Below are 115,343 nucleotides of genomic sequence, written 5' to 3' on the forward strand. Positions count from 1 at the left end.
TAGCGTACTTTACACTATCAAATTCATTCATAAAATTATGATTTTTTCCTTTGTTTTTAACTTTTTTCTTTACAGATTTCATAATACGCCTTTTAGAAAATGAGTTTATAGATAAATTAATATCTTCCTCCAAAAGAACTGTAGTATCCTCAACATTTAAACCATCTAATATATTTGATAATCTATCTTCCAAATTACAAAATTCCTCCTAACATCTTTTTTAACTTTTTTATACACCTTGATACCTTTTTATCAATAGTATTAACTTTTAAATTAATATCCTTAGAAATTTCTTTTGAGCTTTGATTTAAGTAATATTTTCTTATAATTATTTCACTATCAGGTTCTCCAAGAGCTTTTATTGTATCTATTAATTTTGAATACTCTTCTTTTTTAGATACTAAATTAATAACATCATCACTATGACTACTACAATATACATTATCCATAGATATACTAAATAAACTTTTATTAGCATCTTTTCTTCTATACATATCTATGGCTTTTCTTTTTGCTATAGTTGCTAAAAAACCCTTAATAGAACCTTTATTAAGATCAATTCTATTTCTATTATTAAATATTTCCATAAATACATCACTTACACATTCTTCTATGTCTTCTTTAGAATATATTCCTAAAATCTTATTAGATACTATTGTATAAATAAGAGGTGTATAACAATCCATAATTTCTTCTAATCCTTTTTCAAAATCACTATTAAGTAAATCTAATAACTCAATATCAGAAATAGATATTCACCGCCCTTTCCTTTAGGCATATTCAAAAAATAACAAGTCAGTATGCCTTAAAATTTATTCTTACACAATACCATTCGTATTATGTGAAGTAAATCTGACAATAAATTTTAATTTATATTTTTTGCATTAAGTTATAAATAAAATTGAGAGAAAAAGAACCTATCAAAATAGTCTTTTTTAAGTGTCTATTTTATAGGTTCCATTTTACTAACTTAACTGCATTATTATTATATAATTATTAATACTCAGTATATATAAATACGGCTTCAATTTCTGCAGTTACTTTATTTTCTCCAGCTTCAATAGGTGTAGCTCCATTTACTGCTTTAACATTCATTAATGTTAATGGAGTTATATTCCCCTTATCCTGCTCATTTATTTGTATTGGTATAATATTTAATTTTACTTTAAGTTTATTAGCTATAACACTAGCCTTATTTTGAGTATCTTCAACAGCTAAGTTTAATGCTTCGTAATAATGCTTTGTTTGATCCCAAACAATAAACCTAATATCACCTACAGTATTTGCACCATTTTTTACTGCAGTATCAATTATTTCACCTACAGAACTAATATTTCTAACAAAAATTTTTAAATAGTTACTTACTTGATAACCTATAAAAACTCGTTTTCCATCAATATAATCATAATTAGGTCTAATATTATAACTTTGAGTCTGTATATATTTAGGCAATACTACCATTCCCATTATACTATCTATAACTTGCTGAGTTATCTTAGCATTTTCTTCTTGTGCTACTTCTAATTGTGTATTTTCTGTTATAATACCAATTACCACTTCCGCTCCATCTGGTTTTAAACTTACTGTACCTGTTCCAAAGACTTTAAATTTATTATCACATTTAGTGCTTGAATAATCATTTAAGCTATAATTATCACTATCTCTTAATTTATACATGATTTTCGACCTTTCAAAAGAATTGAGGCACATCCATAAAAATAACCAGTCAGTATACTAGTATATCTGACTTGTTATTTTCTTTCATCTGCCTAATTACTTCATAATATGATTTCTTCTGTTAAATGTCTCCAAGTTGTAATATAACTTTATATATTTTTATATAAAAAATGTATACATCCTATCTTTAACTTGTTATTTTATTTTATATTCCTAAATTACCAATTATATATCTCTTGTACAGAAAATTTAAATATGTTATTATAATCTCATAGCAAAGAACAACTGTTTATAAATAGTTGTGGTTGTACTTTCTGAAATATTCGTCAACTCTTATTTTGAACCTACATTTAAATTTTGGGAGTTCAATATTTAGATGAAGAAATGTACTTTCATGTGAGTCCTTTTACGGCATTAAAGGTGATTGAAACATCTGTGAGGACACCCACCTATCGAGGGATAGGTGTCAAAATTAGAGTATCGGTATTTTGGATATAATAATTAAAAATTTCAAGCCAATACTTAGTGTTGTTAAGTATTGGCTTTTAAGTTTATTTAAAAAAATAATTAATTCTACTTTTTACCTTTTATTGATAGCCATTCCATTATCTAATACTAAAATAAATATTTCTTCAAATGATTCAAGCTCATCACTCTTAAATTTATAAGCCTTATATTTATTAATCAATTCATTAACTCCTTGCTCTGTCTTACAAAGTTCATCAAATTCAATACTATTTTCATATAAAGTTAATACTTTATGAATTATATTCATATTCTTTTCCTCAATAAAAACTACTTTTCTTGTTTTTTTATTTTCTTGTTTAAATTTTTTAAATCTCTCTTCACCTATGTTTTTTAATAATGATTTTTTATTCTTTGTATGACCTTCCTTGGCTAATTTAGGTCTATCTCTATATAATCTATATATCTCCTTTGAACTAACTATACCTCCTTTACTATATAGATATTTAAGGAACTCTAATTCATTTTTATTTATTTTAATAAATCTATATCCAGAAACATTTTCCCCAAACTCTTTTAAAATATGATATTGACCATCTATATATTTTGCTAATATCCAGTTATTTTGTATTTCTTCTTCTATATCAGCTAAAAGACAATGCTTGTTTCCATGAGATACAAAATTCCAATGATCTGATATTCTTAAACTTCCTTCTGGTTTATAATCCCAAGAAACTCCTGGTACATTATAATAACTTAAACTATATGGACTTTTATTAATATATTCAAATTTACTAATTTCATCTAATACTTCTTTTGGTGTCACCTTTGCACTTTGTGGTAATAGTAATTTTTTCATAAGTGTTCTCCTAACTACTTTATTTATTTATTTTAATTCCTCAATTTTTTTCTATAGAATTATCATTTCTAAAACCATAATGAGTTCTTTGTCAAAAATCTGTTATTTTATCAGTCTCTACAAAAATGCCATCTTCTCTGAATTTCCATGCTGATGGTTCATATAACCATTTCATCTTTTTTAATAATTCATTGTTGTTTAATAAGTCCACAAAAACTTCCGGATCATTTTCTAGCACTTTATCATTTTTTATTATTATATCTGACTTCCCCTTATGATTATCTATTGAAAAATGTTGCCTTTGAAGCCACATAAAATAATCTTCATATAGTTCTTTTTTATCTTCACTACTTCTTTCTATTGATGATGTAAAAGTACAATCTAACCATATCTTTATATCAAAATTAATATCTACTATATTTTTAAATAGTGTTGATATTATCTGCTGGGAATACTATTCCTGCATCTTTTCTAGCTTTTACTACAGTTTCAACTACATTTAAAGAATGCTCTAATAATTTATAACACATATCTTTATTATCATTATCAAAAATCTCTTTAAAATTCTTTAACTCATATACCATTCTATTAGAATCTTCTTGATTATTGCAACTGTTGACTTTACCATCTATGCAAGTTTCAAAAGAAAGACATTCATTAGTTGAACTATCTAGTTTTAAATATCCGTTTCTACCTTGTATATAAACAAAACTTGGACTCATAGTATCTTTTGCCCCAACACATTCGCACACAAAATCTTTATATTTTAATGTAACTATGCCAGATGTATCAATCCCATTATAAGCAGTATTAGCTAAGTATCTTACATCTACAGGCTTTCCAAAAAGACCTATAACAAAATGCAAATTATAAATATTTATATCATATAAAGCTCCACCTGAAAATTCTGGATTAAATACATTAGGTATTTCTCCATTCATAAAAGAATCATATCTACTTGAATATTGAGAAAAATTACATTGAACTAACTTTATATCTTGTAAATCTTTAAGTTTATTTTTAATATCAATAAAATTAGGTAAATATATTGTTGTAATTCCTTCAAATAAAAATAGATTATTATCTTTAGCTACCTCTATTAAATGTTCACTCTCTTTTATAGTAGATGTAAATGGCTTTTCACAAATTACATTCTTTTTATTTTCTAAAGCCTTTAATGTATAACTATAATGAAGACTATTAGGTAATGCTATGTAAATAAAATCTATTAATTTATTTTCAAGCATCTCTTTATAATCATTATATATAGATTGTATATTATACTGATTATAAAGTTCATCTGTCCTATTACTTAGTTTTCTTGAACATAATGCAATACACTCTACTCCATCAACTTTTGATATTGCTTGTAAAAAAGTTTCTACAATTACACCTGTTCCTACAACTCCAATTTTCATATTACTTCCTCCTATAAAACACGTTAAAAATCATAAATAAGTATCATAAAAATATTTATTATATCTAATAATAATTTCCATTGTGGATAAGCTTTTGAAATACATAATATATTCATATTCGAATAAACAATCAGCGCTTAACATATCTACTAAATCTTCTAGACTCTTAATGTTATTTTTAATTAATTGAATTTTGTCCTTCACTAAAGAACATGATCGTATTTCTTCACTTAATTTTTAAATGCAGAGTTTATCATTTTTTCACCATCAGTATATTCAACTATTTCATTACCCTTTTCCTCATTAAAGGATATGAATACTGTTTCTAATTTATCTATTTTAATGCTTTCATTTATTAATGAAGTTATTTTCAATGTAGACTTTCTAATGTAATTTACTAATGCATTATTTCTAATATCTAAAATTTCACAACATCTGTTTGTATATTTTAATAACGCTCTTTGTAATTCTTCTAAAGATAATTTGCCTAACTTATTTTTTATCTGCTCCCTATCTATGCTATTAATATTAAGGTTCTTTAAAGATTTACCACAAATGATTAAACCTAATGAATTAATCAATACTAGTTCAAATATATTATCAATATTCATCGCAACTTTTAATAAAATATATTCATACATTGTTATAAATTAATCATTTCATATCTATTACTTAAAATTTACATTTATATCACCATTATTACTAGTAATATCTATACTATGCTGAGCATTATTATTACCATTCTTCTCAACCTTATTTGTAAATTTATCTCCATCTATATTTATATCACCATAATCACATGAAATACTATAATTATATAGTTCTTTAGATATATTAGTTCTAAGATTTATATCTCCATAATGTGATGATATACTAGTAACCCCTTTAAATTCTCCATCTAAATCAATATCTGAATTATTTGATGCTATTTTTAGTCCATTAGCTATAAGATTATTTGACTTTATTTCTCCATAACTACAATTTATAGAAATTTCATTAGCCTTAATACTATCCATAGTGATCTTTGTATTACTTGATTTCACATTTATAGTATCTAAATCAGCCGCATCAGGAACATATACCTTAATATAACTAGGTATATGTGTGTTGCCTATACCAAAACTTATATTATTGAATGTATCTTGTGACTTATTTCCCTGTATTACTAGCTTTCCATCTTTAATTGAATAATTAACATCATTTTCATTGCTATTATATTCAATTTCAATTCCATACTTATATGATTTTATTATATCTATTTTATCTACAGTTGAATTAATCTCTATACTTTTAAAATCAGATGACGCCTCAATTTTTACAATTCCATCTTCTTTGTCCAAAATCTTATATCCTGATTTATCCCTTATAATTCCAAACTTTCCTCCCATTGAGAAGCCTATTACAGCAAGGATTAATCCTACTCCAATCATACATATTGAACATATTAACAATTTCTTCTTTGTTCTTACCATTATAGCTCCTCCTTCTTATTTGATTTCTTAACTCTATTTAATAATTTTCTAGCTAATGTTGCAATTCCTTTAAATATTTTCGGTACTAATCTTGAACTCAACACTAACACTAATAATCCCACTCCAATTAATACCAATCCAATTCCAATAAACATAATGGCTGTTGAAAAACCTTGAGTAATAACTGCAAAGCCTGCAAAACTAGTAACAACTCCTGCTACTATCAATGCAATTGTCGTAACTATAAATGTAAAAATAATAGCTCCTGCAACTATAATCATAGTTACTACTAGTATTATAAGTGTGAATGCTAATGGTAATGCTAGTGGTGCAGCTAATATTGCTAATACAATAAACCATATTGAAGAAATACTTCTTTTAGGTTTAGTAATAGTTATCTCATCATTTTTAAATGCATACTCTGATAACAACTGTGATGCGATAACTGAAGGAGAATCCAATTCTTTTAAAATATCTTGACCATTATCTACTCCTGCATCTTCAAAGTATTCTACATAATACCCTATTGCATTTTCTATTTCTTCCTTTGGTAATCTCTTTAATTTTTTTCTTAACTCTTGAATAAAAATTTCTTTATTCATCTCCTAATATCCCCCCTAAAAGAACTTTATCAACATTCTCTTTATATTCCTCCCACTCATTAAGATACTGACTAAGCATAGTTTTTCCTTTTTCCGTTATCTTGTAGTATCTTCTATTTCTTCCTTGAAAAGCTTGATCATATGTTGTTAGACATTCATTTTTTTGTAATCTTCTGAGCACTGGATAAAGTGTTGATTCTGATATATTCATTATGGATCGTACTTGTTGAGTAAGAACATATCCATAAGTATCTCCCCTTGAAAGAACTGCTAACACACAAGCATCAAGTAAAGCTGCTCCTAATTGAAAAGCCATTCCTTTACCTCCTATATCTATACTATATTTTCTTATATATTATACAACGTATAATATACCCTATATTCAATACTATACGTCGTATAATATTATATGTCAATATATTTTAACTTATTTGGATAAAGTATCCACAATGTACTTTATGTATGAATATCTTCTATTTTGAAAATTAAAATAGAAAAAGAGATAGACTACTTATCTAGCCCAAAGCCATAAATTTTTATTAGTATACATATCCTATTTGTTTCAAAGAGATTAACTTATGAAAGGTAAGATACAATCATGAAAGATATTAATAATAAACTAAAATTAACATATTATTTTATTTCACTATTTATTCTTTTAATTTCAATTGATGTACTAATTTATGTGTTACTTCCTATACTAAAAAATAACTTTGCTTTTTTTCTCATTGGAATTTTTAATATCATACTTGATGTAATATTGTGGCTTTGTGTACAACATGGCTTTAACTGGGCTAGGTGGGCTTTTATTACATATCTCTTTATGAAAGCAGGAATTTTAATTGGCAGTACTTTAGATGATTTATTTATAATTAATCACTTTAATGTTAAATATATATAATGATTCAAATTATATTATAAAAGAAATGTCTTACTCTAAAACATGTAGTATTTTAACGAATCAAGATTTATCTTATATTAACGAAAAAGTTCATTCTTATATGATAAATATAGATAAAAATAACAACTTATTTAATACATATGTAGAATAAATATTAAACTCTATCTTTTAATAACTATTTTACAGGTACAATATATATTTTATTAATATATTATCTTTGAGTATATTCTAACAATCTTTTCCCAGTCAAGAAAGTAACCAGATTCGGTGTAACGACTTAATCGCCATCCACCTGGTTTAAATGTAGGAAATTGAATAGCACCTTCATTTAAACTTTTATCAAAATTGATTAACTTATGAATATCAATATCTTTAACTACTCCTAAGCCTTGACAATAGGAACACATACCATTTGTATTATTGAAAGAAAAGTTCATTGAATAACCAACAAAATGTTTTCCTATTCTCGAAAATAAAAGACGTAACAAAGTATAAATATCAGTAACTGTTCCAACTGTTGAGCGTACATTTCCGCCTATTTTCTTTTGATCTATAATAATAGACACAGGAAGATGATTAATCTTCTCAACATTAGGCCTGCCATAGTGTGTCAACAATCGTTGAATATAGGAAGAATAGGTATCATTCAGCATTCTCTGAGATTCAGCAGCTAGTGTGTCAAAAATCAATAAACACCTCATTAATGTTAATAAAATATAGTTTCCTTTGGGAAATTATATATAATGCTATTAACTAGCTCACCTTATTGAAGAGAAGTAAATTTTTCTTTATAGTAGACATAAAAATATTTTTTTAATATATTTTACTAAAATCCATTATCTAAACAGCGTTATATCTAACTTTATAATATTTTTCCATAATTATTGAATAGTAACACTTTAAGTATAAAATCATATAATATAATATAAATAATAGTTACTAATTCTATAATTAGTGGGGGAACTAAAGATTAATATGGAAGATGCATTTGTTATTCAATTAAAAAACTTGGTAATTCAATTAGGGGAAGTTGGTGTTAAATATGCTATAGAATCATTAGCTGATTGGATTATTCCTAAAAACACACTTTCTTTAAATAGAGATGGTGATACTGAAGTAGTTCGTACAGTTTCTCTTGAAGATGGTACAACTTTTGATATAATTGTAAGATTAAAACAGGAAATGGTAACACAATTATTAAGTATAAATTCAAAACCAACTTATAATTCATTTATTATGCCATTTTCAGCAGATGAAAACCAATGTCCTAACTCTGAAGATAATATATCTCTTCAAGTAAAAGCTTATTCACCTAGAAGAGGGGGAATTAACCTTATTAATGGGTTTATATCTATAAATTGGTAAGATAAAATAAAAAGGGTCGCCTTAATTTTGAGGCGACCTGTTTTTTATCAAACAAACTAGATTAAAGCCTTAAATAAGCCATCTTTTCTAGTAAATTTGTTGTTACAAATTAATTTAATACTAGAATTTGGTGGTTTTCTATTATTTTTTTCTTAGAATTAATTTTGGAAATTATTTAGTTTTTAACTGCCATGAAGTCAGATATGTATTCACTAATTATTATAGATTTCCATTTGATTATTAATATATTCTTCACAGGAACGCATAGCTAGAATTGTTTCTTCAAATAATTTATCTAATTCCCAACCAAGCATATCTGCACCTTGTTTAATTACATCACGTGAACATCCAGCCGCGAACTTCTTATCCTTAAACTTTTTCTTAAGACTTGAAAGTTCCATATCCATAACGCTCTTAGATGGACGCATTCTTGCAGCTGCACCAATTAATCCTGTAAGTTCATCCACTGCAAATAATACATTTTCCATCTCATGCTTCGGTTTAGGTTGTTCTTCTGAGCAAAGTCCGTATCCATGACTAGCTGCTGCTCTTATTAATCTCTCATCAACACCGTATTCTCTCATAATTTCTTGAGTTTTGCTACAATGTTGTTCTGGATACATTTCAAAATCCAAATCATGAAGTAACCCCACTATAGACCAAAAGTCTGCTTCATCTACATATCCTAATTTTTCTGCAAAATAATGCATAGTACCTTCAACTGTTAAAGCAGGTTGAATATGAAATACTTCTTTATTGTACTCAGTAAGCAAATTCCTTTCTTCTTAGAACTCTTAAGTCATAGTAAACATCTTATTCTAATAACTATTAAATCTAATTTCATAACAACTATACATCCCCAATAAAAATTTTAGTTAAAAATATTATTTACATAATATTTTATTTTTTATAGACTTTAATTTTACCATATATCTCCTAATAAAACTATGTTACAATAGTAATAGGGAGAGGAATTAAAACCAAAATATTCAAATTAAAGGGAAATATAAATATAATCAATATTCTATAATTGTTAGCTTAAAGTTAAAAATTATATTTGAATGTATTTGCGTAAATAAAAAATAGATTCCCATAAATAAAAACCTCTTTATTTTCTTATTTCTCCTTTTATATGTCTATTTACTGAAATATATCCGTATTCTTAACTATAAATCTTATGTAATAGTCCTTACATAGTTTAATAACAATTGTTAAGGTAGAATATTTCAGTTTTATATAGATTATATTGGACTAGAAAGAGAGGAAATGTATATGAAGATCAAAGAACATAAAGGAAATAGTTGGTTTGAGATTTTTATTGCAAAAGAAAATGAAAGGTTCTTTGGTATTCTTATATTTTTATTTGGAATTGTTATTGTACTACTTAAATATCTTTGAATATAACAAAAAGACCTTTATATAGTGCATCTCTCCCAAGAAAAACTATACAAAGATCTTAACCAAATAAAAATATTAATTGCATCTTGAGATGGTTCCTTAATTGGAACTATCTCAGCCAAAGTTTTAATCTATATAAATTTATTACATATCTATATAATATACCTAAATTATACCTTATATGTTACTTATTATACAAACATTTTTTAAATCTCATATTTTTATAAGTCTATTATTTATAATATACAAATTCCCACATTAAAATTCATACTATTAATTTTTAAAATTACCCTTTTTCTGTCTTCATTAAATTCATTATAAAAATAGCTTATTATATCATCTTTAATCAGTATAGACCATTCTATATCATTGTATACATTATAAAAATATCTTGTTAAGTATTTTTATTTAATTACCATTTCATATAAAACTATTTTTCTCATTTTTGATACATTTTATTACGATTTGATTTTGTTAACAATTTTATCTAAAACTAAGAAGAAACTATACTCTTGATTAAAATTCAATCATTTTGTGACATCTCCTCTTAGTTCTGCCAATGGTTTATATCTTCCTTATTTCCATAAATTATATGTATACAACTACATTAATCTTACCTAAATTTCTTGGTATTATGTTTCCGTCAATCTTTTCTCCATTTATAATTATCTTAGGTTTATCATCTTTAATTTGATTTGAATTACTTGTAACTTGTGAATTAACTAAATTATTTAAGTTTTTCCCTTTATCTATATCATAATCTCTTATTACTTTTATAGCATAATCTTCTTTCTCATTTTGAATTTTTATTTCAAATTCGTTCCATGACTTTGGTATACATGGATTTACCTTATAACCTTTATCTTCAACCCTTTTTAGGCCTAAAATATCCTCAATACCAACTCTATACATCCAGCCTGAAGCTCCAGTATACCAGCTCCATCCACCTCTTCCTCCGTGGGGCTCTTTTATGTACACATCTGCAGCCATTACATAAGGTTCTAACTTGTAGATACTACATTCAAGCTCCGTCTTTGTATGATTTATTGGATTAATCATATTGTAGTATTTTGTAGCTTTATCACCTAATCCAAGCTTAGTCAAAGCTAATATTACCCAAGCGGCTGCATGAGTATATTGACCTCCGTTTTCTCTTACTCCTGGTACATACCCTTTTATATATCCTGGTTCAAGATATGAATCACTAAATGGTGGTGCTAATAAAAGTATCAATCCTTTATCCTTTTTCACTAGATTTTTATCAACAGCTTCCATTGCTTCAAGTGCTCTTTCACTGTGTTTTTCTACTGTATCTACATAATATTCATTAGAGTTATAATTAGATTTAATTTTCGTAGCACCTGAAATTATGGCCCAGCTTTGTGCTAAAGAATCAATTTGGCATTCAGGATTTTCACGGCTTCCAAGTGGAGTGCCATCATCAAAATATGCTCTTCTATACCAGCCACCATCCCAAGCATTTTTTTCTAAATTCTCTCTTATAAATTCTTTTCGTTCTTCATAATAAGCTTTAGTTTCTTCATCCTCTTTAACCTGTGAAATTTTAATAAAGCTTTCTAAAATAGAGTACAAGAACCAACCAAGCCATACACTTTCTCCTTTTCCCTTATTCCCAACAGTGCTCATACCATCGTTCCAATCGCCACTACCCATTAATGGAATGTTGTGTACTCCAAACTTTAGAGCTTTTTCTATAGCCCTTAAACAGTGTTCATATATTGTTCCTTCCTTTGAAGATTGGTTGACTATTGTATATCTCTCATCTTCACCATCTCTTAAAGGCTCATCTTCAAGATAAGGTGCAGTTTCTTGTAAAATTTCATAATCTCCAGTTGAATTAATATATTCAGCAGTAACATAAGGAAGCCATAATAAATCATCACTAAATCTAGTCCTTATACCTGAATTTACAACTGGATGCCACCAATGTTGCACATCTCCTTCTACATACTGCCTTGAAGCACTACGTAATATTTGAGCCTTTGGTATTTCTGGATCAACAACTCCAAGTGCCATAGAATCTTGAAGTTGATCTCTAAATCCATATGCTCCACCACTTTGATAAAATGCACTTCTACTTAAATATCTACAGCTTAAAGTTTGATATAAAAGCCATCCATTTAAAAGGTAATTAAAAGATTTATCTGGAGTTTTAACTTGTATATTTCCTAGGAAATTTTTCCAATATTCTTTAACCTTTTCTAATTCTATATCTGCATTTCCTTTAACTTCATATTTTTCAATAACTTTTTCTATGTTTTCTTTTTCTTCCTCACCAAATAAAATTAAAAGCTCTTTCTTTTCACCTTTTTTAAGTTTAATCTTTGTAGTAGCCGCTAAACAAGGATCATAAATTCCTCCACATCGATTTGATAAATTCTCATTATCTAAGGCTTTTGGTGAAGAAACTTCTCCATTAATTCCTATAAATTCTTTACTATCTCCAGTAAAGCTTAAATTCTCTCCTCCTAAAATAGTTAAATAAGAATTAAATTTTCCAAAATACTCACTGTAAGGATTGAATCCTCTAATAAATCCACTGTGATATACATAGCTAGCACTATTAGATTCCTCACGTTCTACATTTATATTACTATTTTCTTCAAATTCTCCATGAATATATGTTGAGACATATCTAGCACTATCATACTCATAAACACCCATTACAAGCTTTGCATAATAAAATAAAGAAATTTCTCTATCATTTTCACTTAAATTTTCTAAAGTTACTTTCTGAATTTTTATCTTCTCTTTTTTAGGCGCAAATACTTCTAATTTTCCTTTTAAATCATAAGCAGTATGACTAAATTCAGAATATCCAAAACTATGTTTTATGAAGTAATCTCCTGAATCTCTAACTGGTTTTGGTGTTATGGAAAAATAATTATAAGAATAATCATCTCTAATATAGAGTGCTTCTCCTAATGGATCCCTAATATAATCATTACTCCAAGGTGTTATCTTATTTTCTCTAGAATTCCCACACCATGTATAAGACGAACCACTCTCAGATATATGAAATCCAAAATCATCATTAGAGATGACATTAATCCAAGGTGCTGGCGTATTTTTCAAGTTAGAAAGTTTTATCAAATAACTATTATCAAGCTTACTAAAACCACCATATCCATTAAAGAAATCTAAATCTTGCATATTAAAATCTTTATCAAATTTCTCTATATTTAATTCTTCCTTATTCATGGACTTTCCTATGCCATCTTCTTTTCCTGCTACCTTTACTCCGTGAATTAAATCCTGTTTTTCTAAAAAGTCTATATCATGATCATATTCTTTATATTCTGTTATATTATCATCTAGATTTGGTATTACTTCATCTGCAACCTCTAATTTATAGTTGATATTTAGAGGCTTAGCTTCCTCTTCTAAATTCTTAGTTTCTACCTTGTTAGGTCTTTTTTCTAACAAATTGTTCTTGCCTTGTGGCATAGAGTTTTCTTCATGATTATCATATAATATGTTATTGTAATTACGTTTATAACTTTCTTCATCAACAGATTCCTTATATCTTGAAAATTCATTACTATTATTGACTTTAAGCTCTTCAATTTTCGTAATTTGTTCTAAAATTGACCCCTTCTTTGAATCAACATACAGCCTAGCAATTCCTATTATTAAATCTTTAACCTTTGCATCCATAGTAGCTTTATTGTGAACGAATATTCCTCCTGGTGTGTTTAAAGAATTACTTTCATTTGATGTACTTATTAATTGCATTATATTCTTTTGAAGTGGTTCATCATAAGAAATCTCTTCATTATTGTATATAATTAAATCTAATTTTACCCCTTTAAGTTTAAGATAATAATGTAAATTCAACATATTACCTACTAGATTAATATCATCTGTATTTTCAATAGTTAAAAATACAATAGGTAAATCACCTGAAATTCCATAAGACCATAAATCTTTTTGATACTTTGAAATATTTTTTATATATTCTTCTCTATCCTTTCTGCCACTGTGCAAAAAGAATATATATGAAGCTAAACTTTGGAATATATTTGCTTGAGCACTTCTTATACCTAAATTCTTAAGTTCAAGTTGTGTTCTTATACTATAGCCTTCAAAAATCTTCTCCAAATTAACAACTTCTTTATTTTGTTTACATATATCAATAGCAGATTCTTTAGAGTCTGTTGTTCCTGTTATAAAATAAATCTCTTTTTTTGAATTTCCTTCTAATCTTATCCTAGCTCTAATACTCATTATTGGATCTAAAACTGTTCCAACAGTATTATCTAATGATTTGTCATTATCCATAGCCAAGGGAAATTTAAGTTCTCTATTTCTTCCTATAAAATTAATTCTAGAAGTTTCATAACTTATGTTTCCTTCTAATTCTCCATTTACTATAACTTTATGAAATATGTAAGGAACTTTTGCTCCTTTAACTCTACCTCTTCTACTTCCTATAAGCACATCTTCATTATTATCATATTCTGTTTGAACAAATAAATTAGAGAAAGTTGGATGTACTGCATCTGCACTAAATGTGGTCAATGTCACTTCCATATAACTTGTTATTTCAAGGCTTCTTCCCTTATCACTTAAATTATTTAAAGTGATTTTTCTAACTTCAAAATTCTCATCTGGAGAAACAACAACTTCCATTTGAGTTTCGATATTTCCATCCTTTCTATTAAACTTAGCCTTATCTAAATTAAATTCAGTAACATATTTATCTCCATGATTCTTACATGGCTCAAAAGTTGAACTCCAATAATCATTAGAATTTAAGTTTTTTATGTAAAAAAACATACCACTATCATCGCTTGTGGTGTTTCCTTTCCATCTATAAAGCATCATATCATTCTTCTTAGAATAACCACTTCCAGCTACAGTTATCATTGACGAATATTGGCCATTAGATAACAATAAAACTTCAGGATTATCTTGATTTGCTCCTTTAAATTTCCTTGGAATCAAGTTTTCTCCTTCAAAATACGTATTCTTTATAGAAAAATCTTCATTTCTCTCAAAGGTTACATTATTAGGAATCTTTTCTTTTAATAAAAGCTCTGTTGCCTTAACCTCTGGCAAACTATGAAATCTATTAACTAAAATATCATTAAGAAGTACATTATCAAGAGCCATCAAAGACATTCCCAAATGATGTACCATATATGTCATAATTCTATTAGGCTTTATACCATCACTATATACACTATCAACTATTTGTTCATTATTTAAGTTTTTTGTATCACTATCAATTAAACGATTATCCTTATTATTATTGTCCATTGCATTTTTTATAACATATTTATCTTCTCTTGCCTTAGTGTAATCTATAGCTTCAATAAATCCATATATTCCAAGACAACCTATTTCCTCTAATTTTCTAAGATTTTTAATCCCACTGTTCTTAGAAAATGGCAATGTCATCAAGGTTGAGTAAGGTGATATTACAATTTCATCTTCAAGACCTCTCTTTAGTCCAATGCCTGGAATTCCAAAAGCTTTATATTGATAATTTTCATCTACATCAAATTTATAAAATGCACATTCTGATATTCCCCAAGGTGTTTTCTTCTGCTTCGAAAAACTTTTTTGGGCTTTTATTACAGATTTATATGTTTTGCTAAGCAAAGTTTTAGGATAACTTTTCATTATTAAAGAAGGCATAAAATATTCAAACATAGTCCCACTCCAAGATACAAGAGAATGAGTGTGAAAAGCATTTGTCATAGATCTACCTAATTTAAACCAATGAGATATAGGAACATCATTTTTCGCTATAGCAACAAATGATGCTATTCTTGATTCTGATGCCAATAAATCATAGTAAGAATTTCCAAGTGAATCTTCCTCTACGTTATAACCAATAAAAAATAATTGTCTAGTTTTATCATAAAGAAATTTAAAATCCATCTTTTCTGAAATCATATTAATATCTTTAATTATATTATCTATTTTTCTACTATATATTTTGAAATTATCAATCTTTACCTCAAATGTATTATTAAAATTATCACCAAATTCATTCTTATATTCTTCACACCTATCAATTAAGTCTCTAATACTAGGAACTCCTTCAAAAAATTCTTTACTATATAATTTTTCTAATCCATTAAATATGTAATTATAATGTTTAAGCTTTCTATTAGCCTCGTCAAAAAACTTATCTATCCAATATTTACTTTCTTCGTTCTCTTTTCCTTGTAAGTAAGCTTTATTTTTATTGTCACTATTACTTTCCTCACATTGTGTAAGTTGTTGAATTTCAACTAATATCTTATTTAAAGCATCTTTATATTCACCAATACTAATATTTGAACCAAATATAGCTTCAATTGAAGCTTCATCTTTTTCAATTATATTATAGATATCTTTTAATGACATAAGTTCATTTATTCTTATAACTTCTTTATCCTTTAATTCCTCCATAGCTTGTTTCAGCACCCACAAATCTCCCAAAAGATTTCCGCTATCAACAGTTGATACATATCTTGGCCATAGTGGAGCTTTAGTTTTTGTATCATACCAATTTAGATAATGTCCATGAACCATTTGTAGATCTTTCATGCTATTTAATATCATCTCTGTTTTATCAATAAACTCCATAATTGTTATATATCCTAAGTCATAAGCCACTACATTTGAAACAAGCCCCATACCTATATTAGTTGGAGATGTTCTATGAGCAATTCCTTTAAAAGGTTTTTCTTGATAATTATCTGGTGCTAAATAATTATTTTCTTCATTAACAAAATCCTCATAATAAGCATATATTCTTCTTGATATTTTCCTTAAATAAACAATTTCTTCATCATCTAAAGTCATTTTATTTTTAGAAATTTTTCTACTTATACAATAAGCTACATATGGACTTACTATCCAAAGTGCAGCAACAATTACGCTATAAACAATAACCCCAATAGGATTATAGATAGATAAATATAATACTAATAATCCCATTATTGGAGCAATCCACATTCTTTTTAAATATGATTTAAAAGTATTACTATATTTTTTTTCTACAGAATCAGAAGATTGCCACTCTAAAAGATTTCTTTTAGATATACATAGTCTAAATAATGTTCTTATTATTGCATCCATCATTAAAAATGCTTGATATGGAATAAATGTAAATATTAAAAGTATTTGCTGAAAACTTTTAAATGTCCCCATAAGTTTATTTTTAGGGGTAACAACAAAATCTGTAACTGTAAACACTAAAGAATTCATAAGTGCTAAAAAGCAGAGTAATGCAATCTGACTTCTTCCATTTAAAATAGTCAAAGAAAGAATCAATGCTATTAATAAATTAGGTGCTAAAAGGCTTCTTCTTAAATTATCAAATATTTTCCACTTGTTAAGAGAACTTATTTTTTTAGAAAATAACCAACCTATAAGTTGCCAATCCCCCCTAACCCATCTATGCAATCTTCTACAACTACTCTCATAAAAAGCTGGATATCCATCTATGAATTCCACCTGACTAACTAAGGCACATCTTGCAAGAGCTCCTTCTAAAAGATCATGACTCAAAATTCTATCATCTTTTATTGAAGTATTTAGTATATTATAAAATTCATCTATATTAATTATTCCCTTGCCTGTAAAAGATCCTTGACCAAACAAATCCTGATATGTATCAGAATAAGCTACTGAATAACCATCTACGCCTCCTTCTCCACCAAAAATATTTGAGAAATATGTTTGATTTTTAGATTCTAAACTTATGCTAACCTTAGGTTGCATAACACCATATCCTCTTAAAACTTCATTATCATTAACATAGGGTACATTAAGTACATGGCTCATGGCACCTATAAGTTTAAAAGTGCTTTCTCTTGGCATAAATGTATCTTCATCTAAAGTAATTAAATATTTAACATCCTTAAGTATTTTTATTTCTGAACTTAGAACATTATAAGTATGATTTGTTTTTCCTCTGATGAGAGCCATAAATTCCATAAGCTTTCCACGTTTTCTTTCTCTTCCCATGAAAACATTTTGCTTTTTATTATAAATTCTCTCTCTACTAAAAAAGAAAAATTTTGCTTCATTATTATTTAGGTAATTATCTTTAGAATATTTATTATTTAACTTTCTTGCACATTCAATTCCACATTTAATTATTTCCTTATCATTCTCTTCAACCTGAAAATTTGAATCCGCAAAGTCACTAAGTAATGCAAAATAAATGTTTTTGTCCTTATTTCCACAATAAGCAACTTCCAATTTTTCCATAAGAGATTTAACCTTTTCTTTGCAATTTACAATTGCAGGAATGACTACTACTGTCTTGCAATCATCTGGAATTCCTTTACTAAAATCCATCTTAGGTACTAATCTAATCTGTACGGTTTTACTTACAATCCAATTAATAAGTCCAATTATAATTTCATTTATAGGAATTATACTGACTAAAAATAAAATTAGGTACTCAGCCTTAGTATACTTTACGCCACCCAAGCTACTTATAAATAAAAAAAGTGCACTTATAAGAAATGTCCCCAAAATATTTATTGCTAAATATGCACCTTCAGAAATTGCATGATTTAAATTATTATAGTATCCATCCAATTCACTTATACCATTATCAATTAAGTAATATCCAACATGACACTTATAAGATTCCTTGTTCTCATTTTTGTTTTTTATTGAAAGTTGTAATGCATTATGTGCTACTTTAAGTTCATTTTTATTAGTTATTCTGGCTATACTTTCAAGCTTATGCCTGTAATAATCCTTAGATTCAAAATCCATACTTCCATAAGCATCCACTGGATCTTCTCTTAGAATCCTATCTACTAAGGATGTATTTTCAAAGAAATTTCTCCAACTTATATTCTCAATTTTTCTAATTGAAGTTATATAATTCCCAATATATCTTTCTAAAAATTCCTCTCTTAAGTCACTCCTAGTAGTATAATTATTAAGATCTTCATCTATTCCCCATTTAAGCCTTACAAAATTATAAATACTCTTATTTTCTATAGAATTATCCCTTAAAATTCTAAAAAATTCTCTTAAAAATAACGGACTAACTTTAGCATTAATATTTTCAAGTTCCTCATTAAGGTTATTGTTGCTTATAGCATCTACAACCCTATCAGCAACAATTTTTCCCTGTAAAATTTCCTTTTGAATATCAACAAGCTCATTAGTATATTGTGATAAATTTATTATTATTGCTGTTTTAAGCATAAGTGGAAAAGCCCAAAGTTCACCAATAGTAAAAGCCATATCTTTATTTACAATATTAATAGCTTCCTTGGGTCCATCTATATTAATACCACTATTATCTGTTTTACTAAACAATTTTTCACTTATATTATTACACTCTAAATCCACACCTAAATTTTCTTCTTGAATTTTATTAATATATTTAATAAAGCTCTCACCATCAATATCTCCACCTAAATTTACATAATTCTTTGCAACTACAAAAATACGTGGAAGTTCATTTTCAGATTCATTATAATTTTCATAATTTTTCTTTTCAAAATCTCTTTTCTCATCAAAGTTCTTACTTTTAAATGTATTATTAATTTCATGCGTTCCCTTATGATCTATATCATCAATAAATTCTGTCATGGACGGTAATAACTTAAAATAATCAATAGGCATTTCCTTCTTAATTGCCTTATATTCTTTTTCAATTAAATATATATTATCAAGAAGCCACTCAGATGCTCCAAGAACTTTATTTCTTCCTTTGGATAACTTTCTAAAATACTTAAAATTTTCATGAATACAAGAAAATCCTTGGTTAAGCTCTCTTAAAACATTCCTTCTTAATCCATAAGAATTGTTTTTCTTCAAGTAAAAAACTCCCTTCTTAATTAAATATGACTTAAACATAGTTCTCAATGAAGTTATTTTTACCAAAACTACAAAAAAAATTCTTAAATTTTAAAATAAGCAAAGAAAGAACTAGCCAAAATTAGCGTATCGATATTTTGGATATAATAATTAAAAATTTTAAGTCAATACTTATTGTTAAGCATTAGCTTTTAAGTTTATTAAAAAAATAATAGATGATTCCTTTAACAGCTAAAACTCTATTACCAATAATATTAGGTCTAAAAACCACTATTTTTAGTTCCTCGATTCATTATAATAACATATTATAGATGTAATAAAGGCAGATAAAACTTTTACAATGAGATCTGATAGCGTGTCTTCAAGGCCCCCCTTTATCATAGTTGTTTTAAATAGATAATCTCCTGCAAACTCAAATATTTCCCATATAGTACCTAAAGCAATTGAAAAACTAAATGCAAATATTAAGATAAAAATAGTAAATCGTTGTTTATTTGTTTGTTTATTCTTTGTAATAATTCCTTGAATTAAATTCAATGCTATAATAACTGCATAACTACCATATATAGCATGAACAAATAAATCCCACCACCAAAATGTAATATAAAATTTCTTAAATTCTCCAAAGTATAATGTAAGTAAAATAAATAATATCCATACTAATTGAAAGCTAGAAGGTAGCACTATATTCTTTCTATTAGCAATATTGGTAATTATAAAAGGAAGTATAATACATATAATAGCTAAGAGTAACAAAGCTAAACTCTCCCATTGTTTTGATATAATACTAAAAACAGCAGAAATCACTAAAATTATTTCAAACAATACTGCTATTCTAATAGTTAGCTTACTATTTCTATTATTCATTAAAAATCTATTCCTTTCGAGATATTTTTATTTCTAAAAAACAAATATAATTGCATATAAAATTAATTATTTATATCTTTTCCTTTTACGTAAAAAATATAAATACAAAAATAAAGGAATTAGTTGAAATAAACATTAACTCTAATATTTTAAAAAATTTTAAATTTAGTTATAAAGCATTATATAGATGTGTATATTAATATTAGTAAATAATAACAAAATTAGTTAAAAACACTATAACAATTGTATTTTTACTAAGGGGGATTAATTATGTTTTTTTTTGAAGCACAGCCTTTTTCGAATTGGCTTATGCTATTAACAGTATTTCTAATGTTAATTGTACTTAATGAATTAGGCCGTAGGTTTAAATGGGGTGGACTATTGCTTTTCATTATCTTACCATTATTTCTTACTTTTGTTGTATGGCCCAAAACTACTAAAGGGACAAGCGTAAATGATTGGTTTCATTATGCTAAAGTATATTCATCACTAGCAGGATGTATTGGTTTCTTTCTAATTAGACATATAAAAGGTGCTAGTAGCAAAAAGTGGGCTTTATGTTTCCCACCATTAATTTTAGCAATCAATATTTGTGAAGCAGTAGCACGTGATTTTCAAATTTACGGACTACATCTTAATAAAGAAGTGTTTGAGGGAATGGTTACTGTAAGCGGTTCTTGGAATGTTATGAATGGGATTGCTGGTATCTTAAATATCATAACAATTACAGGTTGGTTTGGAATATGTATCAGTAAGGATAAGAGCAAAGATATGTTATGGCCTGATATGCTTTGGTTTTGGATTATAGCATATGATATTTGGAACTTTGCATACACATATAATTGCCTACCTAACCATGCATGGTACTGTGGTATAGCATTACTTTTTGCTCCTACAATTGCCGCTTTCTTTATAAAGAAAGGTGCTTGGTTACAACATCGTGCACAAACACTTGCATTGTGGTGCATGTTTGCAATGACATGTCCTAGTTTCATTGATGAATCTCAATTTGCAGTTAGATCATCACATAACACAACTGCTTTATTTATCGTAAGCTTAGCAGCATTATTATCAAATATAGCAGTATTTGTATACTATATTTATAAGATTAAGAAAACAAAACGTAATCCTATAAAGGGAGAACTTTATACAGATCTTAATAGCTACAAAGAAATTAAATCCTTATCTGAATAATACTATAATGAGGTGGCTGTATTAAAATAAATTTGATACAGCCACCTCATTAAATATTTATTTAGATTTTTTTAAATAATTCTGTCTATACTCTTTTTATTGATTTTTCATTTAAAATCTGAAATCTCTAACATTTAAAATATTCTATTCCTATTGCTTCTCTAACTTCTGAAAGAGTATTTGCTGCTACATTTCTGGCATTATCACTTCCATTTTTTAAAACATCATATACATATGCTATATCTCTTTTAAATTCTTTTCTTTTATTTCTTATTGGTTCAAGTTCTGCTTGAAGTATTTCATTTAAATACTTCTTTACTTTTATATCACCTAAACCACCTCTCTTATAATGCTCTTTCATCTCTTCTAACTTAATCTTATCATCACAAAATGCATCTAAATATGTAAAAACAGTATTATTATTTACTTCACCTGGATCCTCTACCTTAATATGATTTGGATCTGTATACATAGACATAATCTTGTTTTTTATTATATCTGGTTCATCTGATAGATATATTGCATTATTTAATGACTTACTCATTTTATTCTTCCCATCAATTCCTGGTAATCTTCCTAATCCCTCCTTTGGAAGTACTGCTCTTGGCTCTATTAATATATCTTTTTTATAAATTGAGTTAAAACTTCTTACTATTTCTCTAGTTTGCTCAATCATAGGAAGTTGATCTTCTCCAACTGGAACAACATCTGCCTTAAAAGCTGTAATATCTGCTGCTTGACTTACAGGATAAATAAGAAATCCAGTTGGAATACTTACATTAAAATCTTTTTCTTTAATTTCACTTTTAACTGTTGGATTTCTTTCTAACCTTGAAACTGTAACTAAATTTAAATAATGCATAGTTAATTCATTAAGCTCTGGGATTTGAGATTGAATAAAAATTGTAGATTTTGATGGATCTATTCCAATTGCCAAATAATCTAATGCAACCTCTATTAAACTTTTCCTGATTTTTTCTGGATTTCGAGCATTATCGGTTAATGCTTGCTGATCTGCTATCATTATATAGTTATTATACAAACCACAATTTTGTAACTGAACTCTATTCATTAAAGACCCTACATAATGTCCAATATGCAATTTTCCTGTTGGTCTATCTCCTGTTAAAATTATTTCTTTTTTCATAAAACTCACTCCTTGATTTAATTTTATTAAACAAAAAAACTCCGTCCTAAATTAATAGGACGGAGATAATATCCGTGTTGCCACCTAAATTGTGTAATAAAAAATAATTGTAAGCAAACCCTAATTTTTTATAATTACACCACTCAAAATCAAGTACTAACATACTCTATCTGCTATAAGGTGCAGCACACCATTCCGATACTCTCTAACTATGATTTCTCTTTATTCCTCTGAGGCCCATTCATTAAATCTCTTCTTACTAGGATTTCACCGTCCCTAGCTCTCTTTATTGAAGCTTAATCTAATTACTCTTCCTCTTCATCAGATTATTAATATATTTTTTACTATTATAATTTTATTTTTCTAAATTGTCAATGATATCTACTTCAAGTACATCCCTATTCTTTATTATAGTGATAAACCGCTAGTACAACAAAAAAAGTCCTAATATATAGACTATTTTTTTAGTTAAAAGTTCTTTGTTATACTTAATAAATAAAAGTGTAAATTATATTCTCATTGTTGAAACTACCTCTGCCTTTCTTTAATTTATTACATTATATAATACTTATTATTCTATTAAAACACGCCAATAAAATTTAGTAGTAACTCGTACTATAAATACAAGTTACTACTTTTTTTATTAATTAATGCTTTAATCATTTAATAGTAATCCTGACTTTATTAAAATTGGTCTTATTGCATTATATATAAAACTAACTAAAACCACAGATACTACTGCATTAATAAATGTAGTCACTGCACTTAGTTTTGCTAAAACAGAGGCCATTTGTTGAGGTTGACCTAATATATATTGTTTATAAAAATATCCAACTATAGGATCAAATACAACATTAAATGCTAAACCACAAATTGCAGAAATTGTACTCCATTTAAATATATATTTTTTATCACTGCTACTATCAATTTTTGCATATCTATGTGCTATAACTCCTGTTATTAAACCTATACAAAATTTTAATACAAAAGTTTTTGGTGCACCTAAAATATATACAGGATCAAGTATATCTGCTATTGTCATTCCAATAGCTCCTGCAAATCCACCATACCATCCGCCAAGAAGTAATGCTGCAAGTACACAAAAAGCATTTCCTATATGCAATGAAGTAGCATCTCCCCCTGGTACTGGAATTTTAATTTGAAGAAATGTAAATGATACAAAACATAATGCTGCAAGTATAGCTGTTTGTATTAGTTTCATAATCTTTTTATTCTTATTTTCCATATAATTATCCCCCCTTGTAATTTATATCTTACTTTCAAAATACTGCAAAATAATTATATTACTCAAAGAGATTTATTGCAATTGTATGGATACAATTCTTTCAAGTAAAATTCTTTATTAATCTTCCATTCTTCATATAATTTAATTTTTCTTAATTAAATTTACTATATGCTGAAATATTCTCATCATAATATTATTGGATTTATTTGATACTTCCATATATTCTACATTTAAAATTTCATTTTCTAATTTAACAAGCTTATTTTCTTCTTCACCTGAATCTTCATGATTTTCTAAATAATTCTCTTCAAATTGTTTATCTATTACCAGCTCTAATACCTTACATAATTTTTGTTGTTCCTCTTTTACAGATTCATCTGAATGTTTACTACCTTCATCAACTAAATCATCTATCTCTTCATTATATTTACCTAATTTAGGGTTTTCTTCTTTTATAAATTCAGTATAATAAATATTATCACCTTTAAATTTATTACCTATTATTCCATTATGACCTCTCATCTGACCTTCTCCACCTTTTCCACCTTTTCCACCCTTAAAGTAAATATCACCTATAGCAACTTCCACTTTAAAATCATTAGAATTTATAAAATTACCACCATCTCCACCGTCATTTCCTAATATATTTTCATTATTAAAATAAACTCCAGAATTTCCACCATCTCCGCCTTTAGCTTGTACACAATTATCAATTTTTATTTTAACTTTTTTTAACTTTTCATCTAACTCACTTTCTGAAATTGAAATACAATCTCCACCTTTTCCACCCTTAGAAATAACATTTTTACACTTGGAGCTAATACTTCCACCTTTTCCGCCTTTTAAAATAGCTGGACTATTAATATTAATTAATCCGCTCTTAATTTTAATAGCATCTCCACCATTTGCACAATTGCCACAAGCATATTCTCCTATACTTTCTCCGCTGTCCCCTCCTATAAGTTCTAAAACACCTAAACCTATTTTTTCAAAGCTGCTATTATCTCCTATACTTATTGCAGCACCACCACAACCACTACATTTATTTAAAGCTATACTAGAAATACTTTGACCATTTCCACCTATTGCCTTTAAATTTACATTTTCTAATATCTTTATTGTTGAAGTGTCGTTAATATTTGTCTCACAGAATCCTATAGCATAAGAACCACACTTTCCTTTATGTTCTAAATTCTCATAACATTTACACCCAGCTCCACCTATTATTTCAATATTGCCATATCCTGAAAAAATAAGATGTCCCCCTCCTGCTGTCCATTCGTTATTCCCTATTGCTGGCATCTCTGATCCACCATTTATATTTAATATACACTTTTCACGACCTGTTATTTCAACAGTTTGATTATTACTTATACAAATACCAATATTATCTTCACTCATTATAGTATTAATTCCTGAATATACTAATTTATTTTTATAATCACAATTTTTTCCTCCTCTGAAATCAATCGCAATTTGATTAACAGAATTTAAATACACATTATTTATTTTAATTATTAAATCACTATTTCTATTCTTAACAAGTATTCCTGCATTGCATTCATTTCCTTCACTTGTAAAAGTAATTTCATTTATATCTGAAGTTATTATTATTATCTTATTCTTATAATTAATTAAATTAATTATATCTTTATCTTTAATATTATTTTCTTCATCTTTATACATATAAAATTCCTTTCTATTAATCACTTATTACTTCATATTATGAAATAATAACTTACTTGTATTCATAAAATCCCTAATTAGTTGTATATGAATATACTGTAAGTATTAAAAATTTAAGGAGAAAAATATGCTTAAATTAAAAAAACAAATCAAAATTAATCCTTCCACTTCTACTTCAACTGATGAGTATCTACCTGTAGAATTTAATATTCCATTTTATGAAAATTGTCCTAAACAATTATATTTTAGCAATAATAATAATTATAATTTGTCCTCTAATTCTAAAATCAAAACTAATGATATAATATCCGTAAATTTAATTTTTAAAAATGAAAGTAATAGTACTATTTATCCTTTAAAATTGAAATTTTCAAATGACAGCAATTTTAAATTCATACCAGGTTCTTTAGTCAATTCTAATACAAAAGAAGTGTATTCCTGTGACAATTTTAATGACAACTGTGTATGTTTATGTAAATTAGAACCAAATGAAAAGTTAGATGTTGTATTTTACATTAAAGCTATCTTCAAAAACTTAATTAATTCATCTATCAGTAATTATATAAATCTTTTATCTCCCCTATCATCAAATGAGCCTTTTATTGAGGAAGATAATATGCCTTTGATAATTACTGTTGACCAAGCTATTTTACAAATAAATACTGATTCTAATTGTGGAAAGATAGAAATAGAAAATACTGGTTGTGCACCTGTAAATAATATGATTTATAAATATTCAACACCTATAGGTTTTATTTCTGATATATCCTGTGTTACTGCTAAATTAAATAATAAACCTTTTAAAGTGTATGCAAAGAAAATAGATAATGATGTACTTTTTAATATAAGCAATATTCCAAAATGTGATAATAATATCCCATCAAAATTAATTATTTCTTTTAATTCTCAAAACTTTAAAAATATACATTCAAGTTCAATGACTATTATGTGAAAAAGTAAAATTTTGTTTTATATGTATTGTGTATCAATATTTAATAAATAATCATATTATATATTAATAATTATTCAAACAAAATTAATTATTAATTAAACTAACTTAATATATAGGGAGGATAAAAAATGCGTATTTCAACCGGTTCAATATTACAATTTGATGTTATATTTAATATCCCAGTAAATACAACATTTGACGAAATAACTATTACTGATCCATTAGCTGCAGGTTTATCTTATAATACAACTACAAAACCAGCTAAAATTTATATAAATGATAGTACTATAGCAACTACTGCTGGAGTCACTGATACTTCTACAGCAACTAGCATAGCATTAGCTCTTGACAACACAATAGTAGGAAATCTTACTGAAATAAAAAAAGTAAAAGCTTCAATACAAGTTACTGTAACAAATGCTGATACTTTCTTAGCTGCTATAGCAATAGACCCTACTTTAAAGAATATTGCAACTATAAAAGCATTTGATGTAAGTGATACTGAATTATCATCTACTACTGCTGAAGCAGCACTTAATACCTTTGAAAAATGTAATCTATTTGGATTTGGAAGTGCCTATACTGTAGAAAAAGCTCCTAACAAAGATTTATACCTTATGGCTAATATTCTTGGCATAGGTAGTATGGAAACTACTGAATTGGAATATGAAATAGTTGTAACTGCTGAAAGTCACCTTGTTCCTGGACCTGAAGCAAATATAAAGGTATATATTGGAGATGCAGCACAAACTCCAGTTACTCCAACTGTAGCTACAATTGTTGGTAATGTTATAACTATTAAATTTACTCAAAGCCAAAACATGAAGAATAACACAGTTTATATTGAAGTACCAGCAAAGACAGGTACTAACATCGCTGATGTAACTGATGATTTTGTTAATAGTGATGCAACTGCAAAACTTGTTTATACACCATCAGGTGGAACTGCTTCAACAGTATGTACTTCACCAGATTTCGTTATAACAACTAATTTAACTCCAGCAGCTCCTATTCTTAGTAGTGCTCAAAAAGTAATTGTATAATTGTATTAAAACAAAGAACCTCAGATTATTAAATATATTATTTTGTTATTAGCTTAAAACTATAATAGAATCTAAAATCTCAATTTAGTGCTATATAAGAAGTATTATTAAATATTACTCCTTATATAGCATTTTTTTATTCTTTCACTCCTGTAGTTTATTTAATAAATTTGTATTTATAGATTTTATTTTTATAGTGGTTATACTAATATTAATATATACGAGATATAAAAGGACGGTAAATATAATGAACTATATAGTATATGATTTAGAATTTAATCAACAACAGTCAAAGGACGCCAATGCTTCCAAACTTACTTTTGAAATAATCCAAATTGGAGCACTAAAACTTAATAATGACTTAGAAATAACTTCAACCTTTAATAGATTAGTTAAACCTACTGTTCATACAGAAATTCATCCTTATATAGAAAACTTAACTAAAATAACAACTGCAATGGTAAATTTACATAATTATTTTCCTGATGTATATAATGATTTCGTGAATTTTATTGGTTATGAAGAATTTACATTATGTATTTGGGGAACTTCTGACATTAAAGAACTTATGAAAAATATAAAATTTCATAAGTTAAGCTCAATGAATAACTTAAAAAAATATATCGATGTTCAAAAAATTGCTTCAAAATATATAAAAACTCCCAAGGGAACCAGAGTAGGATTAAGATCTGCTGTTGAATTTTTTAACATTCCTATTAAAGAAGATTTTCACGATGCGTTTAATGATGCTTATTATACTGCTGAAATATTAAAAAAACTTTATACTCCTGAAATAGAAGCTAGTACCTATAATAATATTAGTACAAAAAGAATTTCAAAACCTAAGCAAGACATTAATACTAAGGGATTATTTGCTCAATTTGAAAAAATGTATAATAAAAAAATGTCTGAAGAAGAAAAGTCAATAATAAAGCTTGCCTACAATATGGGCAGAACTAATCAATTCTTGAAATAATAAATATATTATCATGGTAAAATTTAACTTTCTACTATCAATATAACATTTTTAAATTCATAATTTATTAAAGGTACACATATTAAATACATGTACCTTTAATAAAATCCTATTAATAATTTAAATTTTATTCTTCTAACTGAGATGTACATTTAGGACAACGAGTGGCTTTTATGTCAATTTCACTACAACAAAAAGGACATTCTTTATTTGTAGGTTCTTTTACTTCTTCAACTTTATTTTTTATTCCTAAATCACTTAATTTGTTTACACCTTTAACAAGTAAAAATATTAAAAATGCCATAATTAAAAAATTTATGACTGCAGTTATAAAAGAGCCATATTTAATACTTACACTAAAAATTTCCAATGTTAAATCACTAAAATCCTTGTTGGCAAACATCCCTATTATTGGTGATATTATATCATTTGTTAATGATTTTACTATTCCTTGAAATGCACCACCTATTAATACACCAACTGCTAAGTCAATTACACTTCCTTTTAGTGCAAATTGTTTAAATTCACTCAAAAATTTCTTCATAAAGTTTTCTTTTTTCCTCCTTCGTTTTTCTAATGGCTATATATCTTGATATTTTATCACATAACGTGTCTAAAAAGGAAATAATAATTTTCCTGATGTGAAAAATAAAAAATAAATATATTAATCAAAAAATTCTTCTTAATCATATATTAATCTTATATTACTATATGATTAGGTGATTATTATTAAACTATATGCTGGATTCAATATAAAACACTTGAAATTTTTAGGCGCTGGAACTCAAGGTAAAGTATACAAAATTGACTCACATAAATGTATAAAAGTTTTTAAAAGAAAACAAGTTTGCCATGATGAAATAGAAACTTTGGCTATGGCTCAAATAGATTCTCATTTTCCAAGACTTTATTCATTTGGTGAAGATTATATTATACGTGAATATATAGATGGTATTGAGTTAGATAAATACTTATCAACACATTGCCTTACTGGAAATATTTCAAATAAGATTATTGAAATTTATGAAGCTATGAACTTGGTAGGATATTCCCGATTGGATGCAGCACTATTTCATATTTTTCTGACATCATCAAATGAAATAAGACTCATTGATACTGCTAGAGCTATGAAAAAGAAAACTATATACCCATATTTAATTATTAGAAGCTTACAAAAACTTGGTTATAAAAAACAATTTTTAGATTTTGTAAAAACTAATAGACCTAATATTTATACAAAATGGTTAAATTACTCTAAGTAAATTATCATTAAATTAATCAATTACTATTATAAGAGGAGAAAAAATGAGATTTATAATTTTTAGTGACTCAAAAGGCAAAAAAAATGGTATAAATGAAAAAGTATTAAAAGAAATAATGAACGAGACATGCAAATTAGATCCTGAGCCTGAATTTATTGTAATGTGTGGAGATACTGTAGCTGGAAGTTGTAAAGAGGAAGTACTAACCTTTCAATTAAATAGATTAAGAAACTTAATAGAAAAATATCATCCAGATAAACCATTGATACCTGTAGTAGGTAACCATGAAGTTAATATAGAGCCTATAGATGATAGATTTGAAAAAATCTTTAGTACTATTTATAGTGATTTAAAACCTAGTGAATTTCTTGATGAATATAATAAGACAGTTTATTATATAGATTTTGATGATACTAGAATTATAGTACTTAATGCTTTTCACTATGGATCAACCCATAAAATTGATAAAGTTCAACTTAACTGGTTTGAAAAAAAAGTCTCTGAATATAAGAAAAATAAGCTTGTTTTTGTACATTCACCAGCATTTCCTACAGGAGCTCATCTTGGTCACTGTCTTGATTTATATCCTGAATATAGAGATTATTTTTGGAAAATAATTGATAAATATGATATAGATATAGTTTTCTCCGGACATGAACATAATTATTCTAGAAGAATAATTAATAATTCATTTAATAACGGAAAATTTGCTTACGAAAGAGAGATCATTCAAGTAATTGCAGGTGGTGGTGGTGAAAAACTTCGTGATAAATATAAAAGTAAACAAGGAGTTATAGTACCCCCTATTGCTATATATCATTTTTTAGTCGTAGATATAGATTCAGATTATATAAAAGTATGTGCAATAAGCTCAAAAGGTAAAAAACTTGATGAATTTAAAATAGACAAGACTTTTTTTTAATTTTTAAGCCAATGCTTAGTATTATTAAGCATTGGCTTTTTAATTTATCACTGTATTTTAAAAAAGTGTTAATATTCTAGTATAAGGGCGAACTGGCATTAGAATTACTTAATTAACTTCCATTCACTACTTTTCTTTTGTAGTCTTACCATGTTAGTATAAATTCCATCATTATTTAATAATTCTTTTGGTGATCCCATTTCTGCTACATATCCATCACTTAAGACAACGATTTTATCAGCTCCTGCTACTGTCCTCATTCTATGAGCAATTACAAGAACTGTTTTATTCTTAACAAGTTCACTAATTGCTTCTTGGATTTTTGTCTCATTTTCTACATCAAGTGACGCTGTTGCCTCATCAAGGAGTACAACTGGAGCATCCTTTAATAATGCTCTTGCAATAGACAACCTTTGCCTTTCTCCTCCAGATAATGTACAACCATTTTCACCAATAATAGTCTTATATCCTTGTGGCATTTTAGATATGAATTCCTCACATCTTGCAGCCTTAGCTGCTTTAATAACCTCTTCATCTGTAGCATTTCTTTTACCTATACGAATATTTTCCATAACAGTATTATTAAATAAAACTACATCTTGAAATACTATAGAATAATTTTTAAGCAAATGTTCAGGATCAACCTGTGAAATATCAGTACCCCCTAAAGTAATTGTGCCTTTATCAATATCCCAAAATCTTGCTGCTAACTTAGCTGCAGTACTTTTACCTCCACCACTTGGACCTACTAATGCAGTAATTTCTCCTTGCTTTGCTATAAATGATACATTATTTAAGACTTGTTCATTATCATTGTAGGAAAATCCAACATTCTCAAAGCACATATCATATCCATTGTATGTGGCATTATCTATTCCTGTTTGAATCTTTTGACCCTCAATTTCTTGCATACGCTTTATTTGAAGTAATGTACTAAATATAGCTGCCAGATTAATAAGTGATGAAGAAAGAGGATCAAATATTCTAGAAGCAGCAATTAAAAACATAATAAAAGTAAGTAAATCTGTCTCTCCTTTTAATAAACTCATCCCTCCAACTAATACAACTGTTGCAATTCCAATCTTCAAAAGCATCTGTGCTGAAACAACAAACATTGCTGTATTAAGTTCTGCTTTAATTTGAATACTCTCAGATTTTTTTAGTTTTTTATCTAATTCTTTTAGATAACTATTACTTTTATTATTAGCTTTAAGTTCACGAATTGTTTCAATACATTCTTGAATATTATCATTATAATCAAGCTTTATTTGTTTATTTATATTATTTACTTTATCTTGTTGTGCCTTACCAATAACTACAATTATAAATGCTACTGGTATAACCCATAAAAGTGCTATTGATAATTTCCAGTCCATAACAAACAAACCAATCGACGCAATAATGACAGATAATACAGCACCTATTAATTCAGGAATATAGTGAGAAAAAGCTGTTTCAAGACCTGCACAATCTCCCATTATAGTTGTTGTTAAATCTGATAAATCTTTTTTACCAAAAAAAGATAAAGGTAATTTTCTTAATTGTTCCGCCAAAGATATTCTCTTATTAGCACTTTCTGTATATGAAGCAAAAAATGTTTTATTATATTGAAAATATTGGAATACAAATATAAGAATTAATACTACTATTGAAAGAACTATATATTTTCCTAAATTAAACGATGGATTTCCTCCATTTAATATAGGATCTATCATTTCCTTTAAAAGAATATATATAATTCCAATTGGAAACATTAAACTTATATTTGTTAAAGTACAAGCAATACTTGCTTTAATTAAATCCTTTGCCCCTTGTTCACTTAATGCAAATTTATATCTCAAATAATTAACCATTCAAAGCTCCCTCCTCTCTCTTATTTTCAACATAAGAGTTTTCTACTCTCCAAGTAATAGAACTTTGATAATCTTTCCACATTGAAGCATAAGTTTCACCATTTTTAATCAACTCACTATGAGTACCTTTCTCTATAGCTTCTCCATCTTTTAATACCATAATACAATCTGAATTTTGTATTGTTGATAACCTATGTGCAATCATAAGTACAGTTTTACCCTTTGTTAAATTTTCAAAAGCAAGTTGTATTTGATATTCATTCTCTGGATCTGCAAAGGCTGTTGCTTCATCAAGAAGTACAATTGGAGCATCTTTTAAAATTGCTCTTGCTAAAGCAATACGTTGAGCTTCTCCTCCTGATAAATATACTCCTTTAGTTCCAACAATTGTATCCATTCCATCTGGAAATTTTTCAAATATTTCTTCACATTGTGCCGCTTTTGCAGCCTTTAATACTTCTTCTCTTGTAGCATTAGGTCTTGATAATCTAATATTTTCAAAAAGGCTTTCTTTAAATAAATTTGTTTCTTGAAACACAAAAGATACCATATTCATTAAATCCTTTGTCTTAATATTTCTTACATCTGCACCACCAATTGTTATGCTTCCTGTATCCACATCCCAAAATCTTGGAATCAGACTTGCAACTGTTGTTTTACCGCCTCCTGATGGTCCAACAAATGCTACTGTTGATCCTTCCTTTATCTTAAATGATAAATTCTTAATTGCTGGTTTAGTTGCATCTTTGTAAGTAAAAGAAACATTATTAAATTCAATAGTTGAATTCTTTGGTTTTCTTGGATTTTTTGTTTCAGTTAATGTTTCTTCATTTAATATATTCCAAACACGTTTTACTGAATCTTTAGCCATGATAGTTCCTTCTCCCATGAACATTATACGATTGACCATAATTGTAATAATTGGAGTAAATATAATATAAAATATAAAATTTAATAAAAATGCTTTATAATCTACTGCACTTGCAATTAATAAGATACCAGCTGGAATTAAAAGTACAAAAATACCATTAATAGCCACAGTAAAATTACACATAGGAATTCTAAGTGATACAGTATAATTTACTGTCCATTTTGTATATCTCATAATTGCATCATGAAAATTCTTAAATGAAAATATACTTTGTCCAAATGTCTTAACTACAGGAATTCCTCTTATATATTCTACAGCTTCATTGTTCATATCCTCTAATGCATTCTGATATTCTTCTACAGCTGATTTCCTTTTATCTCCCATCATTCTACTTAAAAATACAAATGATATAATAATAGGAATTAAGCTAATTATACCTAATCTCCAATCAAACGCTAATAAAAGTACTAACATAGCAATTGGAGTTACAATTGAACCTACTAAATCTGGTAATTGATGTGCTAAAAATGTTTCTGTTTGCCCTGAACTTTCATCAATTATTCTACGAAGCTTACCGCTTCCATTCTCTGTAAAATATCCAAGTGGTAATTTTACTATATGATGAAGTGCCTGACTTCTCATATTTCTTGCCACACGAAAAGCTGATAAATGAGTACACATAAGAGCTATAAAATATATTAAAATTGCTCCAACTGAAAAAGCTACTGCCATCCAACCGTAATATGCAATATTTGACGCATTATTAATATTAGGCAATGCCATAAATATCTCATATACTACCTTCCATATATATAAATATGGCACAAGTGCTAATATTGCACTAATTCCTGACAGGATACATCCTAATATTGTTAAATATTTATAATTACCTGCAAATGAAAGTATACTAATTTTTTCATCATCTTTTTCTTTCATATTCACCTCTCCTTTTAATAATTTTCTAAATTTTAAACAAATACTGATATTGTTCTATAATTTAAATTTAATATTAAGACTTAAATTTTAAAGTAGTATTTATACTTTAAAATATCAATAATTTTTTAAAATCTAGATAAAAAATAAAATATGAATTAACCAGAGATTCCTCTAGCTAAGGCACATTAAAATAAATAACAAGTCAGTATGCTGGTATATTTGAGTTGTTATTTTCTTTAATGTGACTAATTCATATTTTACTAATCCATCTATTCTTTCTCTACTCCAAAAAAATTAAAATAATCCATTTGAATTAAAAATTGTTTCTATACTTAAGCGGTGTACTTCCCATGACTTTTTTAAATGCAGATGCAAACTTACTTGGGTTATCATAGCCAACACATAATGCAATTTCCATAATACTTTGATTTGTCTCTTTTATCATTTTTGCAGCTTTATATATTCTAAATTCCCTAATATATTCTGCTACTGTTTTACCTAAAATATCTTTAAATCCATTTTGCAAAAAAGTTGTGCTTACATTATAAATCTTTGACAATTCCTTTACTGTTATTTTTCTATTATAATATTCAAAAATTGAATTTCTAACATCCTTAATTAAATTAACTTGTTCTTTTGTATAATAATAAGATTTTTCTTGATCTTTTACATCTCTATATTTACTTAAAAACAAAAATACTTCTAAAACTTTTAATTTATAAAAATATAATTTATTAATTGATGGTGTATTGTATAAATCTTTAAAAATATTTACAATTTCAGGTTTCGATTTTTCAATAAAATACCAATTATTATTAAACATTAATCTTTTCATTTTTCCTAAATCAATGTTTAAATCATTATAATTGCATAAAAAAAATTTTTTTGCTATAGAATAGTCTATTAATATTGAGCAACCTTCATAATGCCCCATTGGAAATCCACCTGATTCATAGTTAGATCCAACAATATTATATGCTAAATCTCCTTCCTTTAAATATTCATATTTATTGCCATCAAATATACTTTCATATCTCCCTTTATGACAATAATTAATTTCTATTAGTTCACTCTTTAAGTTATGAGCTTCTTCACAGTGATAGGAATGAAAATCATTAAAAATTAAATCTATTCCTGGAAAAACATGATAACATGTCATAACTCCAAATCCATCTCTACATTTAATATTACATATAGTTTTTAAGTCTGTTTTTCTATATATCTTCATATCAGAATCAAAAAAATTATACTTTTCTATAATAGCTTGTATAATTATCACCTACTTCTATCTAAATTCCTATTATTACATATCCGTCTAGCTTTATTGGTAAATTGGATTTTTAGCATAATAAAGTTTTTATTTTATTGATAATAAATTTCATTATTTATTGATAATTTCAGTATATATCTATTGTAATAATCTGTCAATATAATAGATTTAGATTAATAATTACTATCTTATTCTTATTGATTTTGATGTTTTATTGATTTATTTAACTCATTTAATACTTCAATATTATCTATAAAGAATATAAAAAATGCCCAAAAATCTTTCTGGGCATTTTTCATTTCATTAGAACCTATACTTTATTTAACCATTCTCTATAACCTTCTTCTTCCACTTTATTCTTTGGAATAAATTTTAAAGAAGCAGAATTTATATAATATCTAAGTCCTCCAAGTTCTTTTGGTTCATCATTAAATACATGACCAATATGTGAATCGTTATTTTTACTTCTTACCTATATTAATTTTCTTAAAACACAAAAGGAAAGAAATATAAATTTATGTTCTTTTATTTTAAAACAAGTCTAATAATTCTATCATCAGTTATATCAGGATTTCCTCTTCCATCTCTATTGCTTGTTGTTAAATAAATTGATCCATCTTTTCTCTGAACAACTTCACGTAAACGTCCATACTCATTACTTAACCAAGATTCTACATTCTTTACTACCGTTCCTTTGCCATTAAGTGAGATTGCCAATAGTTGTTGTCCACGTAAATTAGCAACAAGTAATTTTCCTTGCCATGGTCCTTGATTTACAAATGCAATTCCAGAAGGTGCCCATGTGTTTTCTCCACTTTGTATTAATGGTTTTTGTGTCACAACTTCCTTAGACTCTTCATTTCCTTGAACGAGAGGCCACCCATAATTTGCACCTTTTTCTATTATATTGATCTCATCATGTGCTAATTGTCCATGTTCTGATTCATATAAAACATTCTCTGAATTCCATGCTAAACCTTGTGGATTTCGATGTTCTAAACTATAGACAGAAGAATTAAGAATTGGATTATCTTTAGGAATAGTGCCATCTAATTCTATTCTTAATATTTTTCCAGCTGTACTTTTATAATCTTGTGCCAATGCAGAATTTCCTGCATCTCCTGTCGTAATATATAATTTTTGATCCAGACCTATCTTTATCCTTCCTCCATTATGAATTCTTCCACCGGGGATTTTATCTAATAGAATCTTGTTGATGAATGCTCTATTATTATTTTCTAACAATCTAACAACACGATTATATATTTGATTACCTTCATTGTATGAATACATAACATACATATAATGATTTTGTGAATAATTGGGATCTAAAGCAATTCCCATTAGCCCCCCTTCACCTTGACTTATAAATGGTGAATCTAATGTTATTAATGGCTGCGAAGAAAGTTTACCATCTTTAATAATTCTAATTGCACCAGACCGCTCTGTAAAATATAGAGTACCTTCATCACTTATTGCTATAGCCCAAGGTACATGTAAATTTTCAGCAATAACTTCAATTTTATAAGGAAACTGCCTTGATGTAATTTCTCTTGTTTTTATTTTAGTTGTATTTCTTCCGTGAAATATAGTATTAGATAAAATATTATAAATTGTTTTTTTCATACTGCTATCCTCCAAATTTAAATAAATACACCTATCAAGTTTCATTGTGAAAAAAATACGGATTCCTTTCAAAAAATCTATTGTGTTTTATCCTTATTATTTATTTAATTACTATATTACTTATTTAAAAATGTAATGTTATTAATTTTATATATGAGGCTTGTTCTATTATCAACTTGTGTCTTTTTAAATATATTTTCCATATGTGTTTTTACAGTATGACAGCTTATAAATAATTTTTGTGAAATTTCTTTGTTGCTCAAACCTTTTGAAACAAGATTTATAACTTCCACTTCTCTATTAGTTAAATTATAATCTGAAATAATTTTATCAAAAGTTTTATCTTCATTTAATATTTCTTTAGTTATATAAATATACATAAGTGATTCCAATCCATTAAAAGCATCTGGCACTATAGATGAAACCACCTTAAAATTATAGTTCTTAATAGTACTATACATAAAAGATGAAGAGTTATCTTTTTTAAATTCACCCTCCATAAATAATTTATCTATTACATACTGAATTGGATTTAAGCATGTTCTATCATTTAATATATCTAAACAAAAATCTTCAGCAATATTATTGGAATATATTATAGAATATCTATTATTTAAAACAGCTAGTCCTATAGGTGCCTTTGATGTTATGTCTTTTAAAAATTCTTGTTCATACGATATTTTATTTAGTTTAATATAATTATTAAGAGCATTAGAAATAATACCACTAAGTTTTTCTAAAATCAAAATATCCTTAGATGTAAAATTTCCTAATTCCTTAGGTCTAAAAGCTCCTATTCCCCCTAGCAAACTCTCTCCTATCCTTAATGGAATTGCAATTTCATAATACAAATTATCTAAACACAAAAAATCCCTATAATATTCAGTATTCTCAAATTGCTTATATGGCATTATATCTGTTATTGATATAACATTTTTTTGAAATATTTCATTAGATTCTTTTACTAGATAAAAGATATCTGTACTGTAGTAATAGTTTATATATTTTTTAGTTAATATTGGATTTATGTTAGTAGCTATTGGATTTATAAGACTTCCATTTTTGTCTGCTAAAAAAAATGTTAGATAATTATATCCAAAAATATTTGAAAGATTCATTAATATTGTACTTCTAAAATTAATTTGTATATTTTGAACTTGAGTTGCAAATTCAAATATTTTTTCATAGTCTTTTTTATTAAGCTGAGACTTAATCATAAAACCACCATTCCCTTCATTTGGTTATAATGCCATGTATATTTAAAAGTTCCTTATTATTATATACCAAATTATATTTATACCATAGAAAATAGGTAAAAAGTCGTATTTAGCATAATACTTTTCATCCCTTTTACCCATAGATATTAATTATAAAATTTGCAATAATTTAGTTAGATAATTAAGGAAGGACGTGCAATAATGTGTGAAAATATAAAAAATCAAATTGCAGTTATAACTGGCGGTGGTTCAGGTATAGGACGTGATATATGTATAGAATTTGCTAAACGTGGTATTAAAGTTATGATTACTGGAAGAAGAGATGCCAATATCAATGAAACTAAAAAACTAATTGAAGATTTAAACGGATATGCAGAAACTTATAAAATGGATGTTTCTAATAAAGAAAATGTAGAAAGTGTATTTAAAGAAATATATACTAAACATGGTAAAATTGACATTCTCATAAACAATGCCGGACTTTCAACACCTCCTACATTTTGCACTAATATGTCAGATAGTGATTGGGATAGTCTTATAAAAACTCATTTATACGGAGCTTTTTATTGTTCAAGAGCATGTGCTAAATTTATGAAAAATAATAATTATGGAAGAATCGTAAATATGTCATCTATTGCAGGTGTATTTGGTTTTGCAGGAAATATTAATTATTCTACTGCTAAAACAGCACTCGTTGGATTTACTTATTCATTGGCTAAAGAGCTTGGTCCATATGGAATAACAGTGAATGCAATACAACCTGGAATTATAAGGACTTCTATGACTGAAGAAGCATTAAATGCTTTAGAAACAAAATTTATTAATGAAACACCTTTGAAAAAGATTGGTGAGCCAAAGGATATTGCTTCAGCAGTTTCATTCCTATGTAGCCCTGATTCAGGATTTATTACAGGTGTAATACTTAGAGTTGATGGAGGATATATTCTAAATAGTGGAATGGACATCCTTATGATGCAAACATGTTCTACTGAAGAACAATAGTAACTAAAACAAAGTCAAAAATGCCTAAAGATTTTTCTCTAGGCATTTTTTACTTCATTTTAAAAATAGACTCTAATTTAACATCATTATAAATTACTGTATCTATATATTTTTTATTTTATCATCAATTATATATTGCATTCCTCTACTGTAATATTAAGATCTTTATCTACTGTAAAAATATAAGTTTTTGTTTCTAATATCTCATTTTCCCAAGGACGATAATATTTAAAAGTAACTTTCGTAGTACCTTCTTTTACAGCTGAAAACTTCCAAGTGTACGTTCCACCCGCTCCTTGAATTTCTGAATCAACATTATCTTGTTTATAATCTTTCCATTCTTCCTTTATAATACCATCTGTATTAAATTCATAATTCCAAGTATAACCAGTTGTAGGATTACCCTCAATATTTATCTCTACTACTTTTCCACTAGCTACATAAACATTATTAATTTTAGTAGGTTCTGTTTCAACTCCATTTGATAAAAATGCCTTTGTTGCTTGTGGAATTTTATCCCCTATAGATTCCCCTGACATTGCAAAAGTATATGTTCTTTTATTAATTACAATATTTCCTTTGGCCATTGCTCCGCTTTTATCTAAGTAATATGTTTTTCCATTTACCTCAATAACACCACTTTGTATTGCTCCATTTAAGTCTGCATAATACCAAGTTCCATTATCATAAATCCATCCTGTTTTCATGTATCCATTATTATCAAAATAATACCATGCATTATTTATTTGCTTCCAGCCTATCACATAATTTAATTGCGAATACCACCAGCCATTTGTATCCTTAATCCAAGCAGCATTAGCTTCTTTAGGAATAAATGAAAAACTAAGTACCACACCTAAAATACCTGTTAACAAAATCTTTGATTTTTTCATTATATCTCGCCTCTCTATATTGTTTTTATGCTAAGGATTATTTCTATTAATAATATAAATAATCTATTTTATTACATTTTAACATACTTTTTTAGGTATTAATTTCATAATCTTCTTATAAAATAAAAAAATCTAAAGTAAAAATCTACATTTCTACTTTAGACTAAGTTTGGTGGCTCACCCGGGAATCGAACCCGGGACACCATGATTAAAAGTCATGTGCTCTACCGACTGAGCTAGTGAACCAAAATGGTGCGTTTTAAGGGATTCGAACCCCTGGCCCACGCCTTAGAAGGGCGTTGCTCTATCCAGCTGAGCTAAAAACGCATAATTTAACATATGTATCTTATAACCAAATTTTAAACTTTATTATTTAAAACATCCTCAAACATAAAGTCTCTACAACTTGACTGCTTGATTATTATAAGATACATAATATAAATTGTCAACACTGTTTTTACAATTTGTCCACTAAAATCCTAATATAGTATAAATTTAGACATTTAGTTTATACACCTATGCTATAATAATATAAAAAATACTTTTAAATTTTTCAATGTGAGGTAAATATGTCCACTTTAATAAATAAAGAAATAGATCAGTCACTAAATAATATTGAATTTAAACCAATTGATTCTCATAATACAAATATAATAGAAGATGAAATACTTAACGCTAGCAAAACCGGTTTAATCAATAGTATGATAAATTCCAATTTAGCTTTAATTCCCAAATTAATAATTAATGATTATTCTAAAGGAAATAAAGTTTTAAATGAACTAATATCAGAATTAAATAAATGTGAAGAATTCTTTATATCAGTAGCTTTTATAACAAGTAGTGGTATAACTCCACTTCTAGAGATCTTAAAAAACTTAAGTAAAAAAGGTGTTAAAGGTAAAATTTTAACAACTGACTATCTTAACTTTAGCGAACCTAAAGCATTAAAAAAACTTCTTGAGTTTCCTAATATTGAAATTAAGCTATATAGTAAAGAAAACTTCCATACTAAAGGATATATCTTCAAATATAGTGACCATTATAAATTGATTGTTGGAAGCTCAAACTTAACTCAATCTGCATTAACTAAAAATAAAGAATGGAATTTAAAAATTTCTTCATTAGAAGAAGGTTCCCTAACTGAAGGTGTCATTTCAGAATTCAATAACCTTTGGAATGAAGCTGATGAATTAACTTTAGAATGGATAGATACTTACGAAGATATCTATAAAAAACAAATTGAATATACTAGAAAAAGTACTGTTCCAAGTCTTGCACAATATAAACTAAAACCAAACAAGATGCAAGTTGCTGCAATACAAAGCTTAAATAAACTTAGAGAAAATGGTGAAAATAAAGGACTACTAATTTCTGCTACTGGTACTGGTAAAACTTATTTATCTGCCTTTGAACTTAGAAATTACAATCCAAACAAAGCCTTGTTTATTGTGCATAGAGAGCAAATAGCTAAACAAGCCTTAAATAGTTTTAAAAATGTATTTGGTGATACTAGAAATATGGGGATTTTATCTGGCACTAGTAAAGATTTAGATAAAGACTTTATCTTTTGCACTGTACAAACGTTATCTAAAGATGCTGTATTGTATAACTTTAGTAAGGATGAATTTGATTATATTGTAATCGATGAAGTTCACAAGGCTGGTGCTAATAGTTATCAAAAAATAATAGACTACTTTACTCCTAAATTTCTTTTAGGAATGACAGCTACCCCTGAAAGAAGTGATGATTTTGATATATTTAAAATGTTTAACCACAATATTGCCTATGAAATACGTCTTAAGCAAGCCTTAGAAGAAGATTTGCTTTGTCCATTCCATTATTTTGGTGTTTCTGATATTACAATAGATGGAACTCCTCTTAATGAACAATCTGATTTTAGATATTTAGTTGCACAAGAAAGAGTTAAGCATATCATAGATAAAATTAATTTCTATGGTTATTGTGGTGAAAGAGTCAAAGGACTAATATTTTGTAGTAATAAAAAAGAAGCTATTGAACTTTCAAATATATTTAATGCTCGTGGATACAGAACTGTTGCTTTAACTGGTGAAAACTCTCAAAGTGAAAGAGAAGAAGCTATTGAAAGATTAGAACAAGATGAATTATATAATTGTTTAGATTATATATTCACGGTAGATATTTTTAATGAAGGTGTGGACATCCCTACTGTAAATCAAGTGGTAATGTTAAGACCTACTCAATCTTCAATAGTCTTTGTACAGCAATTAGGTAGAGGCCTTAGAAAAAGTAAATTTAAAGAATATGTTGTTATTATAGACTTTGTAGGAAACTACAACAATAACTTTTTAATTCCAATTGCCTTATCAGGAGATAGAACATTTAATAAAGATACCTTAAGAAAATATGTTATGGAAGGCACTAGACTTATTCCTGGCTGCTCTACTATTAATTTTGATGAAGTATGTAAAAAGAAAATCTTTGAATCAATAGATGTAGCTAATTTTAATGATATTAAGCTAATTAAAGAAAGCTACAATAAACTTAAGCAAAAGATTGGTAAAATCCCAACTTTAAGTGATTTTGATACATATAATTCTATAGACCCATTAAGAATTTTTAATAGCAAAAGTCTCGGCTCTTATCATAAATTCCTAAAAAAATACGAAAGGGAATATAAAATAGAACTTAATAATTCTCAGGAATTATTTATAGAATTTATTTCAAAAAAATTAGCTTGTGGTAAAAGGCCTCATGAACTTCTTTTAATTGAATCTGCAATAAATAATGAAACTGATTTAGTCAGTAAATTAAAATTAAAATTAAAAGAAACTTATAATTTTAATTTCACATGCACTACTGAAACTAATGTAATCAATGTTTTAACAAATGAATTTCCAACTGGAACTGGTAAAAAGACATATGCTGAATGTATATTTGTGGAAAAGCAAGGTTCTGATTATATTATCTCTAAAATCTTTAAAGAGCATCTTGAAAATAAATATTTTAAGAATATGGTTCTTGAGTTAATAAAATTTGGTATAGATAGATATAACAAAGATTATAGCAATAAATATATGAATACTTGTTTTCAATTATATCAAAAATATACATATGAAGATGTGTGTAGATTATTAGAATGGGAAAAAGGCGAAGTAGCACTTAATATTGGCGGATACAAATATGATAAAACAACTAAAACTTATCCAGTATTTATTAACTATGATAAATCAGAAGATGTTACAGATACTATTAATTATGAAGATAGATTCCTATGTGAATCTCAATTGATTGCTATATCAAAATCAGGTAGAACAATCTCTTCTGAAGATATCGTCCAAGCTTATAATGCTGAAAAAGATGGTGTTGAAATGAGCTTATTCGTTAGAAAAAATAAAGATGATAAAATTTCAAAAGAATTCTATTTTCTTGGAAAAATCAAAACTATTGATATACCACATGAATTTACAATGAAAAACACTACAAAAACAGCTGTAGAAATAAAATATCAATTAATTACTCCTGTTAGAGAAGATATTTATGAATACATTACATCTTAATATATATACTCTTTTGATGTAAGAAATAGGAACGTATGTAAATTCCCAAGTTTAATATTATAATTAAACATGTATTTTTTAGATATTTTAAAATAAGCAATTAACAATGAATAATCTTTGTTAATTGCTTATTAAAACGTGGTATATATACTTTATTATTTATTTTTAAGCTTATCAACTACTAAAATATCTGCTGGAACCCATTTTTGATCATCTAATTCATCAAAAGTAACCCACTTAGCATCATTATGAGCATTTAAATTCAATTTGCCACCAGCTATTTGACAAATAAAGCAATGCATTGTCAAATGAAAATTTGGATAATCATAATCTATTGTAGTTAAATATTCTAATTCATTTATACCTAACTCTAATTCCTCTTTAATTTCACGATGAAGTGCATCTTCTTTTGATTCCCCTGCTTCAATTTTTCCACCAGGAAATTCCCACATATCGATAAACTCACCATATCCCCTACGTGTGATAAATATTTTGTCTTCTTTCTTAATTATTGCTGCAACTACTTCTATAATCTTCATATGTATCTCCTCACTTTTTCAAAAAATCATATGCCCCTATTTTATTATTATAGACCTAAAATAGCATGTTTTAAAGTACTCTTATTTTTTCCTGCACAAATATAAAAATAAAAGCCACTACAATATTAATTTTTCATAATAATATTGTAGTAGCTTTTATAAGTAAAGAATGACTTTCAATTTAAATTTATTTTTTAATTGATTTAAATGCTTCTGCTTGTGCTTTTATACCTCTTTCAGCAGCAAATCTTTCAATACTTGATGCACCAAAGAAACCATCTATTCCTTCTGTTTTTTCAATTACATATGCTGCATCATCAGGTTCTGCAATTGGACCTCCATGGCAAATAACCATAATATCTGGATTAACAGCTCTACCAGCTTTTATAATAGCTTCTATTTTTTCAACACAGTCATCAAGTGTTAAAGCAGTTTTAGCTCCAATTGTTCCTTTTGTAGTTAATCCCATATGAGCTACTAGAATATCTGCACCAGCTTCAGCCATTGCTTTTGCTTGTTCTGGATCAAATACATATGGAGTAGTAAGCATGTCTAATTCATGTGCTTTTCTAATCATTTCAACTTCTAAGTCATATCCCATTCCTGTTTCTTCAAGATTTTGTCTAAACACTCCATCTATTAAACCAACAGTTGGGAAGTTTTGAACTCCTGAAAATCCTTGTTCTTTAAGTTGCTTTAAATAAACTTCCATTACTCTAAATGGATCTGTACCACAAACTCCTGCAAGTACTGGAGTATGTTTAACAACTGGTAATACTTCTGCTCCCATTTCTACAACAATTTGATTTGCATCACCATATGATAATAATCCTGCTAAAGATCCACGACCTGCCATTCTATATTTTCCTGAATTATATATTATAAGCATATCAGCTCCACCAGCTTCACTACTTTTAGCTGTAATACCTGTACCGGCGCCAACTCCTAATAAAGAATTTCCTTTAGCTATTTCCTCTTTAAATTTCTTAATAATTTCTGCTCTTTTCATAATTAATTCCTCCTAATTTTACTGTTTTTAAATTCTATTTTTAATAATGTTAATAGTTATCTATAAATATCATTATTTTCTAGTAATAAGACTTTAAACTATATTATTTACTCATTAAATCTATAAGCTTTTTAGCTGCTGCTTCTCCAAACTCTTTGTCATTTATTGCAAGATTTAGTTCTTCTATCTCTACAACATCTTTATTTATACAATTCTTTAATGTATCAAAAAGCATTTTATCTTCTTCTTCTCCATAGAATTGTTGTCCCTTTTCATCTAACATTGATACGCCTTTTAAAGGTAAGAATAGTGCTGTATTTCCAGTAGCCATATTTAACTTTTCAGCTATCTTTTCACCAATGATTTTATTTTCTTCAACAGTAGTTCTCATTAATGTAACAGTTGGGTTATGTTTATAGAAATTTCTACCTTCAAACTTCTTTGGAACAGTGTCTATTGGTCCAAAGTTTACCATGTCCAATGCTCCTACTGATACAACTTGAGGTATATTATTCTTTCCAGCTGCTTCTAATCTGTTGTGACCTGCACCTAACACGCCTCCAACTAATTCATCACACCATTCTGTAGTTGTTAAATCCAAAACGCCCTTGATAAAACCACCTTTTATTAGATGCTCCATAGATTTCCCACCAACTCCTGTTGCATGGAATACTAATACTTCATATCCTCTTTCTTCAAGATATTTTCTTGCATAATTTACACATGGCGTTGTTACACCAAACATTGTTGCGGCTACTAGTGGTTTCTTTTCTATAATTTCTTTATTTTCAAAATTCACCATGCCAGCTATTGCAAATACAGCATTTGCAAAGATTTTTGTTGATATTGAATTAAGACCAGCCACATCAACTATTGATGGTACCATAACTATATCACTTGAACCAACATATTGTTCAGTGTTCCCTGAAGCTACTGTTGATACCATAACTTTTGGTACTCCAATTGGTAGAGCTCTCATAGCTGGTGTAATAAGTGATGTTCCACCAGTACCACCAAATGAAATAATTCCATCAAACTTACCTTGTTCATATAATTTAGGAACCAATTTTTCCATTCCTTTTGAAAGAATTTCTGTTGCCAATGCTCTATCCTTTTTAGCTGCAATTTCGTAAATATCTTCACCAACTGCTCTAGCCACCTCTTGATTTGAAACATCTGGTTTAAATTTTGGTTCAAATACACCTGTATGAATAGTAAATGGTTTTAATCCTATACTTTCAATTAATTTTTTAACATATAAATATTCAACACCCTTTGAATCAAAAGTTCCTGCAATTGCTATAGTTTTCATAATCCTCAACTCCCCATAATATAAATTAATTTTTACCTTGTCCACTCATAATTTTTAGTTTTTAGTTTTAAAAAAACGTTATCACAACTTACAAGTTAATGATAACGTTTTTCTAATTTGCAGTAAATGTACTTATGTATTTTAAAATTGTGTTTATGTACTTTCCCTGTATATTTTTGGTGATTTTCCTATATATTTTTTAAACATTTTACTAAAATGTGCATAATCATCATATCCAACTAATTCTGCAACCTCTGATAATCGTATATTTTCTTTTTTTATTATTTCTGCTGCTTTATTCATTCTAAATTTAACTAAATATTGTGGGAAGCTACATCCAACTTCTTTTTTAAAAAGACTACTTAAATGTGTTCTAGAAATATTTGCAACCATAGCTAATTCTAAAAAAGATATATTATTCATGTAGTTTTTAGATACATATTCTTTTACAAATTCTACATAGTCATAATGCTTTGTTATTCCATCTAACATTTTATTTAAAAAATCATCTTTTTCTAAATTACCTGAATATTTAAATTCTCTAGTTATATTAGTTATATATTTTTCAGATGGTATCCTTTCAAAAGCTGATCCACCAATATATCCCATAGTGTTGCAATTATTATACATATATTGAACGTCTACTGGTGTTTTAATAGGTCCCCCATATATCATTTTAATTACATTTGGTCTAATTTTATCACATAAATCAAAAATTGATTTTGCCTTTTCCTTAGCTGCCTCTAAAGATAATATCTTTTTAGCTCCAAGCATTCCACCCTCTGTTAATCCTAAATGCACACATATAATATCTGCTCCTGCATCTAACATATCACTTGCTTGTTCTTTACTAAAAACAAATGCTATAGTAAATAAGTTCTTTTTATGAGCAATTTTAATAGCTTCAACTTCTAAACTGTAACTGCATCCCTCTTCTTCCAATGCCTTTCCAAATATTCCATCAATTATTCCTACAGTCGGATAATTATTAATTCCAGAAAATCCTTTATTTTGTATATTCTCTATATATTCTTCTAAATCTATTGTTGGATCTGTTGCATTTAATCCAAAAATAACAGGAATCTCTTTTATAAGTGGAACAACTTCCCTTAATGCAAATTCCATTACCATATCATTGCTATTGGCAAATGGTAGTATTCCTGCAAGTGAGCTTCTTCCCATCTGTCTAAATCTTCCTGAATTAAGAGTAAGCAATAGATCAGCTCCACCCCTTTGTGCATATTTAGCCGTAACACCAGCACCTGTTGCAACACCAATAATATGACTATTAATTTTTATTTGTAAATTTAAATTTCTAATTATCTCTTCTCTTGACACCATATTTTATACCTCATTACCTAATTCTAATACTTTAATTACTATATTTAAATCTAATCCTAATGTGTTATCTAATAAAAAATCAACTTTTTATCTTTAATTAAATTCATTTTACCATATCAAGAAAATTTAATTTAACATAAAATATATTTTTAATAATATAAATTCCTAAAGAATAAAATATCCCTTTATAGAAGCAGTTTTATTATTTTAACTGTCTACTATAAAGGGAGCATATAATTTTTTCTTTATAATTTTCTAATTTTTTTAACTAGACTTTCACTGTTGTTAACTTTCCATAAACATCTTCATATCATCTTCTACATTAGTTATTCCACCAATTCCAAAGTTATCCATTAATACTTTAGCAACATTTGGTGAAAGGAATGCTGGAAGTGTTGGTCCTAAATGAATGTTTTTAACACCTAAATGTAATAATGATAATAATACTATTACAGCTTTTTGTTCATACCATGCTATATTATATGATATAGGTAGTTTGTTTACATCATCTAGTCCAAATACTTCTTGAAGTTTCAGTGCTATAACAACTAATGAATATGAATCATTACATTGTCCTGCATCTAACACTCTTGGAATTCCACCAATATCACCTAAGTTTAATTTATTATATTTATATTTAGCACATCCTGCAGTTAATATAACTGTATCTTTAGGTAATTTTTCTGCAAAATCAGTATAATAATTTCTTGATTTAGCTCTTCCATCACAACCAGCCATTACAAAGAATCTCTTTATAGCACCAGTTTTAACAGCATCTACAACTTTGTCTGCAAGGGCTAAAACTTGGTTATGCGCAAATCCACCAACGATTTGTCCTTTTTCTATTTCAGTAGGTGCACTGCATTTTTTAGCCATTTCTATAACTTCTGAAAAATCTTTTGTTCCATCAGCCTTAGCTTCTATATGAGCACATCCTGGCATTCCAGTAGCTCCTGTTGTGAATAATCTGTTTTTATAAGAATCCTTTGGAATAACTATACAGTTTGTAGTCATAAGGATTGGTCCATTAAACTTTTCAAATTCTTCTTTTTGTTTCCACCATGCATTACCATAGTTTCCTGCAAAGTGTTTATATTTCTTAAATTTTGGGTAGTATTGTCCAGCAAGCATTTCTCCATGAGTATATACATCTACTCCAGTTCCTTCTGTTTGTTTAAGTAACATCTCTAAATCTTTCAAATCATGTCCTGAAATTAGTATTCCTGGATTAGTTCTAACTCCAATATCTACAGTTGTTATTTCAGGATGTCCATAACTTTCAGTATTAGCTTTATCAAGTAATGCCATACCATCTACACCAAATTTACCAGCTTCTAATGCAAGTGCAACTAATTCATCAACAGTTAAACTATCATCTATTGTAGCTGCTAATGCTTTTGCCATGAATGCATGAACTTCTTCATTGTTATATTTTAAGTTCATAGCATGCTTCATATAAGCAGATAATCCTTTTAATCCATAAGTTATAAGTTCTCTTAAGCTTCTTATATCCTCATTTTCAGTTGAAAGAACCCCAACTTTTTCAGCCTTTGCATCAAATTCTATCGTATTATCAGCTGTCCAAGTTGCTGCATCTGGCATTATCATTTCTGTAGTTTGCATTCCAAATATTTTTTTGAAGAAACCACCACTTACTTTTACCTCTCCAACTTTACCACCAGCTTTAATAACTTTAGCTTTTAGAATTTCTCTTAATTTTAAAGTTTCTCTTACTCTATCTAAAATAGAATCTCTATCAAAATTAGCATTTGTAATTGTTATAAATAAATTTTCTGTTATGTATTTATCAACTTTACTATCTGTAACTCCAACTTTTCTTCCCTCATTACTTACTATAGCTAGTCCTTTAGTTACATATATTAATAAATCTTGAGCCTTTGCTACATGTTCGTCTTTACCACAAACACCTACTTTAGTACAGCCTTTACACCCTGCTGTTTCTTGACATTGATAACAAAACATTGACATATTATGTCCTCCTATTTCTCTTTTTTATATAAAAATTATTAATTTCTTTTTGTTATTTCTTAACTTTAACAATTCAAATTTTACTATATTCTTTTCACTTCTTCTGTAACATATGTTACTAATTTAAAATTAATAATTTTTTATAATTATTTAATACAAAAAAAGAATCTAATTGATATTACAACATTCATCAATTAAATTCTTTTAAATATATGCTGACTATGTTTCTGTTTTTATCTTTACTTATATCCTCATTGTAATCAAGTTTTTTTTAATTCTTTAAAATCATAAAAAATTAAAATATGCTACTAAATTGGTCTTTTAAAATATTCGTCAATAATAAAAGAATTATCATTTCATCACATACTTCAAAAAATCATCTTTTCCATTAAATAATGATTCAGCATTTAAGTTTATTTCTACAAGTGTCTTCTAATTACTTAACCTAGTTTAAATACTATTTATTTTAATTTTTTTATTATGTTTAATTTTGGTTATCTTTAAATATACCTGATGTTGAATTTTGAATTCCTCTACATCATAAATTGTCCAATATAAATTATCAAAAATATCTTTACATTCTATTTCTATTTTTTCTACATTTCCTTCCATTCTATTTTCTTGAGAGTTTGTTATTAAGTACTCTTTTAAAACTCCATCTTTTTCCAATAAATTGATATAGAATTCACTAATATTAGAATTATTTTTAGTTATTGCACTTATTTTTATATCTTTAGCAATCCCTATTCCTACATTTTTTATTTCATGTAAATTTACATTTGTATTATATATTGTGCCAATACTAAATCTCACTTCTTTAACATAATCGTTACCTAAATCTTGTTCTTTTAATATTAATATTGGTTTATTTCTTTTTACATCTTCCAAATATTCTTTGTACATTATAGCTTTCTTATTTTCTTGTTGAATTTTTCTTGTTTCTTCTGTAGTTATAACAACAGCTATTAAAGTTCCGGTACCTCCAACGAATCCTCCTAGCAGACATCCTATTGTTGAATAATATAACTTATAATCTCCACCTTTACTTATCCATAATAAAAATATACATAAAATAACTAATACGATTATTATAACAAATGTTATTAAATATTTTTTTACTTTGTCTTTATAATTATCCAAATAAGACACCTCCTAAAACAATATTTTATATTAAAACTATCTTATATCTATATAAACTGTTATTTAATTCAACCCATAAAATTATCAATATTTTTAACTAGCTGCTGCCTAATCCATATTTAATTTTATTGCTATAAATATTTAGATTTCATATTATTATGTATCTCTACTTTATTGCATCATAAAAGAACCCTATTTTTAGAGTTCTTAATTTTAATTTCTATTATATTTTACCCCATTAATAAATTCTCTATGTATTTTTGTTCTTAGCTTCATCACTCTATTCTCTACTTTGTTCCTTATCGCAAATTTTCGTTCAATCGACAGATTATACACTTTCTTAATATTACGTAGTATTTAACTTTTTAGATTTTGCATATAAGAATATCATGTATTACTAACATTTTTAATGTACATTCTATTTTGGATAGAACATTAACACAAAAGCCTTTGCCACAGTATCTGTTTCATTAAAATAAAAATGTGGTTTATCTGCTAAAAAACGTATAACTTCGCCTTCAACTGCTGTAAATATTTCACCATTTAAATCTAGACTCAAAGTCCCTGCTGTTATTAATGCATACTCTTCAACACCACTATAATGAGCTGATTTTTCTGTTTTAGATTTTTGCATATATTCATTAAAATATATTTCAATTTTCTTATCTTCATCAAAGCTTAGCAGCGGATAACAATTAAACCCATTATCTCCTATCGCATCACTCTCTGCCATTTTGTATATAGTCGCAGTATATATTTTGTCTTCTTTTAATAAATAATTCAAAGGAATCTTTAAACTATTAGCAATATTCCAAAGTGTTGTTATAGATGGATTTCTTATGCCTCTTTCTATTTCACTTATCATACTTTTACTAACATTAGCTTTTATTGATAATTGATCAATAGTTAGATTTCTATCTTTTCTTATCTTTTTCACATTATTTCCTATATTGATATTAATATTTCTCATATAATAGTTCCTTTCTTAATATAAAATTATTGTAATTATTGTAATTAACCATTATAATTCGATATATGGAATTATAATTCTATATATCGAATAAAACTATTATTAATTATACTATAATTTCTAATTAAATTATATCTATAATAAACAAGGAGGATGATTTTATGAAAAAAATATTATTTGTTACAGACCTATATTATAAAGCTAAAGGAAGACTTTATTATGATGAAGATTTATTTCTTACATCAAAGCTTAGAGAGAATTTTAAATTAGTCATATGTAATCCAAAAGACATGAATGATTTTATTGATGACTATGATTTAACTATATTTAGAAATGCAGGACCTGTATCAAACTTCCAAAATGAATACAGATTGTTTAAAGAAAAAGTAAAATTACATAATCTAAAAACATATAATTCATTCAATGGGAAAGCCGATATGAAAGGAAAAGATTATTTAATTGAATTAACAGATAAAAATTATCCTGTAATTAAAACAATAGACAATTTAAATTATATTGATAAACTTCCAATTGTAAATAAGTATGTAATTAAGCCAAAGGATGGTGCAGATTCTATTGGTATGAAGTTTTTATCAAAAGAGGAACTTTATAAAAATAGAAATTTAGATGATAAAAATACATTAATTCAGCCATTAATAAATTTTAAGTATGAAGTATCTTTCTACTTTATTGATAAGGAGTTCCAATACGCTTTATATGCACCAGATAAAAATAAAAGATGGGAGCTTAAAGAATATGTACCTACTAAAGAGGATTTAGAATTTGCACAAAAATTTATTCAGTGGAACAATTTAAATCATGGAATTCAAAGAGTTGATGCTTGTAGAACTGAAGAAAATGAACTTTTGTTAGTGGAATTAGAAGATTTGAATCCTTATCTTTCACTTTTAGAAATATCAGATGAATTACGTAATAGATTTGTTGATTCTCTAAAAAATTCGCTAAGAAAAGTTCTTACTTCTGATTAATAAATAATATGTATAACTTAATAATTAAATAATCAAAGGTATTGTTTATTGTAGCAATACCTTTACTAATTCACTTAATTTTAAAAATACATACTTTACATCAAAATAACTGTTTCACCTTTTGTGCCGCTCAAAATATCCATCCCCATTTTTAGAATACGAATAATAAACATTGAAACTTCTGTTACTTTTTTCATTTTTAAAATCTATAGGTAAATATTTCTTATCAAACTTTACATCATTATACTCAATGAATTGAGTATATACACAGATAATCTTGCATTCTTCTTCATTAAATAATGCATACTCATAGCAATTATTGCTATTAAATATAGTTACATAAGCTGGGTAAATAAAATTTTTTGTGTCATGAATAATGATGTTTTCAATATCTTTATAGTTTTCATTTTTATATCTTTCAGAAATTTTAGAAAGCCTTAATACTTCTGCATCAAAATCTGATTTTGAAAGAGAATACTCTAGATAAATCTGGCAAGTAGGATCGAAAAAAGTGTCCCTGTAATAATAATAGTATGATTCTATTCGTGCCGAATCTGGCATTTGTGTTGGAAAAATATACAGATTGCTATATCCCCTAAAATCTTTAAAAGTACCATAGTCCTTTATATCAGATGTTTTAGTAGGAAATCCACCAGTTACACATACCCACATAAAAATTATAACTGAAAGTAAAAAGGCTATAATACTCGCTACTATAATAAAAGCGAATTTCTTTCTTTTTGTCCAACATCCATTTTCACCCATATAACTTACAATATGCTTTGGATTTTTTATATTATACATCCATTATATTCCTCCATCATACATTTTATATAAATAAACATCACTTACTATTATTAATTATAACATAAATTGTAAAATACAATTTCGATTTTCAAAGAACCAATTGTTTATCTTGAAACTTCAAGATTATTAGCTAAATCTTCTTGCTTTATCCCTCTCTGCTTTCTTATTATTTAAGATTTTTAGAATTGTTATTATTGTTTTTAAAATAAAATATCCTAATAAACAAGCTAAAATTGGAAAAATAACAAAATCTACATTACGATGATTATCAAAAATAAGTTCAAATAAAATAATACTTATACTACAAATTTTTAAGGTTGGAATACATGAATTTAGTTTATTAATTATTATTGGTATTAAAAATCCCATTAAAGCACAGAAAAAAAGTGAAATAATTCTAAAATTTGTAATATGTTGTACATTGCTAATATTGTGGCCATGTATTATATCTTTAATTGCTATATATACATAATTAAATGGTATTATATCCTTATATGTAATTCGATAACATAATCTCTTTATATCATTAAAAAGAATAATAACTATAATAAAAGCAACTATTAATATAATAAAAGCAAATATTCTAGCCATATATGATAAATTAGATGAATTGTTATTAAAATTATCACTAGAAATTTTTTCAGTATTATTAAAAGATTCAATTGCTAATTTACAGGCTTCATCAGAATTATATCCTTCTGAAATATAATTATCTTGTAAAGTTAATATATGATCTTTAAATTGTAATTTTAAATCTTGTTTTTCTTTATAAGATAAATCCAGTTTTTTCAAAATAGAATTTAAGTACTTATCGACATTATTCATTTATGATCTCCTCCTATGCATAAAACTAGTAGGGAATTAATTATTTCATAATCATTAATCTTTTCTTTTAATGTAGTAATCCCCTCAATTGTAATCTTGTAATATTTTCTTTTAATTAGCTTTCCCCCTCTTTCAACCCAATAAGAATCAATGTATTTTTTTTCTTCAAGCCTCTTTAATGCAGGATATAAAGTGCCTTCACCAACTGAAAGTTTATTATTGGATAATTCTTTTATGGTTTTAGATAATTCATATCCATACATATCATTATTTTTTAATAAAGACAATAAGAGTATATCTAAAAAGCCTTTTAATATTTCTCTATCCAAATTGTCACCTCCTAAAAATAGTATAAATCATGATACATTGCTTAGCAAGGTATCATGCATAAAAAGGACAAAAATGATATATATGGAACTATTAACTAAACTTTTTACTAATACCTTGGTTCTGTAGTGCTTATTGCTTGCTTACTAGCATAAAAAAATTATAACATTACTCAGTTTTCTGCAAAAAAAATAAAGAGTCATAACGATTAAAAATCATTAAAACTCTTTAAATGGTGCGATTTGTCAAGGATAACTAAATCCTAAGTGTTCCTAAAAAACACTAATTACTTTCTTTTTTTCTAAGAGCATCTATTTCTTCTTCTGTTAATCCAGTTTTTATTGCTATTGTTTTATTATCTAAGATATCTAGCAAATTTTTTGCTATTTCTAGCGCCTTAATTTTTTCTCCTTCTTCTTTACCTTTTTGTGTATAATGTCTTCTTCTTATTTCATCAACAGTCATCCTTACAGCACCTCCTTTTTTCTTTTTATAATCATCAAGTCACCGGTTTTTACACGTATGTCGGCGTCCCTTCCTAATTCTCTAAATGCCTGGAATAACTTAATCTTTTTACTATATAATATATAGATATTATTAGTGAAAAACTTTATAATAATATTAGATATAATTGGTAAAATATGTTTTAAGGAGGATATATGGGAAATTCAAAATGTCTATTATTTGCATATTTATATTGCTTTGTAGTTGGTTTTCTTGTCTTTTTAAAAGGGTATAAAATGTATAAGACTAAAAAATATTTAATTAAATTGAAAAATAGAGTTATTAAAGATGAAGTGAAATTATCAAAGTATGAAGGTACATTGCTTTGTGTAAGCTCTATAATATATATTATAATGGTTATTGTAATGTTTAACCCTAGTCCTATATATCATGATATCAAAGACTATATATGTATAAGATTGCTTATAGGATTTGCTATAGTTTGTTATATTATACATTTCATTTTTTTGAATTTATATACTACAAAGAAAAAAAATAAAAGTTAGGTATCAACTTATTTAGAAATATCATATAAATAAAAGTACATTCTACTCATTTTAAGAATGTGTTGCACATAAATTCATAGAACTTTTCTTTTTCTTCAAATTGCGGATAATGTGCAGAATCTTTAAATATCACCATTTGCTTTATACTTTTTCCACTTAGATTATTTAGATATTTGTCTGCTGCTTCTGGTGAGGTCATACAATCATATTTGCCCATAACAAAATAGACTGGTATATCAATATTTTTAACAATGTCTGTTATTGGACAATTCATTGTTTCTGTAATTAATTCATCCTGATACTTGGAAGTTGCCACACAAAAACCAATTGCATCAATGAAATTGTATTCAGTACCCAATAAAAATCCTTGTAAATAATCTGCATTTTCATCAATATTTTTTGCTGAAAATCCATATTTTCTAACATATTGACGTGGAGTAATAGATTTGCCTTGTTTAATATCATTTTCAACGCTTTCTAAATATTTTAAATCATCCATGTCTTTTACTATTTTTGCAGCATCTATGCATTTATTTAGTCCATCTAATTCACTTTGAACCATATCAGATACCTGTCCTATTCCAATATAAGCCTTATACAATTCTGGCTGCTTATTTGCTGCCATTGTTGCAATATATGTACCATATGAATGTCCAATAAGAATTGATTTTTCTTGTCCTAAATACTCCTCAATATACTTTGTAAGTTCAATTAAATCTTCCACATGTGTATTTGCACAAACATTTGAATAATCAGTACCAATATTATACGATTTTTCGCTTCCCCTTTGATCATAATGAACAATGGTAAAGTTCTTTTCTAATAAATCTTGGTACTTTCTCACATAGGGTATTTCTGAACAACAGGGTCCCCCATGTACAAAAATAGCAATTGGATTTTCTTTATTGTATCCCCTAATCATAATTTCTAACTCTGTTCCATTTATATGAACTTTATGCAATTCACTTATACTATTTTCTCCTTTTATTTTAGGTGTCCATGTAGGTTTAAAACACTGCAATAACAAAAATATTGCAATAATAAAAAAGATAACCTTTATAATTGTTAAGGATTTGTATTTTGTTTTTCTTTCTAAATTCACAATTGCTTCACCTTGCAAATTACCATTTTTCTATTGGTTAATTATAACATATTTTGTAAATATAACATCACTAAGTTTTCTGCACAAAAATAAAGAGTCATAATAATTAAAAATCATTACAACTCTTTAAATGGTACAGTTTATTAAGGATAAGTAAATCTCAAATATTTCTAAAAACACTAATTAATTTCTTTTTTTCTAAGAGCATCTATCTCTTCTTCTATTAATCCAGTTTTTATTGCTATTGTTTTATTATCTAAAATATCTAGTAAATTTTTTGCTATTTCTAATTTTCCCTGCTTAATGCCTTTACTTGCTCATTATTTTTTACTTTATCATAATTTATTAATTCTTCTGCTAAGTTTATTTTTGCTTTATAAATATCTTCGTCTTTTTGTTTTGTTTCTAATAATCTTTTTGCCATTTTAAATACTAATTTTAATGGATTATCTTCACTTATATTTTCTAAACTTAACTTTTCTACATCTATTGTTTTAAAATTATAAGTTAATATTTCCTTTTCTAATTCTGGCAATTTATATACATACTTTTTATCTTTTCCACGCTCACCCTTGTAAGTGTATATTGCCGCAGCAACTATTTCTGATTTATCTTTGTATTTATATCTAAATTTATCCCAAATTCTATAAAAATATCTAAACATTCTTTCGCCAAATACAGCTTCATCGCTACTATATCTCTGCACTTCTACGTGAATAAATAATATTTTACTTCCTTTATCTCTTAATCTAACCTTTATTATCTTTTCTGCACTATCTTTATCAAAAATATCCTTTTGAATTTCTTGTAGTTCTTGATCTAGACTTTCAGTTCCAAGTTCCCATGCAATATTATCAAATATCTCTGGAAAAAGTAGCTCTACTATTTCTATTTCAAAGGCTTCTAATAGATTAATGAACACATTTATAAATGCGGGCTTTCTCACTAAGCTCAGCTAAAACTTCACTAAGTGTTCAATGCCTCCATGCCTCATCAAAATCATGCTTTTTAATCAAGTTATTTCACGCCCTTCTAAATTATCACTGTTGGTTGTGTTATTTCCCTATATATATTATATATTATTATTCTGAATTTAAAAATTATAGGGATTAACATACGTCTCATGTTAAGGTTAAACCACAGTAAAATAGCTATTTTATAAAATCAATAATACCATTAAGGTATTGAAACTTCAAGGTTTCAAGGAAATTTTCCTAGCAGTTTATAAAACCCTTAGGAAAATTTAAAAATACCACTTCAGCCCTGTAATTTCAATGGATTAAGGAGTTTTATATAAATTCATGGCTGTTAAAATAGAATGTTTAATATTGTAGCCAACCTGTACACTTTAGTAGTATTACGCACTAAAAAAAATCACAAACTCAATCTCTTGAATAATGTGATTTTACAATTTGTTACTTGTTTCTATTAATTAATAATATAAAACTATTATGTTACAAGAATAGTCTTTAAAGTTTCATTTACTAAAAATTTCAATAAATATAAGAATCCAATAGCTAATACGACTTACTTTTTTTCTTTTAAATGCTGTGATAGTTTTTAATCACGAGTTAAACAAAGTCACTATTTATGGTGATTTTGGAGTGATAGTTACTTCACCGTCACCAGTTACTACAAATATGTACTCAGACGTCATGGGTATTGTATCGATATTTGATGAATTAGACTCTAGTTGTATATCTTGAATTGGAATATAATTTTTATTAAAAATCATCACACGTACACTATTAGTTTTTGAAATATTACTAACAGTATAAATATTACCTGATGCAATCTCAAAATCAGACAAGTTATAAATACCTTGCTTAAATGTAGTGGAAACTGAAAATGCAGGTTTTAATCCTATTATATTAGAGAATAAACATAAAAAAAATAAGAATAAAATAGTAAATTTTTTCATAAATACATCCCCTTAAATTAAAGTGTTACACAAAGTCACCATTTATGCTGATCTTGGAGTAATGTATACTTCTCCTTTACCAATTATTAAAATGATATAGTTAGACTTTATAGGTACTGTATCAAGTTTTTGTATGCTTGGTACTAATCGTATTGATTCCATTACAACTTGATTTTCATCTAAAATATATAAATACATACCTTCGGTTTGTGAAACATTTTGAATAGTAAAAATACCAGTATTTGGAATACCAAAATCAGATAATTTATAAATACCTTGGGAAAATATATTTCCAACTGCGAATACAGATACTAATCCAACTCCATTAAATGTTAAACATAAAAAAATTAAGAATATAACAGCAAATCTTTTCATCATTCACCCACCTTTCAGTCTTATTTTACGTAATAAATATATTAATATTCATATACTTTTAGAGCTAAAAGTAATAAGTATTAGTTCACATCTAATTATCATTACTAACCAATTTATATATTATAAGTATCACATTATTCAATTTTCAAAGAACATTATTATTAATTACTAAGTCATTTCTACAGATTGTACACTTTTTTAGAATTTCATATAAAAAAACACCTAAGATACTTAAATCCTAAGCATTTATAAAAATATCAATACTTTTTATATATGATTTTGTAGGTAATTCTTTTTGAATCTCAAATAACAGATTACTTCTTCTTGCAGCTAATCCTAGATTATAATTCTCTCTTGAAAAAATTTTTGCTAATTCTCTTCCAATGCCACTACTTGCACCAATAATAATTGCCTTATTCGTAAAATGTTCCCCCCTTAAACCAACTTGTTTAATAAACTGAATTCATCAACTTTTTTTACACATTTCAACAAATTCAATAGGATGTTGAATAATTTTTGAAATTTCCTCTATAGAATATCCATTGTTAAGATAACGTTTTGCTATAACTGTCATAGATTCTCCTATCTCTATAATATGATGGTCAGGGTCATAAATACGAACAACTCTTTGTTGCCATTCATGTTTTTTAGGCTGATGAACATATTCAATATTTTTATACCCTTGTATCTTTTTAATAAATGCTTCAAAATTATCTACCTCAAAATATAATTCCATATTATTTGACTTCTCCTTAACAGAATTAGCAGATAAATTTGTAAGCCACGCAAAATCCTCTTGTATTGCAAACCCACCACTAAACGTTACATTTTTACCTAAATCAAGAATAACTTTTTGATCAAATAGTTCCTTATAAAACTGTTTAGAAACATTAATATCTTTCACTGCTAATAGTGCCAATTTAAATTCCATATGTTATCTTTAGTAAGAGAATGTATTATAATTACCAAACTCTTACTAAAGTTCACCACCTCTCATTTTATATACTTTTAAGTGTATAACAAGTTATTATTTCACATTGTATTTTAATATGTTATTTATTTCCAAACTCAATATTGTACGAATAAAAAACTCATTTAAGAAACTCATTAACAAACTGAAATTTAAGGTCTTAAATCTCTATAAACTCTACAGAATTACCATGCTGTTTAATTATCCTCACTAAATCCACTACATTCAACCATATTGTTGCTGTATTTTCATTTGGGTGAATCCCTATAAGACTTTCATTAAATGTATTATCTAATATTACCTTTACTTTTCGCTCATCATCATTGATTATACCTAAAGGTGTTACAGAACCCTTAGAAAGCCCTAAAATAGAACTTAGATCGTTCTCAGAAGCAAAACTAAGAGGCCTTGAACAAATTTTCTCTTTTAACTTTTTTAAGTTAACCTTCTTTTCATTCCTGATAACCAATAGATAATAATTACGTTTTTTATCATCTCTAACAAATAGATTCTTTGCTATAACATCGGTGTCAGGCAAGTTAAGTTCCATCATCTCATCAATATTATATACTTCCTTATGCTCAATAAGTTTAAACCTAATCTCCATCCTATTTAAGAAATCATAAACTTCTTTTGACTTTTTTAACATTTTCGTATGCCCCCATTCATCTCAACACATGAAATTTATTATTGTTTCATTTTCCATTCAAACCCAAGCTTTTCTGTATTTTTAAATAATTATAGCATATTTTGTAAAGAATGCATTGTTCAATTTTTAAAGAACATTTTTTTAATTTACTTCGTCAAATCTACAAATTGCGTATAAAAAACACCTAAGATAATTAAATCCTAAGCGCTTTTAAAAATATTAATTACTTTTCTTTTTCCTAATATAATCTTAAATTATTTATTAAAACCGATGTTCAAAATTAAAAGAAGTTACCTTTTTATAAACATATGAATATAAGAAGATAAGAAGTTGTCTTCTTAAAAAATATTTCAATTCATTAATCTATATCGTAACATTAGCAATTACATTTTTAGTAACTATTTTTATAACATTATTAAGAGTAAAAATAAAAATACCCTTATAGCTACAAAATCAAAATTATAGCTATAAGGATATTTTCTTGTACATCCTATGTTAAGGTTAAACCATAGTAAAATAGCCATTCTCTAAAATAAATATTATTTGCTTTATTTCATTATTTATAAATTTAAAATCACAATATTTTCCGTTGTACCCTAATGTTTGTGTTCTCTCAAAACTTATCTTTTTTATATGACTATAGCATTCAATATCACCTTTGCAAAAAATTTGACACATTTCAGGACAATTCATCTCTATGCAAGTATCATTCCATATACATTTTTTCATAATAAACACCATTGAATTATTATCGTTTTGTACAATTGTACTTTCCCAATTATCACTTTTTAATGACTCACTAAAATTCATACGGAAAATTTCAAAAAAATGCTCGTTTTTTTCCATCTTTTGAAGATTCAATATAACTTTCTGTAAATCTAGCAAAAATCCTTTCTCTACAATTTGCAAAGCTAATCCCTTATATTGAGGAATATCTTGCAGAACTTTGTAAAGTGCTATCCTAGGAAGAATACTATTCTTTAGAGTTTCTAACTGTTCTTTACTTTTTCCTGTACTACTTAGTTTTATAAGTCTTTTAAGTTTCTCTTGCTGATGTTTGTATATTTTTTCTCCTTGTTCTTGTCCAAATTCATTAATTAAAAAACATTTCACATTTTTCACCCTCTAAATTGATTCGCGTTAATATTTTATATAATTACAATTATTAATCAATTATATAATATTTAGGATATACTAAATTATTTAATTCTCAGTTAACTTATACACTTTCTCAAAATTACATACAAAAAATACCTTAAATTCATCTTTGAATAATACAACTTTTTAATATGTTACTTATTTTTATTAATTTATAATGAAAGAATATTGCTAAATAAATAATTAATACCCTAACTGCTTTCCTACAATAATTACTTTTATCCTGTCTTTAATAAACTGTCCTCTAATTATTGTAAAATCATTACATATTCTATTAGGACTTTTACAATCTACACAATACCCTAAAGTAGTACATGGAGTATTTTTCCCTAATCTTTTTGCATCAATTGGAGCAGCGTAACTTCTAACTCTTTTTTCTGCTTCTTCTATATTTTTAACAATCTTATTTATACCAGTTACTAAAATAACCTGTTTAGGTCCATAAATCATTGGTGCAACTCTACTTCCATTCCCATCAATATTATAAAGTTCTCCATCTTCAGTTAATGCATTTGTACTACACATAAAAGTATCAGAAGAAAAGTTTTGTATATAGATTTGTTTTTTCTCTTCACTTGTAATGCCTTCTCTGTACTTATCTAAAAAAGTGTAATTTCCTTTACGCAGAAAATCTATAGTACCTGTTTCAAAGAGTGACATCGAATCACCTACACCAACTACAGAATTTTCATCTATAAGTTCTTTTAAAAGTCCTTTTAATTCAACATCATCCTTAACGAAAAAACCTGCAATATTGCGTTTTCTTAAATTATTTACAGTCCTCTGGATTTGTTGTTCTAAATACCACAAAACATTATTATCCATCCAAATGTATATCCTTTCCGCAAATATAGTTCAAATTTTATTTTTAGATACTAATTATCATACTTCATAATATCTAATTTATGAATCAATTATATCATATTCTGTAAATATCCGATTATTCAAATTTTAAAGAACATTTTTGTCCATCATTTTTACAAATTACATATAAAAAACACCTAAGATAATTAAATCCCAAGTGTTTCTAAAAATATTAATCACTTTCTTTTTTCCTAAGATAATCTTAAATTCTTTATCAAAATTGGTATTCAAAATTAAAAGAAGTTATCTTTTTATCAACATATGAATATAAGAAGATAAGAAGTTGTCTTCTCTAAAAATATTTCAATTCATTAATATTTCTTGTAACATTACTAGTTACATTCTTAGGAACTATTTTTATAACATTATTAAGCGTTAAAAATAGAAACATCCTTATAGCTACAAAATCAACGTTATAGCTATAAGGATATTTTATTGTACATCTCATGTTAAGGTTAAATCATGGTAAAATAGAATGTTTAGTATTATTAATTAACTTATTGTTGTCTTGGTATGACCTTCATCACAATGATAAGTCCCCATTAATCACCCTAAATAATAAGCCACTCTTATCATTCTCATAATTCTACTTGATTTAGAAATATCTTTGTTTGTTATCTTCTTTTACAATTCTTTTAATATCTGTGATATTTATTTTAGCCTATGTTAATGAATAGTGTTGATAATATAGTATATAATAATGGAACCCCTTTTCAAGAGTTCCATTATTTCATAATTTAAGAATGAAACGAAGTAAACTAACTCAATAGTTGTGATTTGATGAGCTTCGCATTATGACATTTTGTTTGTGATAATATTACAAGTTATATTTTTGTTGATTTTTATATTTTTTATCATATTCCCAACCCCAAAAAACTGATAACAACAATACTATAATAGCTGGTATAAATGTTAATAATCCTATCCACCCAAATGCTCCACCACATACGACAATACCTAAAAAAATAAATAATAAATAAAATGTAAAAACAAGGATAGGAAAAACAAATTTATTAAGTCCTGTAATTTTAAAGTAATAAAACAAATAAACGGCAACAAAGTAAATCAAAATAGCAGGTGCAATTACGCTTAATGCTTGCATTACCTGCCAACTTGTGGAACCTACTGCCTCATTTTCATAGCCACCAATATTATTTAAAGCTGGCAAAAACACTTTTAAAATATAAACATATAACATTATGTTAATTAATATAAATCCTCCAAAACCAAATAATTTTCTTCTCATCATTTCACCTTTCTTATCACTAATTCTATTTTAATATTGCATTATAATAATATGAAAATATTCTTTTACCTTGTTATGAATGTATGACAGTATGAAGAATAATTGTTCTGCATATTAACAATAGATTGAGAACAAAAAAATATCACAAATTCAATTCATATTTTGAATAGTTCAATATGATTTTATACATTTTTATTATATTTTCAAGTTTCTTATAGCTAATATTCTTCTAGCTTTTGATTATATTCATAAACAATCTGCTCATTTATATCTTTAGTTATAGTAGATATACTTTTAGGATAATTATTTATTCCATTTTGCTAGTTCTTCTAAAGAATATTTTTTATTACATTTTGTACAATAATAAAAAACTGTAACTTCATATGCTTTATCACATGATGGACCTGTAATAATACCATTAAATTTTTTCATTCCAATATATTTTTTACTTGTTACTTTTTTCATTTTGGTTCCACATATATTACAAATTTTTCTTTTAAATAAAAAATATTTTAATTCATTAAATCCAAATGACCATTGTTTTATATCTCCCAATCTTGCTCCCCCTTAATCTGTTAATCCTACTGGTACTTAAAGTCCAATTAAAATTACAGAATCTTTTGCTTTAACTTTAAGTTTACCTTGATCTATTCCTGATTCAATCTTTGCACCAAATGTCCATATAGTCATTCTTCTAAAAATAATTAAATATTAAATTTACCCTCTAGGTGCATACATTATCACAATAACACCAATAAGTGCTATAACCCCACCAATTAAATCAAATTTATCTGGTGTTACATTATCAATTTTCCATCCCCATAAAATCGATAAAACAATAAATATGCCTCCATAGGCTGCATATACCTTACCGAAATTAGCATTTGAAGGTTGCAATGTTGGAATTATTCCATATAAAATTAATACTATTGCTCCAATAATTCCATACCAAAAACTTTTTCCATCACGTAACCATATCCAAACAAGATATCCACCACCAATTTCAAATATTCCAGCTAATATAAAATAAAATATTGATTTTATAATCTCCATGTATGTCCCCTATGTAAAACTATTTTGTTTATATTATGTTAATTATAACTTACAAAGGAATTATAACATATTAATATACTGTATTATTTATTTTTCAAAGATCATTTTTATAAAATGATTGTTCCTTTATACTTTGCTACATAAAGATCTCCATTTTTAACTCCATCAATTACATTTTGCCTTATAGGATATATCCCCTTTATCTATCCTGGCTAAAATATGGATTATCTCTCAATAGTTTTTTCAATTTGGGATTAGTCTGCTCAATATATTCTTCATCGTGATTAAACATAGTACAATAGAATCCGTCTGCTTTAGATAGTTTTGAAAAGACAGATAACTTTGTAAGAGCATCTGCAGCCTTTGCAATAGTAGTCAACACCTTTTCTTCTTCTTTATCATCTAATGGTATATCTACCAAGTTACTACTTGCAAAATCCTCATACTCCCAATGGGCAGAAGAATCCTTGTCCACACAATCACAAGTATCAGCAGATAGTGAAAGGTATCCATGACCAGGATAGCACATGAAAGCCATTAACGTAATTTTCTTATCTGCATTTTGTTCCGTAAAATCTGAAACAGCTTTTTCCATTTCATTCAAAAGCCTTTGTTCCAACTTTTTATAGTTAATTTTATTAGTGGTGTAGACCACTTCTGTACCACCGTTGTCCCAACTTCTAATAATTTTTTGTAGGATACCATTAGGTTTATAAAAAAAACTAAAATCAATTCTAATCTCTGTTGTGTCCAGTTTTGTTTTGGATGCAATCTTCATAAGGCAGGCGTTTTCGTAATAATATTCTCTGTATGCCTCACTCTTATCACTACAAAAATAAACTTTCGTAGGACCATTCTCCCCTAATAAGTAAACTGTAACATTGTAGAGCGTATCGGCATCCCAATACATTGTTTTTACCCTATCCTCGTGATAAAAATACATAGTTGTATAGTGAAAATGTCCCAAAAACTCACTCATTTCCTCTACGAGAATAATACGCCCTTGCTCGTCAAAGGAATATCGGTAACAATTATTCTTACATATTGGCTCAGCAATCTTTTTTCCTTTTACCTTATATCCATGCAGCTCATTTTCATATGGAAGTACATTATATAATACACCTTTGCTGATAACGGTACTCACACATTTTAACTGGATATCTGCCATTATTTTTGAGAAATTCTTTTTTGCGGCTTTATATTTCATTCTAATATAATTTACCATTTTATCATTCATTGAATTGATCCCTCCTTGTACATTATATAAATTCACCTGATGTTATTTTTAGAGCAATCTTTAAACCATAAACTACACATACTCTTTATATATTATTTTGAGTTGCCAACCTATCTACAAAGGAAAGATTTTCTTGAATAAATGTACTTTCTGGGTATTTTTGTAATTTCTCTTTTGCATAGTCATATGGACTGAGTTTTGTTTTTTCTAAGCCAAGTATAACAGTTCGTACAGGAGTTTTTTTGAAATCTACTCCTGCTCTAAACAATAATTTAATTATGTCCATGCGGCTTCCTCGATTATTCAGTGCCAAAATATTATGATATAAAGACCTTTCTATGCCTTTACAGCTAGTGTACATTTCTTCTAAATTCGCACCATTTTCTAAAAGACATCTTACTGCATCAACAGAATTATAGATAATTGCCCAACAGAGTGCTTTATTCATACTACTGCTATCAATACCATTTGATAGCAAAAAAGAAATCGCCTCTCTATTATTAAAGCTCGCTGCACTTTCTAGTAGAGTTTCTTTATCTCTTGCCCTAGCATTTATAAGGCATCCTTTGCTCAAAAGGTATTCTGCAAAACTTTTATTCCATGAATAGCAAATTAACTGATTTAATGCATTTCTGTTTTGACATCCTTTTCTATTGATATTGGAACCTTTTTCAATAAGGTATCTTGCCATCTCTAACTTTCCTTTTTCTATGCAAGCAAGCATGGCATTGTTTCCTAAAAAATCTCCTTGCTCTAAATCTGCTCCTGCTGCCAATAAAAGATCAACAGCTTGTGTGTTGTGGTTTTGTGCTGCCACATGAAGGGCAGTGCCAGTTTCCTGTATACTTTTCTTTAACTGTGATGGTTTTACATCTACAAGTTTTTCCTTTATAAGCTCAATATCATTTATCCAACAAGCATAAAGTAAAGAATTATCATTTTCCATATACATAACTCCTTTAAATATTTTATAACTTTCTCGTAGTTCATCCCTTGTAAACAGTTTATATTAAAATAATCATAATCTATATAATATGAACTAAACCTCATTGAGTATTTAAAATAATACTTTTAATTAATTTTTATCCCCCTAGCTTATATGATATAGTGGTTATATTTACTTACAAATATGATCAAATTATAACATGTTTATTTAGAATTTTCCTTTATTTGATTTTAATAAATCATTATATAAAAACATCATAGTAATAATAAAACTTGCTATTACTATGGTTATAAACAAAATATTATTAGATATTAATCCCTTTATAATAGGGATTGCTACAAGAAAATAAACTGCAATTAATGGATATAATAACTTCTTGAACACCTGTGTTTTGATAGCTTCCAATATGGTAATATCAAATAGCAATACAGTAGATATTATTAATATCATAGTTGGTATCTTAATATTAATTAGCAACATAAAAAATTCAATTATAGAAACAATAAATAAAATAATTGTTAGATCCCTTGTAAATACCTTTTGTTTCACAACACCATCTCCCATCATAAATCATTATTATGTATATGATAAGATATAAAAATTATATGACTAGTGTTTATTTTATGACCATATTTTAAAACAGTGTTGATATTATAATATAAGGGCGAACTGGCATTGGAATTTGCTTTTTAGAACTCTTAATGAAGATTTGTACAATTAATTGCTTGTCCGCAATCTTTGAGTGGGAGCATGCATTAATTGGACTAAGCTTTATTTTAGAGTTCTTAAAGTAAATTCCTCTGTCCATGAGCTTTATACTACAATATCAACATTCACTTAAAATATAGCCAATTTTATTTATTGTGTTTTTAATGTTACTTGAATGATTTCTGGTCTATTAAAAATTCTTATTGGGAAAATACTGTTACCTAGTCCTCTGCTTACAAACATTGTATATAAATCTTTGTTGTAACCTCCACTTGTATAATTAGGAAATATTCCTTGATCTGGAGCAATCAATCCCCCTATACCAGGAATTCTAAGTTGTCCACCATGTGCATGTCCTGTAAAAATTAAGTCCATATTATTTTGAACATACAAATTGAAAAGTTCAGGCCTATGAGAAAGTAAGATTTTAAAATTTTTATCAGTTGACCACATTTTTAATTGTTCTTCCATTTTACTTATATCTGTACCATCCCTATAGCTAGATGTAAGAAAATCTGGATCAGATAAACCAAATAAATGTATTGAACTACTACCCTTTGAAAGTTTAAATGATTTATCATCAAGAATATAAACACCCATATCTATCAATTTTTCTTTTATTAAAGGAAATTTTCCAGACCAAGCTTCATGATTACCTGAAACATAATATACAGGAGCAATTTTTACGGCACCTGAAACAAACTTTATAGCAGTGTCTAAATCATATTTACGTCTATCTATTAAATCACCTGTAATAACAATTATATCTGGAGAAATACTTTTGACTTTATTTAATAACTTAATTTGATTTTTTCCAAACATTTTATTGTGCAAATCAGAAACATGAGCTATTGTAAAATTATTAAAGTCAGGTGGTATCTTAGAATTGACATAATCATATTTTGAAATCATGATACTATTATTTTGCCAAATACAAAAAAATATAAATCCAATACTAAACATTATAATAGCTAATAACTTAACAACTTTTCTTGGTATCTTTTTAATCATACTAACCTCACAAAACATAGATTTTCTCTACGATTATTACTTTAAAACTTATTATTTGTCTTTATGCACATTCAAATAAATAACTAGTCAGTATGCTAGTTATTTATTTTCATATGCCTTATTAAAATTATGCTATGTTTTATAAGAATAGAATTACTTAAATCTTTTAAGAACACCTTTACTATTAACTGGACTAGTTAAGATTTCTACACCATAAGCACTTACTTTTGTAGGATGATATAAAAAATAATATTTACTTAATAAAAAAAGTCTAACCTATAATATCAATTGATACATGGTTAGACTATATTTCTTTATTCTTTATAGTTATTTGAGCAAATTATTCAGCTGGTTTAGTCACATTAACTACACCATGAGGATGTTCAGGTGGTGCATATATAGCGTATACTTTAAGTGGTTTATCACCTGTATTTATAATATTGTGCCACATACCAGCAGGTATGATGATTGCAAAGTCATCATGGGCATTTGCTTGAAAATCTAATCTTTCTTTGCTTCTTCCCATTTTAACAAGTCCTTCTCCTTCTTCAATACGTATAAACTGATCAGTGTTTGGATGAACCTCTAAACCAATGTCATCACCAACATTGATACTCATCAAAGTAACTTGAAAATGTTCCCCTGTCCATAAACCAGTACGAAAATTATTGTTTTGCTTGGTAGCTTTATCAATATTAATTACTAAAGGTTGTGGACCATAATCTTTCAATACCATTTGGTTACTGCTCATTTCTAATTGTGAGGAATCAAATCTTAAGTTACACTCTGTGTCATCAAAAAGTGTAGTATATGGAACAGCCTTAAAATAAGGATTATTATAATCACAATTATCATTATATATATGGTATGGGGTATCTGAATAATAATCCCATGGATACATTCTAGAATTATTCATCTTGTTTCTTCCTTTATATTAGTTCAAAATTATCATATGTTTTAAGTTTTGCAAATGTGCTATATTAGCTATAGATAATTCGTATATTAAAAGACACTCTTTTAATATACTTTTTTTATTATATGTTGCCAATTCCATGGTAATGGATAACTTTTAACATGTTCAAATTTCTTAATTTCTACTGTTCCAAAAGCTCCTGTTTTTATGTACTGTTTAAACAATATTTAACTCTTTCAAAATAAAAAAATCCAAAGTAAAAATTTACATTTCTACTTTGGACAATATTTTGGTGGCTCACCCGGGAATCGAACCCGGGACACCATGATTAAAAGTCATGTGCTCTACCGACTGAGCTAGTGAACCAAATGGTGCGTTTTAAGGGATTCGAACCCCTGGCCCACGCCTTAGAAGGGCGTTGCTCTATCCAGCTGAGCTAAAAACGCATAATTTAAAATATTAATCTTATAATCAAGTTTTAAACTTTAATACTTAAGTTATTCAGGAATTAAATCCCTTGCAACTTGACTGCTTGTTTATTATAGGATACATAATATAAATTGTCAACACTATTTTTACATTTTAACTATAAATATTCTAAGATAGTATAAATTTAGATATTTATTTCATATTTAATCATAAGCAATTCAGTAAAAAAATCAATAAACTTTAATTATATTTTAATATAATGCTATGTTTTAATATATTTTATAATAAATTTTACTCATGTAATTCTAATGGTAATCCATCTGGATCAGAGAAGAATGTCATTTTCTTATTAGTAAATTCATCTATTCTTATAGGCTCTGTTTCTATTCCTTTTTCATTTAATTCACTTATTATATCCTCTATGCATTCCACTTTAAATGCTAAATGTCTTAAGCCACAGGCCTCTGGCCCTGATACTCTTTTAGGACTATTATGCATTCCAAATATCTCAAGTTCACAATCTCCAAACTTTAAATCTAACTTATAATCACCTCTATCAGGTCTATAATTTTCCCTGATTATATTAAAGCCCAACTTATTTACATAAAAATCTTTAGATTTTTCATAATCCGATACTATTATTGCTATATGGTGAATTGTATTTAAGTTCATGTTTTTGTCATCTCCTTTTACTATCCATTGTATATATATTATACTATTATAACAACTACATTTTGAACAAAGATTAGATATAAACAATGTAAATAGTAAAGAAGCTATCTNNAGATAGCTTCTTTACTATTTTAACAATTTATTTTTTCTAAAATCACTTCATTGACTCGATAATGCTGTTAGAAAGATCATCCATGGAATTCGTATCATCTTCTTTCATAGCTGAGTTCAATGACATCTCATTATCTAAAATAGTCATTTCTTTCATCTCATCCAAAAGTTTATGCATCAACTTACCAGATTGAGGAGCCCATGATCCATTTTCTATGAGAGCAAAGGTACGTTTTTGAAGATTCAATGCTTTCATATCCATTATATAACTCAACATAGGAGGATAAATGTTTAAATTGTATGTTACACAGGCAAGAACTACATGACTATATTTGAATGTCTCAGAAATTAAATGTGAAACGTGAGTTTTTGAAACGTCATACATGACTACATTTGTCATTCCCTTTTCCACTAGTCTTGTTGCTAAATCATTAGCAGCAGCCTCTGTATTACCATACATTGTTCCATAAACAATCATGACACCTTTTTCTTCTGGCTCATAACGACTCCACTTATCATACTTGTCTAGTAAGTACGCAAAATCATTACGCCATACTGGTCCATGCAACGGGCAAATAATTTTTATTTCAAGACCGCCAGCTTTTTTTAGCAGTGCCTGAACATGAGCACCATACTTTCCTACAATGTTTGTATAGTATCTTCTAGCTTCATCAATCCAATCACGGTCAAAGTTAACCTCGTCATTAAACAGCTTACCATCCAGAGCTCCAAAAGATCCAAAAGCATCAGCAGAAAATAATGCCCCATTAGTTGTATCATATGTTACCATAGCTTCTGGCCAATGCACCATTGGAGCAGCTACAAACATAACGTCATGTTTTCCAAATGACATTTTATTTCCTTCTTTGACTTCTATTACTTTACCATCGATATCAAAACCAAACTGACGCATAAACATAGAAGCTTTTTCTGTGCATACAATCTTTACATCTGGATAACGAAGCATAATTTCTTCAATGCACGCTGCATGATCTGGTTCCACGTGATTGATTACCATATAATCTAAAGGCCTATCGCCTAAAACCGCTTTAATATTCTCAAGGAACTGACGACAAATTGACCAATCCACCGTATCAAAGAGTACAGTCTTCTCATCTAAAAGTAGATAAGAATTATAGGAAACACCCCGTGAAATTGGATGAATATTTTCAAAAAGAGCAAGGCGACGATCATTGCCACCGACCCAATAAAGATCTTCTGTTATTTTTCTAACACAATACATTAATTTAATCCTCCTTTACACTAAATACATTTTTTTCTGTTTACTTAATTGTGTATATTATACTTCTATAAACATATTTTTTTCTTCACCACAAGCAGGGCAAGTCCAATCTTCAGGTACATTTTCAAAAAGTGTTCCTGGAACTACTTCACCTTCAGAATCACCAACGCTAGGATCATATTCGTACCCACATCCGTTGCAGACATAATGTTTCCAAGTTGGAACAGCCTTCTTTGGAATTGATCTCTTCATCTTTTTCATTGGAGGCGCCTCCTTCTTAGGTTCTCCATTATCTAAAGCTGCAGTAAGTAATGGCAAGATTTCTTTTAAATCTCCAACAATCCCGTAATCTGCATTCTTGAAAATTTTTGCATTAGGATTAATATTTATAGCAACAATTGTCGTAGCATCTTTTATGCCTTTTAAATGTTGACCTGCGCCTGAAATACCGCAAGCAATATAAAGATTTCCCCTGAATTTTTGACCAGACATACCAACATAACGATTTAGTGGTAAATACTTAAGTGTTTCAGCTACTGGACGTGAAGAGCCTATAGCTGCACCTACTTGTGTTGATAAATCTTCTATAAGTTTCATATTTTCTTTTTCCCCTATGCCTAAGCCTGCGCTGACTACTCTTTCAGCCTTACTGATAGGAGTATCTATAGGAATTCCAACTGTAAAATCATAACCTTCTGCTTTAAGAGCTTCCACAAGGTCCTTAACTCTCTCTTCTGGAGTTCCTTTCTTGAAAATCATTTTTTTACGATAACCTGTCTCAGGTTCATGTTGATAAACTTTACCTGGACGCTCTGCCTTTGGCATTTTACCTATTATTTGAGAAGAAATAACAAGACGTTGAATTTCATTGGTTCCTTCATATATTGTACAAATCTTAGCATCTCTGTACGCACGTTCAACTTCCATGCCTTTAAGATAACCACTTCCTCCAAATATTTGAAGTGCATCATTAACAATTTCAAGACAAACGTCAGAAGCGTATTGTTTAGCCATTGCTGCTTCCATAATATAGCTCTCATGATTTCCTTTCAATTCTGCTGCACTGTAAACAAGCAATCTGGCTGCTCTAAGCTTTGTAGCCATATCCGCCAATTTAAAAGCAATAACCTGTTGCTGACAGATAGGTTTTCCAAATTGTACTCTTTCTTTTGAATACTCCAATGCATGCTCATAAGCGCCTTGTGCAATACCAAGTGCCTGAGCTGCAATACCGATACGACCACCATCCAATGTAGACATAGCAATCTTAAAGCCTTCGCCCTCTTTACCAAGCAAATTTTCTTTAGGAACTTTTACATCATTGAAAATCAGTTCTGCAGTAGCAGAAGAGCGAATACCCATCTTGTCGTAATGTTTACCAAAACTAAATCCTTCCCAGCCCTTCTCTACAATGAATGCACTGATACCACGAATACCTATATTAGGTGTAGTAATTGCAAAAACCACATAAATATCAGCCTTACCTGCATTAGTTATGAATATCTTTTCTCCATTTAAAATATAATAATCACCTTCTAAGACAGCAGTAGTCTCTGTACCTCCAGCATCACTACCAGCATTTTCCTCTGTGAGACCGAAAGCACCAATTTTTTCCCCTTTAGCTAAAGGAACTAAATATTTCTTTTTTTGTTCTTCTGTCCCATAGGCAGCAATTGGATATGAACCCAAAGATGTATGAGCAGAAAGAATTACACCTGTACCACCATCCACTCTTGATAATTCCTCAACAGCAATTGCATAACTGATTACATCCAGACCTGCTCCTCCATACTTTTTCGAATATGGAATCCCCATCATTCCCATATCAGCTAACTTATGAATGGCTTCTTCTGGGAATTTATTTTCCTGATCTAACATAAATGCAATAGGTTTAACTTCTTCTTCAGCAAACTCTCTTATTTTTGTCCTCAAATTTTCATGTTGTACCATAGTCTTAAAAAACATATATTTCCCTCCTTTTAATCAATACATTATCATAAATCCTCTTCCATAAAATCTGTAAAACCACAATCTTGAGCTTCTATAAGCAAAATTTCTTAAACTCAGATAACTCATTTACTTCTTTTTTTGTTTTTACAAGCCATTAAATAATATATTGTATATTATTACATATTGTGAAATATATTTATTTAATGTATATATTTACTTTATAAATCTATTATATTACTTAAAACCATTTATTACAACCCTATTTTTATTTTTTAATAATAATTATTATTTATATCTTCTTGAGTAAATCCAAAGTATTCATCATATATATCCATTCTTAATTTCTTTATATTAATGAATGTACTCTATAAACTAGATACTAAAAAAGCACTACACTAAACATAAATTTAGTGCAGTGCTTGCATTGGGTAAACTTACATAAAAGAGCTAATCCTTTTGTTACTTTTCCGTTCTAGGAAGACCTCTTGTAGGTTTATGCAATTTTTCTCCTGTTTCCATATTGCTATCTGATGATTTATTATCATTCCTATTTTTATTAAATTTATTTTTTGCCATTTTTCTCACCTCAATTTCAGTTTTTCCTTCTTATAAAATTTATATTCAACAATCTATCTTAGATTAAATTTAATGTACAATTTAAATAGAGAACAATTATAAAGTCATATATTTTACTTTAACACCATCAATATCAAGTAACTCATTTTCAAGTATTTTTATTTTATCTAAATCAGAATCAATATGTAAAATTATCAATCCTTGCTCAGAACAATAATGATTGATATATTCAATTTTATTACTTAACTATGATATAATAAATCTAACTTATTGGAGGTGTATTTTATGAATGTTTGTGATACATTCAGCTATAAATCAGCTTGCTCCTTGCAAGGACTACAACAAAGTAAGCTATGCTTTGTATGGAGCCTAAGCTGTTAATTTAGCTGAAATGCTCATATATCTTAGGTTCTGTAACACATAGCTTTTTTAGTATTCTTTGCTTTAATACTATGATAAATATTAAGGAGTAAAGAAATGAAATATGCAAAAGCACACGATGTGTTACCAGAGGAAATCGTTAAAATAATACAAGAATATGTAGACGGAAAATATCTTTATGTACCTAGAAAAAATGAAAATCATAAAGCCTGGGGAGAAAAGAGTGGTATAAAGAGTAGTCTTAAGTTTAGAAATAATGAAATTTATAAAAAATACCTTAATGGGACTACTATTAACGAACTAACTCAAGAATATTATCTGTCTGAAAAAAGTATAAGAAGAATAATAGGTGAAGAAAAGCGTATTTGCTCATAATTATTACAGAATCATTTATTAGATTGAGTTCCTATTTTAAATAGTGTTATGATTTCATTGTGGCGATCCACTGAAAGTTATCATTTCTAATTTAAAATATGATTCTTAAGTAAAATTATTGTGAGTATGTAATGTATTTTAAATTTCGATGATTATTATTACTTTCAGTTGGAGTAATAATAATCATCTTTTTTATTTAAGCCAAAATAAACTTTAAAGTAATGCCTTATTTACTTAAATAAATAAATAATAAAAATAACAGAAAAGAGGTGCTAAATTTTATGAAAGCCTTTATAAAAAGATATGAATATAATTATATAAAAAAATGTTTATTCGATTTAAATAATACTTTCAGAAATTGTGTAGATCCTAATATCGTTGAAACAAACAAAGCATATATACAGGGAAAGATATTACGTCTTTTTACAGATTTATCTGAGGAAGAAGAAAAGCTACTTGATATCAGTAAAATAACTGATCCATTATACATTGAACAGTATTCAAATAAGCTAAAAGAATATGTATATGAAATGCCAAATATAACAAATGCACAAATTAGTAAATTGTTTAGAAAAGAAAAGAAATTAAAAGTACCAGACTTAACTGAGCATGATTCAACGAATGTTTATTTAGGTTGGGTTGATGAATCAATTAGAAAATTATTTATAGCTTATAATATGAATGGTAAACTTATAGGTATGTCATGTAGACTTCAAAATTATGCTTCTAACAACACTCACATATGCGCCCTTTGCAATCATATAGGTCGTGAAAATGAAGTAGCTTTTGTTTCACCTATATGTAAAACAGATAACGCTAGTAAAGGTGCTTATAAATCCATAGGATTTGATATATGTTTAGATAGCGATAAGTGTAATGAAAGAATTATATCTGTTGAAAAACTAGAGAAAATCTTAAAGACTGTTAACAATATAAAAGAATGATGACTACTCCTTACGTACATTCTGTAAAAGTGAAGAATAAAGAAATAAATTATAAACTAGACTTTTAAGCCTAAAGTACCTTAAATCATACTTTAGGCTATTTTCCAAAAATCATTTATTTCAATATTCCAATCAATGAATATAAATTAAAAATGAATATTCATTAAAAGAAAATTTCTATGCAAATTTATAAATCGTTTTATTTTTTCAATTATAAAGTCATATATTTTACTTTAACACCATCAATCTCAAGCAAATCATTTTCAAGTACTTTTATTTCCTCTAAGCTAGAATGAATATGTAAAATTATCAATCCTTGCTCAGAACAAGAATTTTTACTAACTTCATGAAGGCCAACTCTAGTTTTTATAATGCATCCATGTTTAGTTAAAATGGTTTGTACTTCTGGTGCATGAGCACTTCTAGGATCAATAGTTACTGCCATAATTATAGTTTCCATAAATTACATCTCCTTGTTTTCATGTTTTAAATTATTATATCCAAGTAAAATATAATTATACTGCTTCCCCCTCTTTATACTTTAAATTAATACTATCATATTAAATATGCTTATTACAATATTATACAAAACATGTAAATCAATCATATTATAAACTAATACTTTAGATAAAATTGCAATTATAAATTCATCAACTCATCTACAAATGCTGGTCTTTTTTTATACATTTTAACTAAATCATTTACTATTTCTTCTTTATAGTTTTTACCTGATATTTTTCTATATCTTTTAATTATTTTGCATACTTCTTGATAATTTTTTCTATTTGATGAATGACTTGCTGATAACATTATAAAATTCTTATAAATTTCTATAACATCATCTTTAAATTTATGTATTAATTTATCAGCATACACTTCTATTTCACTAGGATTGCTCTTTAAAAATCCCATTAATTCATCTAAATCATTTTCTTCTAGAATAAGTTTAAGATATATATTGCCTCTATTTAGATTTCTATTATTTTTAATCTCTTGTTTCAAATTATTATAAAATGTCACTTCATCCTCTTCAGTTAATTCTTTTAATTTCTTATAATATTTAAATTCTCCATGAAATAATAATTCTTTAGCCAATGCTTCTTGTTCTTTTTTAAGCCCTAATTCCTCATAGGCTATATATCTCAGTTCTTTCCATTTTAATACTAAACCTATATATACTTTGTCTTGTTCTTCTCCATCTAATGCCACATCTATAGCATTATAATATTTTCCTTCGTTCATATATCTATTTATAAGCATTTCTCTGAAATATGTAAACTGAATATTCTTCTTTATAAAATTCTCTACCTCTTCATTTGTAGAATACTTATCTAACATTTGAAAAATTATTTCTAGCATACTTTCATTTGTGTATTTCATATAATCTTTATTAGAACTTTTGTTAATTAAGTCCTCTATTTTAATTTTCAACTTATTTCTAAATTCCTTAACATCAGAAAATTCAACACATATTTTTAACAAATCAACTCTATAATCTTCCCAACCATCAAATACTGTATTATCAACTGTTAATAATAGTTTATTAAGCATGCTCTCTCTTAATCTTATATCTGACTCATCACTATTAATTATAATTTCTTCTATTAAATCTAAAGTTTCTGTTACTAAATCACCAATTTCACCATTAGAATCGTCTGCATATTGAAATGCTTCTATACATTCATGCAAAAATAAAAATGCAATATCTAAACTTAATAATATATTTTTCTCACGCCTTACTAATTCCAACAAATCTTCCATCTCATTTGTAAATATACTAACATCTCTATAAGTTATAAATCCTTCTCTTCCTGTATATTTTCTCACTATAGAATCTATTAAATTTTTAATTCCATCTATTTGTTGTGCATCACCACATTTTGAATATTTAACAATGATACTGTTTTTTAAGGTTTTATCATTGTTAGCTATATTACATATGATACTTATCAATTCCTCTTTAGAAAGATCTTTTAATACTTCCTCTATAGGTATTTGCTTTGGAACTGTTTTTCTATATTCTTCATCATTACTAATATTATCTAAAATTTCAGCTAATTTTAAATAAGCTGCTACCTCATGCTTACATATTGGACCAAAATCATATGAACAATCACACTCTGAAGATAATATCTCTCCACACTCATCTATTTTTACTACTACTTCATACTCATCGCTACCTTGAATTATAAAAACATACTGATTTTCTCCTTCAGTATAGTATTCTGTTATATTATCATCATAATAATAATCATAGCCTCTACTTAAAATAGTCTTGTTTATGTACTCTTGAAAATTCTCTATATTCATATCTATTTCCCCTTTAGTTAAATGTAGTTATGTAAAAAAACATCAGTCTTTTTGATACTGATGTTTAACAAACTTTATATAATTCAAAATTTTATATTCGCAAATTTCTTATTAATAAAGTACTCTTCTGTAAGTAAATCATCTCTAACAGAGTTAGTAAATCTAATATGATTTTTATAACTTTCATTTTTGTCTTTTCTTATCCAAAAGATATCTAAAAAACACATTCCCTTTGCTGCTAAAAATACTTCCCATTCATCCCAATATTCTAAATTATAGTACTCTAAATAACAATCTAAATTCATTCTATTGTATGGTATTATTCTATCAACAATAAATTCTCTTATTACTTCACTTGGAACTTTTCTAATTTTTCTAGTAAATAGTCCATAAAATTCAGCAGGATACAAGCTAAGATCCTCAATCTCTTCATTTTTCTTAAAACTATATTCATCACATACTAAATCATAAGATAGATCTCCTAAATAATGTTCCTCATTCATTAATTCTACAGTCTCTAATTTTGATTTTGGAATAAGCATCTCTTCGTCCCTCAATTCTATTCTTTAACTTTTATTACACAATCTTTTCTATAAAATGAAATACCATACTTTATTATATTTTCATATCCTTCTTCTTTAAGTTCTTCTTCGTAATTTTTTGCATCAATTTGTGCTAATGCTTCATCACATTTCTTAAAAATATCTTTAGGTTTATCACATACTTTAAGTTCTAATATGACGCATGGCTCAAATATTGAAAGTGATTTTATAAATATATCACTTCTGCCATCTCCGGCTTCTCTGTTAGACTTCACTAAAAAGTCATGCATATTAGCTAATACGCCAAGAGTAAATCCATGATAGAAATTTTCATAAGCATCATTAAAACTTATAGTTTGTCTAAGCATTGCATTTAATTCTTTTTGAAAGGTTTGAGCATCTTTATTAAAAATAGCACTATACATTGTAGATAAATCTTTTACTTTAACTTTATCATGAAACCACTTTAATATTTTGTTTTTAAAAATATATTTAACTTCTTTATTAGGTATTTTAAGAGTTATATAGCGATTATCTTCTTCATCCATTCTTTCACTTACTTTTTTGAAGTAACCCGTAAAGAACATAAAGTTCCACAAATTATCCATACTATCATACATTTCATTATAAGTTATATCTTCATGAACCTTTTTTTCTATAGTTTTTCCCTCAATTAATGACTCTATTTCACGTTTTGTTACACTATCAGCTCTTTCAATTAAACTCTTAACAATACTATTTGAACTTGTATTTGCCCAATAAGATGATGGAAATACATTATTGTTAATTTTTAAATCTTTTACGAATCGTACAGCGCTCCAGGGATTATAAACTTTAGCATCACCAAAAATATAACCATTGTACCATTCTTTGATTAATGCTCCCTTATCGCTTAAATTATAATCTTCAAGCATTTTATTTATATCTTCTTGAGTAAATCCAAAGTATTCATCATATGATTTATTTAAAATTGATATAATTTCTAAATTGTTAAGTCCTGTAAATATACTTTCTCTACTAATTCTTAAACAACCTGTTATTACAGAAAACTCTAAAGAAGAATTTGTTTTTAAAGCTGATTCAAAAAGTGATCTTAAAAATGCTATCATTTTATCATAAAAGCCCTCAAAGAACGCATTTTCAAGAGGTACATCATATTCATCAATAAGTATTATTACTTTTTTGTTATGATACTTTTCTAAACATTGACTAAGAAAAAATATTGAGTCAGTGTAATCTCCTTCATCACCTTGCTCTTTTAATATTTTTAAAAACCTTTCTTTTTCATTTTTTAAATTTTCACTTTTTAATATATATTCATGTCTCTTATATTCTTCTGCTATTCTTCTTGCAATAGAAATATACGCTAATTCAAAATTAGGTTGCTTTGCAGATTTCAAAGAAAGATTAATTACAGGATACTGTCCCATATGAGAAACATACTCTTCTCCTGCCTCCATTATATTTAGATTTTCAAAAAGATAAGAATTATTTTCTTCTCTCTTTTCAAAATAATATTGAAGCATACTCATATTTAAAGTTTTTCCGAATCTTCTTGGTCTTGTAAATAAATTCACGTCTGCTTTATTGTCTAGTAAATCTTTTATTAATAATGTTTTATCTATATAATAATAATCTCTCGTTATTAATTTTTCAAAATTATCTACTCCTATTGGTAGTGCCTTTAAATTCATAACAAACCTCCATTTTTTAACTTATACATTATAGTAATCAATTGTATTATCTCTATTATATCCAAAAGCTTCTTATTATTAAACCTAAAACCATCTAATATCCTATGTCACCATATTAAAAAATCAAACACCTTAAATATCTCCTCTTTAAAACTGCACTAAAAATACTAGGGGAAGAACAGATATTAATTGGGTATTTTGATTTACATTCCTTATAGTTAATCTAAAACGAGGAGTTGGTAAGACTACTCCTTGTGTAAATTTAGCATTTACATTCCCCTTATAGTTAATCTAAACCTAAATCTTCTATTTTTAAACCATCTATTATTATATTATTTACATTCCTTATAGTTAATCTAAAACTCTTTCTCTAGTTCCTTTTCTAAGTCCTTAATTTGAGATTTACATTCCTTATAGTTAATCTAAAACGATATGCAATCGTAAGCTGTGGAAAAGGGAATGACTAATTTACATTCCTTATAGTTAATCTAAAACCTAAAATATCATTTTTAAAACTCAATGAAATTGTTAAATTTACATTCCTTATAGTTAATCTAAAACGGTGATGTTTTGGGTAGATTGAGTACATGTAAATCTTGATTTACATTCCTTATAGTTAATCTAAAACGAGGGTACGGGAGAGGGAGATGTTACTATTCCTGGAGATTTACATTCCTTATAGTTAATCTAAAACACCATTAGGCCCGCCTAGGATTCCATCTACTGAATAATTTACATTCCTTATAGTTAATCTAAAACACAAAATAGAAAATTATACTTGAAAGTTTTCACAAAAATTTACATTCCTTATAGTTAATCTAAAACCTATAATCCAAATACCAATAAGTATCATTGATATAAAATTTACATTCCTTATAGTTAATCTAAAACCCTCTCACAACTTCTTCATTTCCTAATTGTCCTGCAATATTTACATTCCTTATAGTTAATCTAAAACTTGCTTTAAGTATGTTCTAACAGTTTAACGCCTTGTTAATTTACATTCCTTATAGTTAATCTAAAACCTATTGATTTAAAGCCTTTTGAAATAGCTGATATAACATTTACATTCCTTATAGTTAATCTAAAACGCAAATGAGTTGCCACCATCTATGGAAGCTTTATTGAATTTACATTCCTTATAGTTAATCTAAAACCTGGCTCAAGAATGGGTCTTGGTGGAACATTCCACAAATTTACATTCCTTATAGTTAATCTAAAACCATATGTTACATCTACTGTTCTATAAAGTATTCCTTTATTTACATTCCTTATAGTTAATCTAAAACAATTTATGAAGGTATGGCACAATTTTATTTGGAATTATTTACATTCCTTATAGTTAATCTAAAACGAATACTTATACCTCCATCTCCTTCTCCAGGAATAGAATTTACATTCCTTATAGTTAATCTAAAACCAGGGTTAAGAAATATGGAAAATCACTGCATATGTAATTTACATTCCTTGTAGTTAATCTAAAACTCTCTCTTTTTGCCTTCCCCTAGCAGAGTGGCTCTAATTTACATTCCTTATAGTTAATCTAAAACTAGTTCAAGTGAAAAAGAGTATGAGTTCCAGTTTGCATTTACATTCCTTATAGTTAATCTAAAACTAACTTCCATAAAGATGATGCTACAGAAAAAGAAGAATTTACATTCCTTATAGTTAATCTAAAACTATAGTTAACACCTCACTTTTTCAAATGTCTGATTATGATTTACATTCCTTATAGTTAATCTAAAACTTTTAGCAGTAAACCATGTTACGAATTGTTTAGCATAATTTACATTCCTTATAGTTAATCTAAAACGAGAATTTTATTTATATACAGATAATTTGTATAAATTTACATTCCTTATAGTTAATCTAAAACTATTAAAGGGTGATATTAAATTGAAAAATAATTTTAAATTTACATTCCTTATAGTTAATCTAAAACAATGGATATTATGAATCTAATGAATACATAGTATCATATTTACATTCCTTATAGTTAATCTAAAACGTGCATGCGAAAGTTTTTTTATTCTTTTACTAAAGCTTATTTACATTCCTTATAGTTAATCTAAAACGGAATTTAACATTATGTGTTATTGCTCCTACAAGAAGATTTACATTCCTTATAGTTAATCTAAAACAAAATGCCAAAAAGAATCCTTTTAGTTTAGGATTAAAAATTTACATTCCTTATAGTTAATCTAAAACTAACTGTAATAGTTTCAGTTTCTTCAATTCTTACTCCATTTACATTCCTTATAGTTAATCTAAAACACTAAAGCCCTTCGGTTACCTGGCAATAGCAAAATAATTTACATTCCTTATAGTTAATCTAAAACAAATCTCCATCAACCATATCGTCCATTTTCAACTCTTATTTACATTCCTTATAGTTAATCTAAAACTTATATACATAAAGCAATCTTCATATCCTTTTTAAAAATTTACATTCCTTATAGTTAATCTAAAACACTTTACAGTATGATTTTAGATTCATGTGAAACTTATTTACATTCCTTATAGTTAATCTAAAACTAAAATCCAATTTGGCTACGCTTAGCTTGTATGATGAGAAAATTTACATTCCTTATAGTTAATCTAAAACGATACAGTTGCAATTCCAGTTGCTCCTGATGTAATAGGATTTACATTCCTTATAGTTAATCTAAAACATAATACTGGTTCTGTTACTATACCGGGTATAAAAGAATTTACATTCCTTATAGTTAATCTAAAACATAAGCATAATTTTGAGGACTTATTAAAATATGATTATTTACATTCCTTATAGTTAATCTAAAACAGTATATAGGGTTTCTCATTCTAAGTGCGATGAAATTATTTACATTCCTTATAGTTAATCTAAAACTAAATAGATTAGATTTAATAAAATCTAATGCCTACAATTTACATTCCTTATAGTTAATCTAAAACTAAGTTGTGCTAAGGCTTCTAAAATCTTCGCTGGTATATTTACATTCCTTATAGTTAATCTAAAACTGGATGTTATGGTGTTTGCTGGATGGATTCAGAAGAATTTACATTCCTTATAGTTAATCTAAAACGTAGAAGTTCCTGGACTTTATGAAGCTAAATACAAAAATTTACATTCCTTATAGTTAATCTAAAACCATATATCGAAGGAACTGACATATTAATAATAGGAAAATTTACATTCCTTATAGTTAATCTAAAACATGTAATAATAGCTATGGATGGCATTGTAATATTAAATTTACATTCCTTATAGTTAATCTAAAACAACTGGATTTTGAACTGGAACACTAACATCTCTATAATTTACATTCCTTATAGTTAATCTAAAACCCCGAAAAATAGTAGAAATATTGTTCCTATCTAAGCCATTTTATAGTACTTATTATAACATTTCTTGATATAAATTGCAGTAAATATACAATAACATTTTTTAACATATAGTAAAATGTCTATTCAGCTTTGTAAATTCAACGATTCACACCTAATTTTAATTAAATTGGGTTTACTGCAATTATGTTTATAAAAACATATTATCATAACTTTTTAACTCTCCAACAACATTTTTTTCTATATTATTATTATTTTTTACTTTGTATATATATAGTGAATCTCCATCTTTGTCCAATATTAAGCTAAGTTCTGATAAACATTTTTTTAATTTAGCATTTGTTATTTCACCTTCAAAAACAGAATTTTGTGTCCATGTTAAATACATCTTCAATTTTTTTCTTACCTTGCTAACTCTTTTTTCACCTACATCATAAGTTACTATAACAAACATCATTTACCACCATGCCTTTAACGCTTTATATTTTTCATTTTCAATTAAATACTTAATTAATTTATAACACTCAAGTTTTATTAATGTTCTATATGAAACTTTCCTATTTAATGTTCTATGTTTTATTGTTGTTGATAACTTATTTTCATATTCTCTTATAAATTTTTTCTTCCCATCTTCATTTAAGTAACACAATCCATTTTCTATGTTAAAATCTTTTGATGTAATCATATTCTTATTTATTAATGTGAATATAACACTATCTACAATAAGAGGTTTAAAAATCTCCGAAATATCCAGACTTAACGAAAATCTTCTTGTTGATGGTTCATGTAAATAACTTATTGTAGGATCTAGTTGTGTTTTGTATATTTCTCCTAATGTTGTTGTATACATCATAGAATTACCAAATGATATTAATGCATTTATTGGATCTGTTGGTGGTCTTTTTTGCCTTCTGTTAAAATAAAATTCATTTTTCAGAAAATAATTGAATGATTCATAATATTTTTTTCTTCCTCTTCCTTCTGCTCCCATTAATTCTTCTATTGTTTTTGCATCGTTAATATTTTTTCTTTCAATTACAATTCCATAAATTAATTCTTTTGGTATACTATCATGTCTTCTCAAATTTCTCAATATATGATGAAATGCTGAATCTATAAAACATTTAGCAATACTTAATCTAACATTCTTATTAGTATAAGCTTCTGATTGATTAACCAATAATATACCAGATACATTCTTTTTTCTAGAATAATATGTTCCACTATAGAAACCATAATAGTTGTATATACTTATTAACATTCTATACTTAGAAATATAATTTAAAAACTTAGTATTCATATCTATTTCTCCAAATAGATGTAATCTTTCAATATCCTCTATTGGTAATCCTCTTTTATTACTATCTTCATCTATAAAATATATAGTATTATCTTTTCTTTTAATCCTTCCATTTGAAAAAATATAATAATCTTTACCCACTATTCTTCCTCCTTTATATAACAGTACTCATAATAAGAACATTTTTTGCAGTAATTAAATTTTTCAACTTTTGGTGGATATTTTAAGTTTAATACTATTTTTATATTTTTTAAAACCTCTACAATTTTAATTTCATCCTCTTTTTTAAGAATTACTTCTTCTTTTTTTCTTTCTTTTACATAATTCAATGTTCCTTTTTTATTTATACCTAGCTGTTTTAGATAAAATAAATAGTATAGTAATTGCATTCTATCAGAATCTTTCATTTTACTAGATAATTTTACCTCTCTTATTTCATCTTTTTCTACTATATCAATCTTAATTAATTCATCAACTAGTTTTTCCTTATTCTTTTCTTTATTCTTGTAGGAATATTCATGAGCTATTTTTCCTTCTTGAATTTTATCATTGCCATCTTCCATTGAAATACCTTTTGAAAATAGCCACAATTTTCTTTTGCAAACAAAATAATAATTGAACTTTGTTCCCTGTACCTTATATTCTTCAAAATTATAATCCATTTTTACCTCCTGAGAATAATTAAAAATGTCCTTAATTGAATACTAACATCAATTAAGGACATTTTTTATACCTAATTAATTATAAAAATTGATTTTCTGAAAAACTTTTTTCTTTTTTATATACTTCGTATCCCTTTTTAAAAGAATAATTTCCAAGAACTATATAAATGGTTTGATACTTACTAAGTTCTATTTCTTCTAATTTTCCGCCATTTCTTTGTATGCTATCAAACATAGATGATGATATAGTAACAGTTTTTTTCATTAGCTCATCTTTCAATCTAATTTTTTCATCATAAGCATTAGTTTTATTAATATCATCTAATATTTTATTTATTTCTTCTTTATTATTTTTGTATACATCTTCAGGTATAACAGTTTCAGATAATATATTTCTTAGCTTTGCTTCATTTTTTTTAAGATCATATGGTATCAACTCATTATATACATTTATTGTATTTTTTATATTATTAAAATATTTTGATTCTTTTAAATTTTTCACTGAATAAACTTCTTCTACTAATAGCATTTTTTCTTCTTCATCTAATTTTAAACCATCATATTTTAAAATTGCTTCCTTAGATTTATTAAATATATCTATATCAATTATTGACTCATAATTACTCATGCTATCATGTATTCCAGAAGGCAGTTTATTACTTCCAACAAATACATTTATGTTTACTTTATCGGTATCAAGAATTCTATTTCTATAAACCCTACCCATTCTTTGTAAAAGACCACTTATATCTGATAATTCTGTATAAAGTACATCGAAATCTATATCTAAACTTGCTTCTACAACTTGAGTAGTAATCCATATACCTGAAAACTTGTTTTTAAGTTGACCATTTTCAAAAATAGTTGTTTCTTTTTTTGACCTATATTCCTGAGTATATCTGCTATGAAACATGAATATATTGTTTTTAATATCATTATATTTTTCTAAATCTTCATAAAGTTTTTGTGCAGCTTTCACTGTATTTACAATCACTAAAACTTTTTGCTTGTTATAATTTTCATAAATAAATTTAGCATCTATATCATCTTTCCAAACTCTCACTTTGTGTCTTAGCATAACCTGATCATTGTTTTTCTTTAAAAATGCTTTTGGTGGAATTTTATAGTCCACGTTTTTAACAAGTCCTGCATAATTCATAAAATGCTCAAATATAGGTGGAAATGTAGCTGTCACTATTGCAAACTTTCCTCCCATTTTAACTATATCTCTAATAGCTATAATTAAGTATGCAATCATTTCTGAAGAATACATCTGAATTTCATCTATTATAACTTTTGAATAACTCAAAGTAGCAAGTTTTAGTTCAAAGCCTTCATATTTAAATATAAAACCAATTAATTGATCTAATGTACAAATTGTTAGTGGCAATGATAGTTGCTTAGTTGTATCTAAATATTTTTTATCTATAGTACCATTTTCATTTCTTTTCATATACTCTGAAGCACTATTAGAATGTAATAATCCTGTTCTATGTTTACCATATTTTATTTTACTAGCTACTCTATCATATATTGAATTTATAGAAACTCTAAGTGGTAGAGTAAAGAATCCTTTGTTATTTCCTATCCACATCAGTGCTCCTTCTGTTTTTCCTATTCCTGTTGATGCTTTTATTATTAAATTTTCTTGTGAATTTTCTTTCATATATTGCTGAAGTTCATTTATTTTATAGGGTTCTAATGATTTTTTTGTTAATTCTTCTAAATTTCCTGGTGAAATTTCTATCTTCACATTGCTGCTGGCAGCATAATCTATTTTATTTAATAATCCTTTAGTCATGATAAATTTGCTTGCTATCTCATATTCTTCATCATTTAAAATGCTATAATCATCTAAAACTCTGTTTCTAAGGAATTTCATAAATCCATTATTTAGCTTTATTCTATCAGTGCTACAAACTAATCTTTCATAAATAAATTGGTCTAAATATTTATTCAAATCTTTCTCTATAATAATCTTTAATTCTTTCCTTCTTTCCCCTTCCAAATGTTCTCTATTATGATGATAAAAAATACTTTCGTATAATATCCTTATTTCTTCATTATTAAAATTCTCTTCTAAATATTCAAATGGTATAAATGCATTACTTAAATATCCATGTGGTATTTCTTCTATATCTTCAAATTCATCTTCAAGTAAAGACAATCTTTCACTACATTCTCTCTTTTCAAGATCTCTATTTATGTTTTTTACTATCTTATTTTGAAATTTTGTACTCATTTTACCTAAATCATGATATATACATGCAAGTTTTAACAAATTCCAATTCAAATTTTCTATGTTAGGGTATGTTTTTCTTAAAGTTTCATATGCTTCTATGAGTTTTTCTGTATGTTCTACTATACTTTCTCTTGGGTTGCTTTTTGCTAAAAATAAATTTTTCATGCTTCACCTCTAAATAAAGGACTATTAGATAAATATTTATTATCCAATAGTCCTTTTTCATTTCTAAATTAAAAATACTATTTCCTTATTACTGTCTTTATAGACATCTGTATACCCTACACTAGTTTTATCTGCAACACAATAAGCAACTTTAACACGTTCCCAACTTCTAACTTCAGTATCTTTTTTTATTGTTTTCTTTGTATATGTTTTGTTTAAAGTATATACAGTAGCTTTTGATTCTACTTCTCTATTTTCTATCTTTTGCATAGGTACATACATATTCATTCTTTTATCTACTATTTCATCATCATCTTCATATTCTTCTTCTAACTCAACTATTTCAACATTTTTTATTTGAATTAAATCTTCTCTTCTTCCAAGTGATATATATTCTTTAGGAAATTTAAAATTTTCATATATTTCTTGTACTTCCTCTTGATTTTTAGGACAAATATGAAGTACTAAATTAACATCTACTAATAATTCTGATGTAGCTACTCCCCTAGTTACTCCATAAGTTTTTCCATCATTGCTTAACAAAGCTAATTGATGCCTCTTATCCTCATAGCTAGCACCTGCAAATTCATATCTAGTATATAAATCATATACTCTTGAATTAAAATTCCCTTTAATTGATACATCCATATCATGATATTCTTTATATCCACAAGCAAAATGAACCATTCCTATAACAGTTGATGGAGGTGGAAGTGGATAACTTTCTTTTAATTGAAAACTTGTTGGCTTTTTATAATTTACAAGATTTTGATATATTTCTAATCTTACAGCTCTCTTTTTATTCACTATTAACACCTACTCTTCATAGTATGCATTTATATCGCTCTTAATTCTGTCAAAGAATTCTCCCATTTCTACTGCATTTAATTCTTTATTTATTTCGTCATTATTTGAGAATATACCATTTAATAATCCCACATTAGTATTTTCTTTTATTTCCTTATCTAAGTTTAATATATCTTTTATAGCATCAATTTGAATTCTATTATTGTAACATTTTATTCTATTTTCAAAGAAAGGATTTTTTATAGAATAAACACCTCCTATTGCAAATAAAGGTGATAAATTTTCTCTTCTACCTTTTATATCTCTGTATAAAAATTTAATAACATCTAATAAATCATTAACTCTCTTTGCTTTTTCTGAATTTTCAATTTCAACACCATCATTCTTATCTACACCAACTTTGTCAAGATCAAGCGTAATTGTATAAGTATAATAAGATTTATGGATTTCACTTTGCGCTATATTTCCTCCATCTTTTTTCTTTTCTGTATTTTCATTATATCGGTCTAGTAATCCTTTGTTAGTTAAAAAATCTAAATCTGCATTGAATGTTTCAAGTGCTACTGCATTAGATAACCTTGCAACTGCTGCTCTTGTTTTAACTGGTTTTTGTGTTTTCATATATCCAAATAAGTCTATTTCAGGATAATCTTTAACACTTGCATCAGGATGAAATTGAAGAACTTCTCCATCTAAAGCTAATGGTGTATTGTCTACTTTCATTTGATTTATAATATTATATCTTAATGCTTGTCTTGAAATGTAACTATAAGCTCTTCCACCATCTCTTGAAATCTTCTTTAGTGATGTTACATTTCCAATTCCTTCACCATAGTTAGCACTTTCTGCTTCAAAAATAAAACTTAAAGTTAATCCTTTTACATTTTTCATCTCTAATTCTCTCCTTCATTTTCTTTTTTTAATGATTCACTTTGTAAGCCTAAAACAAATGCATATCCAATGTTTTGTAATTTATCATTATCCCTTAAAGCTAGTCCTAATTCTTTGGGTAACTCCATTCTCATATACATATGAGCATTTAATATTGTATCCATAAATTTTCCTGTATCTTTTGTTTTTATTGCATTTAAAAGTCTATATGAAATTCCTGATAATTTTGATTTTGCATTCTTATTTTCATAAGCTTCTTTAAGCCTAATTCCATAATTTCTAAAGTTATTTATATCTTCTTGTCTCATCATATCTTTACCTCCCATTAATGAACTGTTTATCTTTAACATTTTATAAATAATGTTTATTCCTTTAAACTTTTTGTCATCTAAATACATAATTAATAATTTGTGAATCAAATCTAGTAAATTTTTTCCGTCATATATTCTGCGTATTACCTCATCATATAAATTTAAATAATATTTTTCTGTTATCTTAACTCTAATTTTAATGAGACTTTCTAAATTTTTTCTATTAAAATATAAAATTTTCATAAGTCTTGGTGAAAGAATATTAAAACTATATGGTCTTCTATCGTTATTACCATCGATTTTAACCACCTGAATATTTTCAAATTCCTTCTCAATATTTTCTATGCTTACATTTTCCATAGAATTTAAAATATTATAGTAGGATAAATTTTCTATTTCTTCATATTTTTTATCTTCATAATTGGTAGCCACAATATTACATTGTTTCAATGCTTTTATGTTTTGATTGTTATTTATAAAAATTCCTTTTTTCTTTTTGACTATAAATCCTAATGGCAAACATGAATACACTAAATTGCATATTGGACATATATAGGCATCACCATTCATGTTCCAAAAATGTGATGACTTTCTAGACATATCTACACCAGTTTTTACTAGCCATGTTAAATCAAATGCTTCAGGTTTACTTAATTTTTTTATCTTATTGTTACAAGTAAAACAGTTATATTTATTTTTACTTTTATCACTTTCAGAATAATTTATAAAATTATCTATAAAGTCTTGTTTATAAAGTTCATACATATTTGATTTATTATTTGTTTTTAATAAAATGCTTACATTATTCCAAAATGGTTGAATAACTTCATACATAACATTCTTTGCGATTATAAATCTTTTAACTTCTGGCTTCTTAAACCAATTAATTATATCCTTAATAATAGCTATTTGCTCTAAAACTTCTTCTTTAAAATCCAAAGGATTATATTTCTTCTTATGTTTTATTTTAATTAATTCTTTTTCTTTATTTAATATCCAAATTTTATCATTATCATCATCTAAAATTTCATAGGCACTTTGATAACTTGCAGATTTAATCATTAATTTTATGTTATCTATAATTTCATTCAGTCTATCTATACTTTTTTCTGTTATTTCATTTTCCTCTATAAAATTGACTTCATCCATATAGCTAACTAATTTAAACCAAGAAATGCTTTTTACATGTTCTTTAAATAATACTTGGAAATATGCATCTTCAAAGCCCTCTAACATTGATGTATCAAACTCAATATAATTTTTTTGAATATTTACTTCATTAATACTTTGCTTTTTATGTTCCAACACTTTTAATAATCCAACAATTGAAGCATTTTTTAACCAGTCTCCTATTTCTATTTTTACTAAACTCACAATTTCACCTCCTATATTAAATCAATCAAACCGAAGCCTTCACTTCTTCTAAACCCAATGCCTGATTGTAACAATATATTTAAATCATCAATATCTCCTATTAAGTTAAATATACCTTTATATGCATTTATGAATATATAATCTTTTTTAGTTTGTTCCTTAAATCTAGATATTTCTTCTTTTACTACTACTTTTTTCATTGAAATAGGTTTAAATTTCAGTTTTTCTCTTAACCCATAACCCCTATATGATTTTAAATACAGATCCGAAATATAGTTTATTAATTCTTCAAAATTATCATTCTGTATTTCTACTGGTTTATTATCTTTATCCTTTATATAAATTGGAGATAACGTTTTACATTTAATTTCATTATTTTTAACTTTATTTTCTTTAAGTAAAATTATTTTCTTAATTGCTAAGCTATATTTTTCTTTATAGTTAAACTCTTTTATTGATAATAATCCATTATAAAGTGCTATACCAAAATTATAATTAGGAGTAGTAATTGTTACTGAAATATCTCCATACACATCAATATAAGATTCTTTAACATCATAATCATTTAAATATATAGCAAATGTAAAATCCTTTATTTTCTTATTTTTTTTATCTTGAAAATAATACATTTCATTAAATAACTTTTTATCTCCTTTTTCAATAGCATTTTTTAATAAACTGCATATCATAAATCTATTTCCTATAGGAATTTTATTATCTAATGCATTAAGAATAATCTTAAATCTCATCTTTTTTCCTCCATTCACCTAGCTAATGTCTATCTATTAATATTATTATAAAAATAGTTGAGGACATTAATGGTACCTATTATAAATTTATTTTAATTTTTTCATCATTTTTTTTAATTCTTCTTCAATTTCATCTTTCAATATCTGCGGTTCAATAACTTTAACACAACTTCTCATAGATAATATCCAAGAAATTATTTCTGGACCACCTCTCATTTTTGCTTCAAATAATATATTTCCATTTTTTAATTTAGTAACAATTTGATTATCTATCCAAATTCGTTCTTTTATTGTATTTGACATAGGTGGGCAAATTTCTAATTTAAGTTTGTATTCTTTTCCTCCAAAAATCCCTATACTATTATTTCTAAGTTCATTTATATAAGCTTCAACATCAAATTCTCTTTCAAATTGTTTACTCGTAACTATACATTCAGTAATCCTTACCAATTTAAAAATTCTCACTTCATTTTTCAATAGGCATTTTGCTATAACATAGGATTGTCCTTTATAAATAAATATCTTATATGGCTGAATTCTTCTTTTTGTTTGCTTTCCTTCATTTGATCCATAGGTTATTAAAACTACATTTTTATTTAATATTGCTTCGTATAATTTATTTTGTATATCCTTTATATCTGCTCCATCATTATTTATTCGAGAATATGGTATTATTTCTGTGGATTCGCTACTATTATCTTTTAATATTGAATAATTAATTTTATTTAATGCTATAGATAGTACTTTGTTATCTATATACTGAACTTCTTTTCCATAATATTGTAAAAGCATTATTTCATCTTTAGTTAGTAATTCTTTAAATGGAAAATACGAATCTAGTAATCTATATCCGCCATTAGGACCCAGGATTGATTCTATTGTAAACAAACTCTCTAAATCACGCTTGTACCTTGTAATTTGTTTTTCACTTACACATAATTCTCTTGCTAAATCATTTCTTTTGATTATAATCCCCTTTTTTAGCTTAAATAACATTTTAAGGACATTTTCTAAATGGCTCATATTACCTCACTTAATTGTATTTTTAATGCTATTATATCATATTTTGTATTATTTTACTTTTTGTTCATTTATAAGATTTAAACCAAGTAAATGTTTGCAATAATTTTCTTCAAATTATATTCATCTATATTTACAATATGATTTTAATCTCCTCAAAACTCTTGCTAACAAAGTTTATTACATTAATTAATAGATCTTGACATTCTTTTTGAAATGCAAGTTCCAAAGTAACATTATTATGTTTTTATATTGATTAAAATACTTAAATATTATTGAATCTATTGTTTTAATATATAACTTATTACTATTCTCTTCATCAAACATATTAATCTGATCATTAATATCATCTTTAACGTTATTATATATAAATAAAAAACAACCAATATACTTTTTAAAAGCTATTGATTGTTTCTTATTTAATAATGTGAACTAGCTACTTGTAAATTCTATGAAAGGCCTTCTATACATACTGTGCAGAATTAAACTTTGATGCTCATTTCATGCTTTAATATTTATACATTAAATTATTTTCTTTTATTAATTATTTTCTAAGGATTACTATCTTTTATTCTGCATTATATGAATAATGAGAAGTTGAGTTTACCTCTTTTAGCAAGCTTATATATTGGAAATAAACGCCATTCTCCAGATTTTATTTTATCAGTTTCTAAAAAACTAACTAATTTTGATGGAAACAATTCTTCTCCGAATGAATTCATTTGTATAATTGTATTCCATATTCCTGTACTATTTTTATCATTCAAACTATAACCAATTACACCTTTCAATTTTTGTATATAATCATATTCTGTGTATAGGTAGCAAAGGTAATAAAGAACGTAAAATTTTTCTTACCCCTTTAGCAAAAATATATATTAATGATTGGATGCACATTAGAAATTCTATGAACATTAACAATAATGCCCTATTCATTTTCAAAAACAATAACCGCATTAATACTAAAGCTATCTAAAATATTGTAAAAAATATATTATTTCTTTTGGACTTAATCCTAAATCTATATCAGCACATAAACTTCGTGACACTGCTACTCTTATGTACAAATTACAAATATATCAAGTTATCCGTTCTTTACAACAAATCCTTGGACATGAGATCATTACTATAACAGAAATTTATACTCATATTGATTAACATCAATTACAATCTGCTGTAAATTCTAATCCATTAGCTCTAATGTTTAATTGACCTGATATTATAAACACTCGCAATTATGCCACCTTAAATATTCTAAACAAACTCTTTATGTAATATTCTATAATCCGGATACTCTATATCATATCCTGCTAGATTAAATTTTAAATTCTTCATAATAAAATCTTTTCTTTCAATAGGATTAGATACATCATTCTGAATATCAAAAATAACATTATACAAATTGCCTTTATTTTTTTCTATTAAACGATACAAATTAGATTCATCCAAGACTTTAATATCATTTTTAGAATAAAAACCCAAGTTATTTTTCGATATTACCATAAAATATACTATTTTAAGAGTATTATTAATGCTATCAGATCCACAATTTGAAACGAATGCATCTGAGTTAATTTCATAATATTTTCTAATCTTATCTATTTGAGTGAATGCCTTGTTTAACTGTTGATTTTCAGTACGTCCCTGAATATTAATATGTTCATTTACAGAATCAGCTCGATTAAAATTTTTCAATTCACAGATCAACATTGATTTTGAATGAGTATCATATATTGCCATATCTATATCAGTTTCCTTATCTCTACCATTTTCCTTGTATAGATTTATATTAAATGTAATTTTTAAATTTTGAAAACAAGATAGTTTTGCTTTTAATCTTTTCTGCATTGACTCTTCCTTATAACTAAATATTTTTTTGTATTTATGATTAAATAATACTAATGCATTTCTCTCAATATTGCTTGAAATATATAAAGACGGTGGTGACAAATAGCATTCCTCCCCATCTGATGAGTTTACTTTAAACAAAGGAGTACATATAATATCTAGTTTTTGATTTTTTTGATAAGTTAATATATATAATATTTTCTTAATTTTTTCTTCAGGATAGTTTATCAACTCTTCTATTTTAGCTATTAATTTTGTGCTCTCTATATACATTAATCTATGACTTTTTTGTAATATCCATGCATATGCATATAATGATAAATATACATTATAATATTCTTCAATATTAAATCCATCGAATTCCTCATTCACATAGAATTCTCTCATACTGTTTAAAATAATTTTAGCATTTTCAAAACAATAAAGAAGAGGATTTTCTGGATTATTCATCTTTAAGGTTTCTTTTCTGAAACTTTTGCATATGCTTTGAACATATTCTAATTTATTATAAAAATTCAAAACCTGCTTTTGCCTATCAATTAATACATTATCAAAATTAACTTCTTGTTTATTAATATTCATAGATAATAAACCTTCTTCAGAAAGTATAAATAAATTTTCTAGTGTATTATATTTTGACACATCATTGAAAAAATTCTCTATCTTCCTGACTAACTCAACATCTTTTCTACATGTATCTGTACAATATTGAGAACTTAACTTTACCGCTTTATTTAAAATATCCAATTCTGTATGCATTAAGGATTGAGCTGTTTTTTTATTCATAATATTGAATACTTTCTCCTCAAATATGATAAAAAGTCCTTGTAATAAATAGCACCAATTATTTTTATAAATATTCTTGTTTTTCATATATTGTTCTACAGTTTGTTCAAATTTTTTCTTATTTCTATTAGTAATACTATCCAACTGCATTCCACCTCTACATTATTTTTATGTATTTATAAATTATTAACTTTACATTATTAGCCTAATTAGAATAATCACAGCACCTACTTTGGAATAATTATGAAATTTTAATATTAACTGAGTTAGTTTTACTACAATCCACAATTTATACTATTCAATTTTCTCCTAAATTTTATTTATCTTGAGTTTGATATAATTTTTCAATCATTTTATTTAATTTTTCTTGAGATTGATATGATTTTTCAATTGTCTTATTTAAATCTTCTTGAGACTGGTATGTTTCTTCAATTTCTTTATTTAACTCTTTTTGACTATTATTATTAGTTGATGTAATGTATAAATTAATAATAATAGACAAAATAGCTATTATTACAGTTACTACTTGAGAAATTCTTCTTTCATTTCTTTCTGATTTAAATCTTCTGTCCATAATACTTTCATATTTATTATTTTTCAATTCTTTTAATTCATTTAATTGAATAATTGTTTTATCTATATAAGTGCCAACATAGTTAATTAATTCATCATTTTGTATTAAGTCAAAATAATTATCCTTATATGGAATTTCAATAACATCATCTATTGATTTATTAATGCTTTTATATGTATATTCATTCTCTATTTTAATAGAGTCCATTAGCTTGGATAATCCTTCATCTGTTCTCTCTTGCTTTTCTTCAGCTGATAATTCAGGATGTACTTTTTCAATAATTTCATAAAATGATTCTTGAGCTTTTTTGTATTCTGTTTTATATTTATCTATTTTTTCTGATTTTATTTTAAAATGCATATTAGAAGAAATATCAATACTTTTTTCTCGTTTCATATAGCATACTAATTGTGTACTATTTAATATAACATTTGTTGAAAAAATATATCCTTCTTTCTCCAATTTCTTCCACAACGATATAAACCTACCTATTGGATTTAAATTATCTATACAATAAATATCAGTTTTTTGTGGTAAATTCCCTGAATAAATATTAATATCTTTATTATCGTAATTTTTAAATGAAAATGATAATCCATACTTATTATTTTCAGAGTCTAATATATTTCCCAACCTATTAACAATAGTGACCTTTTCATCATCATATTTCCATTTAATAAAGCTTGCTATATCATTTATTTCTTCGCTTATGATTTTATCAATTACTTTTTTATCAAAATCGCTTAATATCATATTTTCTCCCATCTATGATTTATTAATTATAAATATAATAATGCAAAATGTGAGTTTTAATAAAGTTTGACTAAAACTCAATAGAAAAATAACTTAAAACTGTAATAATGATTTTATATTTTTATCATAGTGAACTGATAAAAGTTTTTATACAAAGTTTGATATTTCATACACTATGACACTCCCAAATTACTATTATTAGCCTAACTCGTATATAAATAATTAATAGTTAATTCAGTTCAAAAACATTTATATTATTATATGAGTTATAATTATAAATTTTTTATTATATTAAACTTACTCACAAAAATGGATATTATGTTCCTTAAGATATCTATACATATGTAAATTTTTATTTAGATTCAGTTTGGATATAAACATTTCCTTAGTTATATATCCTGAAACATAAAGTTCATAAATAAGAATCCAAGAAGAAGCTTTACTACTTACTTGGTCTATCTTTTCTTCTCCAAACAACCCTTTCCTCAAAAGGATAATGTGAGCCAGTTCATTTTTGCTATCCACAATTTGTTGCACGAGTGAATCATCAATTTGAATATTTTCTGTTTCAATCAATAAATATAACAACCATAGTACTTCTAAGTCATGTTCAAAACTAATATGTTTATCTAACATTTCCTTAATAATAGAAATTTCACCTTCATTTAGTGTCAAGTTTTCTTTGTTTTCAATAAATAATGAACAGGCTTTTGATAAAGAGCGTTCATTATTTTCAATAATTGTTATCAGGTAAGCCTTGTATAAAGAGAAATCAGTTTGTTCTATCGGATTTTGTTCTAAAGTTTTGAGCAGATATCTTATGGCTCCTTTAGTACCTTTTTTTTCCAATATAAAATATGCATTAAATAATTCTATTAAATCAGAAGTGTCTATATTTTCTTTGTTGTATTTTTTAAAAATTTTTTCTAAATTTTCTGCTACATAATATGGGAAATCAATCACTTCTGTCTTTTCATTATTGAGAGAAAATCCATACCGTTTAAGCACTCTCGTAAAAATGCTTATTATCATCTTCTCATTATCATCAAAAAGATAAACTTCATAATCATCCACATAACGAGAAAATTTAATTTTTTCACTTTTTAGTTCCTTATCAATACGAGTGAGAATACCTTCAGCAATCATTTTAGATGTTAACGGACCGGAAAGTAGTCCATTGGTTCTGTTTAGGTTCTGCCGTCTATAAACTTCATCTAGTTTTCGATATTTTTTATAAGTATGGCTAATTGTTTCATCATCAGGATTTTTCAAAAATTTATTGTATTCCTGATCTGCCCCTTCTACTCCTAACATAATTGCCGGAATCATATGCATGTAAAAACTAGAAAAACAATTTGATATATCAAGTTTTAAAATTTTCTTAGCTCCAGTTGATTTAATAATCTTTTTAGCAATATTCTCAATAAAATTAGAAGAAATATTTCCTAAATTATTTGAAGTTCCATTATATGATTGTTCATGTCTCAAAATGCTATCATTTGAGCCTAAAATAGGAGAAAATGATGCTTCTTCGGTTTCAGTAAATTGAATTATTTCTTTAACGATATTCTCGTGTCTGATATAATTACGAGTAGCCACATATGCGCCAATTTCAGGAATAAATATACTACGGCGGGCATCATTACCGTTATACCTACTCATCGTAAAAGAATATGGTTCAATTAAATCGCAATTCTCAGATGGGGCTCTCATGAATACTTTTGGATCTAAGTTAAAGCATGGTGGTAAATATTCAGAAAAGAACCCTGTTTCAGCCATTTCTTTTTCTATACTTCTATAATTTCTATTCATTATGTACTTTTATAACCTCCATATATCACTTTCAATTTCATTTTTTATAAATAAATCTTTATTTAACTGTATATTATCAGTCCAATACAATAGTTATCTGTTTACTATTGTATTCATATTTATCTTCTTATAATTTTGTCAACAATTTTTACAGAGGTGTTAATTATGCAATCAAACAAAACTTGTCCATTAGTTGAACAATATTTAGATTATCTTCTTATAATAAAAAATCGCTCAGAAAACACAATCCTAGAATATCATACAGATTTACTTATGTTTTTTAGTTATATCCTTAACTTACGTAATATTAATATTGTTAATACAAACTTTGAACTCGTAAATTTAAACTTTATAGAATCTATTACTCTACAAGATATGTATTCCTTTATTTCCTATTGTCAAAAATCTTTAAATGCTTCTGCAGGTACTCGTGCAAGAAAAATAGTTTCCATACGTCAATTTTGGAAATATCTAAAAACCAAAGAAAGCACATGTTATTGATAACAATATTGCTGAAGAATTGGAAACTCCTAAATTACCAAAACGATTACCTAAATATCTTAGTTTAGAGGAATCAGTCCGCTTATTACTTGAATCTAAGAAATCCACAAGAGATCATTGCATAATTACTATTTTTCTAAATTGTGCATTAAGATTATCTGAACTTGCTAGCTTAAATATAGATCAAGTAGATAATGATATTCTCTCTATAATTGGCAAAGGAAATAAAGAACGTAAAATTTTTCTTACCCCTGCTGCTAAAAAAGCTATTAATGATTGGTTGCATATTAGAAATTCTATGAACATTAACAATAATGCTCTATTTATTTCCAGAAATAATAACCGCATTACTACTAAAGCTATCCTAAATATTGTAAAGAAATATGTTATTTCTTCTGGACTTGATCCAAAATCTATATCAACACATAAACTTCGTCATACTGCTGCTACTCTTATGTATAAATATGGCAAAGTAGATATCCGTTCATTACAACAAATTCTTGGACATGAAAGTGTTGCTACAACAGAAATTTATACTCATATTGATGAACATCAATTACAATCTGCTGTAAATTCTAATCCATTAACTCTGATGTTTAACTAACCATAATTATTATCTGCTACCTAATAATGATAGCAGATAATTCTAAGGATAATCGGAATTTGATAAATGTAATTTAATATCTATAGATTTTGAAACTCAAACCCATCTTCTGGTTCTCCTATTTCAAAACCTAATAATGCTGAAGCTTCCTTCTTAAACATTTCGAACCACATATTCCATTCTTCTTGATGCATCTCAGCATAAAATTGCAAACCACTAGGTTCAACTGAAGCATTAATTATTCTTTTGTCATTATCTTGTGCATACCAATGAGGAATTCCATCAATAAATCCACTCCATCCCGGCATCTCAGTATATAGTTCAACCAACTTATCCCATATACACTTCGGTGATGAGTAATGAATATTCAAATTATGATTGTGTATTTCCATAAAAAATTCTCCTTATATTTAATGTTGCACTTTCCTACACATTATTAGCCTAACGGGTATATGAATAATGTAAAGATCACCTTTCACAACATTTTTTGTACTTTTTTCCGCTTCCGCAGGGACAAGGGTCATTTCTTCCGATTTTAGTTGCTTTTTTTATTGCAAACTTACCTTCACGCCATGCAACCTTAATATTCCCTAATTTTTCATGGTACAACTGCTTCCAAATACTTATTGGTAAGCCACCGTCTTTCAGTGTTGTTTTACCGTCAATATTATAGTCCACAAAGCAAACGAAGTTATCATTAGTCGGAAATAATTCTTTATTCCCTCTTGTGTCATTTCTATATACGTTTATATAAAGAGCATCTGCATCCATAGTACCATATTTGTGTGGTAGAGTAGATGAAGGTATATTTTTCACGCTTTTTAACCAGTCTATGCTTCTGTGGATTATTCCCAATATCTTTTCTTTTTCCGAAATATCTCCAATAAATAAGTGAGCTTTTAACCTTTTTCTATCTGAAATACTTGCATCCTCAATATTATTTAATTTATATTCTTCCTCTGAATGGTTAGGAAAACAGTAATATTTTATTTCTTGCATATCAATTTGTTCTGTTGAAGCATCAAAAATAATGCAATCATCTCTTTCTATCACAGATTTCATTACATCATCGAAAGGCCTAACACTATCAGTCATATCTTTTATCTCCTGATTAGTAAAGCGTACCCAACTTCCTTGCAGTCTCTCATTCCTAAATAAAAACATATATTGTTGATAATCACAATACCTATCGTAAACTAATATTGCTAATAAGATTGAAATTTGCATGATATATGTTTTATCTGAATTTTCAATTTCAATATCAACATTTAATTGCTTACAATCATGAAGTCCACTAATACTTCTTAAATGTATGCCAGGAATACTTAGTTCCATACCCAAAAGGCAAAATGGAATAAATAACTTTTTACTCTTATCTACTGTAATTAGCTCAATATGGTTATTTATAAAGCTGCATATTCCAAGCAATACACCACTTGCAGTATCATATACTTTATTAATTAGAGTATCAAATTCGTATGTATTCATTGAACAAATATCTGGCATTCTATTTTTGGTGTACTGAAAATCCATTATCTTTCCATTATCTTTGAAAATTATTCCTCCGTGATTGATTGCATTCCTAATATTCACATTTACATCTGTAACGAGTAAATCAAATCCGTTGCTTTTTAAAATTTCACATATCGACTTCAATTTTTTTGTAGAAGCAAAATCCTTTTGAGACGTCTGATCCAGTATTAAAGTAATTACTCGAAATAAATTAGTAAGGCATCCTTCAACAATAGATATATAAGTAGGAATACGATAAAGACGATTTTTAATTTCGGAATTATAGTTCTGTTTACTTAAATCATTAATAATGTCAGTAATCTGCCTATATGTATGATATCCAATCAAAAAATGTTCCATTATTTCATCATTAAGATTAATGGAAGTAGCATGTCCATCAAACAGTGTTTCTAATTTACTATATGTTTGCTGATATATGGTTTTGTCCCAATAACAGCTTGGCTCTTTATTTATTATGTCAGTAAAAATGCATAGCATTTCATGTGAAATGGTAGTAATATCCTTATTAATCTTATCCTGCACTTGAGTAAGGATGAATTTAGAATTATCCTGTAAATAGTATTCTGTCTTGCAATAGGTTAAGCAATTCATCGCGCTCCCTCCTTTTATTGTCATTAATTTATTATAATTCCTTTGAATTATTCGTTCTTGCTTAATAGTTTTTTAATAATATTTTATATTCTAATTTAACCATTTCAACTTCCCATTATAGACATTATCAGCATACTAAAATAAAAATATTTATCTATGCTTATTATACTACAATATCCATACTTATTTTACTTATTTATCTATATTATAACTTTATTTACTATTTTTTCTCTTTATACAACACATAAACCTATATTCCTAGTTTAAAACAATAAATTTTATTTATGTTAAATCCTAAACCAATTCCTCCATAATCCCAAACCCCTGATTCAAAGCAATATTATAAACTGGCATGACTTCTTTCTTTATCATCTTATAAAATTCTTCAATAGTTTTTTCTTCTTTAAATTCCTTAGCATCCTCTATTCTTAATAATTCTCTATACTCTTCAATTTGGTTATTTCTTTTTTTATCTACTACAAAAGAAAATGCTTTATATTGCAAATCACAAAACTTGTCTATATATTTATCATAATTTAATAAGTTATCACTTTTCTTGCTATTTATATTCTTAAATGTAGGTACTAAGTTCCATATTTGATCATGAAGTACAAAGCTCCAAGGGATAAAATGATCCATGCTTAGAGCACCATACTCATTATAATTTTCTTTTGTAAATTCTAGTCCTGTATAAATATCATTAATACGATTAGTTTCTATTATCTCTTTCCAAATCTTTGTTTGAGCCGTAAGATTTCTTTTCTTTGGAGCTTCAAGTTTCATTGCTATCCCTGGTACATTAAGATTTCTTTTTTGAAGAAAAATTACAAGCTTATAATATGCCCATCCTTGAAGTATTGTATAATTATTCTTTAAATAATTGCACCAATTTTCTCTAATTTTGATTCGTTTTTTACTCTCTCCATCTACATAAATTTCATAAACACACTTTTCATCTTTTCTTGAAAGTTCTTCAATTATCTTTTCAACCTTTGATCTTTCTTTGCGGGTATGTTCTCTAAAAAATGGTGATAAAAATCTATATGGCACATTATAAGTTAAATCTCTAAGCATTTTATTTAATATCTTATCTTCACAATTATATATAAAATCTAATAATTTCTTTTCATCATAGTTACTTCCTAAGCAATATGTATCTTCAATATAATTAACTACTTTAACTAGATTGTCACACAATCCAAAACTAAGCTTGTACTTAAGTATTGGATACCAAGCAAAAGTTACCATTCTACTTATAAGTTTTTTAAAATCTATATCAAAATTATCAAGTTGTATTTCTTCTAACAAAGCTAAAAGCCAGTACATTTTATATGTAGCAGACATTTTATTATCATCTAACACTGCTGAAAATGTTCTATAATCAACTTCATTACTATAAGGCACTAAACTTATTTCTTTAGGTAATATAATACCATCTGTTTCTATGTCAATCTTATTCATTAAAATTCTCCCTATGTGCATTTTACCTTCATGAATATTTTACCATAAAACTCATATTTTATTATACAAAAATAAGAGCCTACATTACATCGACTCTTATTCATACCTCATTTATAATAATCACTAAACCTTATTATATTTCTTAACTATTTCTAAAATATCCCTTCCATACTTATCGATTTTAACTTTTCCTAATCCCTTTATAATTATTAGTTCATCTTGGTTTTTAGGACACTTTTCAACTATTTGATTTAACACATCATTAGTAAATACCATGTATGCTTGTATTTCCTCTGCCTTTGACTTATTGTATCTATATTCTTTTAAAGCTAAATGAAGTTTTTCTTTAGGATCATTCCTTGAAATAGCTTCTAATATTTCATCACCATATTTGTCCACTTTTACTTTTCCAATACCCTTTATAGTTAATAATTCTTCTTTGCTTTTAGGAGTATTCTTTATAATTTGCTCAAGAACTTCATTACTAAATATCATATATGGCTGTATTTTCTCTTCTTTTGCTTTATTATATCTATATTGTTTTAAATTTGAATATAATAAATTATAATTATTGACTTGTCCATTAGTCTCAACTTCTTCTTTCTCAACATCTTTTGCAGATAATTTTTCTTCTTCTATAACTTCTTTTACATTTTCTATTATAGAAACTTTAAAATTCTTAGATTCATTATTACTTTCTTTTACATCTAGATTTTTCTCACAATCTTGAATTTTAAATTCATTATTATCATTGTGCTGAATATCCTTATTTTCTATTTCATTGTTACTTATACACTCTTCGTCAATTAAGTATTTAGCTTTATAGTCATATGTAATAGACTTATTATTTGCTATCAAAAAGTTAGCTATATTATATAAATACTTTTCTAAAAGATCTCTTTCAATACTTGCATCTTCAAAATCCTTCTTTAATATACTATTTAATTGATCATACTTTACAACAATATCTTTTATATGTTTTGGACACTCTGCTTTTTTTATTATAGTTTTTGGATTTGCTATGACAACAAGTGATTTAATTGGAAAGTTATTTACTAAATTCTCTTTTCTTAAAACCTCTTTAAGTATATTAATATGTCTTTCATTTTGAGTAATTGGACTTTCCATGCCCTCTTTATAAAATTTACCTTGCTTAGTTCTTATAGTTCTTATAAAATCCCCATCTTCATTTATTTCAATCTTTCCACTTAATTTTTTAGTTTCTAATACATAAATACACTTCTTAGTTATAAGTATAAAATCAAATTGAGCTGTATATTCCTCATATTCTAATCTGATATCATGCAAAGCAAGCATTGGAATAAATGAATTCTTTATTTGAAAGTAAACATTTTGTTCTCCTTTTAATCCTTCTTTTAATAAAATTATATCTTTATCAATTTTCTCTTTGCATTCTCCAGAAACTTTTTGTGAAAGTTCTATAAGTTCTTTTAACTGTGTATTTTTCTCTTCAAATTCCTTTAAAAATATAGTACTGTTAATGGTTCTTTTGCCATTAAACATTCTATATAACCCTTTTTCTAACAATGACACCATATTCCCCACCTATCTTTATAATTAACATATCTATTTTACCATATTCTATGTAAATACTTATTATTTAAGACTTGAAAATATAGATTATGCTTAACTTCAAAAAAATAAGAGCCTGAAATTAATCAGGCTCTTTCATATTCTTAATAAACTAATAGTTTCTTTCTCATTCACATATTTTAATACCTCCTTAAAATCTTCTTCACTGTTAATTTCACCATTGTCATATTTTTCTCTTAATCACACTAAAAACGCTATTCAATATTCCAATTCAAACTTTAATTACATACCTTTTTATTTACTAACACCTTTTAGTAAAATTCCTTTTTCAAATCCTCCACGTTCAACTTTCTTTTTATGTCTAGCCTTTAAAAGATCTTCTTCACTATATCCTAAAGAATTAGCAAGTCCGAATATTACTTCCATTACATCTGCTAATTCCTCTAAATTTTTATCTTCAATAAATTCATTAACTTCTTCTTGAAGCTTCATTTCTAAAAATTTATATTTTTCTTCTTTAGATGCAATTTCTATTTTGCATTTTTTATCATCTCTTTCTATAATTTCAGGTATTCTATCTCTTACAAGTTTATTATATTCTTTATAATTTTTCCCCATATATAAAACTTTCCTCTCCAAATGTACTTTTATGAATATTTTACCATAAATATCACATTTAATTACAAAAAATAAGAGCCTACATTACATAGACTCCTTTTCATAAATAATAAAAGTTATGTGCAATTTTATAATTAATTATGTTTGTTGATAATTAATTCCAACCACCTTACAATCTTCACATATGTAGAAATACATTGTTCCATCATAAAAATTAATTGAATCGCTCTGAATCTGAGCTAAATATTTCATTTTCTTCTTGCAGCATGGGCATTCTAAATGAATACAGTCATTAACAAAATTTCCTCTTCCACCTATTGTAATTAAATCTTCACTAAAAGAACCATAATATTTACTTACTTTCTCTTTTGATAAAGTAAAATGCTTTGAACTCACTTCTTCTATTTCATCATCGTCATCACATTCATAGCCTTCAAATGGCATAAGTTCACTTCCACCATCCAAATCAAATTTACAGAATTCATCTTCATATGGAAGACAGTTTAAACATACCTTTATATTTATCTTTCCTTTTAAATTAATAAATTTTAACCTTTCATCATTTCCATCAATAGAGAAAATATCTACAAGCCTTGAATTGCATTCAGAACATCTTTCATCACTTATTGCTCCTACAATAACAGCTTCATCACTAATTTCTTCATCTTCAAACATAACATAACAATCATCATAAGCTAAGTTTATTTTTTTCTTGTTTTCATCAAATGTCCATCCTCCACATTCTGCATATACAGATGGATTAACATATAATTTTTCTCTCCACTTTGGAGGATTATTTTCAAATTCATAGAAAGCATTTAAAACAACATCATCACATATTATTGCAAGGCATTCTAATAATTTATTGGCAGTTAATGACTGTTCCGTATTCTTTAATCTTTCAATAAGCTTGCCTCTAACTTTTTCTGATGCATCCTTATACAGTTCCTTTGGATAATATACTTCATTATTACAAGCAGCCTCTGCAATTTCAGAGGTATCTGCATTTGTATAGCTAATTATATTTTTAGCTTTATCAATATACTCATCATCTTTAATATTATTAATTATTTCTTTAATTTGAATATTAATTTCTTCATCTGATAATGATTCATAAGCTTCTCTTTCCAATTTTGACTGACAATTTAGACATACACCTTGAACATATTTTTCTCTTCCACATATAGGACATTCATACATTCCTATTCCCCCACCTATCTTTATAATTAACATATCTATTTTACCATATTCTATGTAAATACTTATTATTTAAGACTTGAAAATATAGATTATGCTTAACTTCAAAAAAATAAGAGCCCATATTACATAGACTCTTTCATATTTACTCATTATAATCCTGTAATTATATCCAATTTTAGATAATGTTAACATCCAGGAAGAATTACTTTGAAACTATGCTCAATTCTTGAATTTATAAACTTAACTTTCCCTCTATTTTTAAAGGCATTTGTTATTCGTTTAAACCCTTGTCCATTATTTAAAAATCTCTTTTCGTCATCTAAAGTTGTGAGTTTTTCATAAAGCCATATATTTCTTTTATTATAATGTATTCTTTCACTTTTACTATTTTCATCTATAAGTTCTCCAGGGCTTGAAACAATAACATTATTTTTTTCTATGGTAACTTCAATGATTCTATTTAAATCAAAATATTCTCTGTAAAGAACAGCATTTTTTATTGCTTCTGTTATAGCTGAACATGGATAATCACATTTAATTATTTCTGATAGTTTCTTTTCTGCCTTATCTATCATAGTCAAAAGATTCCCTTGAATAATATAAACATCACCATAATCATTGTTTAAGTTGTCCACAATTTTTATCATATTATTAGGAATACAAAGATAATTATCATCTGAAAAAACAAGAAGTCCTCCATATGTGCATATAAGCTCACTTCCATCCTTTTCTTGTGCCGCTATCCCAGATGAAAGAAGCAAAAACTCTTTATTTTCATCATTCATTTCAATTCCTTTATGATTAAAATATTTTTTTACAAGCTCCATATTAAGCATATCTATTTTGCTATTAATAAGAGGACACGTTTCAATTGTCAAACTCAAGTTTTGCTCTAAAAGCGTTATAATTTCCTGTTTCCTCATAACATCAGTTGTTGAACCTCTCCTTATATAAAAAGCTCCATTTTCTCTAATCTGATAAGGCTTTTGTCCACCATCATAAATTGTTATTATTCCAATTTTTTTATTATCTATATAAATGAAATCAACTTTCAAAGGTATAGGAGGCTCACACCTTGAAGTTATAATCTGCTGAATCTGTTCTTCTGTGAACAAATCTTCTTTTCCAACACCCATTATCTTCTTTGTTTTATCCTGTATTCCAACTATGATATATCCACGTCCATATCCAGTATTGGCAATTGCACATATATCTTTTGACATTTCCTTCTTTCCACTATCGCTCACAAGATCAAGTTTCAATTTATAATCTAATTTTATTCCTTCTTCTCTCTTTAACAATGACATAAATTTTCTTTTATCCATAAACCCCTCCACCTAAATATTAAAATCCCCATTAATAAAATATATTTTTTTAAGGTCTTTAATATTTTACACCCCTGGGGTCCATAAAATTCCAACTACATTATAATTATGTTTTTATCTACTATATATTTCTATTCCGTATTTATCAATTTGTTCTTTTACTTCTAAATTCAAAGAATCACTAAACAAAATGTCTGAAGAATAAATTCCAATAATATCATCTATATTCTCTACTATTTTATATCTTGCTTTTTTGATACAATCAATACACAAGTCTATATCTGAGTTTATTTTAGCATTACCTTTTGCTCTTGATCCAAATAATATAACTTTATTTATATCATTTTCTTTTTCAAAATATGATATAAGATTATTATAAACTTTTTTATTTATTCCATACATATCTATCACATCACTTCACTAGATATATTTAACAGTAACTTTTCTATAGCAATAATATACTCTTCAATTATTTTATTCTTAATTTCTTCATATTCTTGTTCATTATATATATGAGCTGTAGTATTCCTTGATAATAAGATATCATTCCAGATATCAATATTGTCTATCCAACCATCCTTAAATGCTTGCCTATAACACCCTTTAGGATTGTTTATTTCAAGACCCGAATCTTTAAATATCTTAGATAATAACTTCCAAGTTAAATCTTCTAACATTTCATATTTTTTTATTATTGAATCTCTATACACTTCTTTTGTTATATCATCTGGATTTTCAATAGCATTAAAATTATCTCTAATATTCTTTAGGTGAGTTAACATTCTATAAACATAATTATATGTTAAGTTAATTGATTCTCCATACTTATTTAGTATTCCACTCATTACATATCTCCTTACATGATAGCTTATCTTATATTTAATTGTACATATTATTTAATGTTAATTCAATATTTACACACCACAGTATACAAAAAATTAGCTGAATGACTTAAACTTATTCTAATATACATATATAGTGATAGATTAAATAAGGAGGCTTTACCATGCAAAACGTAACTTTGAATAACGGCGTTGAAATGCCTATCCTGGGATTTGGTGTTTATCAAATTGAAGATACTTCTCAATGTGAGCAAGCTGTCTATGATGCACTTATGACTGGCTATCGTTCCATTGATACTGCATCAGTTTATATGAATGAGAAAGCTGTAGGTCGCGCCATCAAGCGTAGTCACATCCCTCGTAAAGAACTTTTTATCACTACGAAACTCTGGATTCAAGATGCCGGTTATAATAATACAAAAAAAGCATTTTCACAATCTCTAAAACGCCTGCAGCTAGACTATATTGATTTATATCTTATACATCAGCCATTTGGAGATATATATGGTTCATGGCGTGCTATGGAAGAACTATATCAAGAAGGTAAGATTCGTGCCATCGGTGTAAGTAACTTTCAGCCAGATCGTTTGGTCGATTTAATTATTCATAATAGGATTATTCCAGCTGTTAATCAAGTGGAAACAAACCCCTTCTGTCAGCAGGTTGAAAGTGCCATGCTAATGAAAGAAAACGGAGTGCAAATCGAATCTTGGGCTCCATTTGCAGAAGGACACAACAATATATTTAAGAATGATGTTCTAGTAACACTTGCTGAAAAATACAACAAATCAGTAGCGCAAATTGTTCTTCGTTGGTTAATACAACGTGGTGTAATTGCAATTCCTAAGTCTGTCCATAAGAAACGAATTATTGAAAATTTTAATATTTTCGATTTTGAATTAAGCAGCAATGATATGGGAAAAATTGCAATGCTGGATACAAAAGAAAGTTGTTTTTTCTCTCATAGTGATCCGAAAATGGTGAAATTGTTTAGTGAAGTTAAATATGACGTCTAACTTGCTTATCTAAAAAGAGTATATTTACTTTTTAAAATTTATTTATAACGATGAATAACGTAAACATCTTCCGTGAATAATAAAAAATAAAGTAAGGTGGTGATGTTAATGGGTAATTCTCAATACAACAAGAACAAGAACGATAAGAGTAATACTGACAAAAATAAAAATAACAATAACAAAGATAAAGGCAACAATAAAGTAAAATAAAATATTGCATATATACTTTGTAAGTGAAAAAAATCTACTTATAATTAGTAATAAAAGTGACAACAAATCTATTTTTCAAATTAAATGGGCTGTATCAAAATAAATTTGATACAGCCCATTTCTTATATTACTCCATTGTTGATATTGTGCAAAATTACCATTCTTATTAAACGTAAGAGTTATCATAATTTTCTATTACATTGTTTGATTTCTTGTATATCTTTATGGAACTTAAACATCAAACCAGCAGTAGTAGCTTGAGCCATTGTTAAAACCTTTGAAGTAATTATATGAAACCTAACTTGCCTATTTTGCACATGGATATTCTTTCTGTATATATTTATGGCTTCTTTGCTATTAAAATCAATATACTGTTTTAAGGAATTAAAATATATTCCCCCTTCTTCTATTTTAAACTCATCATGATGTGTATGGGTTCTAATTACCCAATTCTCATAACTTTTATGATTATTTAATAAGTGAACATTAGCATGCTGAGGAACTGTCAAGTCTTGAATCAAATGACAAGCAGCACCTAAATAGAACATTGAATCTTTAATGTTACCATGAGAATATTCATTTAATGATCTAGTATAGTAAGATATACATTCTTTTTTTGCATCACTACTACCGTATAATCCCTTGTTCCTATGTGGATTATAAAAATGATTACTGCTTTTTAAATCCTGATCAGCCCAAACTACTCCAGCATTAATATCACTTATATATGATTTCATAAGCTTATAAGCTTTCATATGTCCATCATTTTTTAATACTATTAAAGACTGAGTATTTATAAATTTATGAACTATACACTCAGCTTTCATTATTCTCTTCTTTACAGGATTTACAGTTTTTAGTATTTTTTTAAATACGTATGAATATAATTTTTCTAAAACTTTCATAATCATCATCCCTATAAATATATATTTATAATCTTAATTATTATAAACATATATTTAACTATTATTCATGTGGCATGTGAATGAACTGTATATTTTCATACAAATATCGATATCCAAGCAATTTGTAGAATATTAGAAAGTATATACTTTTAAACTAATACTTCACATAAATGTAAAATATCAAATCTTTCTTTTATATTTTATAAATTGAAGTCTTATCTTTCCTCCATATAGTTTACCAACCTATTATAATCTTCCTCTGTATCTGCATCTAATGTGCATCCAATGTCTTTAACAGGAACTGTTGCCATCTGATTTTTAAATTTTTCCCATATTTCTCTAAGACCACCTTGTGCATTAAACTTAAGTATATAATCTATGCATTTTGATGAAATCAAAGGAGGATGTTTTTTATATCCATCAATAGTTGGGAAGGAAACCATGGCATGTGTTCTGCACATGGTTTCTTTTACTGCAAGAAAAGTTTTGATATTAATGGCTGGCATATCCCCTGGAAGAAGATAAAATGCATCACAATTATCTAATGCTGATATTCCAATTTTAACAGATGTTAGCATGTCAGTTTCTGCATATTTTTCATTGTGTATAAATAGTAATCGTGAAGAATCATATTTATTATGAAGTAAAGATTCAACCTCTTTAGCTCTATGTCCTAATACCACAACCACTTTATTTACACCAGCATTAAACATACTATCAATACTATTTTCAATAATAGTTTTTCCTTTCAATTTCAAGAGTGGTTTAAACGCTTTCATTCGACTAGATAAACCCGCAGCTAGTATTACTCCATTTATATTCATTCAACTATCTCACTTTCATTAATAACTATAGTATTACAATGATTATAATATATATATTTTTTACTTTTTATAAAATGTGTCTCTCAATGGGAAATGAGTACGGAATTTACCATCTAATCTATAATAAGCATGTGCACAAGCAGGTGCTGTTGGAATTAAACATAATTCTCCACAACCTTTTGCCCCATAAGTTTCAGGAATTTTCCCTTTAGCTTGTACCAGAATAACTTCAAGCTCTGGAGCATCCTTTGCTCTTATAAGTCCTAATGTACCTAGTTTTGTCTTAGGATATCCTCCTTCAACTTTAAATTCTTCTGTTAAAGCATAGCCTAATCCCATAACCATACCACCTTCAATTTGTCCTTCAACAGACTGAATATTAACTGGTGTTCCAACATCAAATCCTGCAACTACTTTTACAACTTTTCCTTCTTCATTAAGAACTACAACTTGAGCACCATAGCTATAACTTACATGACTAATGGGATTATCTTTTATAGCTCCCATTGGATCTGTCTTTGCAGAATACTCTCCAAAAAATTCTCTACCTTCTAAGTCTTCTAAGGTTAATCCTTTATCTAGTTCTGCTTTTAATTTTTCAGATACTCTTCTTACAGCTTCACCTGTTACTACAGTTTGTCTTGAAGCAGTACTAGTTCCTGAATTAGGTGTACGAACAGTATCTGGTCTTTCATGTATAGTAAGAGCAGGATCTAAGCCAGTTGTTTCACACAACACAGTAGTACACATTTGTGCAATTCCTTGTCCCATACAAGCTGCAGAAGTTCTAATATGAACTTTACCATTTTCTATAGATAAAATACAACGACCAATATCCTTATGTCCTACACCAGTTCCGCTGTTTTTCCATCCTATAGCAATACCTGCATATGGATTTGATTCATATACATCCTTAACAGCTTCCAAGCATTCTGCAATTGCAACGCTTTCATCAGCTATCTGACCATTTGGTAATACTTGACCTGGACGAATTGCATTACGATAACGGATTTCCCATGGTGAAATACCTACCATTTCTGCTAAAAGGTTAATATTACTTTCAGTAGCAAAACAACTTTGTGCTGCTCCAAAACCTCTGAATGCTCCACTAACAACATTGTTAGTATAAACTGACATTCCAAGTATATCCATATTTTGATAATTGTATGGTCCGCCTGCATGAGTACATGCTCTTTCTAATACTGGTCCACCAAGAGATGCATATGCACCTGTATCAGCAATAATAACAGCTTTCATGGCAGTTAAATAACCATTTTCATCACAAGCAGTTGTCATTTCTATTCCCATTGGATGACGTTTAGTATGATAATTTAAGCTTTCTTGTCTTGAAAATTTTACTTTTACTGGTTTTTTAGTATACCATGCCATTAATGCTGCGTGGTGTTGAACACTCATATCTTCTTTACCACC

The 115,343-nt window shown here is 27.0% G+C and carries 99 protein-coding genes, 4 tRNA genes, 1 other RNA gene, 5 pseudogenes, 1 CRISPR repeat array and 1 other annotated feature (1 of these 111 running past the window's edge); of the genes and pseudogenes, 19 read left to right on the forward strand and 90 right to left on the reverse strand.

The features are described 5' to 3' along the window. The 3 genes from NG904_RS00005 to NG904_RS00015 form a co-directional block, all read right to left on the reverse strand. Nucleotides 1-193, reverse strand: a 193-nt coding sequence (locus NG904_RS00005; protein WP_502801447.1) for a hypothetical protein, incomplete at its 3' end; no start/stop codon positions are given. Between the two features lies 1 nt (nt 194). Next, nucleotides 195-686 carry a sigma-70 family RNA polymerase sigma factor gene (locus tag NG904_RS00010; protein WP_252228935.1) on the reverse strand — a complete coding sequence of 164 codons (492 nt, stop codon included), beginning with the start codon at nt 684-686 and terminating at the stop codon, nt 195-197. 310 nt (nt 687-996) lie between these two features. Beyond that, on the reverse strand, nt 997-1,677 hold the full coding sequence (locus tag NG904_RS00015; protein WP_252228937.1) for an SIMPL domain-containing protein: 681 nt from the start codon (nt 1,675-1,677) through the stop codon (nt 997-999). A gap of 308 nt (nt 1,678-1,985) precedes the next feature. Between NG904_RS00015 and ssrS the strand changes: the two genes are divergently transcribed. Further along, a non-coding RNA gene (gene ssrS / locus NG904_RS00020) (6S RNA) lies at nt 1,986-2,176 on the forward strand. Nucleotides 2,177-2,257: 81 nt separating this feature from the next. Here the strand turns inward: ssrS and NG904_RS00025 are convergent. The 8 genes and pseudogenes from NG904_RS00025 to NG904_RS00060 form a co-directional block, all read right to left on the reverse strand. Continuing rightward, on the reverse strand, nt 2,258-3,001 hold the full coding sequence (locus NG904_RS00025) for a hypothetical protein (RefSeq protein WP_252212134.1): 744 nt from the start codon (nt 2,999-3,001) through the stop codon (nt 2,258-2,260). A gap of 91 nt (nt 3,002-3,092) precedes the next feature. After that, nucleotides 3,093-3,314 carry a hypothetical protein gene (locus NG904_RS00030; protein WP_252228939.1) on the reverse strand — a complete coding sequence of 74 codons (222 nt, stop codon included), beginning with the start codon at nt 3,312-3,314 and terminating at the stop codon, nt 3,093-3,095. Nucleotides 3,315-3,423: 109 nt separating this feature from the next. Beyond that, nucleotides 3,424-4,419 carry a Gfo/Idh/MocA family protein gene (locus NG904_RS00035; RefSeq protein ID WP_252228941.1) on the reverse strand — a complete coding sequence of 332 codons (996 nt, stop codon included), beginning with the start codon at nt 4,417-4,419 and terminating at the stop codon, nt 3,424-3,426. A gap of 42 nt (nt 4,420-4,461) precedes the next feature. Continuing rightward, nucleotides 4,462-5,039: pseudogene (locus tag NG904_RS00040) on the reverse strand (DUF6179 domain-containing protein); the annotation flags it as partial. Nucleotides 5,040-5,087: 48 nt separating this feature from the next. Then, complete coding sequence (locus NG904_RS00045) at nt 5,088-5,891, reverse strand: DUF4097 family beta strand repeat-containing protein (protein ID WP_252228943.1); 804 nt, start codon at nt 5,889-5,891, stop codon at nt 5,088-5,090. Continuing rightward, complete coding sequence (locus tag NG904_RS00050; protein WP_252212132.1) at nt 5,891-6,493, reverse strand: DUF1700 domain-containing protein; 603 nt, start codon at nt 6,491-6,493, stop codon at nt 5,891-5,893. The genes NG904_RS00045 and NG904_RS00050 overlap by 1 nt, the downstream gene beginning before the upstream one ends. Further along, nucleotides 6,486-6,809 carry a PadR family transcriptional regulator gene (locus NG904_RS00055; RefSeq protein ID WP_252228945.1) on the reverse strand — a complete coding sequence of 108 codons (324 nt, stop codon included), beginning with the start codon at nt 6,807-6,809 and terminating at the stop codon, nt 6,486-6,488. Before NG904_RS00055 ends, NG904_RS00050 begins: the two co-directional genes overlap by 8 nt. 800 nt (nt 6,810-7,609) lie before the next feature. Then, nucleotides 7,610-8,083: pseudogene (locus tag NG904_RS00060) on the reverse strand (ATP-binding cassette domain-containing protein); the annotation flags it as partial. A 286-nt stretch (nt 8,084-8,369) separates the two neighbouring features. Between NG904_RS00060 and NG904_RS00065 the strand changes: the two are divergent. Next, nucleotides 8,370-8,759, forward strand: a complete 390-nt coding sequence (locus NG904_RS00065; protein WP_252228947.1) for a hypothetical protein — start codon at nt 8,370-8,372, stop codon at nt 8,757-8,759. A 212-nt stretch (nt 8,760-8,971) separates the two neighbouring features. Here NG904_RS00065 and NG904_RS00070 read toward each other — a convergent pair whose 3' ends face one another. Beyond that, entirely contained in the window at nt 8,972-9,532 is a 561-nt protein-coding gene (locus NG904_RS00070; RefSeq protein WP_252228949.1) for a hydrolase, read from the reverse strand. Between the two features lie 499 nt (nt 9,533-10,031). Between NG904_RS00070 and NG904_RS17190 the strand changes: the two genes are divergently transcribed. Continuing rightward, on the forward strand, nt 10,032-10,157 hold the full coding sequence (locus NG904_RS17190; protein ID WP_286674249.1) for a hypothetical protein: 126 nt from the start codon (nt 10,032-10,034) through the stop codon (nt 10,155-10,157). Between the two features lie 588 nt (nt 10,158-10,745). Here NG904_RS17190 and NG904_RS00075 read toward each other — a convergent pair. Together NG904_RS00075 and NG904_RS00080 are read right to left on the reverse strand one after the other, a co-directional pair. Continuing rightward, nucleotides 10,746-19,970 (reverse strand): glycoside hydrolase family 94 protein, encoded by a 9,225-nt coding sequence (locus NG904_RS00075; RefSeq protein WP_252228951.1) that lies wholly within the window; start codon nt 19,968-19,970, stop codon nt 10,746-10,748. A gap of 276 nt (nt 19,971-20,246) precedes the next feature. Beyond that, a complete protein-coding gene (locus tag NG904_RS00080) occupies nt 20,247-20,837 on the reverse strand; it encodes a DUF2238 domain-containing protein (protein ID WP_252228953.1) in 591 nt (196 codons plus the stop codon). A 270-nt stretch (nt 20,838-21,107) separates the two neighbouring features. Here NG904_RS00080 and NG904_RS00085 point away from each other — a divergent pair, with 270 nt between their 5' ends. Continuing rightward, the gene (locus tag NG904_RS00085) at nt 21,108-22,031 is read left to right on the forward strand and encodes a DUF5692 family protein (protein ID WP_252226991.1); all 924 of its coding nucleotides are present in this window, start codon (nt 21,108-21,110) and stop codon (nt 22,029-22,031) included. A gap of 127 nt (nt 22,032-22,158) precedes the next feature. Here NG904_RS00085 and trpS read toward each other — a convergent pair whose 3' ends face one another. The 3 genes from trpS to NG904_RS00100 all read right to left on the reverse strand — a co-directional run bounded on the left by trpS (nt 22,159) and on the right by NG904_RS00100 (nt 26,110). Then, nucleotides 22,159-23,178 carry a tryptophan--tRNA ligase gene (gene trpS, locus NG904_RS00090; RefSeq protein ID WP_252228955.1) on the reverse strand — a complete coding sequence of 340 codons (1,020 nt, stop codon included), beginning with the start codon at nt 23,176-23,178 and terminating at the stop codon, nt 22,159-22,161. A 52-nt stretch (nt 23,179-23,230) separates the two neighbouring features. Further along, nucleotides 23,231-23,509: a binding site (T-box leader), on the reverse strand. A 324-nt stretch (nt 23,510-23,833) separates the two neighbouring features. Next, nucleotides 23,834-24,424, reverse strand: a complete 591-nt coding sequence (locus NG904_RS00095) for an ECF transporter S component (protein ID WP_252228957.1) — start codon at nt 24,422-24,424, stop codon at nt 23,834-23,836. Between the two features lie 141 nt (nt 24,425-24,565). Next, nucleotides 24,566-26,110: a hypothetical protein gene (locus NG904_RS00100; protein WP_252228959.1), complete on the reverse strand. Its 1,545-nt coding sequence runs from the start codon at nt 26,108-26,110 to the stop codon at nt 24,566-24,568. A 127-nt stretch (nt 26,111-26,237) separates the two neighbouring features. Between NG904_RS00100 and NG904_RS00105 the strand changes: the two genes are divergently transcribed. The 3 genes from NG904_RS00105 (at nt 26,238) to NG904_RS00115 (ending at nt 29,081) form a co-directional block, all read left to right on the forward strand. Beyond that, nucleotides 26,238-27,062, forward strand: a complete 825-nt coding sequence (locus NG904_RS00105) for a hypothetical protein (protein ID WP_252228961.1) — start codon at nt 26,238-26,240, stop codon at nt 27,060-27,062. Between the two features lie 128 nt (nt 27,063-27,190). Further along, entirely contained in the window at nt 27,191-28,105 is a 915-nt protein-coding gene (locus NG904_RS00110; protein WP_252228963.1) for a hypothetical protein, read from the forward strand. A 247-nt stretch (nt 28,106-28,352) separates the two neighbouring features. Then, complete coding sequence (locus NG904_RS00115) at nt 28,353-29,081, forward strand: 3'-5' exonuclease (RefSeq protein ID WP_252228965.1); 729 nt, start codon at nt 28,353-28,355, stop codon at nt 29,079-29,081. Nucleotides 29,082-29,208: 127 nt separating this feature from the next. On the opposite strand, the gene mscL is transcribed toward NG904_RS00115, so the two are convergent. Beyond that, a complete protein-coding gene (mscL, locus tag NG904_RS00120; protein WP_252228967.1) occupies nt 29,209-29,625 on the reverse strand; it encodes a large conductance mechanosensitive channel protein MscL in 417 nt (138 codons plus the stop codon). Nucleotides 29,626-29,800: 175 nt separating this feature from the next. On the opposite strand from mscL, the gene NG904_RS00125 reads away from it, so the two are divergent. Together NG904_RS00125 and NG904_RS00130 are read left to right on the forward strand one after the other, a co-directional pair. Next, on the forward strand, nt 29,801-30,343 hold the full coding sequence (locus tag NG904_RS00125; protein WP_252212113.1) for a hypothetical protein: 543 nt from the start codon (nt 29,801-29,803) through the stop codon (nt 30,341-30,343). A gap of 43 nt (nt 30,344-30,386) precedes the next feature. Then, nucleotides 30,387-31,265: a metallophosphoesterase family protein gene (locus tag NG904_RS00130; protein WP_252228969.1), complete on the forward strand. Its 879-nt coding sequence runs from the start codon at nt 30,387-30,389 to the stop codon at nt 31,263-31,265. Between the two features lie 104 nt (nt 31,266-31,369). Here the strand turns inward: NG904_RS00130 and NG904_RS00135 are convergent, their stop codons facing one another. The 6 genes and pseudogenes from NG904_RS00135 to NG904_RS00160 all read right to left on the reverse strand — a co-directional run bounded on the left by NG904_RS00135 (nt 31,370) and on the right by NG904_RS00160 (nt 39,038). Then, nucleotides 31,370-33,118 carry an ABC transporter ATP-binding protein gene (locus NG904_RS00135; RefSeq protein WP_252228971.1) on the reverse strand — a complete coding sequence of 583 codons (1,749 nt, stop codon included), beginning with the start codon at nt 33,116-33,118 and terminating at the stop codon, nt 31,370-31,372. Next, nucleotides 33,111-34,925 (reverse strand): ABC transporter ATP-binding protein, encoded by a 1,815-nt coding sequence (locus NG904_RS00140; RefSeq protein ID WP_252228973.1) that lies wholly within the window; start codon nt 34,923-34,925, stop codon nt 33,111-33,113. Before NG904_RS00140 ends, NG904_RS00135 begins: the two co-directional genes overlap by 8 nt. A 313-nt stretch (nt 34,926-35,238) precedes the next feature. Further along, the gene (locus NG904_RS17415; RefSeq protein ID WP_252228975.1) at nt 35,239-36,204 is read right to left on the reverse strand and encodes a helix-turn-helix domain-containing protein; all 966 of its coding nucleotides are present in this window, start codon (nt 36,202-36,204) and stop codon (nt 35,239-35,241) included. Between the two features lie 301 nt (nt 36,205-36,505). Then, nucleotides 36,506-36,667 (reverse strand): annotated as a pseudogene (locus NG904_RS00150) (peptide-methionine (R)-S-oxide reductase); the annotation flags it as partial. A 53-nt stretch (nt 36,668-36,720) separates the two neighbouring features. Beyond that, nucleotides 36,721-37,821 (reverse strand): PQQ-dependent sugar dehydrogenase, encoded by a 1,101-nt coding sequence (locus NG904_RS00155; RefSeq protein ID WP_252228977.1) that lies wholly within the window; start codon nt 37,819-37,821, stop codon nt 36,721-36,723. A 116-nt stretch (nt 37,822-37,937) separates the two neighbouring features. Continuing rightward, nucleotides 37,938-39,038: a response regulator transcription factor gene (locus tag NG904_RS00160; protein WP_252226979.1), complete on the reverse strand. Its 1,101-nt coding sequence runs from the start codon at nt 39,036-39,038 to the stop codon at nt 37,938-37,940. 201 nt (nt 39,039-39,239) lie between these two features. On the opposite strand from NG904_RS00160, the gene NG904_RS00165 reads away from it, so the two are divergent. Then, nucleotides 39,240-40,040 (forward strand): SDR family NAD(P)-dependent oxidoreductase, encoded by an 801-nt coding sequence (locus NG904_RS00165; RefSeq protein ID WP_252228979.1) that lies wholly within the window; start codon nt 39,240-39,242, stop codon nt 40,038-40,040. Between the two features lie 128 nt (nt 40,041-40,168). On the opposite strand, the gene NG904_RS00170 is transcribed toward NG904_RS00165, so the two are convergent. The 3 genes from NG904_RS00170 to NG904_RS00180 all read right to left on the reverse strand — a co-directional run bounded on the left by NG904_RS00170 (nt 40,169) and on the right by NG904_RS00180 (nt 41,260). Beyond that, nucleotides 40,169-40,933, reverse strand: a complete 765-nt coding sequence (locus NG904_RS00170; RefSeq protein ID WP_252228981.1) for a protease inhibitor I42 family protein — start codon at nt 40,931-40,933, stop codon at nt 40,169-40,171. A gap of 170 nt (nt 40,934-41,103) precedes the next feature. After that, nucleotides 41,104-41,179, reverse strand: a tRNA-Lys gene (locus tag NG904_RS00175). Between the two features lie 4 nt (nt 41,180-41,183). Further along, nucleotides 41,184-41,260: transfer RNA gene (locus NG904_RS00180), tRNA-Arg, on the reverse strand. A 242-nt stretch (nt 41,261-41,502) separates the two neighbouring features. Between NG904_RS00180 and NG904_RS00185 the strand changes: the two genes are divergently transcribed. Further along, on the forward strand, nt 41,503-44,472 hold the full coding sequence (locus NG904_RS00185; protein ID WP_252228983.1) for a DEAD/DEAH box helicase: 2,970 nt from the start codon (nt 41,503-41,505) through the stop codon (nt 44,470-44,472). Nucleotides 44,473-44,627: 155 nt separating this feature from the next. Here NG904_RS00185 and mutT read toward each other — a convergent pair whose 3' ends face one another. The 7 genes from mutT to NG904_RS00220 all read right to left on the reverse strand — a co-directional run bounded on the left by mutT (nt 44,628) and on the right by NG904_RS00220 (nt 52,772). Next, complete coding sequence (gene mutT / locus NG904_RS00190; protein ID WP_252228985.1) at nt 44,628-45,011, reverse strand: 8-oxo-dGTP diphosphatase MutT; 384 nt, start codon at nt 45,009-45,011, stop codon at nt 44,628-44,630. A 187-nt stretch (nt 45,012-45,198) separates the two neighbouring features. Continuing rightward, nucleotides 45,199-46,020 (reverse strand): phosphoenolpyruvate hydrolase family protein, encoded by an 822-nt coding sequence (locus NG904_RS00195; protein ID WP_252212104.1) that lies wholly within the window; start codon nt 46,018-46,020, stop codon nt 45,199-45,201. A 103-nt stretch (nt 46,021-46,123) separates the two neighbouring features. Next, complete coding sequence (locus tag NG904_RS00200) at nt 46,124-47,332, reverse strand: Tm-1-like ATP-binding domain-containing protein (protein ID WP_252228987.1); 1,209 nt, start codon at nt 47,330-47,332, stop codon at nt 46,124-46,126. A gap of 153 nt (nt 47,333-47,485) precedes the next feature. Further along, a complete protein-coding gene (locus NG904_RS00205; RefSeq protein WP_252228989.1) occupies nt 47,486-48,673 on the reverse strand; it encodes a phosphoenolpyruvate hydrolase family protein in 1,188 nt (395 codons plus the stop codon). A gap of 285 nt (nt 48,674-48,958) precedes the next feature. Then, the gene (gene hcp / locus NG904_RS00210; protein WP_252228991.1) at nt 48,959-50,662 is read right to left on the reverse strand and encodes a hydroxylamine reductase; all 1,704 of its coding nucleotides are present in this window, start codon (nt 50,660-50,662) and stop codon (nt 48,959-48,961) included. Nucleotides 50,663-51,112: 450 nt separating this feature from the next. Next, the gene (locus NG904_RS00215; RefSeq protein ID WP_252228993.1) at nt 51,113-51,802 is read right to left on the reverse strand and encodes a hypothetical protein; all 690 of its coding nucleotides are present in this window, start codon (nt 51,800-51,802) and stop codon (nt 51,113-51,115) included. Between the two features lie 418 nt (nt 51,803-52,220). After that, the gene (locus tag NG904_RS00220) at nt 52,221-52,772 is read right to left on the reverse strand and encodes a helix-turn-helix domain-containing protein (protein ID WP_035782658.1); all 552 of its coding nucleotides are present in this window, start codon (nt 52,770-52,772) and stop codon (nt 52,221-52,223) included. Between the two features lie 161 nt (nt 52,773-52,933). Between NG904_RS00220 and NG904_RS00225 the strand changes: the two genes are divergently transcribed. Further along, nucleotides 52,934-53,761, forward strand: coding sequence for a hypothetical protein (locus tag NG904_RS00225; protein WP_252228995.1), 828 nt, complete (start codon nt 52,934-52,936; stop codon nt 53,759-53,761). A gap of 114 nt (nt 53,762-53,875) precedes the next feature. Here NG904_RS00225 and NG904_RS00230 read toward each other — a convergent pair whose 3' ends face one another. The 4 genes and pseudogenes from NG904_RS00230 to NG904_RS00245 form a co-directional block, all read right to left on the reverse strand. Continuing rightward, nucleotides 53,876-54,565, reverse strand: coding sequence for a hypothetical protein (locus NG904_RS00230; protein ID WP_252228997.1), 690 nt, complete (start codon nt 54,563-54,565; stop codon nt 53,876-53,878). Between the two features lie 110 nt (nt 54,566-54,675). Then, nucleotides 54,676-54,738, reverse strand: a pseudogene (locus tag NG904_RS17420) (helix-turn-helix transcriptional regulator); the annotation flags it as partial. Nucleotides 54,739-55,389: 651 nt separating this feature from the next. Continuing rightward, the gene (locus tag NG904_RS00240) at nt 55,390-55,722 is read right to left on the reverse strand and encodes a PadR family transcriptional regulator (protein WP_252228999.1); all 333 of its coding nucleotides are present in this window, start codon (nt 55,720-55,722) and stop codon (nt 55,390-55,392) included. A gap of 280 nt (nt 55,723-56,002) precedes the next feature. Beyond that, nucleotides 56,003-56,185, reverse strand: coding sequence for a hypothetical protein (locus tag NG904_RS00245; RefSeq protein ID WP_252229001.1), 183 nt, complete (start codon nt 56,183-56,185; stop codon nt 56,003-56,005). A 194-nt stretch (nt 56,186-56,379) separates the two neighbouring features. Between NG904_RS00245 and NG904_RS00250 the strand changes: the two genes are divergently transcribed. Beyond that, nucleotides 56,380-56,730 carry a hypothetical protein gene (locus tag NG904_RS00250; RefSeq protein ID WP_252229003.1) on the forward strand — a complete coding sequence of 117 codons (351 nt, stop codon included), beginning with the start codon at nt 56,380-56,382 and terminating at the stop codon, nt 56,728-56,730. Nucleotides 56,731-56,776: 46 nt separating this feature from the next. Here NG904_RS00250 and NG904_RS00255 read toward each other — a convergent pair whose 3' ends face one another. The 23 genes and pseudogenes from NG904_RS00255 to NG904_RS00365 all read right to left on the reverse strand — a co-directional run bounded on the left by NG904_RS00255 (nt 56,777) and on the right by NG904_RS00365 (nt 75,303). Then, complete coding sequence (locus NG904_RS00255; RefSeq protein ID WP_252229005.1) at nt 56,777-57,832, reverse strand: alpha/beta fold hydrolase; 1,056 nt, start codon at nt 57,830-57,832, stop codon at nt 56,777-56,779. 286 nt (nt 57,833-58,118) lie between these two features. Next, a complete protein-coding gene (locus NG904_RS00260) occupies nt 58,119-58,754 on the reverse strand; it encodes an Rpn family recombination-promoting nuclease/putative transposase (protein ID WP_502801449.1) in 636 nt (211 codons plus the stop codon). 666 nt (nt 58,755-59,420) lie between these two features. Continuing rightward, nucleotides 59,421-59,642 carry a hypothetical protein gene (locus NG904_RS00265; protein WP_252229007.1) on the reverse strand — a complete coding sequence of 74 codons (222 nt, stop codon included), beginning with the start codon at nt 59,640-59,642 and terminating at the stop codon, nt 59,421-59,423. A gap of 153 nt (nt 59,643-59,795) precedes the next feature. Beyond that, nucleotides 59,796-60,131: a hypothetical protein gene (locus NG904_RS00270; protein WP_252229009.1), complete on the reverse strand. Its 336-nt coding sequence runs from the start codon at nt 60,129-60,131 to the stop codon at nt 59,796-59,798. 235 nt (nt 60,132-60,366) lie between these two features. Then, nucleotides 60,367-60,591: an SDR family NAD(P)-dependent oxidoreductase gene (locus tag NG904_RS00275; RefSeq protein ID WP_353846040.1), complete on the reverse strand. Its 225-nt coding sequence runs from the start codon at nt 60,589-60,591 to the stop codon at nt 60,367-60,369. A gap of 3 nt (nt 60,592-60,594) precedes the next feature. Then, a complete protein-coding gene (locus tag NG904_RS00280; RefSeq protein ID WP_252229011.1) occupies nt 60,595-61,059 on the reverse strand; it encodes a glyoxalase/bleomycin resistance/dioxygenase family protein in 465 nt (154 codons plus the stop codon). 199 nt (nt 61,060-61,258) lie between these two features. Beyond that, nucleotides 61,259-61,747 (reverse strand): prolyl-tRNA synthetase associated domain-containing protein, encoded by a 489-nt coding sequence (locus tag NG904_RS00285; protein WP_252229013.1) that lies wholly within the window; start codon nt 61,745-61,747, stop codon nt 61,259-61,261. Between the two features lie 501 nt (nt 61,748-62,248). Beyond that, entirely contained in the window at nt 62,249-62,860 is a 612-nt protein-coding gene (locus NG904_RS17425) for an L-2-amino-thiazoline-4-carboxylic acid hydrolase (protein ID WP_252229015.1), read from the reverse strand. A gap of 228 nt (nt 62,861-63,088) precedes the next feature. Further along, nucleotides 63,089-63,730: a lactate utilization protein gene (locus NG904_RS00295; protein ID WP_252229017.1), complete on the reverse strand. Its 642-nt coding sequence runs from the start codon at nt 63,728-63,730 to the stop codon at nt 63,089-63,091. Nucleotides 63,731-64,586: 856 nt separating this feature from the next. Beyond that, nucleotides 64,587-65,018, reverse strand: a complete 432-nt coding sequence (locus NG904_RS00300; protein WP_252229019.1) for a hypothetical protein — start codon at nt 65,016-65,018, stop codon at nt 64,587-64,589. Nucleotides 65,019-65,318: 300 nt separating this feature from the next. Then, nucleotides 65,319-65,570, reverse strand: coding sequence for a hypothetical protein (locus NG904_RS00305; protein ID WP_252215640.1), 252 nt, complete (start codon nt 65,568-65,570; stop codon nt 65,319-65,321). A 162-nt stretch (nt 65,571-65,732) separates the two neighbouring features. Next, a complete protein-coding gene (locus NG904_RS00310; protein WP_252229020.1) occupies nt 65,733-66,068 on the reverse strand; it encodes a YnfA family protein in 336 nt (111 codons plus the stop codon). A gap of 199 nt (nt 66,069-66,267) precedes the next feature. Beyond that, nucleotides 66,268-67,305: a hypothetical protein gene (locus NG904_RS00320; RefSeq protein ID WP_252229100.1), complete on the reverse strand. Its 1,038-nt coding sequence runs from the start codon at nt 67,303-67,305 to the stop codon at nt 66,268-66,270. Nucleotides 67,306-67,390: 85 nt separating this feature from the next. Continuing rightward, complete coding sequence (locus NG904_RS00325) at nt 67,391-68,251, reverse strand: ankyrin repeat domain-containing protein (protein ID WP_252229022.1); 861 nt, start codon at nt 68,249-68,251, stop codon at nt 67,391-67,393. Between the two features lie 207 nt (nt 68,252-68,458). After that, on the reverse strand, nt 68,459-68,800 hold the full coding sequence (locus tag NG904_RS00330; protein WP_252229024.1) for a hypothetical protein: 342 nt from the start codon (nt 68,798-68,800) through the stop codon (nt 68,459-68,461). Nucleotides 68,801-69,109: 309 nt separating this feature from the next. Next, nucleotides 69,110-69,970 carry a metallophosphoesterase gene (locus NG904_RS00335; protein WP_252229026.1) on the reverse strand — a complete coding sequence of 287 codons (861 nt, stop codon included), beginning with the start codon at nt 69,968-69,970 and terminating at the stop codon, nt 69,110-69,112. 340 nt (nt 69,971-70,310) lie between these two features. After that, the gene (locus NG904_RS00340; RefSeq protein WP_252229028.1) at nt 70,311-70,886 is read right to left on the reverse strand and encodes a cupin domain-containing protein; all 576 of its coding nucleotides are present in this window, start codon (nt 70,884-70,886) and stop codon (nt 70,311-70,313) included. Nucleotides 70,887-70,987: 101 nt separating this feature from the next. After that, nucleotides 70,988-71,092, reverse strand: a pseudogene (locus tag NG904_RS17595) (DUF3888 domain-containing protein); the annotation flags it as partial. An 81-nt stretch (nt 71,093-71,173) separates the two neighbouring features. Next, nucleotides 71,174-71,249: transfer RNA gene (locus tag NG904_RS00345), tRNA-Lys, on the reverse strand. 3 nt (nt 71,250-71,252) lie between these two features. Next, nucleotides 71,253-71,329 (reverse strand) — tRNA-Arg (locus NG904_RS00350). Nucleotides 71,330-71,603: 274 nt separating this feature from the next. Further along, nucleotides 71,604-71,984 (reverse strand): SMU1112c/YaeR family gloxylase I-like metalloprotein, encoded by a 381-nt coding sequence (gene gloA2, locus NG904_RS00355; protein ID WP_252229030.1) that lies wholly within the window; start codon nt 71,982-71,984, stop codon nt 71,604-71,606. Between the two features lie 154 nt (nt 71,985-72,138). Further along, nucleotides 72,139-73,338, reverse strand: a complete 1,200-nt coding sequence (locus NG904_RS00360) for an FprA family A-type flavoprotein (protein WP_252229031.1) — start codon at nt 73,336-73,338, stop codon at nt 72,139-72,141. Nucleotides 73,339-73,395: 57 nt separating this feature from the next. Further along, the gene (locus NG904_RS00365; RefSeq protein WP_252229033.1) at nt 73,396-75,303 is read right to left on the reverse strand and encodes an acyl-CoA dehydrogenase family protein; all 1,908 of its coding nucleotides are present in this window, start codon (nt 75,301-75,303) and stop codon (nt 73,396-73,398) included. 1,038 nt (nt 75,304-76,341) lie between these two features. On the opposite strand from NG904_RS00365, the gene NG904_RS00370 reads away from it, so the two are divergent. Both NG904_RS00370 and NG904_RS00375 read left to right on the forward strand, forming a co-directional pair. Continuing rightward, nucleotides 76,342-76,620, forward strand: a complete 279-nt coding sequence (locus NG904_RS00370) for a CD3324 family protein (RefSeq protein WP_252229035.1) — start codon at nt 76,342-76,344, stop codon at nt 76,618-76,620. Between the two features lie 281 nt (nt 76,621-76,901). After that, complete coding sequence (locus NG904_RS00375) at nt 76,902-77,564, forward strand: FusB/FusC family EF-G-binding protein (RefSeq protein ID WP_252229037.1); 663 nt, start codon at nt 76,902-76,904, stop codon at nt 77,562-77,564. A gap of 211 nt (nt 77,565-77,775) precedes the next feature. Here the strand turns inward: NG904_RS00375 and NG904_RS00380 are convergent, their stop codons facing one another. From NG904_RS00380 to NG904_RS00445, 14 genes are all read right to left on the reverse strand, one after another. Beyond that, complete coding sequence (locus tag NG904_RS00380) at nt 77,776-78,024, reverse strand: CPF_0552 family protein (RefSeq protein ID WP_252223934.1); 249 nt, start codon at nt 78,022-78,024, stop codon at nt 77,776-77,778. 179 nt (nt 78,025-78,203) lie between these two features. Then, entirely contained in the window at nt 78,204-79,874 is a 1,671-nt protein-coding gene (locus NG904_RS00385) for an SWIM zinc finger family protein (RefSeq protein WP_252229039.1), read from the reverse strand. Between the two features lie 83 nt (nt 79,875-79,957). Further along, entirely contained in the window at nt 79,958-80,416 is a 459-nt protein-coding gene (locus tag NG904_RS00390; protein ID WP_252229041.1) for a hypothetical protein, read from the reverse strand. 17 nt (nt 80,417-80,433) lie between these two features. Then, the gene (locus tag NG904_RS00395; RefSeq protein ID WP_165415376.1) at nt 80,434-82,110 is read right to left on the reverse strand and encodes an AAA family ATPase; all 1,677 of its coding nucleotides are present in this window, start codon (nt 82,108-82,110) and stop codon (nt 80,434-80,436) included. A 334-nt stretch (nt 82,111-82,444) separates the two neighbouring features. Next, nucleotides 82,445-85,437: direct repeats of the CRISPR family, unit length 29 nt; unit sequence ATTTACATTCCTTATAGTTAATCTAAAAC. 187 nt (nt 85,438-85,624) lie between these two features. After that, entirely contained in the window at nt 85,625-85,888 is a 264-nt protein-coding gene (gene cas2 / locus NG904_RS00400) for a CRISPR-associated endonuclease Cas2 (RefSeq protein WP_165415375.1), read from the reverse strand. Between the two features lie 3 nt (nt 85,889-85,891). Further along, on the reverse strand, nt 85,892-86,875 hold the full coding sequence (gene cas1b, locus NG904_RS00405; RefSeq protein ID WP_165415374.1) for a type I-B CRISPR-associated endonuclease Cas1b: 984 nt from the start codon (nt 86,873-86,875) through the stop codon (nt 85,892-85,894). Then, complete coding sequence (cas4, locus tag NG904_RS00410; protein ID WP_165415373.1) at nt 86,875-87,396, reverse strand: CRISPR-associated protein Cas4; 522 nt, start codon at nt 87,394-87,396, stop codon at nt 86,875-86,877. The genes cas1b and cas4 overlap by 1 nt, the downstream gene beginning before the upstream one ends. A gap of 79 nt (nt 87,397-87,475) precedes the next feature. After that, nucleotides 87,476-89,803 (reverse strand): CRISPR-associated helicase Cas3', encoded by a 2,328-nt coding sequence (cas3, locus tag NG904_RS00415; protein WP_252229043.1) that lies wholly within the window; start codon nt 89,801-89,803, stop codon nt 87,476-87,478. A 63-nt stretch (nt 89,804-89,866) separates the two neighbouring features. After that, nucleotides 89,867-90,610: a type I-B CRISPR-associated protein Cas5b gene (cas5b, locus tag NG904_RS00420; RefSeq protein ID WP_165415371.1), complete on the reverse strand. Its 744-nt coding sequence runs from the start codon at nt 90,608-90,610 to the stop codon at nt 89,867-89,869. Between the two features lie 9 nt (nt 90,611-90,619). Then, a complete protein-coding gene (gene cas7i, locus NG904_RS00425; protein WP_165415370.1) occupies nt 90,620-91,501 on the reverse strand; it encodes a type I-B CRISPR-associated protein Cas7/Cst2/DevR in 882 nt (293 codons plus the stop codon). 2 nt (nt 91,502-91,503) lie between these two features. Then, the gene (cas8a1, locus tag NG904_RS17430; protein WP_252229045.1) at nt 91,504-93,186 is read right to left on the reverse strand and encodes a type I-B CRISPR-associated protein Cas8b1/Cst1; all 1,683 of its coding nucleotides are present in this window, start codon (nt 93,184-93,186) and stop codon (nt 91,504-91,506) included. An 11-nt stretch (nt 93,187-93,197) separates the two neighbouring features. Then, complete coding sequence (gene cas6 / locus NG904_RS00435; protein WP_252229047.1) at nt 93,198-93,935, reverse strand: CRISPR-associated endoribonuclease Cas6; 738 nt, start codon at nt 93,933-93,935, stop codon at nt 93,198-93,200. A gap of 87 nt (nt 93,936-94,022) precedes the next feature. Next, nucleotides 94,023-94,931 carry a helix-turn-helix transcriptional regulator gene (locus NG904_RS00440; RefSeq protein WP_252229049.1) on the reverse strand — a complete coding sequence of 303 codons (909 nt, stop codon included), beginning with the start codon at nt 94,929-94,931 and terminating at the stop codon, nt 94,023-94,025. Between the two features lie 602 nt (nt 94,932-95,533). Further along, a complete protein-coding gene (locus NG904_RS00445; RefSeq protein ID WP_252229051.1) occupies nt 95,534-95,722 on the reverse strand; it encodes a hypothetical protein in 189 nt (62 codons plus the stop codon). A 256-nt stretch (nt 95,723-95,978) separates the two neighbouring features. On the opposite strand from NG904_RS00445, the gene NG904_RS00450 reads away from it, so the two are divergent. Next, complete coding sequence (locus tag NG904_RS00450; RefSeq protein WP_252229096.1) at nt 95,979-96,113, forward strand: hypothetical protein; 135 nt, start codon at nt 95,979-95,981, stop codon at nt 96,111-96,113. A gap of 96 nt (nt 96,114-96,209) precedes the next feature. Here NG904_RS00450 and NG904_RS00455 read toward each other — a convergent pair whose 3' ends face one another. The 3 genes from NG904_RS00455 to NG904_RS00465 form a co-directional block, all read right to left on the reverse strand. After that, nucleotides 96,210-97,733 carry a hypothetical protein gene (locus NG904_RS00455; RefSeq protein WP_252229053.1) on the reverse strand — a complete coding sequence of 508 codons (1,524 nt, stop codon included), beginning with the start codon at nt 97,731-97,733 and terminating at the stop codon, nt 96,210-96,212. 172 nt (nt 97,734-97,905) lie between these two features. Further along, nucleotides 97,906-98,916, reverse strand: a complete 1,011-nt coding sequence (locus tag NG904_RS00460; RefSeq protein WP_252229055.1) for a hypothetical protein — start codon at nt 98,914-98,916, stop codon at nt 97,906-97,908. A gap of 297 nt (nt 98,917-99,213) precedes the next feature. After that, nucleotides 99,214-100,728 carry an RNA-directed DNA polymerase gene (locus tag NG904_RS00465; protein ID WP_252229057.1) on the reverse strand — a complete coding sequence of 505 codons (1,515 nt, stop codon included), beginning with the start codon at nt 100,726-100,728 and terminating at the stop codon, nt 99,214-99,216. Between the two features lie 165 nt (nt 100,729-100,893). Here NG904_RS00465 and NG904_RS17600 point away from each other — a divergent pair, with 165 nt between their 5' ends. Together NG904_RS17600 and NG904_RS17605 are read left to right on the forward strand one after the other, a co-directional pair. Next, entirely contained in the window at nt 100,894-101,229 is a 336-nt protein-coding gene (locus tag NG904_RS17600) for a site-specific integrase (RefSeq protein WP_252229059.1), read from the forward strand. Between the two features lie 19 nt (nt 101,230-101,248). Further along, nucleotides 101,249-101,833 carry a tyrosine-type recombinase/integrase gene (locus tag NG904_RS17605; RefSeq protein ID WP_252229061.1) on the forward strand — a complete coding sequence of 195 codons (585 nt, stop codon included), beginning with the start codon at nt 101,249-101,251 and terminating at the stop codon, nt 101,831-101,833. Between the two features lie 80 nt (nt 101,834-101,913). Here the strand turns inward: NG904_RS17605 and NG904_RS00480 are convergent, their stop codons facing one another. From NG904_RS00480 to NG904_RS00520, 9 genes are all read right to left on the reverse strand, one after another. Then, complete coding sequence (locus NG904_RS00480) at nt 101,914-102,225, reverse strand: hypothetical protein (RefSeq protein ID WP_252229063.1); 312 nt, start codon at nt 102,223-102,225, stop codon at nt 101,914-101,916. Nucleotides 102,226-102,301: 76 nt separating this feature from the next. After that, nucleotides 102,302-103,489 carry a YecA family protein gene (locus tag NG904_RS17440; protein ID WP_353846039.1) on the reverse strand — a complete coding sequence of 396 codons (1,188 nt, stop codon included), beginning with the start codon at nt 103,487-103,489 and terminating at the stop codon, nt 102,302-102,304. Nucleotides 103,490-104,251: 762 nt separating this feature from the next. After that, nucleotides 104,252-105,418, reverse strand: coding sequence for an HNH endonuclease domain-containing protein (locus NG904_RS00490; RefSeq protein ID WP_252229065.1), 1,167 nt, complete (start codon nt 105,416-105,418; stop codon nt 104,252-104,254). A gap of 123 nt (nt 105,419-105,541) precedes the next feature. Further along, nucleotides 105,542-106,975, reverse strand: coding sequence for an HRDC domain-containing protein (locus tag NG904_RS00495; protein ID WP_252229067.1), 1,434 nt, complete (start codon nt 106,973-106,975; stop codon nt 105,542-105,544). A 291-nt stretch (nt 106,976-107,266) separates the two neighbouring features. After that, nucleotides 107,267-107,590, reverse strand: a complete 324-nt coding sequence (locus tag NG904_RS00500) for a nucleoside triphosphate pyrophosphohydrolase (protein WP_252229069.1) — start codon at nt 107,588-107,590, stop codon at nt 107,267-107,269. 138 nt (nt 107,591-107,728) lie between these two features. Beyond that, nucleotides 107,729-108,790, reverse strand: coding sequence for a hypothetical protein (locus NG904_RS00505; protein ID WP_252229071.1), 1,062 nt, complete (start codon nt 108,788-108,790; stop codon nt 107,729-107,731). A gap of 185 nt (nt 108,791-108,975) precedes the next feature. Beyond that, a complete protein-coding gene (locus NG904_RS00510; RefSeq protein ID WP_252229073.1) occupies nt 108,976-110,115 on the reverse strand; it encodes an AlbA family DNA-binding domain-containing protein in 1,140 nt (379 codons plus the stop codon). A gap of 114 nt (nt 110,116-110,229) precedes the next feature. Further along, on the reverse strand, nt 110,230-110,517 hold the full coding sequence (locus tag NG904_RS00515) for a nucleotidyltransferase domain-containing protein (protein ID WP_252229098.1): 288 nt from the start codon (nt 110,515-110,517) through the stop codon (nt 110,230-110,232). Nucleotides 110,518-110,522: 5 nt separating this feature from the next. Further along, complete coding sequence (locus tag NG904_RS00520) at nt 110,523-110,960, reverse strand: HI0074 family nucleotidyltransferase substrate-binding subunit (protein WP_017825044.1); 438 nt, start codon at nt 110,958-110,960, stop codon at nt 110,523-110,525. 161 nt (nt 110,961-111,121) lie between these two features. Between NG904_RS00520 and NG904_RS00525 the strand changes: the two genes are divergently transcribed. Then, entirely contained in the window at nt 111,122-111,973 is an 852-nt protein-coding gene (locus NG904_RS00525) for an aldo/keto reductase (RefSeq protein WP_252229075.1), read from the forward strand. Between the two features lie 392 nt (nt 111,974-112,365). Here the strand turns inward: NG904_RS00525 and NG904_RS00530 are convergent, their stop codons facing one another. From NG904_RS00530 to xdh, 3 genes are all read right to left on the reverse strand, one after another. Next, a complete protein-coding gene (locus NG904_RS00530; RefSeq protein ID WP_252229077.1) occupies nt 112,366-113,088 on the reverse strand; it encodes a zinc dependent phospholipase C family protein in 723 nt (240 codons plus the stop codon). A 215-nt stretch (nt 113,089-113,303) separates the two neighbouring features. After that, complete coding sequence (locus tag NG904_RS00535; protein WP_252229079.1) at nt 113,304-113,912, reverse strand: nucleotidyltransferase family protein; 609 nt, start codon at nt 113,910-113,912, stop codon at nt 113,304-113,306. A 60-nt stretch (nt 113,913-113,972) separates the two neighbouring features. Continuing rightward, nucleotides 113,973-115,343: the 3' portion of a selenium-dependent xanthine dehydrogenase gene (gene xdh / locus NG904_RS00540; RefSeq protein WP_252229081.1), read on the reverse strand. The gene runs 1,185 nt beyond the window's last position; 1,371 of the gene's 2,556 nt are visible here — the last part of the coding sequence; its start codon lies beyond the right edge, outside the window; the stop codon is at nt 113,973-113,975.

Source organism: Clostridium sp. ZBS15, from assembly GCF_023845705.1.
Taxonomy (GTDB): domain Bacteria; phylum Bacillota; class Clostridia; order Clostridiales; family Clostridiaceae; genus Clostridium; species Clostridium aquiflavi.

Coding starts and splice junctions, on each gene's coding strand:
- NG904_RS00030 (WP_252228939.1), bottom strand. CDS start 3,314: ATGTGGCTTCAAAGGCAACATTTTTCAATAGATAATCATAAGGGGAAG.
- NG904_RS00370 (WP_252229035.1), top strand. CDS start 76,342: ATGAAATATGCAAAAGCACACGATGTGTTACCAGAGGAAATCGTTAAA.
- cas7i (WP_165415370.1), bottom strand. CDS start 91,501: ATGAAAAATGTAAAAGGATTAACTTTAAGTTTTATTTTTGAAGCAGAA.
- NG904_RS00340 (WP_252229028.1), bottom strand. CDS start 70,886: ATGAATAATTCTAGAATGTATCCATGGGATTATTATTCAGATACCCCA.
- NG904_RS00480 (WP_252229063.1), bottom strand. CDS start 102,225: ATGGAAATACACAATCATAATTTGAATATTCATTACTCATCACCGAAG.
- NG904_RS00250 (WP_252229003.1), top strand. CDS start 56,380: ATGGGAAATTCAAAATGTCTATTATTTGCATATTTATATTGCTTTGTA.
- NG904_RS00225 (WP_252228995.1), top strand. CDS start 52,934: ATGAAAAAAATATTATTTGTTACAGACCTATATTATAAAGCTAAAGGA.
- NG904_RS00320 (WP_252229100.1), bottom strand. CDS start 67,305: ATGAATGATAAAATGGTAAATTATATTAGAATGAAATATAAAGCCGCA.
- NG904_RS00520 (WP_017825044.1), bottom strand. CDS start 110,960: ATGAGTGGAATACTAAATAAGTATGGAGAATCAATTAACTTAACATAT.
- NG904_RS00115 (WP_252228965.1), top strand. CDS start 28,353: ATGAACTATATAGTATATGATTTAGAATTTAATCAACAACAGTCAAAG.
- NG904_RS00195 (WP_252212104.1), bottom strand. CDS start 46,020: ATGAAAAGAGCAGAAATTATTAAGAAATTTAAAGAGGAAATAGCTAAA.
- NG904_RS00080 (WP_252228953.1), bottom strand. CDS start 20,837: ATGAATAATAGAAATAGTAAGCTAACTATTAGAATAGCAGTATTGTTT.
- mscL (WP_252228967.1), bottom strand. CDS start 29,625: ATGAAGAAATTTTTGAGTGAATTTAAACAATTTGCACTAAAAGGAAGT.
- cas3 (WP_252229043.1), bottom strand. CDS start 89,803: ATGAAAAATTTATTTTTAGCAAAAAGCAACCCAAGAGAAAGTATAGTA.
- NG904_RS00205 (WP_252228989.1), bottom strand. CDS start 48,673: ATGGTGTCAAGAGAAGAGATAATTAGAAATTTAAATTTACAAATAAAA.
- NG904_RS00155 (WP_252228977.1), bottom strand. CDS start 37,821: ATGAAAAAAACAATTTATAATATTTTATCTAATACTATATTTCACGGA.
- NG904_RS00065 (WP_252228947.1), top strand. CDS start 8,370: ATGGAAGATGCATTTGTTATTCAATTAAAAAACTTGGTAATTCAATTA.
- NG904_RS00395 (WP_165415376.1), bottom strand. CDS start 82,110: ATGAATTTAAAGGCACTACCAATAGGAGTAGATAATTTTGAAAAATTA.
- NG904_RS00460 (WP_252229055.1), bottom strand. CDS start 98,916: ATGATATTAAGCGATTTTGATAAAAAAGTAATTGATAAAATCATAAGC.
- NG904_RS00110 (WP_252228963.1), top strand. CDS start 27,191: ATGCGTATTTCAACCGGTTCAATATTACAATTTGATGTTATATTTAAT.
- NG904_RS00500 (WP_252229069.1), bottom strand. CDS start 107,590: ATGGGGAAAAATTATAAAGAATATAATAAACTTGTAAGAGATAGAATA.
- NG904_RS00280 (WP_252229011.1), bottom strand. CDS start 61,059: ATGGAATTTAAATTGGCACTATTAGCAGTGAAAGATATTAATGTTTCT.
- NG904_RS00170 (WP_252228981.1), bottom strand. CDS start 40,933: ATGAAAAAATCAAAGATTTTGTTAACAGGTATTTTAGGTGTGGTACTT.
- NG904_RS00335 (WP_252229026.1), bottom strand. CDS start 69,970: ATGATTAAAAAGATACCAAGAAAAGTTGTTAAGTTATTAGCTATTATA.
- NG904_RS00360 (WP_252229031.1), bottom strand. CDS start 73,338: ATGTATTGTGTTAGAAAAATAACAGAAGATCTTTATTGGGTCGGTGGC.
- NG904_RS00365 (WP_252229033.1), bottom strand. CDS start 75,303: ATGTTTTTTAAGACTATGGTACAACATGAAAATTTGAGGACAAAAATA.
- NG904_RS00085 (WP_252226991.1), top strand. CDS start 21,108: ATGTTTTTTTTTGAAGCACAGCCTTTTTCGAATTGGCTTATGCTATTA.
- mutT (WP_252228985.1), bottom strand. CDS start 45,011: ATGAAGATTATAGAAGTAGTTGCAGCAATAATTAAGAAAGAAGACAAA.
- NG904_RS00530 (WP_252229077.1), bottom strand. CDS start 113,088: ATGAAAGTTTTAGAAAAATTATATTCATACGTATTTAAAAAAATACTA.
- NG904_RS00035 (WP_252228941.1), bottom strand. CDS start 4,419: ATGAAAATTGGAGTTGTAGGAACAGGTGTAATTGTAGAAACTTTTTTA.
- NG904_RS00310 (WP_252229020.1), bottom strand. CDS start 66,068: ATGGAGATTATAAAATCAATATTTTATTTTATATTAGCTGGAATATTT.
- NG904_RS17600 (WP_252229059.1), top strand. CDS start 100,894: ATGCAATCAAACAAAACTTGTCCATTAGTTGAACAATATTTAGATTAT.
- NG904_RS00055 (WP_252228945.1), bottom strand. CDS start 6,809: ATGGCTTTTCAATTAGGAGCAGCTTTACTTGATGCTTGTGTGTTAGCA.
- NG904_RS00140 (WP_252228973.1), bottom strand. CDS start 34,925: ATGAAAGAAAAAGATGATGAAAAAATTAGTATACTTTCATTTGCAGGT.
- NG904_RS00505 (WP_252229071.1), bottom strand. CDS start 108,790: ATGTATGAATGTCCTATATGTGGAAGAGAAAAATATGTTCAAGGTGTA.
- NG904_RS00380 (WP_252223934.1), bottom strand. CDS start 78,024: ATGGAAACTATAATTATGGCAGTAACTATTGATCCTAGAAGTGCTCAT.
- NG904_RS00525 (WP_252229075.1), top strand. CDS start 111,122: ATGCAAAACGTAACTTTGAATAACGGCGTTGAAATGCCTATCCTGGGA.
- hcp (WP_252228991.1), bottom strand. CDS start 50,662: ATGTCAATGTTTTGTTATCAATGTCAAGAAACAGCAGGGTGTAAAGGC.
- NG904_RS00200 (WP_252228987.1), bottom strand. CDS start 47,332: ATGAAAACTATAGCAATTGCAGGAACTTTTGATTCAAAGGGTGTTGAA.
- NG904_RS00130 (WP_252228969.1), top strand. CDS start 30,387: ATGAGATTTATAATTTTTAGTGACTCAAAAGGCAAAAAAAATGGTATA.
- NG904_RS00385 (WP_252229039.1), bottom strand. CDS start 79,874: ATGAATATAGAGAATTTTCAAGAGTACATAAACAAGACTATTTTAAGT.
- NG904_RS00045 (WP_252228943.1), bottom strand. CDS start 5,891: ATGGTAAGAACAAAGAAGAAATTGTTAATATGTTCAATATGTATGATT.
- NG904_RS00015 (WP_252228937.1), bottom strand. CDS start 1,677: ATGTATAAATTAAGAGATAGTGATAATTATAGCTTAAATGATTATTCA.
- NG904_RS00325 (WP_252229022.1), bottom strand. CDS start 68,251: ATGGAAAATGATAATTCTTTACTTTATGCTTGTTGGATAAATGATATT.
- NG904_RS00220 (WP_035782658.1), bottom strand. CDS start 52,772: ATGAGAAATATTAATATCAATATAGGAAATAATGTGAAAAAGATAAGA.
- cas2 (WP_165415375.1), bottom strand. CDS start 85,888: ATGTTTGTTATAGTAACTTATGATGTAGGTGAAAAAAGAGTTAGCAAG.
- NG904_RS00490 (WP_252229065.1), bottom strand. CDS start 105,418: ATGAATAAGATTGACATAGAAACAGATGGTATTATATTACCTAAAGAA.
- NG904_RS00105 (WP_252228961.1), top strand. CDS start 26,238: ATGCTTAAATTAAAAAAACAAATCAAAATTAATCCTTCCACTTCTACT.
- NG904_RS00510 (WP_252229073.1), bottom strand. CDS start 110,115: ATGGATAAAAGAAAATTTATGTCATTGTTAAAGAGAGAAGAAGGAATA.
- NG904_RS00300 (WP_252229019.1), bottom strand. CDS start 65,018: ATGATGAGAAGAAAATTATTTGGTTTTGGAGGATTTATATTAATTAAC.
- NG904_RS00285 (WP_252229013.1), bottom strand. CDS start 61,747: ATGTTAAAAAAGTCAAAAGAAGTTTATGATTTCTTAAATAGGATGGAG.
- NG904_RS00050 (WP_252212132.1), bottom strand. CDS start 6,493: ATGAATAAAGAAATTTTTATTCAAGAGTTAAGAAAAAAATTAAAGAGA.
- trpS (WP_252228955.1), bottom strand. CDS start 23,178: ATGAAAAAAGAAATAATTTTAACAGGAGATAGACCAACAGGAAAATTG.
- NG904_RS00375 (WP_252229037.1), top strand. CDS start 76,902: ATGAAAGCCTTTATAAAAAGATATGAATATAATTATATAAAAAAATGT.
- NG904_RS00135 (WP_252228971.1), bottom strand. CDS start 33,118: ATGGTTAATTATTTGAGATATAAATTTGCATTAAGTGAACAAGGGGCA.
- NG904_RS00025 (WP_252212134.1), bottom strand. CDS start 3,001: ATGAAAAAATTACTATTACCACAAAGTGCAAAGGTGACACCAAAAGAA.
- NG904_RS00185 (WP_252228983.1), top strand. CDS start 41,503: ATGTCCACTTTAATAAATAAAGAAATAGATCAGTCACTAAATAATATT.
- NG904_RS00465 (WP_252229057.1), bottom strand. CDS start 100,728: ATGAATAGAAATTATAGAAGTATAGAAAAAGAAATGGCTGAAACAGGG.
- NG904_RS00165 (WP_252228979.1), top strand. CDS start 39,240: ATGTGTGAAAATATAAAAAATCAAATTGCAGTTATAACTGGCGGTGGT.
- NG904_RS00295 (WP_252229017.1), bottom strand. CDS start 63,730: ATGGATAATAATGTTTTGTGGTATTTAGAACAACAAATCCAGAGGACT.
- gloA2 (WP_252229030.1), bottom strand. CDS start 71,984: ATGAACTTAAATACAATTCACCATATAGCAATAATAGTATCGGATTAT.
- NG904_RS17190 (WP_286674249.1), top strand. CDS start 10,032: ATGAAGATCAAAGAACATAAAGGAAATAGTTGGTTTGAGATTTTTATT.
- NG904_RS00270 (WP_252229009.1), bottom strand. CDS start 60,131: ATGATGAAAAGATTTGCTGTTATATTCTTAATTTTTTTATGTTTAACA.
- NG904_RS00495 (WP_252229067.1), bottom strand. CDS start 106,975: ATGGTGTCATTGTTAGAAAAAGGGTTATATAGAATGTTTAATGGCAAA.
- NG904_RS00440 (WP_252229049.1), bottom strand. CDS start 94,931: ATGTTATTTAAGCTAAAAAAGGGGATTATAATCAAAAGAAATGATTTA.
- NG904_RS00230 (WP_252228997.1), bottom strand. CDS start 54,565: ATGTATAATATAAAAAATCCAAAGCATATTGTAAGTTATATGGGTGAA.
- NG904_RS00010 (WP_252228935.1), bottom strand. CDS start 686: ATGGATTGTTATACACCTCTTATTTATACAATAGTATCTAATAAGATT.
- NG904_RS00390 (WP_252229041.1), bottom strand. CDS start 80,416: ATGCTTATTCCAAAATCAAAATTAGAGACTGTAGAATTAATGAATGAG.
- NG904_RS00160 (WP_252226979.1), bottom strand. CDS start 39,038: ATGATTAAGTCTCAGCTTAATAAAAAAGACTATGAAAAAATATTTGAA.
- NG904_RS00095 (WP_252228957.1), bottom strand. CDS start 24,424: ATGGAAAATAAGAATAAAAAGATTATGAAACTAATACAAACAGCTATA.
- NG904_RS00535 (WP_252229079.1), bottom strand. CDS start 113,912: ATGAATATAAATGGAGTAATACTAGCTGCGGGTTTATCTAGTCGAATG.
- NG904_RS00245 (WP_252229001.1), bottom strand. CDS start 56,185: ATGACTGTTGATGAAATAAGAAGAAGACATTATACACAAAAAGGTAAA.
- NG904_RS00515 (WP_252229098.1), bottom strand. CDS start 110,517: ATGTATGGAATAAATAAAAAAGTTTATAATAATCTTATATCATATTTT.
- cas6 (WP_252229047.1), bottom strand. CDS start 93,935: ATGAGATTTAAGATTATTCTTAATGCATTAGATAATAAAATTCCTATA.
- cas4 (WP_165415373.1), bottom strand. CDS start 87,396: ATGGATTATAATTTTGAAGAATATAAGGTACAGGGAACAAAGTTCAAT.
- NG904_RS00100 (WP_252228959.1), bottom strand. CDS start 26,110: ATGTATAAAGATGAAGAAAATAATATTAAAGATAAAGATATAATTAAT.